At 43.8% G+C, this 115343-nt stretch carries 94 protein-coding genes and 4 pseudogenes; 66 read left to right on the top strand and 32 right to left on the bottom strand.

Features of this window, described 5'->3' with window-relative positions; genetic code table 11:
- The first annotated feature begins 61 nt into the window (after positions 1-61).
- The gene (locus KFT32_RS15055) at positions 62-403 is read left to right on the top strand and encodes a zinc ribbon domain-containing protein YjdM (protein ID WP_211748047.1); all 342 of its coding nucleotides are present in this window, start codon (positions 62-64) and stop codon (positions 401-403) included.
- Positions 404-530: 127 nt separating this feature from the next.
- Here the strand turns inward: KFT32_RS15055 and KFT32_RS15050 are convergent, their stop codons facing one another.
- Positions 531-1472, bottom strand: a complete 942-nt coding sequence (locus KFT32_RS15050) for an NAD(P)H-binding protein (RefSeq protein ID WP_211748046.1) — start codon at positions 1470-1472, stop codon at positions 531-533.
- Between the two features lie 93 nt (positions 1473-1565).
- Entirely contained in the window at positions 1566-2456 is an 891-nt protein-coding gene (locus tag KFT32_RS15045) for a LysR family transcriptional regulator (RefSeq protein WP_211748045.1), read from the bottom strand.
- 105 nt (positions 2457-2561) lie between these two features.
- Here KFT32_RS15045 and KFT32_RS15040 point away from each other — a divergent pair, with 105 nt between their 5' ends.
- From KFT32_RS15040 to KFT32_RS15005, 8 genes and pseudogenes are all read left to right on the top strand, one after another.
- A complete protein-coding gene (locus KFT32_RS15040) occupies positions 2562-3578 on the top strand; it encodes an SDR family oxidoreductase (protein ID WP_211748044.1) in 1017 nt (338 codons plus the stop codon).
- Positions 3579-3759: 181 nt separating this feature from the next.
- Positions 3760-7356: a choice-of-anchor I family protein gene (locus tag KFT32_RS15035; protein WP_211748043.1), complete on the top strand. Its 3597-nt coding sequence runs from the start codon at positions 3760-3762 to the stop codon at positions 7354-7356.
- 389 nt (positions 7357-7745) lie between these two features.
- Positions 7746-9203 carry a glycoside hydrolase family 1 protein gene (locus KFT32_RS15030; RefSeq protein WP_211748042.1) on the top strand — a complete coding sequence of 486 codons (1458 nt, stop codon included), beginning with the start codon at positions 7746-7748 and terminating at the stop codon, positions 9201-9203.
- 47 nt (positions 9204-9250) lie between these two features.
- Positions 9251-10675, top strand: coding sequence for a glycoside hydrolase family 1 protein (locus KFT32_RS15025; RefSeq protein ID WP_211748041.1), 1425 nt, complete (start codon positions 9251-9253; stop codon positions 10673-10675).
- A 204-nt stretch (positions 10676-10879) separates the two neighbouring features.
- A pseudogene (licT, locus tag KFT32_RS15020) lies at positions 10880-11730 on the top strand (BglG family transcription antiterminator LicT).
- Between the two features lie 131 nt (positions 11731-11861).
- A complete protein-coding gene (locus KFT32_RS15015) occupies positions 11862-13778 on the top strand; it encodes a beta-glucoside-specific PTS transporter subunit IIABC (protein ID WP_211748040.1) in 1917 nt (638 codons plus the stop codon).
- A 202-nt stretch (positions 13779-13980) separates the two neighbouring features.
- Positions 13981-15036 carry an LLM class flavin-dependent oxidoreductase gene (locus KFT32_RS15010; protein ID WP_211748039.1) on the top strand — a complete coding sequence of 352 codons (1056 nt, stop codon included), beginning with the start codon at positions 13981-13983 and terminating at the stop codon, positions 15034-15036.
- A 206-nt stretch (positions 15037-15242) separates the two neighbouring features.
- Complete coding sequence (locus KFT32_RS15005; RefSeq protein ID WP_211748038.1) at positions 15243-16811, top strand: histidine kinase N-terminal 7TM domain-containing diguanylate cyclase; 1569 nt, start codon at positions 15243-15245, stop codon at positions 16809-16811.
- 8 nt (positions 16812-16819) lie between these two features.
- Here the strand turns inward: KFT32_RS15005 and KFT32_RS15000 are convergent, their stop codons facing one another.
- On the bottom strand, positions 16820-17713 hold the full coding sequence (locus tag KFT32_RS15000; RefSeq protein WP_211748037.1) for a diacylglycerol/lipid kinase family protein: 894 nt from the start codon (positions 17711-17713) through the stop codon (positions 16820-16822).
- A 164-nt stretch (positions 17714-17877) separates the two neighbouring features.
- Here KFT32_RS15000 and KFT32_RS14995 point away from each other — a divergent pair, with 164 nt between their 5' ends.
- Both KFT32_RS14995 and KFT32_RS14990 read left to right on the top strand, forming a co-directional pair.
- Positions 17878-18204, top strand: a complete 327-nt coding sequence (locus KFT32_RS14995) for an ArsR/SmtB family transcription factor (RefSeq protein ID WP_211748036.1) — start codon at positions 17878-17880, stop codon at positions 18202-18204.
- Between the two features lie 114 nt (positions 18205-18318).
- On the top strand, positions 18319-20112 hold the full coding sequence (locus KFT32_RS14990) for a SulP family inorganic anion transporter (protein ID WP_211748035.1): 1794 nt from the start codon (positions 18319-18321) through the stop codon (positions 20110-20112).
- A gap of 166 nt (positions 20113-20278) precedes the next feature.
- Here the strand turns inward: KFT32_RS14990 and KFT32_RS14985 are convergent, their stop codons facing one another.
- Positions 20279-26509, bottom strand: a complete 6231-nt coding sequence (locus tag KFT32_RS14985) for a 5'-nucleotidase C-terminal domain-containing protein (protein ID WP_211748034.1) — start codon at positions 26507-26509, stop codon at positions 20279-20281.
- Between the two features lie 689 nt (positions 26510-27198).
- Here KFT32_RS14985 and KFT32_RS14980 point away from each other — a divergent pair.
- Positions 27199-27627, top strand: a complete 429-nt coding sequence (locus tag KFT32_RS14980; protein ID WP_211748033.1) for a MarR family winged helix-turn-helix transcriptional regulator — start codon at positions 27199-27201, stop codon at positions 27625-27627.
- Positions 27628-28845 (top strand): MFS transporter, encoded by a 1218-nt coding sequence (locus KFT32_RS14975; RefSeq protein ID WP_211748032.1) that lies wholly within the window; start codon positions 27628-27630, stop codon positions 28843-28845.
- A gap of 74 nt (positions 28846-28919) precedes the next feature.
- On the opposite strand, the gene KFT32_RS14970 is transcribed toward KFT32_RS14975, so the two are convergent.
- The 5 genes from KFT32_RS14970 to KFT32_RS14950 form a co-directional block, all read right to left on the bottom strand.
- Positions 28920-29888, bottom strand: a complete 969-nt coding sequence (locus KFT32_RS14970) for a DUF418 domain-containing protein (RefSeq protein WP_211748031.1) — start codon at positions 29886-29888, stop codon at positions 28920-28922.
- A complete protein-coding gene (locus KFT32_RS14965; protein ID WP_211748030.1) occupies positions 29888-31828 on the bottom strand; it encodes an FtsX-like permease family protein in 1941 nt (646 codons plus the stop codon). Before KFT32_RS14965 ends, KFT32_RS14970 begins: the two co-directional genes overlap by 1 nt.
- Positions 31825-32580: an ABC transporter ATP-binding protein gene (locus KFT32_RS14960; RefSeq protein ID WP_211748029.1), complete on the bottom strand. Its 756-nt coding sequence runs from the start codon at positions 32578-32580 to the stop codon at positions 31825-31827. The genes KFT32_RS14965 and KFT32_RS14960 overlap by 4 nt, the downstream gene beginning before the upstream one ends.
- Positions 32581-32676: 96 nt before the next feature.
- Positions 32677-33684, bottom strand: coding sequence for a sensor histidine kinase (locus KFT32_RS14955; RefSeq protein WP_211748028.1), 1008 nt, complete (start codon positions 33682-33684; stop codon positions 32677-32679).
- Positions 33681-34370, bottom strand: a complete 690-nt coding sequence (locus KFT32_RS14950; RefSeq protein ID WP_211748027.1) for a response regulator transcription factor — start codon at positions 34368-34370, stop codon at positions 33681-33683. Before KFT32_RS14950 ends, KFT32_RS14955 begins: the two co-directional genes overlap by 4 nt.
- Before the next feature lie 445 nt (positions 34371-34815).
- Here KFT32_RS14950 and KFT32_RS14945 point away from each other — a divergent pair, with 445 nt between their 5' ends.
- Positions 34816-35253, top strand: coding sequence for an RrF2 family transcriptional regulator (locus KFT32_RS14945; protein WP_211748026.1), 438 nt, complete (start codon positions 34816-34818; stop codon positions 35251-35253).
- A gap of 58 nt (positions 35254-35311) precedes the next feature.
- Here the strand turns inward: KFT32_RS14945 and KFT32_RS14940 are convergent, their stop codons facing one another.
- Entirely contained in the window at positions 35312-36748 is a 1437-nt protein-coding gene (locus KFT32_RS14940; protein ID WP_211748025.1) for a multicopper oxidase family protein, read from the bottom strand.
- A gap of 183 nt (positions 36749-36931) precedes the next feature.
- Here KFT32_RS14940 and KFT32_RS14935 point away from each other — a divergent pair, with 183 nt between their 5' ends.
- The 3 genes from KFT32_RS14935 (at position 36932) to KFT32_RS14925 (ending at position 41397) form a co-directional block, all read left to right on the top strand.
- Entirely contained in the window at positions 36932-38503 is a 1572-nt protein-coding gene (locus KFT32_RS14935; RefSeq protein WP_211748024.1) for a stalk domain-containing protein, read from the top strand.
- A gap of 357 nt (positions 38504-38860) precedes the next feature.
- On the top strand, positions 38861-40372 hold the full coding sequence (locus KFT32_RS14930; protein WP_211748023.1) for a copper amine oxidase N-terminal domain-containing protein: 1512 nt from the start codon (positions 38861-38863) through the stop codon (positions 40370-40372).
- Between the two features lie 182 nt (positions 40373-40554).
- The gene (locus tag KFT32_RS14925; RefSeq protein ID WP_249435903.1) at positions 40555-41397 is read left to right on the top strand and encodes an alpha/beta hydrolase; all 843 of its coding nucleotides are present in this window, start codon (positions 40555-40557) and stop codon (positions 41395-41397) included.
- Between the two features lie 310 nt (positions 41398-41707).
- Here the strand turns inward: KFT32_RS14925 and KFT32_RS27465 are convergent, their stop codons facing one another.
- Positions 41708-41830 (bottom strand): hypothetical protein, encoded by a 123-nt coding sequence (locus tag KFT32_RS27465; RefSeq protein ID WP_283246440.1) that lies wholly within the window; start codon positions 41828-41830, stop codon positions 41708-41710.
- Between the two features lie 35 nt (positions 41831-41865).
- On the opposite strand from KFT32_RS27465, the gene KFT32_RS14920 reads away from it, so the two are divergent.
- The 4 genes from KFT32_RS14920 (at position 41866) to KFT32_RS14905 (ending at position 45662) form a co-directional block, all read left to right on the top strand.
- Entirely contained in the window at positions 41866-42465 is a 600-nt protein-coding gene (locus tag KFT32_RS14920; RefSeq protein WP_211748022.1) for a helix-turn-helix transcriptional regulator, read from the top strand.
- A 139-nt stretch (positions 42466-42604) separates the two neighbouring features.
- Entirely contained in the window at positions 42605-43615 is a 1011-nt protein-coding gene (locus KFT32_RS14915) for an ABC transporter substrate-binding protein (RefSeq protein WP_211748021.1), read from the top strand.
- Positions 43616-43636: 21 nt separating this feature from the next.
- Positions 43637-44647 carry a FecCD family ABC transporter permease gene (locus KFT32_RS14910; RefSeq protein ID WP_211748020.1) on the top strand — a complete coding sequence of 337 codons (1011 nt, stop codon included), beginning with the start codon at positions 43637-43639 and terminating at the stop codon, positions 44645-44647.
- The gene (locus tag KFT32_RS14905; RefSeq protein ID WP_211748019.1) at positions 44640-45662 is read left to right on the top strand and encodes a FecCD family ABC transporter permease; all 1023 of its coding nucleotides are present in this window, start codon (positions 44640-44642) and stop codon (positions 45660-45662) included. Before KFT32_RS14910 ends, KFT32_RS14905 begins: the two co-directional genes overlap by 8 nt.
- A 118-nt stretch (positions 45663-45780) precedes the next feature.
- Here KFT32_RS14905 and KFT32_RS14900 read toward each other — a convergent pair.
- Positions 45781-46017, bottom strand: a pseudogene (locus tag KFT32_RS14900) (winged helix-turn-helix transcriptional regulator); the annotation flags it as partial.
- An 89-nt stretch (positions 46018-46106) separates the two neighbouring features.
- Between KFT32_RS14900 and KFT32_RS14895 the strand changes: the two are divergent.
- The 3 genes from KFT32_RS14895 (at position 46107) to rlmN (ending at position 49576) form a co-directional block, all read left to right on the top strand.
- Entirely contained in the window at positions 46107-47321 is a 1215-nt protein-coding gene (locus KFT32_RS14895) for an MFS transporter (protein WP_211748018.1), read from the top strand.
- A 115-nt stretch (positions 47322-47436) separates the two neighbouring features.
- On the top strand, positions 47437-48285 hold the full coding sequence (locus tag KFT32_RS14890) for an aldo/keto reductase (RefSeq protein ID WP_211748017.1): 849 nt from the start codon (positions 47437-47439) through the stop codon (positions 48283-48285).
- A gap of 202 nt (positions 48286-48487) precedes the next feature.
- Positions 48488-49576 (top strand): dual-specificity RNA methyltransferase RlmN, encoded by a 1089-nt coding sequence (rlmN, locus tag KFT32_RS14885; protein WP_211748016.1) that lies wholly within the window; start codon positions 48488-48490, stop codon positions 49574-49576.
- Between the two features lie 96 nt (positions 49577-49672).
- Here rlmN and KFT32_RS14880 read toward each other — a convergent pair whose 3' ends face one another.
- From KFT32_RS14880 to KFT32_RS14865, 4 genes are all read right to left on the bottom strand, one after another.
- The gene (locus KFT32_RS14880) at positions 49673-51175 is read right to left on the bottom strand and encodes a peptide MFS transporter (RefSeq protein ID WP_211748015.1); all 1503 of its coding nucleotides are present in this window, start codon (positions 51173-51175) and stop codon (positions 49673-49675) included.
- A 529-nt stretch (positions 51176-51704) separates the two neighbouring features.
- Positions 51705-52904 (bottom strand): M20 family metallopeptidase, encoded by a 1200-nt coding sequence (locus tag KFT32_RS14875; protein WP_211748014.1) that lies wholly within the window; start codon positions 52902-52904, stop codon positions 51705-51707.
- A 225-nt stretch (positions 52905-53129) separates the two neighbouring features.
- The gene (locus KFT32_RS14870; protein WP_211748013.1) at positions 53130-54173 is read right to left on the bottom strand and encodes a FecCD family ABC transporter permease; all 1044 of its coding nucleotides are present in this window, start codon (positions 54171-54173) and stop codon (positions 53130-53132) included.
- The gene (locus KFT32_RS14865) at positions 54174-55220 is read right to left on the bottom strand and encodes a FecCD family ABC transporter permease (RefSeq protein WP_481856342.1); all 1047 of its coding nucleotides are present in this window, start codon (positions 55218-55220) and stop codon (positions 54174-54176) included. It lies immediately after the preceding gene.
- A gap of 196 nt (positions 55221-55416) precedes the next feature.
- Here KFT32_RS14865 and KFT32_RS14860 point away from each other — a divergent pair, with 196 nt between their 5' ends.
- Positions 55417-56217, top strand: a complete 801-nt coding sequence (locus tag KFT32_RS14860; RefSeq protein ID WP_211748012.1) for a hypothetical protein — start codon at positions 55417-55419, stop codon at positions 56215-56217.
- A 15-nt stretch (positions 56218-56232) separates the two neighbouring features.
- Here KFT32_RS14860 and KFT32_RS14855 read toward each other — a convergent pair whose 3' ends face one another.
- On the bottom strand, positions 56233-57078 hold the full coding sequence (locus KFT32_RS14855) for a helix-turn-helix domain-containing protein (protein WP_211748011.1): 846 nt from the start codon (positions 57076-57078) through the stop codon (positions 56233-56235).
- A 202-nt stretch (positions 57079-57280) separates the two neighbouring features.
- Between KFT32_RS14855 and KFT32_RS14850 the strand changes: the two genes are divergently transcribed.
- Both KFT32_RS14850 and KFT32_RS14845 read left to right on the top strand, forming a co-directional pair.
- Positions 57281-58162, top strand: a complete 882-nt coding sequence (locus KFT32_RS14850) for a sugar phosphate isomerase/epimerase family protein (protein ID WP_211748010.1) — start codon at positions 57281-57283, stop codon at positions 58160-58162.
- 15 nt (positions 58163-58177) lie between these two features.
- Entirely contained in the window at positions 58178-59194 is a 1017-nt protein-coding gene (locus tag KFT32_RS14845) for a Gfo/Idh/MocA family protein (protein WP_211748009.1), read from the top strand.
- An 83-nt stretch (positions 59195-59277) separates the two neighbouring features.
- Here KFT32_RS14845 and KFT32_RS14840 read toward each other — a convergent pair whose 3' ends face one another.
- Positions 59278-59736, bottom strand: a complete 459-nt coding sequence (locus KFT32_RS14840; RefSeq protein ID WP_211748008.1) for a hypothetical protein — start codon at positions 59734-59736, stop codon at positions 59278-59280.
- 253 nt (positions 59737-59989) lie between these two features.
- Here KFT32_RS14840 and KFT32_RS27460 point away from each other — a divergent pair, with 253 nt between their 5' ends.
- From KFT32_RS27460 to KFT32_RS14825, 3 genes are all read left to right on the top strand, one after another.
- On the top strand, positions 59990-65005 hold the full coding sequence (locus KFT32_RS27460; RefSeq protein ID WP_283246439.1) for a rhamnogalacturonan lyase family protein: 5016 nt from the start codon (positions 59990-59992) through the stop codon (positions 65003-65005).
- Positions 65006-65234: 229 nt separating this feature from the next.
- Positions 65235-67313, top strand: a complete 2079-nt coding sequence (locus KFT32_RS14830; RefSeq protein ID WP_211748007.1) for a catalase — start codon at positions 65235-65237, stop codon at positions 67311-67313.
- Between the two features lie 154 nt (positions 67314-67467).
- A complete protein-coding gene (locus KFT32_RS14825) occupies positions 67468-68604 on the top strand; it encodes a mechanosensitive ion channel family protein (protein ID WP_211748006.1) in 1137 nt (378 codons plus the stop codon).
- A 103-nt stretch (positions 68605-68707) separates the two neighbouring features.
- Here the strand turns inward: KFT32_RS14825 and pepT are convergent, their stop codons facing one another.
- Positions 68708-69943, bottom strand: coding sequence for a peptidase T (gene pepT / locus KFT32_RS14820; RefSeq protein WP_211748005.1), 1236 nt, complete (start codon positions 69941-69943; stop codon positions 68708-68710).
- Positions 69944-70141: 198 nt separating this feature from the next.
- Here pepT and KFT32_RS14815 point away from each other — a divergent pair, with 198 nt between their 5' ends.
- Positions 70142-70555: an SRPBCC family protein gene (locus KFT32_RS14815; protein ID WP_211748004.1), complete on the top strand. Its 414-nt coding sequence runs from the start codon at positions 70142-70144 to the stop codon at positions 70553-70555.
- 2 nt (positions 70556-70557) lie between these two features.
- Complete coding sequence (locus KFT32_RS14810; protein ID WP_211748003.1) at positions 70558-70887, top strand: ArsR/SmtB family transcription factor; 330 nt, start codon at positions 70558-70560, stop codon at positions 70885-70887.
- Positions 70888-71017: 130 nt separating this feature from the next.
- Here KFT32_RS14810 and KFT32_RS14805 read toward each other — a convergent pair whose 3' ends face one another.
- Genes KFT32_RS14805 through KFT32_RS14795 form a run of 3 tightly spaced genes read right to left on the bottom strand, consistent with a single transcriptional unit; the run spans position 71018 to position 73048 of the window.
- A complete protein-coding gene (locus KFT32_RS14805) occupies positions 71018-71965 on the bottom strand; it encodes a DNA-3-methyladenine glycosylase 2 (protein ID WP_211748002.1) in 948 nt (315 codons plus the stop codon).
- Positions 71925-72473 (bottom strand): methylated-DNA--[protein]-cysteine S-methyltransferase, encoded by a 549-nt coding sequence (locus KFT32_RS14800; RefSeq protein WP_211748001.1) that lies wholly within the window; start codon positions 72471-72473, stop codon positions 71925-71927. Before KFT32_RS14800 ends, KFT32_RS14805 begins: the two co-directional genes overlap by 41 nt.
- Positions 72470-73048: a bifunctional transcriptional activator/DNA repair enzyme AdaA gene (locus tag KFT32_RS14795; protein ID WP_211748000.1), complete on the bottom strand. Its 579-nt coding sequence runs from the start codon at positions 73046-73048 to the stop codon at positions 72470-72472. The genes KFT32_RS14800 and KFT32_RS14795 overlap by 4 nt, the downstream gene beginning before the upstream one ends.
- 263 nt (positions 73049-73311) lie before the next feature.
- On the opposite strand from KFT32_RS14795, the gene KFT32_RS14790 reads away from it, so the two are divergent.
- Complete coding sequence (locus KFT32_RS14790; protein WP_249435902.1) at positions 73312-74367, top strand: LCP family protein; 1056 nt, start codon at positions 73312-73314, stop codon at positions 74365-74367.
- Positions 74368-74440: 73 nt separating this feature from the next.
- Here the strand turns inward: KFT32_RS14790 and KFT32_RS14785 are convergent, their stop codons facing one another.
- Entirely contained in the window at positions 74441-75931 is a 1491-nt protein-coding gene (locus KFT32_RS14785) for an alpha-amylase (RefSeq protein ID WP_211747999.1), read from the bottom strand.
- A gap of 359 nt (positions 75932-76290) precedes the next feature.
- Between KFT32_RS14785 and KFT32_RS14780 the strand changes: the two genes are divergently transcribed.
- Both KFT32_RS14780 and KFT32_RS14775 read left to right on the top strand, forming a co-directional pair.
- A complete protein-coding gene (locus KFT32_RS14780) occupies positions 76291-77694 on the top strand; it encodes an MATE family efflux transporter (RefSeq protein ID WP_211747998.1) in 1404 nt (467 codons plus the stop codon).
- 292 nt (positions 77695-77986) lie between these two features.
- Positions 77987-79171 (top strand): acyltransferase, encoded by a 1185-nt coding sequence (locus KFT32_RS14775; protein ID WP_211747997.1) that lies wholly within the window; start codon positions 77987-77989, stop codon positions 79169-79171.
- 88 nt (positions 79172-79259) lie between these two features.
- On the opposite strand, the gene KFT32_RS14770 is transcribed toward KFT32_RS14775, so the two are convergent.
- From KFT32_RS14770 to KFT32_RS14760, 3 genes are read right to left on the bottom strand one after another with little or no spacing between them, the layout of a single operon-like run.
- On the bottom strand, positions 79260-79934 hold the full coding sequence (locus tag KFT32_RS14770) for a hypothetical protein (RefSeq protein ID WP_211747996.1): 675 nt from the start codon (positions 79932-79934) through the stop codon (positions 79260-79262).
- Complete coding sequence (locus tag KFT32_RS14765; protein WP_211747995.1) at positions 79934-80827, bottom strand: ABC transporter ATP-binding protein; 894 nt, start codon at positions 80825-80827, stop codon at positions 79934-79936. The genes KFT32_RS14770 and KFT32_RS14765 overlap by 1 nt, the downstream gene beginning before the upstream one ends.
- A gap of 1 nt (position 80828) precedes the next feature.
- Entirely contained in the window at positions 80829-81194 is a 366-nt protein-coding gene (locus KFT32_RS14760) for a GntR family transcriptional regulator (RefSeq protein ID WP_211747994.1), read from the bottom strand.
- Between the two features lie 382 nt (positions 81195-81576).
- Between KFT32_RS14760 and KFT32_RS14755 the strand changes: the two genes are divergently transcribed.
- Both KFT32_RS14755 and KFT32_RS14750 read left to right on the top strand, forming a co-directional pair.
- Positions 81577-81735 (top strand): hypothetical protein, encoded by a 159-nt coding sequence (locus KFT32_RS14755; protein WP_211747993.1) that lies wholly within the window; start codon positions 81577-81579, stop codon positions 81733-81735.
- A gap of 135 nt (positions 81736-81870) precedes the next feature.
- Positions 81871-82482, top strand: coding sequence for a TVP38/TMEM64 family protein (locus KFT32_RS14750; RefSeq protein WP_211747992.1), 612 nt, complete (start codon positions 81871-81873; stop codon positions 82480-82482).
- A 22-nt stretch (positions 82483-82504) separates the two neighbouring features.
- Here KFT32_RS14750 and KFT32_RS14745 read toward each other — a convergent pair whose 3' ends face one another.
- Positions 82505-83017: a cupin domain-containing protein gene (locus KFT32_RS14745; RefSeq protein ID WP_211747991.1), complete on the bottom strand. Its 513-nt coding sequence runs from the start codon at positions 83015-83017 to the stop codon at positions 82505-82507.
- Between the two features lie 220 nt (positions 83018-83237).
- Here KFT32_RS14745 and KFT32_RS14740 point away from each other — a divergent pair, with 220 nt between their 5' ends.
- From KFT32_RS14740 to KFT32_RS14705, 8 genes are all read left to right on the top strand, one after another.
- A complete protein-coding gene (locus tag KFT32_RS14740; RefSeq protein ID WP_211747990.1) occupies positions 83238-83702 on the top strand; it encodes a DIP1984 family protein in 465 nt (154 codons plus the stop codon).
- Positions 83703-84482: 780 nt separating this feature from the next.
- Entirely contained in the window at positions 84483-84920 is a 438-nt protein-coding gene (locus KFT32_RS14735) for a DUF1641 domain-containing protein (protein ID WP_211747989.1), read from the top strand.
- 36 nt (positions 84921-84956) lie between these two features.
- Positions 84957-86138, top strand: a complete 1182-nt coding sequence (locus KFT32_RS14730; RefSeq protein ID WP_211747988.1) for an NAD(P)/FAD-dependent oxidoreductase — start codon at positions 84957-84959, stop codon at positions 86136-86138.
- A 199-nt stretch (positions 86139-86337) separates the two neighbouring features.
- A complete protein-coding gene (locus tag KFT32_RS14725) occupies positions 86338-86982 on the top strand; it encodes an SDR family oxidoreductase (protein WP_211747987.1) in 645 nt (214 codons plus the stop codon).
- 31 nt (positions 86983-87013) lie between these two features.
- A complete protein-coding gene (locus KFT32_RS14720; RefSeq protein ID WP_211747986.1) occupies positions 87014-87724 on the top strand; it encodes a response regulator transcription factor in 711 nt (236 codons plus the stop codon).
- The gene (locus KFT32_RS14715) at positions 87721-89094 is read left to right on the top strand and encodes a sensor histidine kinase (protein WP_211747985.1); all 1374 of its coding nucleotides are present in this window, start codon (positions 87721-87723) and stop codon (positions 89092-89094) included. Before KFT32_RS14720 ends, KFT32_RS14715 begins: the two co-directional genes overlap by 4 nt.
- 122 nt (positions 89095-89216) lie before the next feature.
- The gene (locus tag KFT32_RS14710; protein ID WP_211747984.1) at positions 89217-89939 is read left to right on the top strand and encodes a PepSY domain-containing protein; all 723 of its coding nucleotides are present in this window, start codon (positions 89217-89219) and stop codon (positions 89937-89939) included.
- Between the two features lie 136 nt (positions 89940-90075).
- Positions 90076-90654: a PepSY domain-containing protein gene (locus tag KFT32_RS14705; protein WP_211747983.1), complete on the top strand. Its 579-nt coding sequence runs from the start codon at positions 90076-90078 to the stop codon at positions 90652-90654.
- Between the two features lie 86 nt (positions 90655-90740).
- Here the strand turns inward: KFT32_RS14705 and KFT32_RS14700 are convergent, their stop codons facing one another.
- The gene (locus KFT32_RS14700; protein ID WP_211747982.1) at positions 90741-91778 is read right to left on the bottom strand and encodes a Leu/Phe/Val dehydrogenase; all 1038 of its coding nucleotides are present in this window, start codon (positions 91776-91778) and stop codon (positions 90741-90743) included.
- Positions 91779-92057: 279 nt separating this feature from the next.
- Here KFT32_RS14700 and KFT32_RS14695 point away from each other — a divergent pair, with 279 nt between their 5' ends.
- The 6 genes and pseudogenes from KFT32_RS14695 to KFT32_RS14670 all read left to right on the top strand — a co-directional run.
- Positions 92058-92573 (top strand): DUF2179 domain-containing protein, encoded by a 516-nt coding sequence (locus KFT32_RS14695; RefSeq protein ID WP_211747981.1) that lies wholly within the window; start codon positions 92058-92060, stop codon positions 92571-92573.
- A gap of 386 nt (positions 92574-92959) precedes the next feature.
- On the top strand, positions 92960-93163 hold the full coding sequence (locus KFT32_RS14690; RefSeq protein WP_191802627.1) for a cold-shock protein: 204 nt from the start codon (positions 92960-92962) through the stop codon (positions 93161-93163).
- 119 nt (positions 93164-93282) lie between these two features.
- Entirely contained in the window at positions 93283-93498 is a 216-nt protein-coding gene (locus tag KFT32_RS14685; RefSeq protein ID WP_211747980.1) for a cold-shock protein, read from the top strand.
- Positions 93499-93780: 282 nt separating this feature from the next.
- A complete protein-coding gene (locus KFT32_RS14680) occupies positions 93781-94779 on the top strand; it encodes a glycosyltransferase (protein WP_211747979.1) in 999 nt (332 codons plus the stop codon).
- A 97-nt stretch (positions 94780-94876) separates the two neighbouring features.
- Positions 94877-95038: a hypothetical protein gene (locus KFT32_RS14675; RefSeq protein ID WP_211747978.1), complete on the top strand. Its 162-nt coding sequence runs from the start codon at positions 94877-94879 to the stop codon at positions 95036-95038.
- An 89-nt stretch (positions 95039-95127) separates the two neighbouring features.
- Positions 95128-96756: pseudogene (locus KFT32_RS14670) on the top strand (ABC-F family ATP-binding cassette domain-containing protein); the annotation flags it as partial.
- A 97-nt stretch (positions 96757-96853) separates the two neighbouring features.
- Here the strand turns inward: KFT32_RS14670 and KFT32_RS14665 are convergent.
- Together KFT32_RS14665 and KFT32_RS14660 are read right to left on the bottom strand one after the other, a co-directional pair.
- Complete coding sequence (locus tag KFT32_RS14665; protein WP_211747976.1) at positions 96854-97780, bottom strand: DUF6612 family protein; 927 nt, start codon at positions 97778-97780, stop codon at positions 96854-96856.
- A gap of 165 nt (positions 97781-97945) precedes the next feature.
- Positions 97946-98395 carry a DinB family protein gene (locus KFT32_RS14660; protein ID WP_211747975.1) on the bottom strand — a complete coding sequence of 150 codons (450 nt, stop codon included), beginning with the start codon at positions 98393-98395 and terminating at the stop codon, positions 97946-97948.
- 217 nt (positions 98396-98612) lie between these two features.
- On the opposite strand from KFT32_RS14660, the gene KFT32_RS14655 reads away from it, so the two are divergent.
- From KFT32_RS14655 to KFT32_RS14590, 14 genes are all read left to right on the top strand, one after another.
- A complete protein-coding gene (locus KFT32_RS14655) occupies positions 98613-99560 on the top strand; it encodes a nucleoside hydrolase (protein ID WP_211747974.1) in 948 nt (315 codons plus the stop codon).
- 186 nt (positions 99561-99746) lie between these two features.
- A complete protein-coding gene (gene lspA / locus KFT32_RS14650; RefSeq protein ID WP_211747973.1) occupies positions 99747-100214 on the top strand; it encodes a signal peptidase II in 468 nt (155 codons plus the stop codon).
- Positions 100215-100346: 132 nt separating this feature from the next.
- Positions 100347-101264, top strand: a complete 918-nt coding sequence (locus KFT32_RS14645) for a prenyltransferase (protein ID WP_211747972.1) — start codon at positions 100347-100349, stop codon at positions 101262-101264.
- Between the two features lie 121 nt (positions 101265-101385).
- On the top strand, positions 101386-102357 hold the full coding sequence (locus KFT32_RS14640; RefSeq protein ID WP_211747971.1) for a quinone oxidoreductase family protein: 972 nt from the start codon (positions 101386-101388) through the stop codon (positions 102355-102357).
- A gap of 265 nt (positions 102358-102622) precedes the next feature.
- On the top strand, positions 102623-103858 hold the full coding sequence (locus KFT32_RS14635) for an ABC transporter substrate-binding protein (protein WP_249435901.1): 1236 nt from the start codon (positions 102623-102625) through the stop codon (positions 103856-103858).
- 130 nt (positions 103859-103988) lie between these two features.
- A complete protein-coding gene (locus KFT32_RS14630) occupies positions 103989-104855 on the top strand; it encodes a carbohydrate ABC transporter permease (RefSeq protein ID WP_211747970.1) in 867 nt (288 codons plus the stop codon).
- Positions 104855-105685 (top strand): carbohydrate ABC transporter permease, encoded by an 831-nt coding sequence (locus KFT32_RS14625; protein ID WP_211747969.1) that lies wholly within the window; start codon positions 104855-104857, stop codon positions 105683-105685. The genes KFT32_RS14630 and KFT32_RS14625 overlap by 1 nt, the downstream gene beginning before the upstream one ends.
- A gap of 301 nt (positions 105686-105986) precedes the next feature.
- Positions 105987-106886, top strand: a complete 900-nt coding sequence (trhO, locus tag KFT32_RS14620; RefSeq protein ID WP_211747968.1) for an oxygen-dependent tRNA uridine(34) hydroxylase TrhO — start codon at positions 105987-105989, stop codon at positions 106884-106886.
- Positions 106887-106907: 21 nt separating this feature from the next.
- A complete protein-coding gene (locus KFT32_RS14615; protein ID WP_211747967.1) occupies positions 106908-107534 on the top strand; it encodes a helix-turn-helix transcriptional regulator in 627 nt (208 codons plus the stop codon).
- 328 nt (positions 107535-107862) lie between these two features.
- A complete protein-coding gene (locus KFT32_RS14610; protein WP_211747966.1) occupies positions 107863-108912 on the top strand; it encodes an ABC transporter substrate-binding protein in 1050 nt (349 codons plus the stop codon).
- A gap of 85 nt (positions 108913-108997) precedes the next feature.
- Positions 108998-109939 carry an ABC transporter permease gene (locus KFT32_RS14605; RefSeq protein WP_211747965.1) on the top strand — a complete coding sequence of 314 codons (942 nt, stop codon included), beginning with the start codon at positions 108998-109000 and terminating at the stop codon, positions 109937-109939.
- Positions 109939-110733: an ABC transporter ATP-binding protein gene (locus KFT32_RS14600; RefSeq protein WP_211747964.1), complete on the top strand. Its 795-nt coding sequence runs from the start codon at positions 109939-109941 to the stop codon at positions 110731-110733. The genes KFT32_RS14605 and KFT32_RS14600 overlap by 1 nt, the downstream gene beginning before the upstream one ends.
- 149 nt (positions 110734-110882) lie before the next feature.
- Entirely contained in the window at positions 110883-112046 is a 1164-nt protein-coding gene (locus tag KFT32_RS14595; RefSeq protein ID WP_211747963.1) for a winged helix-turn-helix domain-containing protein, read from the top strand.
- Between the two features lie 59 nt (positions 112047-112105).
- Positions 112106-113455, top strand: coding sequence for an MFS transporter (locus KFT32_RS14590; RefSeq protein ID WP_211747962.1), 1350 nt, complete (start codon positions 112106-112108; stop codon positions 113453-113455).
- On the opposite strand, the gene KFT32_RS14585 is transcribed toward KFT32_RS14590, so the two are convergent.
- A complete protein-coding gene (locus KFT32_RS14585) occupies positions 113452-114033 on the bottom strand; it encodes a hypothetical protein (RefSeq protein WP_211747961.1) in 582 nt (193 codons plus the stop codon). The two genes, KFT32_RS14590 and KFT32_RS14585, sit on opposite strands and share 4 nt — an antisense overlap.
- Positions 114034-114063: 30 nt before the next feature.
- Positions 114064-114597 (bottom strand): hypothetical protein, encoded by a 534-nt coding sequence (locus KFT32_RS14580; protein WP_211747960.1) that lies wholly within the window; start codon positions 114595-114597, stop codon positions 114064-114066.
- 252 nt (positions 114598-114849) lie between these two features.
- On the opposite strand from KFT32_RS14580, the pseudogene KFT32_RS14575 reads away from it, so the two are divergent.
- Positions 114850-115343, top strand: a pseudogene (locus KFT32_RS14575) (DUF6385 domain-containing protein); the annotation flags it as partial.

Below are 115343 nucleotides of genomic sequence, written 5' to 3'. Positions count from 1 at the left end.
CGATAAGGACCAAAGGGTCCGAGCACGACAACAAATATATACGTGAATTGAGGAATGAAACATGTCTGATTTGCCAAATTGCCCTAAATGCAATTCTGAATATACCTACGAAGACGGAACTTCATTGGTATGTCCGGAATGCTTTCATGAGTGGAATCCTGTAGCGGATGCCGAAAGTAATGAAGATACCAAAGTTATTAAAGACTCCAATGGTAACGTGTTAAACGATGGTGACACCGTGACTGTCATTAAAGACTTGAAAGTCAAAGGCAGTTCATCTGTCGTCAAGATGGGTACAAAAGTGAAAAATATCCGTCTCGTAGATGGAGATCATGATATTGATTGCAAGATTGACGGTTTTGGAGCGATGAAATTAAAGTCAGAATTCGTTAAAAAAGTATAGTCATTCGAGATTTATAAGGAATGAACTGAAAACAGAATGCACAACAAAAGCGGCAGCTATGGTGATAAGATAACGTCCATAGCTGCCGCTTATTTTAATGATGGGTTAAACTGAAGAATTTGTAGGGTTAGTTATCTTGGGAGTGCCGTTCCCCAACCTGGAATTCATCTGCATGTTCAAACATATATTTTACAGTTAAGGGTTCCTGCCCCGTCAGTTTCTTAAAGTCATCCGTAAAGCTATCCATTTTACCTAATCTGATTGCCTGCCCAAAAGTAACCATACCTTCCGAAGAGTAAGGCGCTTCGGAACCATCTTTAAATTCACCATCGGTTGTTCTTGGAACACCCATCGCTTCAAACACAGCATAATTTTCTTCATCTGTGGTTTCTTGATACGTAATCTGGTTCCCTGTTACTTGATTGCCGACTTCGATAAAGTCAGTCATGGTCATTAACTCAGGGCCATTGATATTTAAAGTGGCTTCATGAATATCTTGGGAAGCGAGAGCGTAAGCGACAGCTTTGGCACAATCTTTTCGAGAAATATAAGCCATCTTACCATTGCCTTGATTGTTTTTTAGAATTCCATCGCCTTTCACATAGGTGAAGTAGTTGGTTACCATCGCTTCTGCATATTGAGAGTTACGAAGGAAGATGTAATCCATCCCGATTTCTTTGACGTAATCTTCAGTATAAGCATGATCGATTTTCTCAACACTTGGATTCATTTCATCGTCTGCATTGACGAGTGATGTATAAATGATCTGTTTTACGCCAGCTTCTTCCGCAGCATCAACTACATTTTTGTGTGCCTTTTGACGCTTCGTGCCCACGAAAGGCATGGAAATTAAAGCGAGTTTATCAGCGTTAGCGAAAGCTGCTGCAAGACCATCCTTATTATTGAAATTCGTTACATGTGTTTCGATGCCTTGTTCTGCATACTCTTTTAAAGATTCCGGATTATATGCACAAAATATAAGATCGTCTTTATCTACCAGTTGCAATACATATTCGGCAGCTTGTTTTCCCAAGTTTCCATCTACACCAGTTAACAATAATTTACCCATAGTATCGACACTCCTTCATAGGAAGATGATTTATACATTCATACTATGTGAAAAAAATAACAAAGTCTAACATGAAAATCGTATCGCCCATTGCTAAATCGAATCATGACGAATTTGATGAAGAAAGGACTGCAATGCTGGGTTGGTATTGTTTTTTAGATAGGCAACCTGAATCTGGAATGTATGATGCGAATCTTCGATTGGGATTAATCTTATTTCTTCTTTTAGGAAAGCGAGATGATAATTATCCGGGAAAAAACCAATCAAGTTCTCTGTAATGATATAGAACAGCTCCGTTTCCACGTCATCTGCACTTCGAACGATGTTCGGCTGGTATCCATCTTCAATTGCATGTTGGATCATCAAATAATAAGAATTCCCAATCACTGTTGGGTTCAGCATGATAATGGGGTGCTCGTATAGTTCTTCTTTTGAGACCGATTGACGATGAAAGAGGGGATGCTGCCTGCTCACAGCAACGCAATAGCGACCGCTGTACAAAGTATGAGTATGAATATCAGCCTTATTTTCGAATTCTGAACTGAAGGCAATGGCTACATCATAAATTCCCTTTTGTAAGTAATCAGAAATATCTTTTAGCAAAATTTTATTTAATTCCAGCTTCATATTAGGGTGATTTTCCTTGAATGATGGGATGAGATTTAATAGGATTTGAACATCTGTTTCTGCCGCATATTCTATGCTCAGCAAGTGGGTATTGTTATTTTGAAAATGATCCATGTTTTTTTGCATACGGCGATATTGTTTCCATAATGCGACTGCCTCCCCATAGAAAAGCCATCCCGCTTTGGTAGGTTCAATGGGAATCTGTTTTCTGTCTATCAGTTGGGTATTAAACTCCGTTTCAAGAGCGGCAATATGTTGGCTAATCGTCGTCTGGGATACATAATTTTTTTTCGCTGTTTCCGTGAAATTCCTACATTCCACGAGATCAATAAAATACTTTATCCGTCTTATGTTCATCGTAACCTCCGAAGTGAGCAGTAAGAAATTGTAATCGTAGAGAGTGCATGCTATCGTAAAGATAGTACTACCTTATTTCCTATTCTAATCTTCGGAGGTGCATTAATGAAAGCACTATTCATTGGAGGAACAGGTACCATCAGTACAGCGATTTCTAGACAGCTACTAGAACAAGGATGCGAGTTGTACCTGCTGAACAGAGGAAACCGAAATGCTGACTTACCGCAAGGAGCACATGTACTAACTGCGGATATTCGCAACGAAGAAGAAGTAGCGGCTTTGATTGAGGATCTTCATTTTGATGTCGTTGCTGATTTTATTGCTTTTGAACCTGCCCAGCTCGAGCGGGATTACCGACTTTTCAAAGGAAAAACCAAACAATTTATATTTATAAGTTCTGCATCTGCCTATCAGACGCCTCTATCAGACTACCGAATTACGGAAGGGACCCCGCTAGCCAATCCTTACTGGGCGTATTCTCGTAACAAAATTGCTTGTGAAGACTATTTAATGAAATTATACCGGGAAGAGGGGTTCCCGATTACGATTGTTAGACCTAGCCATACGTATGACGAGCGCTCTATTCCGCTTGGAGTTCATGGCAGTAAAGGAACGTGGCAGGTCGCGAAAAGAATGCTGGAGAATAAACCGGTCCTGATTCATGGCGATGGTACTTCCTTGTGGACTTTGACGCATAATCGTGATTTTGCAAAAGGGTTCATCGGTCTTATGGGGAACCTTCATGCTATAGGGGAGTCCGTACATATTACCTCGGATGAGTCTGTTACGTGGAACCAGATTTACGAAACAATTGCGGATGCGCTGGGAGTGAAACTGAACGCTGTTCATGTAGCTTCCGAGTTTCTGGATGCGTGCAGTAGTGAAGATTATCGCGGCGGGCTGCTCGGGGACAAAGCCAACACGGTTGTTTTTGACAATTCCAAGCTGAAAAGGCTGGTACCGGAATACGTAGCGACGACGAGAATAGATCAGGGGATTAAGCAGACGGTGGAGTATATTCTTGATCATCCGGAGTATCAGGTGGAAGATGACGAATTTGATCAGTGGTGTGACAAAATGATTTCAGTACTCCGTGCGGCTCAGTCCGCTATGGAAAAATAAACAGTTACTTAACATATAGAGTTGTTCAACCAATGGCTTGTTCACGCGAGCTAATTCGGAGGAACAGCTCTTTTTACATTCCGCATACAATATGATGATCTCTCCGTTAACATTCCCTTTATACAATAGTGATATAGGTAAAGGATTGTACTTTACAATCGCCAAGAGGAGTGGACAAAAGTTGAGAATAAAAACGAAACAATACATAGCTCTGCTGATGGCAGCGCAGTTAACGATAGGATCACTTGCCATGGAGGCCCCACTAGCTTCAGCAGAAGAACGTGTGTCTTCCGAACAAGCCTTAGATGGAACACAGCAGCCTTCTGCTGATCAAATCATAGATACAGATCAAATTAGCGATCAAGTAGCGCTGGACGAGCTTGGTATTAAAACAGCCGAACTGCCAGAAGCAGTCGAAGGCAAGGCATATTCTGTCACCTTGGAAGTGTACGGGGGAGAAGCGCCTTATACATATGCTGCGGAAGGACTTCCGGCAGGTCTTGTTCTTGATGAGCAGTCAGGTATTCTTTCTGGTACTCCATCAGCAGGAACAGAGGGAACTTATAGAATCAATCTCGAAGTTAGCGATCAGCACGCTGAACAGCCGCAGACCGTATCAAAAGAGCTTTCTCTGCAAGTATCCAGTGCGGCAGCAGCCCATTTTTCTGACCAGATAAAGCTTCGTAAGATTGGAAGTTATCAAGTAGGAGTAACAAATGCAGATGGCGGAGTAGCGGAGATTGTAAGGTTTAACAAGGATAATGGAAGCTTCTACCTTGTCAATGGAGCGACACAGCCGCCAACCGTAGATATTGTAAAGCTTACACCTGAAGGTGCAACCGAAAAAGTGAAAAGTATTGATGTCGCAGCACTAGCGAATTCTGACACTTTTCAGGTAGGCGATCTGACGAGTGTTGATATTAATACCAAAGAAAAGTATGTTGCGGTAGCAGTGCAGGAAGAAGCGTCGGAGAAAGCAGGTAAAGTACTGATTCTTGACTACGAAGGAGAGCTGATCACTTCCTACTCCGTAGGGGTTCAGCCGGATATGGTCAAGATTAGCAGCGACGGAAGCCGGATTCTGACAGCAGATGAAGGAGAACCGAGAGAAGGGAACGCTCACGATCCACAGGGTAGTGTTACCATTATTGATTACAAGACTGGAGAAACGAAAACCGTTCTATTTGATGACCCGAGTGTCATTGATGATAACGTTCATATTCGCGGCGAAGTGAATAAAGACGGGACGATTATAGGCGAAGGCAGCAAAAAGAAGGCCATTACGGATCTAGAGCCGGAATATATGGCTCTGTCTCCTGACAATAAGCTTGCCTATGTAGCCCTTCAGGAGAACAATGCCATTGCAACCATTGATATTGCTGCAGGGAAAGTTGTCTCCGTAAAAGGTCTAGGAGTCAAAGACTGGAGCAAACCAGGCAACGAGATTGATCTCATTGCAGATGGGCAAATAAAGCTGGAGAATGTCCCAGTGAAAAGTCTGTATATGCCAGATGGCATTGCTACCTACACCGTAGATGGACAGACCTACCTTTTCACAGCGAATGAAGGGGACGCAACAGACTGGACAGGAATGAAAAATGAGCTGAAAGTTTCCGATATCAAGAAGAAATTTTCCTTATCACAAGAGCTTGGCACCTGGCTGAACGCAACGAAGGACTATGACAAGGTTCGGGTTATGTCCGATATGGGAATGCAGGATGGGACGTTTAATGAATTGTATCTGTATGGGGCTAGATCTTTTTCTATCTGGAATACAGGTACGATGGAACAGGTGTATGACAGCGGCAGTGATTTCGAGCAAATAACAGCAGAACGTCAGCCGGATTATTTCAATGTAAGTAATGACAATGAAGATATGGATGACCGCAGTCCGAAAAAAGGACCTGAACCGGAATATGTCATAGTAGGCAAGGCGGGGAACAAAGCATTTGCATTTACGGGACTTGAGCGTACGGGCGGTGTAATGACATATGACGTTACAAATCCCGAACAACCGTTTTTTGTGAATTATACAAATACCAGAGTATTTGGTCAGGAAGATATTCTTGCTACCGACACCGGACCTGAGGGTCTTGAATATATCTCTGCACTGGATAGCCCAACGGGCAGACCGCTACTGCTTGTTGCCAATGAGGTAGGTGGAACAGTGGCTATTCTGGAAATGGAAATTACCAAAGTAACACTGGGTCAGAAAGCATTATCCATCGAAGAGGGAAGTGAAGGTGGAAAATTACAAGCAAGTGTAGATCTCGTAGGAAGTACAGAAGCTGGAGTGGTCTGGTCGTCATCTCAGCCCGAGATTGCTTCTGTCGATGAGTCAGGCCAAATCAAGGGACTGAAGCCGGGGAATGCAGTGATTCACGCCGTGAGTAAAGATGGATACGGAGAAGCAGAAGCCATCGTAACCGTAACGGAAAAAGGCACGACTGCACCGGGTCCAGGTCCTGTTGATCCTACTCCATCCCCATCACCGGGGACACCAGATGAAACAAATCCTTCTACTCCAGAGCAACCGAGTACAGATGGTCAATATGTAATCGGCCAGGATCAGCAGATTGTAACAACGGAGCAGCTCGCAGGTGGAGATAAACGAAACCACGTGAGTGTGCAGCCTGGTGTGCTCAAGCAGAAAATAGCCGAGATGTCTGCATCAAAAGAGGAGTCAAGGAATCTAGTTATTAATGCTTCTGGGCTTGTAAGTGACTCTGAGCTAAGCATTCCTATGCCATCTCTACTCTCTTTATTAGACCTAGCGAAGAAAACAACGATCCAATTTGTTACTGCGGAAGGAAGTTATGAGCTTCCCATGTCAGTACTCCGGGAAGTAACCGGACAGTCTAGTATGAGGGAAGGTACGCTTCAGATTCGTATTGCTTCGTTAAAGGGTGAATCTTTGGGTTCCCTAGAGCAGCAAACTGCAGCACTAGGAGGTCAGTATATCAAGGGGACAGCAGCTTCTTTTTCAGCTTCGGTGCTAAGTGCGTCAGGAGAGCATCTTTCTATTCAGCATAAAGCCTATCTTAGCCGAGTACTGAAACCACAAGTTGATATTGTGTCAGGACAACAGCTGACTGCGGTTCGTGTAAATGAAAAAACAGGAGAGCTTATGTTCACACCAAGTGTCCGTAAGTCAGATGGTACGTATGAAATGAAGAGTACGCAAGACGGGAGCTTTGCACTCATATCTCTAAGCAAAACGTTTACCGATATGAATAAACACTGGGCAAAGGATCATATACAAGCTCTTGCTTCAAGTCTTGTGGTTCAAGGTGTGAATGAGAATAGCTACGCTCCGAACGTGGCTGTAACACGTGCAGAATTCACGGCCATGCTCGTCAGAAGTCTAGGCATTGATACCGACGTAGAAGGTGCGGTTATCTTTACAGATGTGAACGAAAAAGCTTGGTATGCAGGTTCGGTAGGGGCGGCCGTGAAAGCAGGTTTAACCGTTGGGAAGACAGCCAATGAATTTCAACCAAGTGCTATAATTAACCGTGCTGAAATGGCAGTTATGATGGAAAGAGCAGCAAAATATACAGGAGTGGATTTGACGGTGGATTCATCACCGAGTACTCCGTTTGTTGACCAAAGCGTTATCCCTGTTTGGGCACAAACTAGCGTAAAATGGCTAAGTCAGGTAGGGATCACGCAAGGAGATCAGAATCATCGGTTCTTGCCTTCTGCTTCTGCTACCCGAGCGGAAGTAGGAGTAATGATCCACCGACTTCTAGTAAAAGCTAAATTTATGGATTCATAGAAAAGGAATAAGAAAACAAAAGTCTCCAATTCAAAAGTTGGAGACTTTTGTTTTTTTCTATAGGGGAGATATTGGAACCTGGCGTGAAGTTGATTTTATTTTTTCTCTGTGTTACGCTTTCATTACAGAAAACCACATATCAAATGGACATTCGTTTATTGGATTGTTACTGTGTAAGACAGGCAAAACCTAAACTGATGGTAAAATGACAGACTCCCGTGGAGTTTGCTTTACCTTGAGTTTAGGTTTTTTTTGTTTTCCGACCTCGAATGATTGCCGGCGTATTCGAGATTGTCCGAGAGAGCAGTGAAACCTGCGAAATATGTTTTTATTTAACTTTTATATAACCAATATATCATTCTCACATCATGAAAGAGAGGTCGTAAATTATGACTATAGCAAAAAAAGGTTTCCCAGAAAATTTCTTGTGGGGAGGAGCAACAGCTGCAAATCAGCTTGAGGGAGGATATAACCTGGGTGGTAAAGGTCTTTCCACAGCAGACATGATTGCTCATGTACCGAAAGAGCTTCGTAAAGGCGGGCATGCTATGGATATAACCTCTGAGCGGATTGAGGAGATTTTGTCAGGGAAAATTGAGGAGCGCTTTCCTAAGCGCCATGGCGTTGATTTCTACCATCGTTTCAAAGAAGATATCGCGTTGTTTGCAGAAATGGGCTTCAAAGTATTTCGGATGTCGATTCACTGGGCCCGCATCTTCCCGAATGGCTATGATGAAACGCCGAATGAAGAAGGTTTGAAATTCTACGATGAGGTATTCGATGAGTTGCTTAAATACGGCATTGAGCCGTTGGTGACGCTATCTCACTATGAAACCCCACTCGGTCTTACTGAAAAATATAATGGTTGGGCAAGCCGTGAAGTGATTCAGCATTATGTAAATTATGCGGAAACGGTGTTTAAGCGTTATAAAGATAAAGTGAAATACTGGCTAACATTTAATGAGATTAATGTCATGCTGATCAGTCCATACACAGGCGGTGGTATCCTGATCGATAAGGTAGATAACAAACTCCAAACGACATATCAGGCGCTGCATCATCAATTCGTAGCCAGTGCGATCGTGACAAAGCTTGCCCATGAGATTATCCCAGGCTCCCAGGTTGGTTGTATGCTGGCTCGTATGGAAACATATCCAAATAGCTGTAACCCAGAGGATATTCGTCTTGCACAATTCGAGAACCAGATTAACCTCTTCTTTACAGACGTACATGCACGTGGTAAATATCCAAATTACATGGCTCGTTACTTTGAAGAGAACAATATCACCCTGCAAAAAGAGTCAGGCGATGATGAGATTTTGCTGAATAACACGGTTGATTTTATTTCTTTCAGCTACTATATGAGCGTAACCAAGTCGGCTTCCGCAGATCTGGAGACAACAGCGGGCAACCTTGCTGGAGGGGTGAAAAATCCTTATCTCGAAGCATCCGAATGGGGATGGGAAATTGACCCAATCGGTCTGCGCGTAACGTTGAACAATTTCTGGGATCGTTACAATAAACCGCTTTTCATCGTTGAAAATGGTTTGGGTGCATACGACAAGGTGGAAGAGGATGGATCCATTCATGACTCATACCGGATCGACTATTTGAGTAAACATATCGAACAGATGAAGGAAGCTATTAAAGACGGTGTGGATCTCATCGGCTTCACCAGCTGGGGACCTATCGATCTTGTCAGTATGTCTACATCGGAGATGTCAAAACGCTACGGCTTTATATATGTGGATCTGGACGATGAAGGGAACGGAACCCTTACTCGCTCCAAGAAGGATTCATTTGATTGGTTCAAACAAGTAATTGCCTCCAATGGAGAAGTATTGTAAGTCCGTAAAACATGCATAATAACCACATCGGGAGAGGATGATCAGAAATGACGAAACAATTTCCTAAGGATTTTTTATGGGGCGGCGCTGTAGCCGCTAACCAGCTGGAAGGTGCATATAATACAGATGGGAAGGGACTGTCTGTACAGGACGTTATGCCGCGAGGAATTGTTGGTCCAAGAACGGACGAGCCTACGCCGGATAACCTGAAGCTTGTAGGGATTGATTTTTACAATCGTTATAAAGAAGACGTAAAGCTGTTTGCAGAAATGGGTTTTAAAGTATTCCGCACGTCTATCGCTTGGTCTCGCATCTTTCCTAAGGGAGATGAACTGGAACCGAACGAAAAAGGCTTGCAGTTCTATGATGATCTTTTTGATGAGTGCCTTAAATATGGGATAGAACCACTGGTAACCATCTCTCACTATGAGACGCCACTGCATCTGTCGAAGACCTATGACGGCTGGGTAAACCGTAAAATGATCGGGTTCTACGAACATTATGTGAGAACACTGTTCAATCGTTATAAAGGAAAAGTAAAGTACTGGCTTACCTTTAATGAGATTAACTCTATTTTGGAAGAGCCTTTTATGAGCGGTGGAATCTTTACGCCAAAAGAAGAGCTATCAAAGCAGGATCTCTACCAAGCGATCCACCATGAACTGGTCGCAAGCGCACTTGCTGTGAAGATCGGTCATGAAATAATGCCAGAAGCGAAAATTGGCTGTATGGTACTAAGTATGCCGACTTACCCGCTGACACCGAATCCGGACGATATAGTAAAAGCAATGCATGCCGAGCAGCGCAACGATTTATTCGCTGATATTCATGCCCGAGGATACTACCCGAAATATATGGATCGCTATTTCAAAGAGAACAATATCCACATTCATTTTGAGGATGGCGATGCCGAAATATTAAAGCATACGGTAGATTTCATCTCGTTTAGTTACTATGTAAGTATCTGTGAGACGGCAGATCCAAACAAGCGTAACGAAGGAAAAGGAAACTTGTTTGCTGGTGTGCAAAATCCTTATCTCAAAGCAAGTGAGTGGGGCTGGCAGATCGATCCTCAAGGACTTCGCGTGACGCTTAACAAGTACTATGATCGTTATCAAAAACCGCTCTTTATCGTTGAAAATGGGCTGGGTGCGATCGATGAACTCATTACAGACGAGAAGGGCAATAAGACGGTTATCGATGATTACCGTATACAATATCTGAATGATCATTTGGTCGAGATAGGAAAAGCAATTGAAGACGGTGTTGAAGTCATGGGTTATACGGCCTGGGGCTGTATCGACCTTGTCAGCGCATCAACAGCGGAGATGAAGAAACGTTACGGATTTATTTACGTAGATCGTAATAATGACGGAACAGGAAGTCTGGAACGTTATAAGAAAAAATCGTTTGATTGGTACAAGGAAGTCATTGCGACAAACGGGGCAAGCCTTTCTGAGCCGAACTCCTAAAAATGCTTTTTGTAAAACGGGTAACCCAGTAGGATGTTAAACGCTTTCAAAAACCGTTGTCATACGGCTATCGATATGGTATCATAGGCCTATAGCTAATTAGTACTGGATTGTTACTGTTAAATCAGGCAAAACCAGAAGCAGGGCATAACCCTGCTTTGGTTTTGCCTTTTATTATTTCTGCCTGCAAGGTGATGTGTTGAGATGAAAATTGAGAAGGTGCTGAACAATAATGTAGTTACCGTGATTGATCCGAGAGGAATTGAGCGGGTCGTCATGGGACGAGGAATAGCTTTCAAGAAACATTCGGGCGATTCGATTGATGATAGCTTGATTGAAAAAGTGTTTTCGCTTGAAAGCAAAGAAGTGTCACAAAAACTGAAAACGCTTCTGTCGGATATCCCAGTTGAATATGTCGAATGTTCGGATGAGATTATACGCTATGCAGAAACCGTGTTGGGTGAGAAGCTTCATGAAAGTATCTACATCTCGCTGACAGATCATATTCATTTCGCTATCGACCGGCACAGGCAAGGCCTGCAGCTGAGAAATGCACTGCTGTGGGAAATTAAACGCATGTACCGAAAGGAATATGCGATCGGAACTAAGGCGCTGTCCATTATTGAAGAAACGCTTGGAGTGCTTTTACCCGAGGACGAATGCGCATTCATTGCGATGCATCTCGTAAATGCACAAATGAATGGCGAGATGAGAGAGACCATCAGTATTACCAATATTGTTAAGGATATCTTAAACATTGTGCGTCGAAGTTTTTTAATCGAGCTTGATGAAGATTCATTAAGCTATTACAGATTTCTGACACATCTCAAGTACTTTGCTCAACGTGTGATTCAAGGCACGGAGGTTAAAGACAAAGAAGAAGATAATCCGCTTCATGATTTGGTAGTTAAGCAATATCCTGATGCTAATGCTTGTGCAATGAAGATCAATGACTATACACGCAAAATTTACGACGAATCTTGTCCAAGGAAGAACTGCTGTATTTAACGATTCACATCGAGCGGATCGTAAGAAACGAAAAAACAGTTGAATAGTTTGGGATTGTTACTGTAATAGGCAAAACCTAAACGTTGAATCAGAGATGATAAGCTCTTTGCTTAGACTTGATTCAGTGTTTAGGTTTTTTTGTTCCCTTTTATTACACAAAGAGAAGGAGTAAACCATCATGGATCAACAACAATTGTCCAAAGATATACTAAAACTGGTCGGGGGAGAAGAGAACATTGACCAGGTAACCCACTGTATGACAAGACTTAGATTCAACCTGAATGATAACGATAAAGCCGATAAAAAGACGCTGCAGAATACTCCGGGTGTCATGGGTGTCATGATTAACGGTGGACAGTTCCAAGTCATCATCGGAAATGAGGTACCGAAAGTATACAATGCGCTAGTAGGTAATATGAGCAAATCTCCGGATGGCGGTTCTGCCGAAACGACGGTGGCTAAGAAAAAGAAAAACCCGCTGAGTGCATTGTTCGACTTCATCTCCGGGGTATTTACACCAATCCTTCCAGCAATCACTGGAGCAGGGATGATCAAAGGGATCATTGCCCTGCTGGTGACGATGGGCTGGATGACAGATACAAGTTCAACTTATCAAATCTTATCTGCGATTGGTGACGGAGCGTTCTACTTCCTACCGATCATTCTAGCGATTAGTACAGCACGCAAGCTGGGAAGCAATATGTATATCGCTGCAGCAATTGGTGCTTCCATGCTTCACCCGACGATTACCGCGCTTCTTGGAACTGGGGAGAAGATTACATTTGCAGGGCTTCCGGTCATTGCCGCAACGTATGCATCATCGGTTATTCCGATCTTGATTGCAGTATGGCTCGCATCATATGTAGAGAAAGCAGTAGACAAGATCACTCACGCTTCTTTGAAACTGATTATCGTACCAACGGTTACTTTGCTCGTTATCGTACCGGTGACGCTTATTGCAGTTGGACCGCTTGGTGTTATTCTTGGTAACGGTTTGACCGACGGCTTCTCATGGTTGTTTGATAATGCCGGTCTATTTGCAGGCCTCATCGTAGGTGGTACATTCTCGCTACTCATAATTACGGGTATGCACTATGCGCTCGTACCGGTCATGATCGGTTCAGTTGCCACATTGGGTTATGACTATCTCATTCCAATGATGATGGTTGCGAACTTTGCCCAAGCAGGGAGTGCACTAGGTGTATCCCTCAAATCAAAAGTTAAACAAACTAAATCTTTGGCGATGTCGACTAGTGTTACCGCTTTGATGGGCATAACCGAGCCCGCGATGTACGGGGTAAACATGCGATTCAAAAAGCCGTTTATCGCTGCTCTGATCGGGGCAGGTGTCGGTGGTGCGTTCATGAGCTTGTTCCACACGAAAGCTTATGTTATCGGCGGACTGGCTGGAATTGCCGGAATTCCTATGGTCTTGGGTGAAACTATCGTGTATGCCATTATCGGATTCATTATTGCAATTGCGGTATCAGCAGGATTAACTTACATTTTGGGCTTTGACGAAGGCCCTGCAGCAGCTGAAACAGCAAAACCTGAGCAGGTCTCAGGGGCACAGGTAGAGGAAACATCTGTTCAAACCGCTGTGTCAGCTCATGAAGCGACTGAAGAAGCAAAACCGCAAGATCAGGCAGTATATAGTCCGATTACTGGTGAAGTGAAGCCGCTCAGTGCAGTCAATGATCCAGCGTTCGCAGAGGAAATTATGGGCAAAGGGTTTGCTATTCAGCCTGCGGAAGGCCGGGTCGTGTCTCCGATCAGTGGAACCGTCTTTTCACTGTCTAAGAGCGGTCATGCGATCGGGCTGGTAAGTGATAACGGAGCAGAAATGTTAATTCATATCGGGATTGATACGGTGAAGCTGAAAGGACAATTCTTTTCTCCAAAAGTACAAGCAGGCACTAAAGTGTCTGTAGGGGATCTGCTGATGGAATTTGATCGTGTCGAGATTGAAAAAGCCGGATACGATACGATTACCCCGGTTATCATCACGAATATGTACCAATATGATTCCATTGAATCGGCTGGAAAAACAAACGTCAATGAATCCGAATTGATTTATACGGCTAAAGCTCAGTAAACTTCATCATAATGGTTGGAAAGAAATGAAGAAAGGACCTCGGGTTAATTTCCGAGGTCTTTTTGGTATAAACTATTGAATACGAAAGATTCGAGCTCTGAACGAAGAAACATCTTGCAAAAACAATGCAGAGGCCTCAAGATATAGTTATTATCATAAAGTTACTTACTTACGAATTTAAATAGATGTCGGAGGGAATAAGATGGAGATTGGAATTAGTACTTTTGCGGAAACATCTCCGGATGTACACACGGGTGAGGTGATGAGTCACGCACAGCGTTTACGTGAGGTTGTCGAGGAAATTGTACTTGCAGATCAAGTGGGCCTTGATGTGTATGGCGTAGGGGAGCATCATCGTAAAGATTATGCAGCTTCAAATCCAGCGATGGTACTGGCTGCGGCTGCAGCACAAACAAGCCGTATTCGCTTGACGAGCGCGGTGACCGTCTTGTCTTCAGCAGATCCAGTGCGCGTATTTCAGGATTTTGCTACACTGGACGGCATTTCAAACGGCCGAGCTGAGATTATGGCAGGGCGGGGATCTTTTATTGAGTCTTTTCCTTTGTTCGGCTATGACCTGAACGATTATGATACTTTGTTTGATGAGAAATTGGATTTGCTATTAAAACTACGTGAATCCGAAAAAGTAACGTGGAGCGGCACTCATCGCCCGGCAATCGATAATCTTGGGGTATATCCACGTCCTGTGCAAGATCCCCTTCCCGTATGGATAGGGAGTGGAGGCAACCAGGAATCGGTTATCCGAGCAGGGTTACTCGGTTTACCTCTTGTACTCGCTATTATCGGGGGAAGACCGACTCAGTTTGCACCGCTGGTTGAGCTGTATAAAAAAGCAGCTACCCATGCAGGCCATGATGCTTCGAAGCTGCAGGTCGCGTCTCATTCCCATGGTTTTGTTGGAGATGAACTGCAGGAAGCGGTAGATACGTTCTTTTTGCCAACGCAGCAGAGTATGAATGTCATCGGTAGGGAGCGGGGATGGCCATCCTATACTCGTTCAAGTTACGATGCTGCACGCAGTCTGGAGGGAGCACTATACGTAGGAGACCCACAGACAGTAGCTGAGAAAATCATTTATCTTCGTAAAAATGTAGGAATCACCCGCTTTATGCTGCATGTGCCACTGGGTACGATGCCGCACGCAGATGTGATGCGGGCGATTGAACTGCTCGGTACGAAAGTCGCGCCGCTCGTCCGTGAAGAGATAGCCAGATGGGAAGCAGAAGGCGGCGTCTAATTTTTATAAAAATTGCACATGTTCAGCCTCGAAGTCTCTGTAGGGAGGATTTCGAGGCTTTTTTTCATGCCAGTAAAAGGTCCAGATAATTACATAATTACAGTAAGAGAAATACGTCGATTTTTGTAATAAACAGCTGGTTTTTGTGGAAGTTTCTACTATATAATAAGACATTAGGTCTAAAATCTCGTTTGGAGTAGATGAGAATGAGAATGGCAGAAGAGCTGCTTGTACCCATAATTATGATTCTTTTTGGAGGGACACTAAGTGTCTGTCTATGCATTTATGGCATTTTAACATTTAAAAATTCCCCTGGAGGGCGCTATTACATCATCATGACACTGCTGGCCGCCCTATTCTCTTTTGCCTATATTTTTGAACTTGTGAGCACCTCAATTGAGAAAATGATGTTTTGGATCAAAATAGAGTATATTCCGCTGACGCTCATACCCGTATTCACTTTACTCATGTGTATCGATTATGTGGGGATCAAATTAAAGTGCCCTGTATACTATAGCCTTTTTGTTATCCCTGCTATTACGATGCTCCTGCAGGTGACCAACGACTTTCACCATCTGTACTACACATCCATGAAGCTCCGTAGTGATGGCCCTTTTCCTATGCCCGAACTTGAATACGGATTTTGGTTTGGTGTTCATTCGGCCTTTTTGTACGGCTGTATGATCGCGGGGATCACCGTTTTACTCAGAGGAATTAGAACAGCGGCAAGAGCTCGGTTCCGCATTCAGATCGTAGTCATGGTCATCGGTCTCATTGTCCCCGTCATGGGCGGCTTTATTTATCTGACGGGCCTCAGTCCGTATGGCATAGATCTCGGACCTATATTTACAAGCATATCGTTCATTTTTCATGGGATTGCTCTTTTACGCTTCCAAATGTTTGATGTCATTCCGATTGCAAGAGATATGGTGTTTACGAATATGGAAGATGGCATTGTTGTTCTGAATGAGAAGCAAATGGTGGTTGATTATAATCATGCTATGTTAGGGATTGTACCTACGCTAAACAGGAAAGTGATTGGCAAGAAAGCAAGTGACGTATTTAGTCAATATCCTGAACTCATTGAGGTAATTGAAGCTGGGAAAGAACAGGATCAAAAGTTTTTGTTGCATGGAGTGTACAGCTATTTTCATATTCAGTTCGCTCCTATTCGAAATAAACAACGCCAGCAGGTGGGTACAATCCTGTCTTTCTCCAACATTACAGAGCGAGTGTTAATGCAGAAAAAGCTGAAAAAACTGGCCGATACCGACAGTTTGACGGGGATGCTGAACAAAAGAGCGCTTATACGTCAGTCTGAGGCATGTTTGAATAAACTCACTTATACGGGAGGAACCTTCTCGATGATTATGTTTGACGTGGATTATTTCAAGCAGGTCAATGATAAGATTGGGCATGAAGCAGGTGATATCGTACTCACACATGTAGCTGAAGCCGTCAGAGAAAATATACAGCCTGCTGATATTGCGGGCAGGTACGGTGGGGATGAGTTTGTGTTATGCCTGCCGAATACTTCTCTGACGGAGGCGTATACGGTGGCCGATTCGATACGTAGTCATATTGCCGAACAATCTATGCTCGTTAATGGGAAAGAAGTTCGTGTAACATCTAGTTTTGGTGTAACTCAGGTCAGTATCAACGAAGGTGATGAGCCCCTTCCCTTGATTACGCTCATGAGGCAGGCAGATCAAGCACTTTATATGGCAAAAGAAAGAGGGCGGAACTGTGTCCACCCTTACAGTAAGGCTTCGTAACTGATGAATTATGAATCTTCTTCCGGTACGATGACCTGAATATGAGCAGGTAGAATACGAAGTTCAAGCGGAAGGGGAGGACCATCCTCTCCATCGACGTTGGTAAGGATCTGTTCAGAGGAAGAGACATGGACATTTTTTGCGGTAAAATAGACAACATCTTTATGGTCCTTGAGACTGCCAAATAATAAAGAAGTGCCTACCGTAATCGTGTTGAAAACGTTAATGTTTTTAACAATAAAGCAGTGAATGAGGCCATCGTCCACGGATGCATCCGGAACAAGCTTCTCAAATCCGCCTACGGAGTTCGTTAGTGCGGCCAGAAACAAAGGTGATTCTCCTACCCATGTCTCTCCATCGTATGTAATCGTAAAGGGATGGGAGGGATTGCTCATCAGTTCCTTGATTCCTTCCTTTAGGTAGGCGAAGGCACCAAGCTTTGACTTGTCTTCAGAGGATACGGAAGACAGCGATTCGGCTAGAGAACCTGCGGCAACAACGTTAGCAAAAAGGCGATCGTTCATTTTGCCCATGTCGACCGTTTTGACTGCTGATGATGTTAGGGTCTGGATCGCTTTTTCAGGATCAAGCGGGATGTCCAGGGCACGCGCAAAATCATTCACGGTTCCAAGCGGGATAACGCCGAGGATCGGACGATGATCTTGGTCAATCAGTCCATTAATCGTCTCATGTAGTGTACCGTCACCACCAATGGATACGACAAGGTCATAACACTCCTTGCAGGCAGTCATACAGAATTCTGTCGCGTCGAGTGCTTTAGCTGTCTCATTCACGGTTACTTCGTATCCCTTCTCATGCAAAATGTCTTCCACTTGACGGACATATTCCAGCGCTTCTTCTTTACCAGATGAAGGATTAATAATAATCATGGCTTGCTTCATGCTCATGTTCCTCTCTATTTTAAGTTCAAGTTAGGTATCTACATATTCATTAACCAGCAGACTAGTTAAATGAATAGTCAACTTTTGTCTAGAGGTTTCGGCATAGCAGTACCTGTGCTATGATAACAATATATTTTTAAGGAAATTCCGAGGAGTTTACTATCATGAATAATGAAGTTCAACAATTTAAAGCTGAATTTTTTAAAGCACTGGCTCATCCAATGCGTATCCGAATTCTTGAGGTACTCAGCGAAGGGAAAAAGACGGTCAACGAAATTCAAGCCATTCTTGGCTCAGAAGGTTCTGCGGTTTCTCAGCAGCTTGCCGTACTCCGCTCCAAAAATGTAGTCTCAAGCGTAAAAGAGGGTACTTCGGTTATTTACTCCCTGCGTGATCCGCTTATTAAGGATTTGCTGGTTGTAGCCAAACAAATTTTTGATAATCATCTGGTCAGTGCCATTTCTATGCTCGAAGATATGCGCAAAAATTAACAAGGCGTTCAAAGAAGCCGTGTGCGTTTTTGCGTTGATTTTTTTGGCATACCGTCGTATTATGTTTCATATATTCAAATAATCAAATATTTAAAGAAAAGAAGGTTATGATATATGACAGGTTGGGGCCGATTTCAAGGCTATAATATGGCTTCTCTGCGTAAAGATATCGTATCAGGTACGATCGTTGGAATTATTGCCATTCCACTAGGGATGGCTTTTGCTATTGCATCGGGTGTGAAACCCGAGTACGGGATTTATACGACCATAATTGCCGGGATTCTTATCTCGTTGTTTGGTGGTTCGAAATTTCAAATCGGTGGACCGACGGGAGCCTTTATTCCGATTCTGTTTGCTATCGGTATGCAATTTGGCTACGAGAACCTACTCATTGCCGGGATGATGGCCGGTGTTCTGCTAATCTTGATGGGACTGCTCAAGCTTGGGGTCCTGATTAAATTTATACCGAGGCCTGTCACAATCGGGTTTACATCCGGCATCGCTGTTATTATTTTTACGGGTCAGATCGGAAATTTCCTCGGGTTAACCGGATTGCAGCGCCATGAAGCATTTATCGATAATATGAAGGAGATCGGCTCTCATCTATGGACATTGAATAAGTACAGTATTGTAGTAGCCATCATTTCCCTTGCAGTTATTCTGTTACTGAAGAGATACGCTCCAAAAGTACCGGGATCTCTAGTAGGTCTTGTACTGGCAACCATCGTCGCCACCCTTTTCTTTAAAGGAGAAGTGGCTACCATCGGATCAGCTTATGGGGCCATTCCGAGTGAGCTTCCGAAGTTCCATTTTCCTCATATTACGTGGGAGCGGATTACTCAGCTTATTCAGCCGGCCTTCGTCATTGCTATGCTCGGGGCGATTGAGTCGCTGCTCTCTGCGGTGGTAGCAGATGGAATGACAGGGGATAAACATAACAGCAACCGGGAGCTCATCGGTCAGGGGATTGCTAATATTGCCGCCCCGTTGTTTGGTGGAATTGCAGCAACAGGAGCGATTGCAAGAACAGCCACCAATATTAAAAGTGGTGCCGTGTCACCCATTTCCGGCGTGATTCATGGGGTTGTCGTTTTTGTGATACTGTTACTGTTTGCACCCTACGCCTCTAATATACCCCTTGCAGCGATGGCACCTGTTCTAATGGTTGTCGCTTGGAATATGAGTGAACGGAAAGAATTTCTTCATCTTCTCAAGACCAAAACGGGTGATTCTCTGGTGCTGTTGATTACATTTTTGCTTACGGTATTTACGGATCTGACACTCGCGGTAGAAGTGGGTCTTGTGCTCGCAGCGGTTCTGTTTGTAAAACAAATGGGGGAGACGCATAAAGTTTTCAAAGTGCTTCCTGATCCAGAGACGGTCAAAGTAAAACCGCATATGGTGAACGAGCAACATGATTGTCCTCAGATCGGTATTTACACGATGGAAGGTCCCTTGTTTTTCGGAGCTGCCTACCGGTTTGATGACACGATGCCGTTATCTATAACAGAAGATACGAAGGTTATTTTGCTTCGGATGGCAAAAGTTCCGTTTATGGATACGACAGCAGAGCTTATGCTTGAAAGACTCGCAGATAAAATCCATTCCGCTGGAGGAGAACTGCTTATTTCGGGTATCCAGCCGCAGCCTTTACGTTTATTGAAGAAAACAGGTTTATACCAGAAGATCGGAAGCTCTCATTTCTATGAACACACAGGAGATGCAATTAATAAGGCACTGACTAACATTCATTCTGATAAGTGTTATGGATGTAAGCATGCCGTGTTCCGAGAATGCAGTGTACTTTGTGGTGAAGAAATGAAAGAAGATAAGGAACGAGAGGACTATTCTGTTCTAGAAAAAATAAAGCTTGGCCGGACTGCTCATTTAAGTACTCCGGCTGAATAGACAAGCGATCAATAACAAAGCCTGCGCTGACTGATGTCAGCCGCAGGCTTTTTTTCGTTGTCCTTCGCCCTTACTTATAAGCTTCTATGATTAAAATAAAAGCAACCGTCTCTGGAATAAACCCAGTAGACGGTTGCTTTATTGTAAGTAACAATGCAGATTGCGATTATTTTGTGAAGTTAAAAGAAGGTAGCATACGATTTAAGATGGCTGCCACTTCACCGCGTGTTGCATTTGCTTTTGGTGCAAAACGTTGATTTTGGTCTCCTTTTAGAATACCGAGGCGAGCCAGTTCTTTTACAGCTTCTTCTGCCCATGTACCAATTTGCGCAGCGTCCTTGAAGCTGATCGTGCTGTTATTGTTTGCATCGTAGCCTGCATAGGTCAGGGCTTTGAATGTCATCAGAGCGATTTCTTCACGAGTAATCCTCTGATCTGGTCTGAATGATCCGTCTGTATATCCACTGATCAGTCCAGCTTTTACAGCGGATGCAACTTGACCTGCAAACCAGTCCGCGGACTGAACATCAGTAAATCCAGTTGTACCAGTCTCAGGTTCAAGACCAAGCGTGCGAACCAGCAGAGCTACATATTCTGCTCTCGTTACGGAACTGTTCGGTACGTAATTTTGCGCTGAACGACCCTGAATAATCATTTTCGCAGCAAGAGATTCTACATCAAGCTTCGCAAAGTGATTGTTGATATCACCAAAAGTCACTTTGTTCTCTAGTACCAGATAAGTACCGCCATGATGGCTGTAGATGTAGACCTGATCTCCATTCATACGGAAAGGGACAGGCGTGTATGTGCCAGAAGCATTCACTCGAACGACGGCTACACTGCCAGATGCTTTTTTATCAATGGTGAGGGTATGTTTGACATACCGATCGAAACCAGTCACACTGAGTTGTTTCCTTTGATCGATTCCTGCTGTGATGGAGAAATTCACCGCTCCGAGAACATTATATCCTTTATCCGATGCCGCGCTAAGTGCAGCTGCATCCTTGGATAAGGACAGGTGAAGCAGAATGTTGCTAGCCTCTGCGCCCAGCTTCTTAGCCCAGTCAGAGAGTTTTAACTCACTCGTTGGAAGTTCATAGCTGCCATATGGAGTTACAACAGATACAACTTGTACATTTGTAGCAGCAATCAAGGCAGACAGTGCTTGATTTTGAAGTTGAATATCTGCTTGGGTCATTGGCTGATTGCTAGTTACTCGAATTGTAATACGGCCAGCATTTGGTTGTTTTAATGCTTCTTTCATTGCAGCTTCAGATACAACGGCATTCGCTGCTCCATTCTCAGCAGTTACGCTGAGCAGAATTTCACCTGGAGTCGGTACTGGATCAGGTGTGACAGTTGGTGGCGTAACCGAACCTTCTCCACCACCAGTTTCCGGTGTTCCTGGTTCAGGAGTAACCTCTTCCTCTGGAAGCGGAGCTCCTTTAAGATCAATAATTCTTCCTTCTACTGCAGAAGTTTCTGCCGTAATGTTCCCAATTTTTTTTACGTAATTTGAGAAGACTTCAAAGTCAGGCAAATAGAGTAGATTCACTCGGCCTTCCTTATAAGCTTTCTCCAGAGAAGCGTAGAAATCTCCTCCTTTAGCGGTAAAGGCATTCGTTGCTACTTCATAAGATTTGTTCAGATCCAGCGGCTCATAGCCGTTAGTACCTTTTACCTTAATCTGAAGTACGCGCTCGTTCACAGGTTTGGTCGAGTCATAATAGAATTTCATACCTGCAATATGAGGGAAACGTCCATCTGCACTAGGAATTTTCGATACACCGTTTTCCATCGCATCTTTAATCTCTTGACCTGTGAGTGTAATGGTTACGAGATCATTGTTGAACGGAAGTACGGTCATCACATCACCCATGGTGACATCGCCTGCTTCGATAGGAGCACGGATTCCGCCACCGTTTTGAAGAGCGATAACTGCCCCCGTACCTGCTGCTTTTGCTGCATCCAGCATGCCATCGGCAATAAAGTTACCTAGGTTGGTTTCTTTGGTACGAACGTTATCACGAACCCCGTCCAATTGGACTTCTGTCGTACCGACTTTTTCTTCTTTAAGGGCAGTTACACCTGGCTTATATTTCGTGTTTAGAATAGAAAGAGCTTCCTCATCAGGTGTGATCACATAGCTGCCATTCGCATTCTTGGCTTCAATGGAGATCAGATTGTCATTCCAGTCTTTCAGAACGCCTTGATCATCGAAGACAACATTAAGGTTGCCAAGGAATTGTCCTTTCTCACCTGTCTGTACAATCAATTTTGGCGCTTCGTTGGTACGATCTACGATTGCGTTATCGAGTTTAGTATGGCTGTGACCGCCCACAATAACATCAATACCTTCTACTTCTTTGGCAAGCTGAACATCCTGATCATATCCAAGATGAGAGAGTAGAAGAATCTTATTGACTCCTTCGTTCTCCAGCATAGCCACTGCGCCTTTTGCTTTTTGAATAGCATTATCAAAAGTTACAGCTCCAGGAGAAGCGATATTGGCTGTATCTTCGGTAGTTACACCAATAATTCCAACTTGCTCCCCGTCTACTTCCATTATGACAGCTGGATAGATTTGTCCATCCTCAGGCTGTGTTGTCACTTCATTATTGAATCGGCTGTTAAGCAGCGGATCAGCAGAGAAGTTCACGTTGGAAGAAATGAATGGGAACTTGGCATTATTAATGAAAGCATCAAGTACTTCGGAACCTTTATCAAATTCATGGTTACCAAACGTCATCGCGTCATATTTCACTAGGTTCATGAATTCGAGGTCGGCTTGTCCTAAATATTTATTGAAATATAATGTTCCCGAGAACACGTCGCCAGCATCTACAAGGATTGGGTTAACCGCCTCTTCTTTGGCTGTTTTGATTGCGGCTACACGTCGTGCAATGGTGTCTGGCGCGTTAGTAGTATCTAGATTTGCATGAGTATCGTTCGTGTGAAGAATGGTCATTTCAAAGTCCTCTTCACTAGGTGGTTCTGATCCAAGGTTAATTTGTGCTACAACTGGATCATGATCAGACACTCGTCCGCTGGTTGGAGAGAAATCAGCATTTAGATGTACCACATCTACCACGGAGGAGGCAGTCAGGTTTTTGCTAACCAGAATGTGGTCGAGCACCTGTGAGTTACCATCATACGTGTAGGTGTACTGTTCTCCTAAAGGCAAAGTATCGATCAGATTGTCAAGCTCGTTCCCTTTCAGAATCGTACCTGTTGGGGTGAACTGGAAATCATTTAAGTCTCCGGTCACAATGATATTCGCATCCGGATTTTCAGTGACGATTCCTTTTACAAAGTTGTTCACGATCTTAGCAATTTCATGACGCTGTACTTCACTCGTCAAAGTAGGAGGCTGTACTGCGCCAAATGGAGCTTGATCTCCTGACTTCGAATTGAAGTGATTCGCAATCATAATTACCTTTTCGCCGCGGAACTCGAATTGTGCTACAAGTGGTTTGCGAGAAGCATTAAAGTTTACGTTCGTTGGATCCACTCGGCCTGGATTCACACTCAGCTGATCTGTTTCTGCATGATAGGAAACCGCCTCGGTGGAAGTCCCTTTTTTAGCATTCACACTAGCAGATAGTGTCACTCGTTCTGGATTATACAGATAACCTACACGAATATTTGCACCTGGTGCACCACCATCTGCGTTATTAACAGGAGCGATGTCAGTGTATTCGTAAGTTGGGCCACCGACATTTTTGATCGCATTGATAAGGGTTTGGTAGCTTTGAATTGCATCGGTTGTTCCATCATTTTGTTCGCCATTGTTATCTTGGACTTCAACCAAACTGATGATGTCTGGTGACTTCATATTCTCCACAAAGGAGGTCGCAAGTTTATTGATTTTCTCCGCTCCTACACCTGGATAGAAATTTTCAATGTTATAGGAGGCTACACGAAGTTTGTTAGGATCTGTCTCAATAGTGGTTACTTCTTGTTCATAGCTACCTTTAATAATTGCAGGTAGCTCGCCTTGAGCAGGAATGACTTTGAAGTTACTGTTGTTATATCCAATGACGCCTGTCACATCGGATGCAAACGTATCACCGGTTTTGACTTCTTGACCTGGATTACTGTAAGCGATGATGAGGCGCTGCGGATTGTAATTGTATGCTTCTTTCAGAACAAGACCACCTGCAGGAGTGATAGCGTCGGCTGTGTTATTTTCAACACGGGTTGCGATGTTATATGTTCCTGCACTTGCCCAGTAAGGGCTAATAATCGTTGGATTTTCAAGCTGAACGCGCATCCCTTCAAGGGACTCGTAAAAGTCGATAGCGTCTTCTTGTGGATCGAACACCGCTAATTCATCATTATCAATGATCGCATTTGGAATGGCACGGCCATTTTTACCGAGAATGATAGGTGCGGGTAGTTCTTGGTCCTCAGCTAGCTTGGTATAAGACTGGAGCTCGATCTGCGTTGTGGTCAAGTTGCTCGTGCTGCCTTCGTTATACTCGGCTACTTTACCAGTTACGGATACGAGATCGCCTATAGCCGGACGGTTTGCACTTGTGGAGTACACATAAATGGCATCCGATGTATTGTCGTTGTTGTCTGGCTCAGGATCTTGAATGTAGAAGCCTCGGATGCTTCCATTCGAGAAGCTGTAGCCATACTGAGTAACTACACCTTCAATATCTTTTACATTTTGACCGTCAAAAGAAGACTTGTGTGACTCTCCTTGAATATCACTAATTCGCGGTTGGTCTACTGCCGTATAAGTGAATTCATAAATACGGCTTGTCTCAGATCCTTGAACAACAATCGCTTTGAGCGTGACATCTTCGTTGATCTGGATTTGTGCGTTGTAACGTGTGCTTGATGTTGTCGGATCAGATCCATCCAGTGTGTAGTAGATGTCCGTATTCTCCGTAGGGCTGGATAGTGTAACGGAGCTACCACGAATGATGGGACCTGAAGCAGGGCTTGCTTGTACCGAGAACAGTTCCTCGATAAGGGAAGCTTCGTTTAATGGAATCAGTTGATAATTATTTGCGAATTGTTTCACTACACCAATAATCCGGCTGTACGTCTTACCTGCTTGAAGTCCGGCAAGGTTGGAGTAGATCGTGAACTGTTCTCCGCCTTGTTTGGCAGTGAACTGCGGCTTTGTGCCAGATACAATTTCTACGTTATCTAGCGAGACCAATCGAGCTTCGTACGTCTCTCCATTAACAGTAGAGAGATCCGCTCCCGTAATCGAAAGGGGGGAGGGAACACCTACACCGCGATTAACTACTTGGGAAGACAAAAGCTCATGTGGTTTAAGTTCTTGGAGGTTGTTATAGATCTCCATAACCCCAGCTACATTAACCTGGTCGCCCGGCTCAGCATCTAGCGGGTAATCATAGAGTACAATCCCTGCTGTTTCATCTTGAATATAAGTTTCTCTACCTTCGATATGTGTAATAATCCCTTCTGTCCATACATTGTCTGATTTGGCTGCGGTGCGTGCATCTGCTACCGTAGTCTGATTCAGAACATCGTACTGGAAAGAAGTCTTAGGGCCGTCAGCGAGTCCTTCTTGCGCTGCATAAGTATCAATTCGAATAGGTTCATTTAAAGTAAGAGGCTCGGTAACAAGTTTATATCCTGTACCTTCTCCGTCAGCACCATATACATCGGCATATACAGAAGCCGACGCTGTTGGCGGGTTCAGTGAAATCTGTGTCCCTGGTTGCCAAGCATTAGGAGCAGGACTTGCTGTTACTTGTCCGAGTACATCACTAGCGGGATGTACGTAAGAGCTGTTGCGTGGATCTGGGCTCGTCACAGTAAAGTCGTCTTTATTGTTATTCGTATCCAGACCACGATTGTCAGTAGGTCCGCCTGGCAGAGCTTTACGAATCGCAGCTGCGGAACTCGATAAAACATCCGTCGGTGTTCCTTCCACATTCGTTGCTTGGCCGTAACCTACAATATCAACCGAAGCTGAAGCTGCGTTTACGAGCTCCACTTTTCCTTCGGCAGCACCCATAGCAAGGGTTCCTGATTGATCTGGTTTAGGTAAAGCTACAGTACCGCCCGTCCCTTTGGCTTGCTCAATAAGAAAATAGGAATGAGGTGCAATATTACCTGTTAGAGTTGTAGAGCTACTGTCGCTGAAATTCCCAGCTTTAGAGGCATAACGTATCTTCCAGCCGGTTAAATTAATTGGCTGACTCGTAGGGTTGTACAACTCAATAAAGTCATTGGTGTATGTAGCACCGTTGTTCCCGCCACCACCGTACACTTGGCTGATGACAACCTGGTCGTTGTTAACAGCTGCGTTGGCTGTAGAAATAAGGCTAACGGGCAGGAGGGTACTAATCAACAGAACGACAGCTAGAAGCAGGCTGATTCGTCTTTTTTGCTTGTGAAGACTACGCATTCCAGATTTCTCTCCCTTTTATGAAGAATATAATAGTGAACTTATTTACTATAGATGGAAAGTATAAGTACAGTGCGAGTAAAACGTTAGAACTTTGTAAAATCGTTGTTTCTTGACGTTCCATGTAAACTTTAAAAAAGGCGAGGAAGATCAATACTTAAGCGTATTCATCATCACCTCACCTTGTTGGGATATATTCCTTATTACTTCTTGACTAGAAAGCATACTTCAGGACCCGAATAACAACTGCTATGCTATCACAAACAAATTTGGTTTTGAATGGGTAATGTACAAGATTTGACAAATATGATTCTAACTATCTAGATGGATACATAAATGCTAGGATGTGTGAGACCAAAGTCTCTATTTGTGAGGGATATAAAACTAAGATTTTTACCCAAATCCTTAATTGACCTATGTTTAAATACGAAAGAAGAGGAGAGTAATTGGCCCAATGCTACATTTCAAAAAGGCACGATGTCCTCATCGGACCTTGTTCAACATCGGTTATTTTCCCCACAAATGATATAGGCATTCATCTTGCAAGCTCTAATGAAAACTCATACTGAAAAGACATGCAAATGGACAACCTATTACAATTCATTTTCAAAAACACCTTTACATATGTAAATAGTTTCACTATACTTTAATAAGTAGTTACCTAGAGTAACTAAATTTCGGAGGTTGAGATGAACGCCCACAGAACTTTTTTTCATAAATACTTTTTGTTGTATCGCCCTTTTGTCAGTGAACTGAATCGTATGCTTGAAGTCTATCAGCTCCATAACGCTCAGTGGTCAATCATGTACTATCTTGATATGTACCAATCGACCTCTTTGGTAGAGCTGTCTAAACATCTATATGTGGAGAAACCCACCATAACAAGAACCGTTATGACTCTCCTTAAACTTGAATACGTGGAGCAAATTCCGGTTAGTGACAAGCGGGAGAAGAGAATCCAGCTTTCGGAGAGAGGCAAGGAAGTCACTGCTGAGATCCGTAAGTTGCTGGATGAGTACGAGAAGAAAATTATGGAGGGCGTTTCTGCCGAGGAACAAAGCTTGGTTATCCAGGTAATGGATCTCGTCCGAAACAACATTATTGAAAAAGGTGATTAAATGGAAACCACAGATACAAAAGAGCGATTATGGACTAAAGACTTCCTGATCGTTTTTGGTGTGAATTTTTTATTGTTTCTTTGCTTTTATTTACTTGTCGTCGTCATCCCCTCTTACGCGATTAAAGAATTCCATGTATCCGAAAGCTTGGCAGCTCTAGGATCGAGCATCTTTGTTATCGGCGCCCTGATTGGTCGTCTGGCGGGCGGAAGTTTGATTGAACGCGTAGGACGTAAACGTATGTTATTTACAGGACTTATTTTCTTTGCCCTCCTAGGCCTGCTCTATTTTGTTATCAATAGTATGGCTGCGCTGCTTGTTGTTCGTTTTCTGCATGGTATGGCTTTTGCTTTAGCTTCGACAGCTACAGGTACCATATCCGCTAGTCTTATTCCGCATAGCAGAAGAGGAGAAGGAACCGGCTATTATGGGGTGAGTATTATTATCGCATCGGCTATCGGCCCCTTCTTGGGACTGATGATTAGCGGTAATGTTTCCGTAACCGGGAATTTTGTATTATGCGCCGTACTCGGTGTGCTTTCTTTGCTCGCTGCCTTTTTCATGAAGGTTCCTCAGCTTACTTTAACTGCAGAGCAGAAGGGCGATCTGAAAGGCTTAAAACTGTCCAATTTTATCGAGCCGAAAGCAGTGCCAATTTCAATTGTTAGCTTCTTTATGGGGTTTGCTTACTCCAGTATTCTGTCTTATCTCACGCTTTATGCGGAGAAGATCAGCCTGACCGAAGTGGCCAGTTTCTTCTTTATTGTGTATGCAATCGTCGTCATCTTGACGAGACCTTTTACAGGAAAATGGTTTGATAAGTATGGCGTTAACTTTGTTATGTATCCGGCAATTATTTCCTTTGCTATTGGGATCTTCCTGCTAAGTCAGGTTCACTCGGGATTCATGTTGCTGATATCAGCCGTCTTCGTTGGGCTTGGATACGGAACAACGCAGTCCAGTGCTCAGGCGCTGGCGGTCAAAAAATCACCAGTTCACCGGATGGGGCTTGCTACCTCCACTTTCTATATTTGTGTAGATGTGGGCATCGGTGTCGGACCGTTCTTACTTGGATTTTTGGCTCCATCTATCGGATATAGAGGAATGTATATCGCGATGGGCATTCTCCTTGTAGTTGCACTTTTCTTGTATTATCTGATTGTCGGGCGAAAAGAAAAAGGTAAAGTACAGGATCATGAACTTACCGTATTGAATTAAGAGATCAGGAATGAACGAATTAAAAAAAGCCGCAAATCCATGAATGAATGGACTTGCGGCTTTTTGAATCCATCTTATTTACGAATGTTAACATACTTTCCATAGGTGGCGACACGCCAGATCCACTCCAGCGGGCCCATGCGGAAAAACGTCAACCACAACATACTTAAAGGAATTTGTACAACGATGATGCCAATGGACATCAGTGTTGTTTGGAACAACCCTATGTTCCCCTGAAGATCAAACAGTTTCATAGCAATAACAATAATAGCCGTTTGGCCCAAATAATTAGTCAGTGCCATTCTTCCGTAATATTCAAGAGGGCGCAGGTATTTACGACCTGTTGCAGACTTGTAGAATCGTAGAAAAACGCACACGTATAAGGTAGCCATGACGACCCCGCCTATTCCTGCACCTGCTCCGTACCATGAAGTTGGCAGTGATATATATTGAATATATAGGGCAATCGGTGTCAGGAATAAGGCGATCCACATCACGATTTTAATTCGATTTTCGAAATGATCCAGCCGGCTGAAGAACTGGATTTTCCCCATAAATAAGCCAAGCAGCATCATGGAGAGCACGTTGAAGTACTCTACAAAGAAAATACCGAGCAGCAGCGCCAAGAGACAAGCAAGGAAAATCGTACCCGGTTTTCTTTGATAGAACGGAATCAAGGCAAATCCGATGACAGCATAAATACTAAGCGCTTCGCCGGGCTGAAACATAAAATGGACAATCCCGAAAACGAGCAGTACAAGTAATCTTCGAATGAAGAGACGGGTTGCGTTATCCCCTCTTTTCTCAGCACGAGAGATAAAGATATAGAATCCTGTACCAAACAGCATGGAGAAAATCAGAAAAAAACGCTGTTCTATCGTGTAATTGAAAAAACGATATAAATACCACTCCCCGGAAGCAGGTTCCGGGAAGATGGCATTTATAATACTTATAATATTTACAAACAGAATCCCAATGAGGGCAAAGCCCCGAAGCGCATCAATCACGGAGATTCGGTTAGCCTGCGTTGTTGAAGAATTCATTATAGAGACTCCTTAATCACTTTCTTGTAATAAAGTACGGACAGAATGCCGAAGATGGAATAAAGTCCTGTATATACGATCATAACCATAATCATTGGAGTGAGAAGTTCTGTTCCAAAGAAGAACCAGCCCGATTTGACGGCAAAGTAGCTGTGACAAAGTCCCACGACAAGAGGGATACCAAAATTGAACAACTGCTTGAACTGAATTCCGCGAAGCAGGTTTCCTTGCGTAAATCCGAGCTTTCGTAAAATGGTGTAATTGGATCTTTCTTCTTCACTCTCATCCATCTGTTTAAAGTACAGAATACATCCCGAAGTAATCAGGAAAGTAAGCCCTAAAAATCCGACGATAAACATGATGAGACCGATATTTTCTTGTTGCGTGAGTCTCATATCCAATTGAGAGTAGTTCGGGATTTCCAAACCTTGTTCACGGAAGATGTCATTTGCTACAGAAACCTCAGAGCGGTCTGTTATATCAATTCCGTAGTAGGTAGATCTATACTCATCTTGATAGTCAGGGTTAAACTCCTCGCGGAAATCTTCATATACCGTATCATCTACAACAGCAACGGGTATCACGCCACTGTAAAATGAACTTAGGAGGGTTTCCTTCTCAATTCCTACAAGATGCAGTGGTAAAGACTTGTTCGTACCAAGGAGCTTAACCTCTCCTGTTTCTTTGAGCGGCATAAAAGAGCTTATTGCCCCGGTATATCCTGTAAACAGAACTTCCCCTGGTTCAAGGTCTTTAATGCCTGCTTGTGTCTCCGAGATCATTGGTGTTGTAAACTTATCATTCATACCGATAGCTATTGAACCTTTATTAAGGATAACTTGAGAAATATCCATGTCTATCATAATCGGTTCTCTGTAAATTTCTTTATAAGCAATTTGGTTGCTATTCAGTTCTGCAATGAAAGCGTCTTTCACTTCCACTTTTGCAAAACTAAAATCATTCGGGACACTCTGCTTCGCTACTGTACCCGCCGAATAATAAGAGATATAACTAAGCGACAACAATCCAATGGCAAGCGCCGATACGGTTGTAATAATGGTTAGAAGCAGTGCATTGGACTTCATCCGGAACATAATGGACGACAGAGAAAGTACTTCATTAATAGACAAATAACCTTTGCGGTTTTTACGTATTGCATTAAAAATAAAGCTGACAGATCCTTTGTAGAACAAATAGGTCCCCACAATAACGGAGCCAAGGATAAAAATCATCATCAACATGAGCATGTTCATTTCAGAAAATGTGCCGCTAAATAGCAATGTAGATACATAGTAGCCAAGCAGAATGAGGATTAGACCAAGCAGGCCCATGATAATTTCCCACCAGGACATCTTCTGAACACGCTGCTGCGTAGAAGAGGTGACACGGAACAGCGAAAGGATGCTTTGGCGTTTAATAAACGTATAGTTCATGATCATGATGAGCGCATAGATCGCGACAAAGACAATAACCGTTTGGATCAGCGCTTCTGTAGAGAAACGCAAACTCGCGATAGCCTGCACCCCGGTAATTTTAAATAGGATCATGAGCACGAGCCGGGAGGCAGCGAATCCAGATGCAATTCCGACAATCATCGAGCCAAAATAAAGAATTAGATTTTCTGCGCTTAAAATTTGAAATATTTTTCCTTTCGTAAGTCCAATCAGCTGAAACAGTCCGATTTCCTTGCTGCGACGTTTAATAAAGATTGTGTTTGCATACAGCAGGAAGGTAGCGACAATGGCCACAAGCAGAACAGATGCAGCACCGATGGCTGCCCCTCCTTTAATGGAGCCAGCTGCCTCATCCAGCGCTGGATCGTACTGAAGTGTCACAAAAGAAAAATACAGCGCCACGCTGAAGATAAGAGCAAATACATAAAGATAATAATTTTTAATGTTTTTTTTCAGATTGCGAAAGATCAGGTAGTTAAGATTCACTCTTGAACACCGCCTAGCACGCCTTGTGTTTTGATGATGTCATTAAAGAAGGCTTGTCTAGATTCTTCCCCTTTATTAAGCTCGGTATAAATTTGACCGTCCTTAATAAAAATGACTCGGCTGCAATAGCTCGCGGCTACCGGATCATGCGTAACCATGACGATAGTCGATTGAAGTTTTTCATTCATATCGCTAAGTTTATTGAGCAGATCAGAAGCTGATTTGGAATCAAGGGCACCCGTTGGCTCATCTGCAAAAATAATGCTCGGATCATGTACAAAGGCACGCGCTGCCGATGTACGCTGCTTTTGACCGCCTGAAATTTCGCCTGGGTATTTGTCCATGAGCTCGTAAATTCCGAGTTCTGTAGCAATTTCTTTGAATTTTTCATTCGCTTCTTTTTTGGATACTTTTTTGATGGATAGCGGAAGCAGTACATTTTCACGTACCGTCAATGTGTCCAGTAAGTTATATTCCTGAAAAATAAAGCCAAGGTGATGTTTACGAAACTCAGCAAGCTGCTTCTCTTTCATCCCCGTAAATTCTTTCCCTTCGATTTCAATGGTTCCTTGACTAACACGGTCAATGGAAGAAAGGACGTTTAAGAGCGTAGTTTTCCCCGATCCGGAAGCACCCATAATGCTCACGAATTCTCCTTTATTCACCCGAAGGTCGATGCCTTTAAGGACTTCTTGTTTGTTGAATTTATTCCCGTATGTTTTATGAATTTTATTAGCTTGTAGAATTATCAATTCAATCACTCCTTTGTTATGTACCTATCATAATAAAAGCGGAGGGTTCTTTCCTTCGATTTGGCGAACAATATAGAAAAGCATGTGACGATGTTGTCACATGCTCGTTATACGTACAAATTCATTTTTTCGTGGAAAGGTCAAAGTAAAGGTTGTACCTTCTCCAAGCACAGAGGTTACATCGATACGAATGAAGAGTGAATCGGCTACTTGTTTAACCAAATATAAGCCCATTCCTGTGGAAGCACCGTCTTGATGATACGTAGTTGAAGTAAATCCTCTCTCATAAATACGGGGCAGATCTTTCGGATCAATTCCTCTCCCTGTATCTTGAATCGTCAGTACCACATGATCATCGTCCGAGCGAGTGCTTTCAATAATAATATCGGAAGATGCGCTGTATTTTACTGCATTTGTAATCAACTGCCTGAGAATAAAGCCAAGCCATTTGGCATCGGTAAGTACTTCGGATGCCTGAAGAGAAACATCAAATCCGATCCCTTTTTGAATACACCATGATTTGAGCGCACGAATTTCCTGATAGATAATCGGCTCCAGTTTGGAAACTTCAATATACAAATCGTTTTGAATAAAAGGAATTCGCTTCTGGTGAAGTTGTTGATCGAGAAGATGGTGAATTCGCAGCCATTCATACATAAGCTGTCTCTGTAATGTCTCATCTGGAAGACGGTCAATCATGAGCTGCATTGCAGTCAGTGGTGTTTTCACCTCATGAATCCAGGACAGAAGCTCGTCTTTTTCTTGTTCAAGCAACATAAAATTATGGGAGTTCTCCCGTTTATAACGTTCTGTCTGCAAGGTAACCGCATGAAGAACAAGCTGTTCAAACGGGCTATCCGCATCTTTTAGCTCGGCCAAATCATACGTATGATCCCAATTCTCTAGATTTGCATAGAACTTAGTTTCTTTAGTGTACCTCAGTATGACAAAGACGATACATAGAATAGAGAGTAAGAGAACAATGTACAGCATCGACATAAATGGAATCGTATTATCGATATAGGAAATGAACAGAATAAGCAGCTGCACTGCCAGCAAGAGCAACAGCCAAGTTCTTCGTTCTTTGATATAAGTCCAGATCATGGGGAAGCCTCTTCCGTTGCCATATAGCCTTGTCCCACTTTGGTTTCAATATAAGTATCGAGTCCAATCGTTTCAAGCTTCTTGCGTAACCGATTTACATTCACGGTTAGCGTATTATCGCTGACAAAATGCTCGTGATCCCACAAATTTTTGATCAGTTCTTCTCTGCTAACAATTTGGTTTTTATGCTCGGTTAGTATTTTTAGAATAAACATTTCGTTTTTAGTCAGGTCGATGGTTCCTTGCTTACTTGAAACCGTGTTTTTGACGTACTCTACGGTTGCTCCTCGCCAGGTCCGCAGTTCAATTCGCTCTGTATTATAGTTGTAAACCCGGCGCAAGGTAGCCTGTATTTTGGCAATGAGAACATCGAAGTGAAAAGGTTTCTGCACAAAATCGTCGGCTCCCAGCTGCATGGACATGACCATATCGGTTGGATGATCCCTAGAGGATAGAAAAATAATCGGCACATTGGAATGAGCCCGGATCATCCGGCACCAGTGAAAGCCATCAAATTTCGGCAGCTGAATATCGATTATGACAAGGTCCGGTTTTACGGTTGTAAACTCCTGAAATACCTGGTCAAAGGCTTGAACTCCATATACGTTATACGACCACTGGGCAAGACGTTCCTTGATTTCTCCAAACAAGGTTACATCGTCTTCAATAAGCATAATTGTAAACAATGGATAACCACCACACTTTCTGACAAGTTGAACTGTTATGGCAAGTGTAACTCAAAAATCTAGTTACATAAATCGATAGCAGCATTACTTTAACGAAAGAGCATTAAATGAGCATGAAGCTCCTTTGTTTAAGTAATGCGGATTCACGGTTATATAAATAGAAGGAAAATATCTAGAATATATTGTGAAAAGAGGGGCTGCGATATGCTTAAGCTTATGATGAATATGGATCCGAATGAGAATGAAGAAGATAAGGCCATTCGTGATGATGAGCCGGATCTATTCGAAACAGGAACGGAAAAGTAAGAAACGGACGACCGAGATAATCGGTCGTTTTTTTATCTATAAATAGATTTTATCGTTTGATATCAGGCGTTGTAACTTGTCTCATCCATAGAGAAGGTTTATAATCTAGACAAATCAGATCTGTAATTAAGGTGGTCCTATGAAATTTACGAAAGCAACTAATTATGCCTTGCATACGATGATGTATATAGCGCTAGTTCCTGCTGGAAAAGTAATCGGCGTAAAGCCGCTAGCTGACATGCTTCAGGTGTCACCGACCTACCTATCGAAGATTCTTACTCGGCTTGTTAAAGCAGGAATTATTGTTTCCACTCCCGGAGTTCATGGAGGATACAAGCTTTCCAAGAGTGGAAAGGAAGTCTCTTTTCTGGACGTCATTCATGCTGTGGAAGGAACAGCTTCCTTGTTTCAATGCGAATTTGAGCATGGGGAAGCAAGTCCGCTTTGTTTGATCCAACAAGAGATGAACGAAGCAGAGAAGAAGATGGAAGATCATCTGCAGTCGAAGAAAATCTCCGATTTCTCAGAAAAGCTGGGTGATTCCATGAAGGATCTTGTCCTGCGCGAAGCAAAATAAGTAAGATCATATAACAAATCGCCTGCTCTTGACTCCCCGTGAGCAGACGATTTTTTTGTTATTCCACAATTACACTTGCTTCCATACTAGGATGCGTGGCACAGTAATAGGGGAAAGTTCCTTTTTCGTTAAATGTGTAAGTAAACATTTTGCCGGGCTCGATATGACGAGAATCAAATTTATCGTCGATAGACGTGACCGTGTGAAAGATAGGGTCTTTGTTAATCCAGGTTACTGTCGATCCTTGTTTGACTTTTAACTCTTTTACAGAGTAACTCATGTGGCTTATAACAACGGTAGTTCCCTCCCTAATCTCATCCGGGACAGGTATCTGGGAAGACTCTTCAGGGCTGATCTGGTTAGTAGCTAGATCGGCGCTACCTACTGAACTTACATTATGATGGTGCCTTGTTCCATCGGAGTTTTCTTTTCCTTCCTCAGTGACTTGAACCATGGTATGCATTCCGCCTGGATAGGCTCCATTATTCGTATTATCTACGATGTAGTGACTGTGGAATGGATAAGTACCATCTTGATCAAAAGTAATCAGCAGATCGTACCGTTCCCCGGGTCCAATGTTGACCGTGTCTTTGACTAGCGCTGAAGCTAGTGGTCTTCCATCTGAAGCAATGACTTCAAAATGGTATCCATGCAGGTGCATGGAGTGAGGTTGATATCCGGTATTGATTAGGCGAACAAGGACCTTCTCTCCAAGTTTCCCTTCAATCATAGTCGTTGGATCTGTTTCTGTATCAGGATAGGCTTTGCCATTCATGGTAAAGTACGTGGGATGAAAGCTTGTGCGATCGTATTTTTTGCCTTCTTCCACGGCTTTGTGCCAGACTGGATCAATTTCATTTAGCATAAAGGTATATTCTTTGTTATAAGCGGGACCGCCGGTCCAAGCTGTATTTACCCCATCTTTAGCTTTTACGATGAACGCACCTGTCATCCCCATCTGCAAATGTTCTACCGTATCAACGTGACAGTGATAGAAGTAGGTTCCAGCATGTTTGGCTACAAATTGATAGGTATACTGATCACCCACCAGCAGATCTTTGGAGGTGTGAGGTACTCCATCATTTGCTTGATTTGTATCCAGACCATGAAAGTGAATGGTATGAGCAACACGCTTAATTCCTTTTTTGGCAGTGCCAAGATTGGTGAAGGTAACTTCTACCTGATCTCCTTCATTTACGGTTAAGACAGGAGCAGGATAGGTAGCCGAGCCTTTCTCATTTTTTTCACTATAACCCCACACATAAACCGAAGTTCCATCCGGCAGGGTCAGGGTGCCATCAGTTGCATATAGATTAAAGTGCTTAACGGCTTTTGAATCCTTTTTTTCTACTGGATCTGTGACCGTAGAGGCGAAAACTTCTTTAGGGATCTTCTGCGTCTTATGTAATAAAGGGCTCATCACAGGAAGGAGCAATAGGGCTAGCAGCAGAAAAGCGGTACTCATGTAAATTAGGTTTTTGGTTACGTTTTTCATAAGCATATTCCTTTCAGCTGTATCTGGGTAAAGGGAATAGAGATCTTTTTGAAACAAAGAGTTAACTGATGGCGTCATTATTATTAAATTATGGCTTAAAAATGACGATATTAGTCTCCTAGATCGGAAATTGGATGCACATAGAAAGTGGAAGTTTTGGATTAAAAGGGGAGGATAAAGGCAATGAAGAGGTCTTTGGCTATCATACTTACGTTTATACTTGCAGTGGGCTGGGGCGGACAAGGGTCCTATGTTTATGCTGCACATGAAGGATTAATAGAGGATCCATATTTAGAAACGGGTCTGAAGATGCTTCTGAATAAAGCGCAGGACCAAGAGCTGACGGAGAGTGATTTAGAGAAGCTGACGGTCATCGATCTTCCTTCTTCAGGAATTAGAAGCCTCGAGGGACTTGAGTATGCAGATCATCTCACGCATTTACGAATTCCATATAACCAGGTGGAGGACTTATCTCCTCTTCAGGATATTACAACGCTTCGTGAAGTAGATATAACGAACAACTACGTAAGTTCCATTGACCCGCTTCAGAAAAATACGGAAATGGGCCGACTTATTTTAAGCAATAACGCAATTACATCACTGGCCATCGCTGCAAATTTCCCTCGACTACACACACTGTATGCCGGTGGTAACCAGGTCACGAGTCTTGAAGGTTTATCCGGTGCAGAATCACTTCGTACTCTGGATATCAATTTCAATGAAATTGAAAGTTTAGATCCTTTATCGGATGCATTTGCCTTACAGGAGCTGCACGCCGCTTCTAATCAGATCAAAGACATATCCGTACTAACAGGGCTCCCGAAGCTGAGACTACTGGATCTCAATCGTAATCAAATTACAGATGCTTCGTACATAAATGAACTTCCTAAAGAGATTGTAAGTCTTAAAATGGGATACAATCCATTTACGAATGCAAATATCATACATAACATGAGTCATCTTACAAAGCTCCAGATATTAGACGTGTCCGGTAGTAAACTGAACGGACTTACTGCAATTCGTGATTTACAGCAGCTGACTTATCTGAATGTTTCAGATAATCAGATTTCCGACTTGTATCCACTGACAAATTTGAAATCACTGAATCATCTGGATGTTTCGAAGAATCAAATTGCGGATCTTACTCCCTTGCAACAGATGAAAGGAATTAAGGATTTGAATCTATCAAGTAATCTGGTGTGGGATTTGGGGCCGATTCAGAATCATCAGTTTACTTATTTTCCGCAAGGGTCATCAGGAGAACCTCCTTATTACGGTCTTAACGTGAAAGATAATTATCTAGATTTAACCTATGGGACGAATACATGGCGATTGTTTACTGAACTTAGCGCTAATCCTGAAGATGTAACACCGCAAGGCAAATATCAGCGCCTCGTGAATGGTTCCAAAACAGCGTATGTCGGAAACAAATCGTATTCGCTCGGAGTCGCTCCTTTTATTGAGAAAGGACGCACTTATGTACCCCTTCGTTTTGTATCAGAACAGCTGGGAGCTCAGGTAAAGTGGAATCAAACGAACAAAGAAGTAACGATTGAGAAGAGTGGTACAACATTGAATTGGACAGTAGGTAATAGACAAGTGAAGGTTAACGGGAAGACCCTACTTTTCGATGCACCACTCAAGCTGAAAAATGGGGTCACTTCCGTCCCCGTAAGATTTGTGTCTGAACAGCTAGGAACCAAGGTTGGCTATGTGAATAGTTCCAAAACAACGCTGATCTTCGGAAATAAATAAAAAATACATAACCCCTGTCTATTGATGGGGGTTATGTTGTATGCATGGAAGTCGTATATAACCACAAGCTTAACGATATTAATTATTAATTTTATTCGGTAATGAAATGCTGTTCGTTTCGATGTGTATTGCTAGTTTCTAAGTGAGGGAAAAGAGAATTCTTTATTCGTATTTATTAGTGGTATGTGTATATTTACACAGGTTTTTCGCTCATGTTCAACAACTGGGGGCTCATCCTGCCTTAGATGTACAAACGTGGGTTGAAAAGGAATTCCATAAAGTGGTTTACAGATATTACCTTTCTATGTAAGATAAGATTTGGATGTAAAATGAAAGAACATGATCAAGGAGGAGAATATGATTCGAATTCGTAAACAGTTGAAATGGTTTGCTGCACCATTAGCTCTTTTGTTAGTTATTCTTACCGGGTGTCAGGCAGTGGGAGGACTGGATATTAACGCGGCCTTGCTTGGTAGCAAAGATCGTCTAAATCAATCCAGTGAGTCTAAACAATCTTTACAGGTAAAGGTTACACCGTCCGCAAATGCGACGGAAGAAGATCAGGCTATGATCGATCTCATTAATTCATTTTCACTATATATTGATAGCGCTAAAGCAGAAGATATGAACAATGCTTCCATCAAAGGTTCCGTTCATTATCAGAGTGCAACGATTCCTTTCCTTTTAAGCCTTGATGAAGAAGGGGTTGCTCTTCACGTAGAAGGAGCAAAACAGCCGATTTATATCTCAACAGCTCAGGATCCGGCAATGCCAGATATGACGGAATATAATAAGCTAGTAGAAGACACGGTATGGAATCTGGCTAGCTTTGTCGTTAAGCATCTTCCAAACCCAGATAAAATCTCGGTGGGTCAATCAGAAGAAACCGTAAATGGAGAGAAGCTGAACCTTACAAAGCTTCACGCAGAGATCAGTGGTGCTGAAGTGTTGAAAATGGTTCGTCCTTTCCTAAGCAGCATTGCACAGGACGAGAATGACCTGAAGCAACTCATTGGTGAATTTTATGAGGTAGCAGAGGTTCTTATCTCCTCGATGGAAGAGATGGAAGGAATGGAAGGAGTAGCTGATGGAATGCTGCCAGCTACTAAGGAAGAAGCTGTTTCTACTTATTATGGCATCATCAAGGGATTCCTTGATGAGTACGTAAAAACCATCGATGCCGAGATCGAGAAGATGCTCAAAGAAACACCAGAGCTAAAAACGGTCTTTAGCGATAAAAGTAATCTTGTTGTAGATTATTACTTTGATAAGGATCTGAACGCACGTAAGACAAGAGCAGATCTGACCGTAGCACTACCGACTTCCGAGGATATCCCTGTTTCTCAGGTGAACGTTGTTAGTGAAAGTGAAGCATGGAATTATAACGGAAAAGTAGCGGCCGATAAAGTTGATCTTTCTAAAGGTTACCTTGATCCACTATACGGCGATGTGACAACAGGTGATTGGCTTCGTAACTTTGAGGGCGCGAAACCAGTATATGATCTGCTACTGCAATCTGGAATGACCAGTTCTTATCTATACCTAGAATCCAAAGATCCGGTGTATGGAGCGGTTAATGTAAAAGGTACAGCTTTTGTTCCTTTACGTTACTTTGCTGAACAATTTGATGCTGAAGTGAAGTGGGCGAAAGGCTCCAAACAAATTACAGTTATCAATGATCTTACACTCGAGAAATCAACCTATACACTAGGTTCGAAAAAAGCCACGGTAAATGGTAAGGAAGTTACATTGCCACAAGCACCGTATACAGATCAGGGTACCGTTTACGTTCCGCTGCGTTCTATTGCTGATGCGCTTGGAGCCAGTATTACGGTAGAAGATGGCTGGTATGTGGCTCAGCGTGACTAGTCTCTACTTACTACGGTAGTATGTATATCGTAACAATCTGAACCCTTCCGAATCATCGGTGGGGTTCTTTTTTTATCCTCTCCGCTCTAATTTTTCCGGAAAACGTCCATGTCCCTCCGGCTCGTTTGTGCACTATAATGCGGAAAACAAAGCAAGTCTGGTGCCAAAAAGGGGAGAGAAATTTGGAAAATACATCTTCACTCAGACCAATGACTTTAGCAAGAACAGATGAATGGTCGATTACATCAAACATCAACGGGCAAGAATATCGAATTCATACGTATCATCCGCCGGGAAAAGCACCTGCTTCCGGATTCCCTATCATATATATGCTAGATGGAAATAGCACCTTTGCATTAACAGCCGAGATGGTCCGTATTCAGTCCCTCCGTCCGGATAAAACGGGAGTCGTGCCTGCGATTGTAGTGGGTATTGGTTATGATATGGAAGCTCCTTTTCCACCCAAACGTCACTATGATTTTACGATGCCTGCACCGGAAAAAGATTTGCCTGAGTTCCCGTTTGGAAGACCTCTTCCTGAGCAAGGAGGGGCGCTTGATTTTATGTCATTCGTTGAAGATCAGCTTAAGCCTAAGATAGAGAGCCTATATCAGGTTGACGTAAGCAAGCAGATGATTGTCGGGCACTCACTTGGTGGACTTTTTGTGCTGCAAATGCTTTTTGCAAGATCCCATTCTTTTCACACCTACATCGCTGGTAGTCCATCTATACATTGGAATGAGTGGTACTTACGCCAGCAGGAACAGAAATGGCTTGAGGAGCTTCATGCAGGGAAGCATGACCTGAATATTCGAGTGCTGATTGCTGTAGGGGAACTGGAAGGTAACGTGAAGATACCAATGGTCAGAAATGCAGAAGAGCAAGCTGACAGGCTAAGTGCACTTGACCGGTTTGGTGTTCATGTGGATTATAAAGCTTTTGAGGCAGAGAATCATATGTCCATTGTCCCTGTATTAATCAACAGAGCCCTGCGTTATAACGAGTGGGCAGGTTTATCCGTTTGATCCGTGATCTAATCCATTTCTAATATCAGAAAAAAGTCAGGCATACATCAGCGAAATAACTGTTGTGCAGCCAGGCTTTTTTTTCGTTTTTCAGTATTCCGGTGATCAGGGTTCATTCGAAAAATGGAAATAAATTGACTACTGGGCAGGAAAGTATGATACACTTTGCTTATATGATATTGATAATCATTATCATTATTAAGGCGGTGATTAATTTCTATGTATGAGATAACAACCTCAAGAATCAGTAGGGATCGAGATAGACAGCTCTTGGACTCCTCTGTTGTAAAACTGAAGGAGGTACTTAAGATCAAGACAAATAAAAAGTGGCAGCCTTCCGATATGAATTATACATCTTCTCATTTGCTGCTAGTCGTCCAAGGGCAGGGATGCCTAACATGGAGAGAATGTTCTCTTCAGGTGAAGGAGGCATGTATCTACTCCTGTATGAATGAGGAGAAGCTAGAAATGGACTGTACTGACGGTAACGATATGACCCTTACTGTGATTGCTTATGATGTATATCAACAAGATGACAGGGAGCATGAGCTTTTCGTATCCGATGTACCGCCCGTTAAACATTTGATAGATTTGTCACATCATAAAATCAACTGGTTTACCGATATATGTGACTCCATTCATAGGCATTGGCACAGTGGCGAAGGACTGGGAAAATACCGCAGTCAAATCCTTTTTCAAGAAGCACTGTACTGGATGGCCAAAAGCAATACTCAGGCACCTGCGGATACCGACTCTGCTTTGCAGCAGACTAAAGATTACATTGACCAGCATTACAATGAAAGTTTAACACTGGACAGACTTTGCCGAATGGCAGGACTAAGTTTGAAATACTACAGTGAACTGTTCAAGAAGCAATATGCAGTCAGTGTAACAGAATACATAGCAAAAGTAAGGATGGAACATGCCAAACGATTGATGATGGATCCGGAGCTGAAAATGAGGGAGATTGCACATCTCGTGGGTTATCCTGATGAATTTTATTTTAGTCGGAAATTTAAGAAGATGATGGGAATTTCTCCTTCGGCATATAAAATGGGCTCTGATTAAATTCGTCTATTGTAAGTCGATCCGTAAATTGTACAGGGTGGACAGGAATGTATCCATGGCTTACATGTCTTTTCTCCAGTATTATTCAATAATGATAATCATTATCAATTATTAGAAAGATCTGAGAGGGGTTCATGAAATGAAGAAAACGGCTTTAATCGGGATGTTAGTCCTCCTACTTGTGATGCTTGCTGCATGCGGAAATGGCAGCGGAGAGAAAGAGGCTACAGGTACAAACACTACAGAGCAAACGCCAGCTACGTCAGAACCAGCTGCTGAGGATACAAATACAGAGGGTACTGATAGCGGAACGCGTACGATTACATATCTAGATCAAGAATACACCGTCCCTGCGAATGTTGAGAAAATCGTCATCACAGGTGCAATGGAAGCGATGGAAGATGCGCTCGTCCTTGATGTACATCCGGCAGGAGCTATTAGTGTGGGCGGCGAATTTCCAGAACGTTTCACAGCAATTACAGATCAAGCACAGTCTATTGGAGAAAAAATAGAACCTAACTTCGAGACGATCCTTTCCCTTAAACCGGATGTGATCCTTGGTACAACGAAATTCAAACCAGAAGTGGTTGAACAGCTGAAGAAGATTGCACCTTTGATTCAAGTGTCTCATATTGCTTCGGACTGGGAGGCCAATCTTAATTTGATGGCGGAACTAACAGGTAAGCAAGACATGGCTAAACAAATTATTGAAGATTATCAGGCAGAAGCAGAGGCTGCCAAAGCGAAATTAGGGGATACGCTTAAGGATAAAGAAGTAACCGCTATTCGTATTCGCGGTGGCGAGATGTACATTTACCCTGCCAATGTATTTGTAAACCCGGTTTTGTATGAAGATTTGGGCCTCACGCCTCCTGCTGAAGTGAACGCAGCAAAAGCACAGGAGCTGGTATCTGTGGAGCAATTCGCAGAAATTAACCCCGATTATGTCTTTATCCAGTTTGAAGAGCTGGAAAACGCAGACAAGCCAGCTGCACTGGATGATATAAAGAATAATCCAATTATCCAGAAGACGACTGCATTTAAAGATGGCCATGTATTTATTAATGTCGTGGATCCACTATCTGAGGGTGGACCGGCATGGAGCCGTACAAACTTCCTTAAAGCTGCTGTAGAACAACTGTCGAAGTAGATCACGGCGACCGTAGCAGCGATGATACCTAAAGGAAAAATTCACCCGGCACTTATTTTTGTAACTGCTCCGTTTCTTGTCGTCCTGACTATTCTATTCTCCATTCATTATGGAGCGAAAAATATTGAAGCTGCAGAAGTGTGGAATGCCATATTTCACTTTGACGCAGACAGTATAGATCATCAGATTATTATGACCTCACGGCTTCCAAGAGTCGTGGGGGCTCTGCTTATTGGGGCATTTCTTGCTATCTCAGGTGCGTTGATGCAGGGAATGACACGAAATTACTTGGCTTCTCCCTCGATTATGGGGGTATCCGACGGTTCTGTTTTCGTCATTACCTTCTGTATGATATTGTTGCCGGGTACATCGTCCCTAGGTTACATTGCGTATTCTTTACTTGGGTCAGCGCTTGGGGCTGGGATTGTCTTTTCACTTGCTTGGTTGTTGCCAAGAGGAATGACCCCGGTACGCCTCGCTATTCTGGGGACAATTATTGGTACCTTTTTGAGCGGTTTATCTGAAGCGGCAGCGACTTATTTTCAGGTATCCCAAAATATAAGCTTCTGGTATAACGCACGATTACATCAGATGGACCCGGAGCTAATAAAACTCATCATCCCATTTGCTATTGTTGGACTTCTACTAGCCATTGGTTTATCCAAATCAATTACAATTTTATCCTTAGGCGATGAGATGGCTACTGGTCTAGGGCAGCGTACCAAATGGGTAAAAGGATTATCTATTCTCAGCGTCGTCATTCTAACCGGGATTTCAGTGGCACTTGCCGGAAAAATTGCGTTTGTCGGACTTTTAATTCCACACATTACGCGTTTTTTCGTAGGTATGGATTACAAATGTGTCATTCCTTGCTCGGGTATTCTTGGCGGACTTTTTCTCGCTTGGTGTGATGTACTGAGCCGGTTCGTAAACGCACCTTTCGAGACGCCTATCGGTGTCATCACCGCTCTGTTCGGAGTTCCTTTCTTCCTGTATCTGATCAAAACCAGAGGGGGAAAGGCAAATGTATAATACGAGTCGAAGAAAAAGAGGAGTCGTATTTCTTGTTACATCGGCGATTATCCTGCTGGCTTCTTATATCAGTATAACGAACGGTACATTTGATATGACGGTGGCTGATGTAGTCAAGACACTTTTGGGAATGGATTCAACGCGGGAACACAATCTTGTTATTTTTGATTTTCGCTTGCCGCGGATCGTCATTGCACTACTGCTGGGTCTTGGTCTTGGCGTCGCGGGTGCAGTCATTCAGGGCATCGTACGCAATCCTCTAGCAGATCCCGGCATGCTTGGCATCAATGCTGGTGCAGGTACAGCGGTTGTACTTTTTATGTCCCTTTTTCAGGGTACGATTGCAGGAGCGAGCTTCTTCTCTATTATGGCGATGCCTTTGTTTGGTCTAGTAGGGGGCCTTGCTGCCGCTGCACTAATTTTCGTGTTTGCCCTGGAGCGTGGAAAGCTGGATTCCCAACGATTGATATTGGTGGGGATCGCTGTATCCTCGGGGTTCGGGGCCATTACCCTATTTATATCCCTGAAAATGAATGCAAAGGATTTCGAGATGGCTACGGTCTGGCTGGCGGGGAGTATCTACAATGCCAACTGGCAATTTATTTGCGCCATGCTGCCTTGGCTTTTCATCTTAATCCCGCTTATCTGGCGAAAGTCACTCATTTTGGATGTGATGCAGCTTGAGGAAGGAAGTGCAATGGGAGCAGGGGTCTCAGTAAATCGGGAGCGCATTTTGCTACTGTTATATAGCGTTGGGATTGTCAGCGCCTGTGTAGCCGTATCTGGAAGCGTAGGTTTCGTGGGACTGATCGCCCCTCATATTGCGCGTAGACTTGTCGGACTTCATCATCGTCATGTAATTCCCGTATCCGGACTCGTAGGAATGGCTATGGTGGTTGTCGGTGATTTAATCGGTAAAACGGTATTCGCCCCAGCAGAGCTACCAGTAGGGATTGTTATTTCAATTATTGGGGTTCCGTACTTTGTGTATTTGCTCTTCAAAACGAGGGTATAGAAGAAATAGAAAAACGCCGCCATGTAGAGATACAATGGGGGCGTTTTTTTATCTGGGCGATTCATTCATATTTTCGATAATTTTGTGAACCTACGTTTCGCTAAAAGAGTCCTGGGGGTCAGGATAGAGCTGTCTCACCTGAGGTCGTTTCTTCCTCATCAGGGATATTGTTTAATATACTTCGTTCCAGCATGGAGGACAGGCTCCCGTATTCTTTAAGGATATGTAGTTCTCCCCAATTGCATAGCGAATCCAAAATTGGCTTTAGACTCCATCCATATTCGGTAAGCTCGTACTCCACTCTTGGCGGCACCTCGTTATAGCTGATTCGATTCACAATTCCGTCTTCCTCCAGTACTTAAAAGTACGTACTGTTCATTATAATCGCAATAACTCATAATAGCCTTACCGGCCGGTAATTACCATACTACAGGAGTGGAACTCATGTCATCCGATAAAAAAAATGCAACGCTTGCGCTTCTTGCTCTGGCAATCAGTGCTTTCGCAATTGGAACAACCGAGTTTATCAGCGTAGGATTGTTACCTCTCATTGCTGATGACCTAAATATATCCGTAACAACAGCAGGACTAACGGTAACATTGTACGCCTTAGGTGTTATGTTCGGCGCTCCAGTGCTTACCTCGTTAACTTCTCGTCTGGGAAGGAAAAAACTGCTCATCGCCATCATGATTGTTTTTATTATCGGCAACAGCATCGCTGCTTTTGCAAATACTATTGAAATCTTGTTGATTGCCCGAATTATTAGCGCCTTGGCTCATGGGGTCTTCATGTCCATCGGATCAACGATCGCAGCGGATCTAGTGGCAGAGCATAAAAGAGCGAGTGCCATTTCCATCATGTTCACCGGACTTACGGTAGCAACGATAACCGGTGTACCGTTTGGAACCTTTATTGGTGGATTTATGGGCTGGAGGGCCGCGTTTGTAGCTATCGTCATCATAGGCGTACTTGCTTTGATCGCAAATCTATTCTTGATTCCTGCTGTTATAGGAAAAGGCACGGTAATGAGATTCCGAGATCAAGGTAAACTGCTCGCCAATGGACGTCTGCTGCTCATTTTGGCGATTACTGCTCTTGGATACGGAGGAACGTTTGTAGTATATACGTATCTTTCCCCGCTACTCCATGATATCACCGGATTTTCGGAAAACAGCGTGGCAGCCATACTGTTGCTCTACGGAATTGCGATCGCGATCGGGAACATTATCGGCGGAAAGGCAGCCGATCGCAATCCGCTTAAAGCGTTGTTAACCATGTTTATTATCCAAGCTGTGATTCTGCTTATTCTTACATTTACTGCTCCTTCACCTATTGCTGGTTTAATAACGATCTTCCTCATGGGGCTGTTTGCCTTTATGAATGTGCCTGGATTGCAAGTGTATGCAGTTATACTGGCAGAACGGTATGTACCGGAAGCAAAAGACGTGGCATCTTCGCTCAATATTGCCGCCTTTAACGCCGGAATAGCGCTCGGGGCTTATCTTGGTGGAATCGTGACCGATTCGATCGGACTCATTCACACGCCGTGGATTGGGGCCGTTATGGTGGCAGGGGCCGCTATACTGACGGCATGGAGCCTGAGATTAGAGCGTAAAGATAAGATGCATAGCAAGACTCAAACACAGATAGCTCAGTAAAAGCTTAGTAAAGATTTGTGCTTAAGCCATCGTACAGAATATAGGAAAACGACAATAGAACGACAAAAATAGACGAGCGCTTTTTAACATTACAATTATTGGAGGATTATATAATATGACAACAGCAAAACATTTACAAGATCGTGTTGTTCTAAACAATGGAGTAGAGATGCCTTGGTTCGGTCTTGGTGTTTTTAAAGTAGAAGAGGGCGAGGACCTTAAACAGGCTGTGAAGAGTGCCATCGCAGAAGGTTATCGAAGTATTGATACAGCAGCTATTTATCAAAATGAGACAGGCGTCGGTGAGGCGGTTAAGGAAGCAATTGCAGAGAACGGACTGAACCGTGAGGATTTATTCATTACATCCAAAGTGTGGAATGCTGATCTTGGGTATGAAGAAACTCTTGCTGCCTATGATGCGAGTCTTGAAAAGCTTGGCCTTGAATATCTTGACCTCTATCTTATTCACTGGCCTGTTCTGGGCAAATATACAGAGGCATGGCATGCACTTGAAACATTGTACAAGAATGGCCGAGTAAAGGCGATTGGGGTAAGTAACTTCCAAATTCATCACTTAAAAGAATTGATGCAAACATCCGAAATCAAACCGGTAATCAATCAAGTGGAGCTTCATCCCTATCTGACTCAGAAGGAACTCCTTGCTTACAGCAAGGAGCATCAAATTCAGATGGAAGCTTGGTCACCGCTTATGCAGGGAGGACTGCTTGATCATCCAATCTTAAGCGAAATTTCAAACAAATATCACAAATCAGTGGCTCAAGTTATTTTACGTTGGGATTTACAGCATGGCATTATTACGATTCCGAAATCAATCAAAGCACACCGGATCGCTGAAAATGCAAATGTATTCGATTTTGAACTTACGGATCAAGAAATGGAGCAAATCGATGCGCTTAACCAGAATCATCGGGTAGGTCCAGACCCAGATCATATTGATTTTTAAATAGAAGTAAGGGAGACTTTCGCGAAAACGGGAGTCTTCTTTTGTTATTTTGCCAGTGTTCCAGTGATTAGACCTTGTTTAAACCTGAAAAGTTTGGGACAATAATAGACGGATTAATGAAGAAGAACCTATTTTTAAGCAGATGAGACGAAGAAGGTTTGTATAGATTTTACTTTAATGTTTTGAAAAGAGGGCAAGAAGAATGAATAAACCATCCATTTATGGATTGACATTAGATCAGATGGGCGCGTGGTTTGAAGAGCAGGGCCAGAAACGCTCTAGAGCTACACATGTATGGGAAGGCTTGTACAGAAAGCGTGTAACTGATTTTGCAGACATGACTGAAGTGAATAAAGATGCTCTTAAGCTTCTAAAGGATCATTATGCAATTGAAACCTTAACTGAACATACGAGACAAGAGTCGGCCGATGGTACGATTAAGTTTCTGTTCCGTTTAGCTGATGGCAACTTGATCGAGACGGTAATGATGCAGCACAAATTCGGTCTATCTGTCTGTGTAACGACACAAGTGGGCTGTAATATTGGCTGTAGTTTCTGTGCAAGTGGTCTATTGAAGAAAAGCCGTGATCTTACGGCAGGAGAAATCGTGGAGCAAATTATGAAAGTCCAGCTTCATTTGGATCAGAGAGGCAAAGGGGAAAGAGTCAGCCATATCGTTGTAATGGGGATTGGTGAACCATTCGATAACTATGAGCATATGTCCAATTTTATCCGCATTGTGAAGGACCATAAGGGACTTGCCATTGGAGGAAGACATATTACGGTATCTACGAGCGGACTTGCAGGCAAAATTAAAGAGTTTGCTGATTCCGATCTGAACGTGAACCTTGCCGTTTCGCTACACGCACCGAACAATGAGCTGCGCACGCGGATTATGAAAATTAACAAAGCCATCCCAATTGAGAAGCTGATGGAAGCAATCGAATACTATTGGGATAAAACAAATAAACGGATTACGATCGAATATATTTTGCTTCAAGGGGTCAACGATCAGCCGGAGCACGCACTTGAACTTGCGGAACTTCTGAAGGATCGCCGGAATTTGGCCATTGTTAACCTGATTCCTTATAACCCGGTAGATGAGCATAGTCAGTATCAGCGGAGTGAGAAAGACTCCATTACTGCTTTCTATGACGTGCTGAAGAAACAGAACATCAGTGTTAGCGTAAGACTTGAACACGGTACCGATATCGATGCAGCCTGCGGTCAGCTTCGCAGTAAGCAAATTCGTAAGGACCAAGATGGAAGTTTAGAAAAAGTATTGTCATAGCTTAAAAGTCATATAATGACACGATAAAACCAAAAACCTCTGATCCGAGATGGACTTCCAGTTCATCCGGATACAGAGGTTTTATATTTTGTACAACTATTTAATTCCCTTCATGAAGGATTGGATCTTCGGTGAGATGATAAAGAGGATAATACCGAGGGCGATGGACGCTCCTCCGATAACTCCAAAATAGATCATCTCTGTTTCTTCCGAATACAGCGGTGCAATCAGAGCGTTAATCGCTTGTGCAGCTGCATTGGTTAGGAACCATAGACTCATGGTTTGTGCAGAAAAAGCTGCTGGAGCAAGTTTTGTAGTCGCAGATAAACCTACTGGTGATAAGCAAAGCTCACCAAGGACTACAATAAAGTAACTGAGTACGAGCCACAGCGGGTTTACAAGACTGTCAGTTCCTCCAAAATAAGAGGGCAGTAAGATGACCAAGAAGGATAGCCCTGCGAATAATAGACCAAATGCAAATTTCTTAGGAATCGATGGCTGACGATTCCCTAGCTTCATCCAGAACCAAGCAAATAACGGTGCCAGCACAATAATAAACATCGGATTCAAGGATTGGAACCAGGCAGGAGAAAGGGTAATTCCTGCGATCTCCAGTTGTGTCCGTTTGTCTGCATAGTTAGCCAGGATGGTAGAACCTTGCTCCTGAATGGCCCAAAACATGACAGATGCAATGAACAGCGGAATGTAGGCAATAATGCGTGAGCGCTCTACATCGTTTGTTTTCGGACTACGATACATGACGGTAAAGTAGACGATTGGAATTAGAATTCCAAGGAAAGCGATAATGTTTACAAATACCGGGAAGGTAAGAAACCCAATCTGAATACCGAGAATCGCGAGTATTGCGATAACAAGAATACCGACAGCAATACTCGTGAACACTTTTTTCTTCTCATGAGGAGCAAGTGGGTTTTTGACAATGGTACCTGCAAGACCTAAGCTTTTCTTCTTGGTTGCAACAAAAACAATTAGACCGATTAACATCCCGATTGCTGCAAGACTAAATCCAAGATGGAAGTTGTTTGAGTTCTTCGTCATAGCGATAGAACCTACAACGAGTGGTGACAGGAATCCACCGAGGTTAATACCCATATAGAAAATACTAAATCCGGCATCACGACGATTGTCTTCTGGAGCATAAATATCGCCAACTACACTGGATACGTTTGGTTTGAGTAGGCCTGTCCCAAGTACAATGAGTACCATTGAGATAAAGAACAAAGCAATATTTCCTGGAATTGCCAGTGCAATGTGACCAAGCATAATCAGGACACCACCATAAAATACAGCCCTTGATGTCCCGAAGATTCGGTCAGCTAACCAGCCGCCGATAATCCCTGACATATACACAAGGGAACCATAGATAGACATTATGGATAATGCCATTGTCTGATCAAGTCCAAGTCCGCCTTGAGATACTTCATAATACATATAATAAACAAGGATTGCCCGCATTCCGTAGTAAGAGAACCGTTCCCAGAACTCTGTAAAGAAGAGGGTAAACAATCCTTTAGGGTGTCCGAAAAAGCCTTTCTGGGGGACACTATCTGCAATTTCTTTTTTCGTGATGTCTGCCATTTCATAACCTCCCTGATTTGTTCTGATATAATACCCTTGGATGTTTTCGTCTGTCAAAAGATGCGGAGCATGTAAATACAGGAATTCCTCCTCATTTTTAACGATTTTTATGTAATTCGTACAATTTACTCCCGTTTATTTATACCCAGCGTGCCTATTTTCTAACAAAAATATATAAAAATGATGAAACACATACGCTGATACGCTAATCGGATAAAGTGTTGAAGTACAGAAAAGCATGTGAAGGGGTAACTACTTCATATTTTTGTACCGCCTAAAATATCATATCTTATACTCCACAGCTGTTAATATTGTCACACTTACTGATGGAAGATCTGTGGCAGATATAAAGGTTGTAGAAATGGCATTGTATCATCTCTAATGTGTGCTGAACAGACAGGATCTGGAATCTTGCCTCTTAATAAAAAAAGCTACCAGGCATATGCATGGCAGCTTTTTGAAGTCCATTCCAAGATCATTCTAATCGCAAGTGATCCTTGATGAGGAGTTGAATATATAATTAATCAAGCTATATTTCCCATTCTAATAACTTTTCAGCCGTTCGAATGAAGACTTGAACGCCGATCGCAAGTGCATCCTCATCAATGGAAAACTTGGCATGATGGTGAGGATAAATAATTCCCTGTTCTTCGTTGCGGGACCCTACCTTGAAAAATACACCAGGTGCTTCCCGCTGATAGGCAGAGAAGTCTTCACCGCCCATACTTGGCCGGATGTATTCAATGTGTTCTTGGCCAAACAGTTCAAGGACCGCTTCTTCAACGACTTTTGTCGTCGCTTCTTCATTGATCACGGGATGATACCCGTGTTTAAATTCGAGACTGTACTCTGCCCCGTGGGCTTCTGTGATGCCTCGCAGGATACGATGGAAAAGTTCGGGGACTGTTTTACGAACCGTTGGATCAAAGCTTCGTACGGTTCCAGCAAGTTCAGCTGAACCGGGAATGACATTAAAAGCAGAGCCGCTAATAAATTTAGTAACGGAGATAACAATTTGATCCAGCGGATCAACGTTACGAGATACGATATGCTGAAGGTTCGTCACTACCTGAGCTCCTACTGCAATCGGGTCGACCGTAAGATGCGGAGCGGCGGCATGTCCCCCTTTTCCTGTAATGGTCAGGCTGAATGAGTCAGGCGAGGCCATAGCAGGACCGTATACGATGCCGATTTGACCTGTAGGGAGACCAGAGTCAAGATGACTGCCCACTACATAATCTACACCTTCCATGACGCCGGCTTTTACCATCTCTTGTGCTCCGCCCGGCAACTCTTCTTCTGCATGTTGAAAAATAAACCGAATTTCACCTTTCAGTGAATCAACACGCTGGGATAAAATTTGTGCTACCCCGAGCAGCATCGCAGTATGGCCATCATGACCACAGGCATGCATGACACCCGGGTTAACCGAAGCAAAAGGGAAATCGTTCTCTTCCACAATAGGAAGTGCATCCATATCTGCACGAAGAGCGAGAACCTTACCCGGCGAATTGCCAATTAGTCTCGCCATTACGCTGGTAGGCGTAGGTTTTGATAGTTCCAGGTTCGGAAACTGTTCAAGAGTTTCGTATACATACTTTGAGGTTTCTGTTTCCTGGAACGAAAGTTCAGGGTTTGAATGAAAATGTCTACGCCAATGAATGATTTGTTGTTCAAGAGAGTCCGAAACGATGTTATTTCCTTTACTAAATGTTGCATTTGTTTTCATAGACATAACCTCCATGATTTCATTTCAATGCAAAAGTGGAACAACCAAACCGCAAATAGGAACATTCTCATTACACTTCTCTATAGAAGATATTCGGCAAATGTTACCCTTTTCCTTGATGAGGTGAGCATGCAGATAACAAAAAAACCAGGCAAGGCTTGTTTAGCCCTGTCTGGTTGGTTTAGTTTGGTTTGGGAAGCCTAAACAGCTTATCCTCATCAATGTCTACATTTTGGATCTAGATAATAAATAGAGGAAGTACGGTGCACCAATGATCGCTACCATAATTCCGGCATGAATTTCCGAAGAAGGAAGGATCGAGCGGCCAAGCGTGTCTGCCATGAGTAGTAGCAGCGCACCGCCGAGCGCAGATGCGGGAAGCAGCATGCGATGGCCCGGACCGACAAGACGGCGTGCGAGATGAGGTGCGATCAGACCGACAAACCCAATACCACCCGTAAAAGCAACGCAGGCTGCTGCCAGCCCTACGGCAATGAGCAACAAGAGCAGTCGCTGACGACTGAGATTCACCCCAAGAGAAGAGGCAACATTCTCATCCAGTGACAGTGCATCTAGCATCCGGGATTTAAGGAATGCGAAAACGATCAGCAGGAGTACCCAAGGTAGAAGAGTAATTACCTGATTCCAGGTAGAGCCCCAAATGCTTCCCGCTAGCCAGCTAGCTACCATGTCATATTTATTGGGATTCAGTCTTAGCATCAGCACAATCATCAAACCATTCACTGCTGCCGTAACCGCGATTCCTGTCAGCACCATCCGATTCGGATTCAGTCCGTCCTTTTTACTATAAGAGAGAATATAGATAATGGCTGCAATAATACTGCCACCAACAAGTGCAAGAAAAGGAAGCAGTAGTGTCGGCGCTTCGGCAGCACTGGTATAGAAGGACAGGTAGAGCACAACGAACAGACCAGCGCCCGTAGTTATACCGAGGATGCCTGGATCGGCAAGGGCATTTCTCGATACCCCTTGCAAAATACAGCCGGATACGGCAAGACCTGCACCTACCAGCATGGAGATAATTATCCTTGGCAAGCGGAATTCAAATAAAATAAGGCTTTGGCGGGATGTTCCTTTCCCGAGAAGCGTATTCAGAACTTCCCCAGGTGTCAGCTTAGAGAATCCTGTGTTCATACTGATCAGTACAAAGACAATCATCAATACGGCAAATATCGTAAGGACGGTCCATTGGCGCACCTGTTTTTTATTTTTACTATGCTGCATCTGCTCAGCAAGTGTTTTTTTCATTTAGAGACCCCTCCCTGATTTGCGTGAGATGTACAGGAAGAAGGGAACACCGACAAGAGCAAACAGTGCACTAATTGGTGTCTCGTAGGGAGGATTAATCATTCTTGCGCCAATATCCGCGAGGAGCATCAGCAGACCTCCAATGACGGCGGAGCAGGGAATAATATAACGATAATCGACTCCGACGATATAGCGGACAAGGTGTGGTACAACAAGTCCCACGAACCCAATCGGTCCGGCAACGGATACGGCTGCTCCAGCCAGAACGAGCACAATAATACCGCCAATCACTTTAATGACCCCTGTTTTCTGTCCAAGACCAGAGGCGATCTCATCACCTAGACTGATAAGTGTAATCGACCTAGAGATAAGAAGCGCTGCAATCAAAGCAATCATGATCCAAGGAAGTATAGATAATACCTGCGACATTTTGATGCCAGCTACCCCACCCGCAACCCAGAAAGCGAGATTCTGACTGAGTCTAAAGTGAATCGCAATCCCCTGACTGAGGGCAGTGAGTAGAGCGGAAACAGCCGCGCCTGCGAGAACTAGCCGAATCGGTGTAACTCTTGCTTTGCCCAAGGAGCTTGTGCCATATACAAGTGCTGTGGCTACGAAGGCTCCAATGAAGGCGAAGATAATCGTGCCGTTGTAGGACATTCCAGGAAAAAAGGCAAGCGCGACAGCAATCATAAAGACGGCGCCAGCATTAATGCCAAGAAGTCCGGAATCAGCGAGTGGATTTCGCGTCATTCCCTGCATAACTGCTCCAGCTACAGCGAAGGCGGCACCGATTAGTACGTCCGCGATCGAGCGTGGAATTCGCAATTCGTGAATAATAGCATGCTGGGATGAATCCGGATTATAGTGCATAAGCGCTTCATAAACAGTAGAAAGATGGATGTCTGCTGCACCAACTGCTATGGAAACACCCATAAACAAGATAATGGCCAAGAGCCCCAGGATTAGGGTCAGCAAAGCTCTGACAGGTCTGGCCTGTATTTTTGATTTGGAAGATTCATGATCTTCTAAGTGTAGATTCTGCAATTTCACGACCCCTATTTTCCAGCGGTAATAATGAAAATCATTATCATTATAAAGTGGGATGAGAGTAAGTTACAAGTTATACGATAGCTTCTAAAAGTATGTACAAATCCTAATCTACTATATCATAACACCCGAACTTTTTATATTGGCTGGAGCATATACTATCCGGTAGGAATGAAGTTAAGGGGGGAACCAGATGCCAATCATTACGACTCGTAATCAGGTGAATATTCCGATTCAAGGTGCTCGGCCATATGTTCAAGCCTACGTCAAGGTTATTAATAATGATACTTCCTCAGGAACTTGTTACTTGAAAGGGCTTGTAAATAACGGGAACCAGCAAACGGCTTTTGCAGAGGACCTATTTTTTGTGAATGCAGGTGAAGTAATCAATCGCACATATGACGTAGCATATGATAATTTTCAAATTAATGCCGTTTTCTCTAAGGTGGGAATTGAGGTTGTATTTTACGGAATTGACATAAATGGTCAGTATATTCCACTTGGAACGGAAAATGTAGACATCAGCAGGATTACATCTGATATTAGAGCAGTTAGTTCCGCGACTCAGGTTGAAAACTATGCAGTGATCAGCTTTCGGAGAAATCTTGCTTTTGCGAATCCGAATGGCGTTGCCGCGGCCGTCTATGTGGAAGGGTTCGATATCTTAACAAGGAACCCAGTGAGATATACATTAATTCTAGGTGGTGAGGTGGACGGTACATTTACACTTTATCCAACAGTCACAACACAGATCCCAGCATCAGATACGGTCCTCGAAGTAAATACGACTTGCACGGTGGTTACGGATGGACGAGTTATTACACAAGGAACGATGTCTGGCCTCGCTGGCGCTTTCGTTAATACCAGCGTCAATCTTATTGAAGAGGGTGTTACGCTTCGTATGGAAGATGTAGATGTCATCACTCTTGTTATTGATTCACTCATGGATGAGCTTGATATTGTTGTTGCGTTTCGGATGTTAGAACAGTGGTAACAAGATAGGACTGTTTTATTGTTTACGGACATCCGAGGGCGGGATGTTCTTTATTTTTTTGAAGACGCGTCCAAAATAGGTCAGGCTGGTAAAGCCGACCGAGGAAGCAATGTCGCTTATTGATCGGTCAGTCTCCAGGAGCAGTTTTTCTGCTTCCATGACCCGAAGAAGATGAATATATTCTTTGAGCGTTTTACCGGTCACTTTTTTAAATATAGAACAGAAGTAATTAGGGCTTACATTAACCAGTCGCGCTGCTTCTCCAACGCTTATTTCTTCTTGATATCGCTCCCGTAGCAGAGAGAGCAGGGAAGACATGTTATGTGAATCAGGATGCCGAACGGTACGTACTTCAGAGATTTGTTCTGCATGGCGGAAGTATTGTCCAAAAATGTGGAGTAGCTCGCTTTTCACGAACAGTTCGTATCCAAATTGTTTTGTTTTAAATTCTTCAAGAAGTCTTGTAAAAGATAATGTCATTGCCTGCATACAAGCTTCTCCGCTACGCACGATTCGTGGCCAGTTCTGCTTGCGGTTCAGATAAGGAAGAAAATACTGATATTCGGTAATATCAAGATCTCCGCCCCGAACCAGCGCTTCGTTAAATACAATGCAGATCAAGGAAGTGGACTCCTCCAATTGTTCTGCCTTATGAAGTTGTCTTGATCCTACGAAAGCAAGGTCACCTGCCTCTAGAATCTCAAAATCACCGTCAATTTGCATTTGAATACGTCCTTTTTCTACATATACCCACTCCATATGATCATGCCAATGGAGATAAATATAGGATACAAAAAAAACGTTGATCGGGAAGGTATGATCCGGAATCCAGGTATGTTCTTTATGAGGAGGAAGGGTCAATGCATATCACCTCTTACATTTTTCTTTAACATCCATTCGTACATTTCCCTTACTATATCGACCTGCATTTCCAAATGTCAACGCTGTCATGAATAAAAAATCGTAAGATTGTACGAAAACTTCGATAGATAGGATGTAGCTGTGATCTTATGATTCCTTTACGATAAATGCATACGATTTTTATTATTCAGGAGGTCTAATTATGAAGCAGATTCGGATAGGTACACTCGTAGGTGGACAGGATGCAGTACGTGTCTTACCGCAAATCATTCCACACGGTTTTGAATCGTTCTCTTTGACGTTCTGGCAAACGACAGGAAATACGGATCTTAAGGAATTATCTAAGCAGGTCCATGAAATCTTGGACGAAAAGCAGATTCCGGTATCCAGCTTGTCTGTATTCGGAAACCCGCTGACGGGGGAAGGAGACAACGCGGATACACTGAACAGTTGGAAGCGGCTTATTGATCATGCGGAGGACTTTGGCACGGATCTCGTTACTGGGTTTACAGGGCGAATGCCAGGTGCAATTGATGAATCCATTCCCCGGTATACGGAAGTGTTTGGGGAGCTGGGACGTTATGCGGAAAGTAAGGGGGTTCGAATTGCCTTTGAGAACTGCAACATGGATGGAACTTGGGAAAAAGGGGACTGGAACATTGCCCATCATCCAGCTGCTTGGGAAATGATGTTTCATGCGGTTCCGCTAGATAATATCGGACTTCAATGGGAACCTTGTCACCAGATGGTAAGCCTGATTGATCCGATTCCGCAGCTTCGCAAATGGGTGCATAAAGTGTTTAATGTCCACGGCAAGGACGCAACGATTGCTTGGGATGTCGTGAAGGAACAGGGGATCCATGGACCGAAGCCGTTCGTGTGGCATCGGACTCCTGGATTTGGAGACACGAACTGGACGGACATTATATCCATCTTGAGACAGGCAGGGTATGAAGGTAGTATTGATATCGAAGGATGGCATGATCCGGTTTATCGGGGAGACCTTGAAATGACAGGTCAAGTGCACGCACTGAACTATCTAAAGCAATGCCGCGGCGGAAGTTATGTACCGAATCCGGTATAGAGAGGGGAAATTATATTGGCACGTCATCAAGTGATTGTAGCTGGCTGCGGCGAGATGTCGAACGCGTGGTTTGATTATGCAGCACAGAGGGACGATGTAAGCATCGTCGGACTTGTAGATATTTTTGAAGAAAATGCAGTAAAGATGGCAGAAAAGAGAGGTCTTAAAGTCCCTGTTTTTAACGATATATCGGTTGCTCTTCAGTCCGTGGATGCAAATCTCGTATTTGATGTGACGATACCATCGAGTCATAAAGCAGTGGTAACAGCTGCGATGGAGGCAGGTTGTCATGTATTCGGTGAAAAACCGATGGCAGAGTCACTAGAGGATGCTCGTGAGATCGTAAAGGTAAGTGAGCGTACAGGGAAACGGTACTCTGTGATGCAAAATCGCCGGTACTTACGTCAAATCCGTGCGTTTCGTGATTATCTGCATACAGGAGCCATTGGTAAAGTAGGATCTGTGCATGCTGACTTTTTTCTCGGTCCACGGTTTGGTGGGTTCCGGGATGTGATGGACAGCCCGCTGATTGTGGATATGGCTATTCATACATTTGATCAGGCCAGATTTATTACAGGAGCAGACCCGGTGTCGGTGTACTGTCATGAATATAATCCGGAAGGGTCTTGGTATCAGGGTAATGCCTCTGCGATTTGCATCTTTGAGATGAGTGACGGCTCTGTATTTAGTTATCGCGGTTCTTGGTCAGCGATTGGACTACCTACCTCATGGGAAGCAGATTGGCGTGTCATTGGAAACAAAGGGTCGGCACGTTGGGACGGCACGCATATGCCAATCAGCGAACAGCTCAAGGAACAGGCTGGCGATGCATTTTTTCATGAAGTCGTCCAAACGGAAGTAGAAGCAAGCTGGAATGGTAGGGAAGGACACGTAGGCTGTCTTGATGAGATGTTCGCTGCTCTTGAAGAAGGAAGACCTGCCGAAACCGACTCTCTTGACAACATTCATAGTGTAGCCATGGTTTTTGGAGCGGTAGAGAGTGCGAAGACAGGGAAAAAAGTGTATTTATAACTCATCTTTGATGGTACAAAATAATAAGGAGGCAAAGGCGGCGAATATCATCGTCCCTTTACCTCCGACATTAATCGAATTAATTAATTCGTGCTGTTCATACGTTTGATTTTTCGGTTTCTATAAAACGCTCCAATCGACATGGGTATAACAAGAATAAGTAGAATTCGTACACCTATTTCATCCCAGTGAATGTCCTGTAAAGGAGTTGCGGTGATGAACAGTTCGTATAGGGCAATCAGAGCAAAGGAACATACGGCTACTATCCCAATGTGATACCACTTTAGCGGTTTACGTGTACGTCCTTGCTGTTCCATGTGGATACTTTGGGTATAAACGTTCACCAACGTTAGAATGAGCACGAAGATAATGGCGGTGACGATGGAATCAAGACCAAGCAAAAAATATTGAGCGCCCGTAAAAGCGACGGCCACTGCAGACACAAAAATCGTAAGTAGTTTGCTATCGTACTCATAACTTTTTATTAGGGTGATGGCTGTACAGAAGACCGCGACAATCAAAGTTAATAGAAAAGAGAACATATTATTATTTCACCTCTTTTAGTTACATATTCAGGTAGTAAAAGAACATTTAGGTAGAGCTATATTAATAACCTTACCCTAAATCACTACGTAAAAAAAGGCTGGTTTCTTCGGAAATCGGTCTTTTTTGTTATCTGCTTCGAATCAGAAACACTGATATGTGCACGAAGAACACTGTTTTTTTGATGTTAAATGAGGAAGTCAAAAGATACGATGAAAGGGGTTACATTATGAGCGTAAAGGAGGCATCTTCATGAGAGCAGGTAGAGGGCACCATCTTGGCAAATCTCGATTTTTCATAATTTTTCTTGTCATTCTTATGGTGCTGTCAACAATGGCAATGCCAGTAGAATGGGGGGGGCAGACGGTAAAGGCAGAAGAAGTACAAGAAGATTTGCCGCTAGGAGATGCGGGTAGCGACACTTCGGTGACGCAGGCAACCTATGGGGAGGATGATATGAAGATTGCTCAGGAAGGTGAATATCGTTTTGATTTTGGCGATGGATTAGTTGCTGACGGTTATACAGGAATTAATGCACAGTCAGCGTATTCCGAAGAAATAGGTTACGGTTTTACGGATTTATCCACAGTTTCGGTAGCGGACCGGGGCGGGGAAGACCTTATTCGCTCGGATTTTGCACGTGTGGATAACGCGGTATTTCAGATTGATCTACCGAGTGGTGATTATAATGTAGCTCTTATTGCAGGAGACCAGCAAGAAAGCTCAGAGATTGCCATCAAGGCAGAGCGTATGCAAAAAGTACAGCTGACTGCCAAAGGAGCTGGCGAGTTTTTGGAAATGAACTTTTCGCTTGCCCTCGTCGATGGACAGCTCAATCTGGAGTTTACAGGTTCAGCAGCTAAATTGAATGCACTAGTCATTACAAGGCTCCCGGAACGGACAGCAGGCGATCAGCCTACGATCTATATTGCTGGGGATTCTACGGTACAAACCTACGATCCCTATTGGAAGCCGGAAGCGGGCTGGGGACAGATGTTGCCTCGTTTCTTCAGCGATCAGGTACTAATTAAGAATCATGCAATTGGGGGACGAAGTACGAAATCCTTTATTAATGAAGGTAGGCTGGATGAGATATTGAAAGTCATACAGCCTGAGGACTACTTCCTCATTCAATTTGGTCATAATGATGCAACGATCTCTATTCCCGATCGGTATGCTTCTCCGGCCGATTATAAAGAGTATCTTCGAACCTACATCCACGGTGCCGAGCAGCGCGGAGCTACGCCAATTCTTGTTACACCCGTAGGTCGAAGGGATTTTAACCCGGATACAGGCAAATTCAATGTGAGCTTTCCCGAGTATGTAGCAGCCATGAAGGAAGTGGCAGTGGAGGAAAACACGAAGTTAGTTGATCTTAGCGCACGGAGTGTAGCATATTACGATTCCATCGGCCCTGAGGAAGCAAAGTCCGTCTTTTTGCATACGGACCCAGGAGTGTACGGAGCTTTTCCGAATGGTTCAGCAGATAATACTCATTTCCAGGAATATGGAGCGATTCAGCTTGCAAGAATGGTAGCACAGTCTATAGCAGAGCTTAATCTTCCTTTATCGGAGTATGTTCAGGAGCAGACTCTGCCGGAGGCAAAGCCGGATTCGGTGACAGGTCTAGTTGCAGGAAATATTAGCAACAGCGGTGCGCTACTGAAATGGAATGCAGTTCAGCAAGCGGATATTTACCGCGTCTATGTTAAGCCCCAAACGGATGCAGCATCCGCTTATAAACTGGCTGGAACGGCTACGGTACCAAGTTTCTCCTTGTCTGGTCTTTCGGAAGGGAAGTCCTATACAGCTAGAGTCATCGCAGTGAATGGAAAGGGATCCTCTGATCCTTCCGAGGAAGTGACGATTGGAACGAAATCAGCCACGTATCGGTATGATTTTGGTCCTCCAGGTGCCCCAGTAGCAGAAGGCTACACCGAGATTAACCGCAATATTCTCTATTCTAAAGAACGCGGGTATGGCCTTACTGTTCATGCAGGTGCTTTGGCAGATCGTGACCGGGGAGGAGCTACGGATGCCCTGCGTCGTGATTTTATTATCAATTTTGGCGGGATTTATGAATTCAAGGTAGATCTTCCAAACGGAACCTATGCTGTCAAATCGTATACTGGAGATTGGATTGGTTCTACCAAAACGAACGTAAACATTGAAGGGAAGGACTATGGGACCGTAAGCTCCGGGAAGGAGAACATTGCGGAGAAACTGTATTCACCAATTGCTGTTCAGGATGGACAGATCAACATGGTTTTTTCAGGGCAAACCGCTCATGTAAATGGAATTGAGATTACTCCACTTCTGCTTGCCCCAGCAGAGCTGAAACTCGTTCAGCTTGCTCTTGAGAATGATCCCCCGTCTGCAGAACTTTCGTGGAGCAGAACGGACAGTGCGGTGTTATACCGTGTTTATCGTCAGGCAGAGGGAGAAGCGAAAGCATCTTTCCTAGCCGAAACAGCTGCATTATCGCTGAAAGACGAGAGCGCTGATATTGGAATGAAATATACGTATTATGTTACAGCTGTGGACGCTGCAGGTCTCGAATCGGTTGCTTCTTCGCTGCTTGAGGTGTCCATGATTGACCTTTCTGTAGGGAAATCAGGAGTTCCAACTGAACTTACGGTCACCTCTATTCATAAAAATGACGTAACATTTACGTGGAAAGCGGACCAGAAATCCCGCTCCTACAATGTCTACCGTTCTGTAAAAGAGAACGGAATATACGATTTGATTGGGAAGTCGAAAGAACCGAAGTACACAGATTCAACCATATTGAGTACGGTGCCATATTACTATAAAGTTGCGTCAGTGAATGCAGGAGGGATCTCTGACATGTCAGAGGTACTCAGAACAGAAGCAGTAACTACGTTGTATCGACAGATGGAGAATATCGACCGGGCGCCCGTTGCAGTAAAGACAGAAGAGGGCGTGTTTATCAGCTGGAGGATGCTCGGTCTTGACCCGGATTCCATTACTTTTCGTATTTACCGGGACAACAAACTGATTACGAGTAAGCCGATTACCGATCGCACCAATTATGTTGATGCAGGAGGGACTGAGAAATCAGTTTACCGAGTTGAACCGATTGTAAATGGAATAAGCCAAGAAAGTACGGAGACATTCTCCGTATGGCAACAGCAATACAAATCCATTCCGCTCGACAAACCTGCGGACGGTTATACAAAAGATGGTCAGCCTTATTCATATTATGCCGGGGATGCAAGTGTAGGGGATCTCGATGGTGATGGGAAATATGAGATCGTTCTAATGTGGTCACCAAACAATAGTAAAGACAACTCGCAAGCTGGTTATACAGGTGAAGTATTTATGGATGCCTACAAGCTTGACGGAACGAAGCTGTGGCGTATCAAGATGGGACCTAACATTAGAGCAGGGGCTCATTATACACAGTTTCTTGTTTATGATTTTGATGGAGATGGAAAAGCTGAAGTTGCAATGAAGACTGCAGACGGTACCAAAGATGGGGCAGGCGTCGTCATTGGAGACGGTACGTTAGATCATCGCAACAGCTCTGGATATGTCCTGCTTGGGAATGAATATCTAACTGTATTTGAAGGACAGACGGGCAAGGCACTTAGTAGGGTTCCTTATGATCCGCCTCGTGGAGACGTAAACTCCTGGGGAGATGGGTACGGTAACCGGGTCGATCGATTCCTAGCAACGGTGGCATATCTGGATGGGGAACATCCAAGTCTTGTGTTCTCTAGAGGTTATTATACGAGAACCGTGCTCGCTGCTTATGATTACAGAGGCGGAGAACTCACGAAGCGCTGGCGTTTTGACTCCAACGACGAGGGGTTAGGAAGCTACGCGGGACAGGGGAATCATAATTTGTCGGTCGGTGATGTGGATAACGACGGAAAGGATGAAATTTTGTTCGGTGCGATAGCAATCGATGATGATGGCACACCACTTCACAATACAGGGCTTGGTCACGGGGATGCGATGCATTTTGGTAATCTTGATCCTGAGCGGGAAGGTCTTGAAATATTCAGTGTTCATGAAAATAAGAATGCAGAATACGGAATGGAAGTACGAGATGCGAACACAGGTGAGATTCTCTGGGGGGTTCCTATGGGCATTGACGTAGGAAGGGGGATGTCAGCAGATATTGATCCGAATCATCCCGGAGAAGAAGTGTGGTCTGCTACGATAACGAATGCAGAACATATTCCGCTCAGTGGTTTGTATTCCATCAAAGGGGAGAAGATTTCATCCAAAATTCCATCATCCACAAACTTTGGAATCTGGTGGGACGGCGATTTGCTCAGAGAGCTTCAAGATGATATCAGGATCGACAAATGGGATTACAATAATCAAACAACTGTCAATTTGCTCACCGCAAACGGAGCAGCGTCTAACAATTCCACCAAAGCAAATCCAAGTTTGCAAGCCGATCTTTATGGAGATTGGCGCGAAGAGGTAGTATGGCGTTCTCAGGATAGTATGGAACTTCGGATCTATACGACGACAGATGAGTCTAGCCATCGAATTCGTACGTTAATGCATGATCCAATCTATAGACTTGGGGTAGCTTGGCAGAATATCGCATATAATCAGCCTCCGCATACTAGCTTCTATCTAGGCACAGGGATGGAGAAACCAGCGGCTCCCCAAATTCGTTATACGGGTGTAGAGGAGAATGGTACTGCTAAAGGCAAGCCAGGACTTCCTGTCCTCTCTGATAATAACGGACACAATAATGGTCTCTTGGACGGCGAATACACTCTGTCCATGAATATGTGGTGGGGTGAGAATGGTACGAGATATAAGCTGTATGAGAACGGTAAATTGATCTATACGGAACTTTTATCTGACACTACACCTCAGGCTCAGAGTACTCACGTTCCACTGACCGGAAGAGATAATGGTACGTATGTTTATACGGCAGAACTGATTAATGCGCATGGAACAACCAAAAGTGCTCCGCATACCGTAACCGTAAAAGACGCTGCACCTGGTAAACCAAGCATATCTAGCGATAACTGGGACCAGGATGGGGTTTATCGCATTACGATGAACATGTGGTGGGGAACAAATGGGACTATCTATAGACTCTACGAAAATGGTGAAATTGTAGATACACAGGAACTGACAGCTTCGACGCCTAATGCGCAAACGGCATACACCGAGATAGTTGGTAAGACAGCAGGAGTATACGAGTATCAGATTGAACTGGCAAATAGCCATGGGCAGGTTAGAAGTGAAGTCATACGGGTTGAGGTAAAATAAATCGCATCAAATAGAGGAAGCAGGGCAGGGATTGCAATTATCCTAGCCTTGCTTCTTTTTGTACCCGGAGAAGAGCGAATGTCACCTACTGAGCCATCGGATCAGATTCTTGGTAGAGACACGTTTAATCCGGTGAATGACAGGGTACTTACTTAAAGAATTGATTAACGATAATTAGATTGCCAATTTGATGATATGGGAATTAACCAATCTTGAGGAGGAATAGAGAATGAGTAGGGAAGATAAGAATATGAAAAAGGATGCAAAAGACGAACAACTCGACTCTTTCCGAGTGGATAATGACGGGCAAAAATTAACGACAAACCAAGGATTAAAGGTGTCAGAAGATGAATTCTCTTTGAAAGCGGGAGAACGTGGCCCGACTTTGATGGAGGATTTTCATTTCCGTGAAAAAATGACGCACTTTGACCATGAGCGGATTCCAGAGCGGATCGTGCATGCTCGTGGTTTTGGTGCCCATGGTTACTTCCAAGTCTATGAGCCGCTTATCTCCATTACGAAAGCTGGTTTCTTGCAGGATCCATCTGTAAAAACGCCTGTATTTGTTCGTTTCTCAACGGTAGCGGGATCTCGTGGATCCGCTGATACGGTGCGAGATGTACGTGGATTCTCGACTAAATTTTATACAGAAGAAGGCAACTACGATCTTGTCGGTAACAACATGCCGGTATTTTTCATTCAGGATGCGATCAAGTTCCCTGATTTTATCCATGCAGTGAAACCGGAACCTCATAACGAAGTGCCGCAAGCCTCTTCTGCTCATGATACGTTCTGGGACTTTATGGCGAATAATCCGGAGACAGCACACATGATGATGTGGTCTATGTCAGACCGAGCGTTGCCGCGTAGTTTCCGCATGATGGAGGGCTTTGGTGTGCATACCTTTAGGCTCGTAAATGAGGAAGGAAAAGCACACTTTGTTAAATTCCACTGGAAACCGGTTCTGGGCGTTCACTCCCTTGTGTGGGATGAGAATCAGAAGATTGCAGGGAAAGACCCTGACTTCCATCGCCGTGATTTGTGGGATGCCATTGAAACGGGGAATTATCCAGAGTTTGAGTTTGGTCTTCAGATCATTAAAGAAGAAGATGAGTTTAACTTTGACTTTGATATTCTAGATCCTACGAAAATTTGGCCCGAAGAAATTGTGCCAGTTCGTAAGGTAGGGAAAATGACGCTGACTCGTAACACGGACAACTTCTTTGCTGAAACGGAGCAAATCGCGTTCCATCCAGGACATGTTGTACCAGGTATTGATTTCTCCAATGACCCGTTGCTTCAAGGACGATTATTCTCGTACACCGATACACAGATTTCCAGACTCGGTGGTCCAAACTTTGCCGAAATCCCGATCAACCGTCCGATTGCTCCTGTACACAATAACCAGCGAGACGGTATGCACCGGATGACAGTGAATCGTGGACCGGTCAGCTATCACCGAAACGGCATTGCGGGCAACAGTCCTTCTACATCCACACCGCAAGAAGGCGGATATCAGCACTACGCGGAGAAGGTAGAGGGCCGGAAAGTGCAGGCAAGAAGTGAGAGCTTTAAGGACTTCTATAGCCAAGCAAAAATGTTCTGGAACAGTATGTCTGACATTGAGAAGAAACATATGACAAGTGCATTCCAATTTGAGCTGGGTAAAGTTCAGCGTATGGAAGTCCGTCAGTCTGTCATCAATCTGCTGACGAACATTGACCCAAAACTTGCAGCGGATGTAGCACCTAAGATTGGAGCTCAGCTTCCCGAACCAGGAGAGCAAACGAAAAATCCAACTCCACCTGATTCTCCGGCACTCAGCATGATGAATACGATTTTTTCCGCGAAGACTCGTAAGGTGGCCATCATTGCAGGGGCTGGTTTCGATCAAACAACGACCGATGTTATGAAGGCTTTAGAGGAAGCAGGGGCTATGGCAGAGGTAGTCAGTGACCGGCTGGGCCCTATTGCTGGACAAGGCGGAGAAGAAATCGAGGCAATGCATACCTTCTTGACCAGTGATTCCTTACTGTTTGATGCCATTTATATTGCTGGCGGAAAAGAGGGTGTGAACCTAATTGCATCCGATCCTGATGCGAAAGATTTTGTGCGGGAAGCGTACAAGCACCTTAAACCGATTGGTGCCGTAAACGAGGGAACTGCTTTCCTTCAGCAATCGTTGGCCGTAGAAGATCTTAATGTACCAGGCATTGTAACTGCGACTTCCAAAGATGAGCTTTCCGAGTTTGAGAATAAATTCGTGGAAGCCGTAGCCTCACATCGATTCTGGGATCGCAAGATGTAAGGGATGAGTCTGTTAATTCCAAAAATTAGGCAAGCGGGGTTGCTGCTTCTGCAGTAATCCCACTTGCCTTTTTGTTTATAAGGCCCCCTTTTGTTACAATGGTCCAATATTCTCTTAGACAACGTAAGAACAAGCAGCGAAGGTGGGAATTGATTTGGATTTTTTTAAGGTAATAAATGAATTTATTGAGGGGATTAACTGGATTCGGCTAGCGATATCTCTCATTTTTTTATTGATATTTACGATTTTTAATAAGTGGACTTCCACTAAATTATTTCATCTATTAAAACGGGTGTTTGGTAAGAAATGGGACAGTATTTATCAAATGCTGCATGGCCCAGCTCGAGCCTTGATGACACTACTCGGTATTTCTGGTGCAGTCCGCTTTTATTTTGCTGATGGTGGAGCGAACTGGCCTTTATTCCAAGGTTTTGTCCGTACCGGATTTATCATCATTATTGGCTGGGCTTTTTATAATTTATCTGGACGATCTTCCCGATTTTTTGCGGGGATGACGAGTAAAGTTGGTGTTGAAGAATCGGATATGATCATTCCGTTTCTGTCCAAAGTGCTGCGTTTCATGGTCATTGCCATTACGATCACGGTGATCATGGGGGAATGGGGATATAGTGTGAATGGTTTAGTGGCCGGACTTGGGCTCGGGAGTCTCGCCGTAGCACTAGCAGCGCAAGAAACGCTTAGCAATCTCATTGCCGGTATTATTATCGTAACGGAAAAGCCTTTCTCCAAGGGGGACTGGATTCATACCGATGCGGTAGAAGGCATGGTAGAGGATATTTCTTTTCGCAGCTCCAAAATACGGACCTTTGCCGATTCGATTGTTATTATTCCTAACAATATTTTGGCTAAGGCAGCCATCACCAACTGGAGTCGCATGGGGAAAAGAAGAGTCACATTTGACCTTGGACTTGCCATCGATTCCGATCGCGTCCAGCTAACCAAAGCAGTAAATCGCCTGCGTGAATTTATCGAGCAACATGAAGAAATAGATCATGATTTATATATCGTTCGGTTTAAAGAGATGACGAACGATCAAATTACAATCCATTTTTACTTTTTTACGTATACGACGATATGGGTAGAACATATGAGGGTTCTTGAATCCATCAACTTTGAAATTTTGCGAATTCTTGAAGAGGAAGGCATTCATCTCGCGGTTCCTGCACAGCGCCTCTTTTTAGAGAATCACGCGATCTTTGAAAAGGGGACGGGAACACCAGAAGCCGCTACTTCTCAGCTTCAATTTAGTAGGAGTGAAGAGTCGAAGTAGGAGTAGTGAAGTATGCTCCCATCCATGCTAATAAAATAAAAAAGAGACGATGGGCTGCCTGTAGGGGCAACTTCATCGTCTCTTTTTATTTTAAGTACACTCTTTATTCTCCGCGTTGCTCAAACAGCTGTACAATACCAATAATGACTTTGGTTGCCTTCTCCATATTGTCTACGGATACATATTCATAGCGACCATGGTAGTTCTCTCCGCCGGTGAAAATATTCGGCGTAGGTAGACCCATGTATGACAGCTGGGAACCGTCCGTTCCACCTCGGATGGGTACGATGTGAGGCTCAATATCAAGTTGTTTCATCGCTTCTCCAGCGATATCTACGATGAATTTCACTGGCTCAATTTTCTCACGCATGTTGAAGTACTGATCGCGTATTTTGAGCTGAATACGCTCTTTACCGTAGGCGGATTGGAGTTTTTTGGCGATCTGTTCCATATATGCTTTGCGGGCTTCGAAGTGATTTCGATCGAAATCACGGATGATATAATTCAGCTCGGTTTCTTCCACATCTCCTTTAAAGGAAGATAGGTGATAGAACCCCTCATATCCATCCGTAAATTCAGGTGCCTCTTGAACGGGAAGCTTGGCGTGAAACTCCATTGCGATTTTGGCGGAATTGACCATCTTCAGTTTGGCGGTACCTGGGTGTACGTTTTTGCCTTTAAATACAACCTTAGCAGCTGCAGCATTGAAGCTTTCATACTCCAGTTCTCCAAGCGGTCCACCATCAACGGTGTAAGCATATTTTGCGCCAAATGCGGATACATCAAAACGTTGCGGTCCACGGCCAATCTCTTCATCAGGTGTAAAAGCAACCCGGATCTTGCCGTGCTTGATTTCAGGGTGGGAAATAAGATAATCCATGGCGGTCATGATCTCTGCAATACCCGCTTTGTTATCTGCACCGAGCAGTGTCGTGCCATCGGTAGTAATCAGTGTATGTCCTTTGTAACCTGCAAGCTCAGGGAAGTCTTTCAAAGAGAGGACAATATTTTGCTCTTGGTGAAGCGTGATATCGCTGCCATCATATTGCTCAATAACTTGAGGGTTTACGTTCTTACCCGTAAAATCAGTAGCCGTGTCGAGATGGGCAAGGAATCCAATGACAGGAACATCCCGTTCTGTATTGGAAGGAAGTGAAGCCATAACATATCCATTGTCATCCATTGTGATCTCTTCCATACCAATGGATTTGAGCTCTTCTACTAGTTTGCGGCCAAGTTCTAGTTGTCCTGGAGTCGAAGGGCAAGTTTCGCTATTCTCATCGGACTGGGTATCCATGCGTACATAGCTTGTTAGTCTATGAATCAAATCTTTTTTCACTCTTCTTCAGCTCCTCTATAACTCATTTTTAGATGTAGTTTATCACGAAAAACATAGATATGCATAAATATGGAACGCAAAAGAGAAGATAATAGGAAACCTTATGGTTTCCATTGACATGAAACCAAATGGTGTCATATAATTGCCTCATTCTTTTTAGAAAGTAATCGATGTAACCTATACTAGGAGGACCGACTCATGACAACATCATTGCCCGAAATTAACAAAACCATTCTGCTGAATGCACCTATTGAAAAGGTATGGAACCATGTAGCTACTGCAGAAGGGATTGCGGAGTGGTTTATGCCGAATAACTTTGAACCTGTCCTAGGACATGAATTTATTCTGGAAGCAGGCCCCTTTGGTAAATCGAAGTGCAAGGTGACGGAATTGGACCCGCCGCATACGCTAAGTTTTAACTGGGATAAGGACTGGACCATTACCTTTAAGTTAGAAGGAAAAGAAGGACAAACCGAGTTTACTCTGATCCATGCGGGCTGGAAAGCGGATGAGAAGACTGCGTTTGGAGAAGAACACAGTATTGTTCGCGATCGTATGAATCAAGGTTGGAGCGGTATAGTGAACAAGCTCGCTGCCGTGGTTCATTCCTAAGAATGTCAGCTGAGCCGCAGTCCCATTACGATGTCTTTCAGGCCCTTGCCGATCCGACTCGCCGTGAGGTTCTCTATTTGCTTCGGAATGGAGAAATGCCGGTCAAGGCCATTAGTGAACAATTCCCAATTAGCCGAACGGCTGTTTCCAAGCATCTTCATGTTTTGTCTGACGCAGGTTTAGTCAAGGAACGAAAAGTAGGAAGGGAAACAAGGTATCGACTTCATGCAGAGCCTTTAACCGAACTTAAGGATTGGTTATCTTATTTCGATCAGTTCTGGGATAACAAGCTAGGCATGTTGAAGTACATTGTGGAGGAAGGAGAGAAGTAAAGGCGTGGATCATTGGTCGAAGATCAGGGTACAATTACCTCGCCTTCTATTTTGTCCGGAACAGGGTAAGTTGTAAGTGAAGAAGACCGCAGTGGGTAACCCAGCTGCGGACTTTTTGTATTTATATGATTTACAGCGTAAGGCTTCGCCATAAGTAAAAAACGGCATAAGCTTCATAACCTTGCCACGGTTCAAAAGTGGCGATGATCTCCGCAGGTGTTGGCTTCACCGTTAGTCCCAGCTGCTTCTTCAGAGCGGCATGCAGCCCAGCATCCCCTGCTGGAAAGGCAGCCGGATTACGTAATGAGCGCATCATGACGTAATGAGCGCTCCACGGTCCGATTCCCCTGATACGAAGCAGCGTTTCTTCAGCTGCCTGATAACCGGATGCAAGCAGTGCTTCCTTTTGCAATTCACCTCGCACGACTCGTCCGGCAATATCAACTATATATTCTGCCTTTTTGCTTGTGAACTGTAGTTCTCTTAACGTGTTTACTGTGTTGTCAGCAAGCAGTGCAGAAGGGGAGGGGAAACGGTGATAGGTTCTTCCGTCAAATTCGTAAGTCTCTCCAAAGTTCTCGACCAGCCGTTTTTTCAGCGTATAAGCGAAGGTAAGGTTGATTTGCTGTCCGATGACTGCCCAGCATAGGGCTTCAAATAAATCCGGAACCCCCACAATTCGTAGCCCCCTGAGTGAATCGACAAGAGGGCTGAGCATAGGATCGTTGTCTGCTATTCGATAAAAGGGGGCAAGATCGGTTTGAAGATCTAGCCACTCTTCTATATATAGGTGAATGAGCTCCCACTCTTCATTAGAAACGGGCTTAGTCCGTAGAGAACGAATTACTAAATTATGAGTTCCCTTTTCATAACAGATCTCTACAGGAAAAGGTTGTTCCTTAATATATAGCAATTTGTAAATCCGTTCTTCTTCCACTTCATGCAAACATTCGAGTGCAGAACGGTTCAGGTAGTAGAGAATTTCCGAATAACTGAAATGCTGAGGCAGTGGTAGGTTTCGTTCTGTATGAGAAAGGTTAGAATTCAAAACGGGCATGTCCTTTTCGGTTGTATTCATGATATCCCTCCAGTGTCAGAAGTGCTTCTTTGAAATGTAGTCCCCCTCGAAACCCTGTCAGGTTCTTATTCTTCCCAATAACACGGTGACAAGGAACCAGCATAGGAACAGGGTTAGCTCCATTGGCTGTGCCTACGGCGCGAACGGCTGCAGCTCTGCCAACATGTGCCGCAATATCTGAATAGCTGCGTGTCTCTCCGTATGGAATTTGCTGTAGCGCCTTCCATATTTCCATTTGAAAAGGAGTCCCGCGTAGATCAATCGGTAGAGAGAATTGTGATCTCTCGCCATCGAGGTATTCGGTAAGCTGTTTTAGATAAGGTGCTAGTTGCTGTTCACTCTCAACCAGGGTAGCATCCGGAATGTGGCGATGAACCCAGGATACGAGTGTCTCCCAGCTTTCTGACGGCCAGGTAATTCGGCATACTCCTTGTTCGGTAGCTGCTACATAAATGGATTGGTTCTGTAACAAAGCGTGTTGAACCTTCGTCCAATAGACAAGAGTCATGGTGTATTCCCTCTTTCGTGGTTTTGTCGATATTGCTGAGGCGTTTGGCCGGTTACCTTTTGGAAGACAGCAATGAAATGAGAAGTGCTTTTATACCCGACAAGGGGGGCAATATCTTGAACTTCAAAAGTGGTGATACGGAGGTGTTCCTTAGCCTTATCCAGGCGCACTTTTTGTAAATATCCTGCAGGGGTCAGCCCTTTGATTCGTTTAAATACTCTTTGCAAGTGATAGGGGCTAACTTTGATCTCTTCTGCCAAGCGGCTTAAGTTCACTGTTTCAGGATAATGTTTATCAATATAGTCTGTGACTCGCTCGGATATTTCCGTATCCGGATTATGCAGCTCCATCTTTTCAGGCTGGCATCTTTTGCAGGCACGGTATCCATTTCGTTCTGCTTCGCTTGTTGACGAATAGATTGTCACGTTTTCTGGTTTCGGCGTTCTGGAGCGACAGGAAGGTCTGCAATAGATGCCCGTTGTCCGAATAGCCGTATAATAAATTCCGTCGTAACGATCACTGCGTTCTAGTACAGCGCGGTACACCTCTTCAAAAAGTCCGTTCTGTTCCTGCATCTGTGCTCCACCTCCGCTTTGTTATTTTTATTATAGGCTTCCTATGCCTTTCTGAGCATCTTTTCCGAATAGGAAAGCAAGATTTCGACATTGTTACCAAAATGAGATTCCTTATACTGGAAACTTGTAGTATAGTAATTGCGTTATACCTTTGGAAATCGTAGGAATTGTATTGAATGATTTTTTATAGGAATGCAAACAAAAGCTGAAATTATAGCCCGAATATGTCGAAAAAAGAGAAAGAATAGAGAGAGGAGAAACACATGAGCGATCAGGAGTACCCGCTAACGCGTAGCAAACGCCATCAAAGTAAAAAGAAGAAAAAACCGAAATCAAAGAAGCCGCTAATGATAGCTGCTATTATTCTCGTATTACTAGGATCTTTTATGTATGTGTTCCGTAAAGAACTCATTCCGATTGCTTTCCAGTTGTTTCTGGAAGATACAGTAAAAGATAAGCTGAATGATGCTTACGATCCGATTAAGGAAGTGACGGGTCCGGCAGGTGAGGAAGATGCCAAAGACAAGCTGAAAAAGCCTTTCAGCATGCTGCTACTCGGCGTAGATGAAAGGGAAGGGGATGTCGGAAGATCAGACACGATGATCTACGCCGTATTTCGTCCGGAAGAACATCGCATGTTGTTAATGTCTATCCCTCGGGATTCTTATGTCGAGATTGCAGGAAGAGACAAAAGAGATAAAGTAAATGCAGCTTATGCCTACGGTGGAACGAAAATGAGTGTAGAAACAGTAGAGCAATTGCTGCAAACGAACGTGGATTATTATGCGAAAGTAAACTTTCAAGCACTCGTTGAAGTGGTAGATGCTCTTGGGGGTGTCAAACTTCCGATCACGGAAGTGATAGAGAACAAATATAAATATCATGTGAAGCTAAGAATTGAGCCGAATAAACCGATCTATGACGGTGAAGACGCTCTGAATTACGTTCGATACCGCGAGGATTCGGACTTTATGCGAACCGAGCGCCAGCGGACTTTTATTAAGGCGGCAACCGAGCGGGCACTTGAAATGGGCAATATTATGAAGATCCCGCAGCTAATTGATATTGCAAGCTCGAATATGAAGACAGACATGACTTCAGACTTTATTATCAATCTGGCAGAAGTGCTATATGCCAAGGAATCCGTACCTCAGATGAGCAGTTACATGCTGAAGGGTGAGGGCGAGAATAAGAGCTATGGTTGGTACTACATGTTAAGTGATCAGGGGTTAACAGAGGCGCAACAACTGGTGGACAACTGGATGGATGCGAACACCGCATCGGACGAGCTGATAGACCCTGAGAAAAAAGAGCAATAATAAAAGAGGCGGACCCGTAATACAGGCCCGCCTCTTTCGTCGTTTTCGAAGAGAAGAAGGAGAAGCTGATCGTTTAAGCCTTCTCTTTTTCTGGTTGCTTCTCTTGATCCGGGACTTGTTCAACCCAGACAGAGACACTACCGCCTTTAACGATAAAGTTCGCGTAGCCATCTTCTGCAATCTTGAGAGTTTGGTCTTGGTTTCCTGTGATGTCATACCAAATCTGTCCGGCACGTTCTTTACCAACACACATCCGCTTTTCTCCGTTTTCTCCGTTACCGATAATAACGGCACATCCGGAGTGTGGAAATTCCTCCACGCCCCGTCTTACCCATCCAATCGTATTGGGGTGATCAAAATAATCTTCTTGGTCACCGTAGGCATGGTGGTATCTTGCGGCTAGCAAAGGGTCGATTGCCTCCTTCTTCGGAGCAACCGGATGCTCTCCCGCAATCCCGTAGTAATCACCGTAAAATACACATGGATATCCGCCCTGACGGAGTAAAATCAGTGCATATGCGCTCTGTTTGAACCAGTCAGCGATCCATGATTCCAGTGCTTCTTCCGGCTGAGAATCATGATTATCCACAAAGGTAACTGCATGCGTAGGGTGCGTCTTCACTAACGTATCATTGAAAATCGTAGTCAGATCAAATGACTTACCAGCAAGCGAAGCTTCATGAAGCTTGTAGTGGAGTGAGACGTCAAATAGGTCAATTTGATAGTCAACCGTGTCGAGAAAATGTTGACAAGCAGCAAGATCTGATTTCCAGAATTCACCCACAATATAGAAGTCCTGTCCACGCTTTTTGATCATTTCTTTGGCAAACTGCTTGATGAAATCATGATTAATATGTTTAATCGCATCAAGTCGAAATCCATTACATTGCAAGGTATCAATTAGCCATTTCCCCCAATTGATCATCTCTTCACGAACTTCTGGCTTTCTGTAATCAATATTGGCGAACATAAGGTAATCGTAATTACCAAATTCGTCATCTACGTTGTCATCCCAGCCTTCTTTATTCGATGCCATTCGGAAAATACCGCTCCGGTCCTTCGCTGCATCATAGTCCGTTCCGTTAAAGTGGGTGTGGTTCCATTTGAATGCGGAGTATTTGTCTCCACGGCCAGGGAAGTTGAATTTGGTCCACCCCTCAATCTCGAAAGGCTTAGAAATATCCTTGGTACGATTATTAGGATCGACTTCAATGACTTGAAAACGTTCCGTTTCGTCTGCTCCAGCCTTATGGTTCATGACAAGATCTACATAGACGGCAATCCCGTTCTGTGTGCAGATACCCATGGCTTCTAGCAGTTCATCTTTGGAGCCGTATTTGGTCCTAACCGTGCCTTTCTGATCAAATTCGCCTAAATCATAAAGATCATACGTTCCGTAGCCAGTATCTTCCTGTGAAGAGCCTTTGGTAACCGGTGGAATCCATACCGAATCGATTCCTTTGTCTTTTAACTCAGGTGCTCTCTCCGCAAGGCGCTTCCAGTGAGCACCGTCAGCCTCTACATGCCATTCAAAAAATTGCATCATCGTATGATTACGTTTCATCGTACGGCCCCCTCTCTCTCCAACTTGTCATTCTCTAAAGCATCAGTAAGTAAGCTGTGTCTAATCAGGGAGCAAATTCGCTTAACCCATAAGTGCTATTAATGAGAAATAACCACCACTGGGGTGAATCTAAACCAGAATTGAAAAATATATATGATAAACAAAGCATGCACCTGAACCCGAAAAATAGAAAATATCCTTACCACAGCAAGGCCTAATTCTTTTTTTTAAAAGGACTTACAGCATTGTAAATTATCGTGCATATATGAAAAGTTTATGCTAAGATACGTTTTGTTTCTGAAAAAATTACGTAATTTTATGAAAATAAATAAATTCTACTAAAGTTTGAAGGAGAGCATATGACAACAGCAGTCGGTGGGAAACTTCCCAAGACCGAAAACCTTTCTCTTTTTTCGTTAACCTGGCCCATCTTTCTAGAAATATTGCTATTTATGCTGATGGGTACAGTGGATACTTTCATGATTAGTGCCGTATCAGATGAGGCCGTATCCGCAGTGGGAACGTCCAATCAAATCGTATCGATTGCGATCCTCGTTCTCGAGGTCATCGGTAATGGGGCTGCCATTGTAGTAGCTCAGTATATCGGTTCAAGAAAACTTGCAGAGGCATCTCGTGTATCGGCGGTGGCCATTACACTTAATTTATGTGTGGGTGTTATCATCAGTATTATTTTTGTCATAAGCGGTCGCCACATTTTGCAAGCAATGAACCTGCATGGTGAAATACTGGAACTAGGGAATACATACCTAACTATTGTTGGTGGCGGTATTTTTCTGCAAGCCCTAATTAATATTATGGCCGCCATTATTCGTACCTATGGTTTTACCAAACAAACCATGCTCGTTTCGCTCATTATGAATATCATCCATCTAATCGGTAACTATGCGCTCATTTTTGGTCATTTTGGATTTAGCCCGATGGGTGTTCAAGGGGCGGCAATCTCCACAGTACTCAGCAGATTGGTCTGTGTCGCAATTTTTGCTTGGTTACTATATAAAGTGGTGGCAGTAAGGATAGAGTGGAGACACTACTTCACGATTTCAAAAGAGTATGTAAGTAAAATTCTGAATATCGGAATTCCTTCTGCTTTTGAACAAATCATTTATCAAATATGTCAGCTCGTGTTTTTATATTATGTGACTTATCTCGGAACAGAGGCGCTCGCTACACGCCAGTATGCAGCTCAAATCTCACATTATATTTATTTATTCAGTATGGCGGTGTCGGTAGGGACATCGATACTAACCGGACGTTTCGTAGGTGCCGGAAAGCAGGATGAAGCTTATGCAAGAGTGAGAAAAAGTGTAAAGATCGGATTGATCACAACGATTGTGATGGATATTATCATTATCCTGCTGCGAGAGCAGCTTATTGGTATCTTTACAGACAATGCGGAAATTATCCGCTTAGGTTCGCAGGTTATCCTGTTTAGTATCGTACTGGAGACAGCGAGAACATGTAACATGATTATGATTAACTCATTACGAGCAGCAGGGGATGCTCGTTTTCCCGTTTATATGGGACTCATCTCTATGGTTGGTGTAAGCCTTCCGCTCGGTTATTGGTTTGTCTTTCATCTCGAAATGGGATTGCTGGGTGTATGGGTAGCAAATGCTGCAGATGAATGGATTCGTGCCTTCATTATGCATTTTCGTTGGAAAAGCGGTGCTTGGCGCAGACATGCGCTCGTTGAACAAGAGGTTCCACGTGAAACGGAGTCTTCTTCTCCGGCGGCACTCTAGTACCGGCACTTAGATGATAGCATCCGCTGTGAAAGATCTCTTTATACAGTAGATGAACAGGAAAATCAAACATCTACACCCGTGAGGATCTAAGGATCCTCTTTTCCTTATTTATGGAGTACTGGTTATAAAAATAGGTGCAACTCTTCTTTTTATTTTGCTATTCTAACAATGTTAAGAAATTTTTAAGATGTAATCTACGCTCAAAAGTTTTACTATAGATAAAGTGAGGTTTACAAAAACAGATCGATAGAGACGTCTCTCTCGGTCAAGAAAGCAAGGAGTTAATGCAATGAGTCAAACAATTACAGCTGAAAAAAGGGAACGTCTACCCGAGCTTAATCTCGTACGATGTATGGCGATTCTGGGTGTATTGACTGTACACTCCACTTCATTTGCCACCGTAGATATGGTGGATTCAGGTGTGTACTGGTTGTACAACTTCTTTAATATTTTCATGAAGTTTGGTACACCGACCTTTATTTTCCTAAGCAGCTTTGTATTGTTCTATAATTACTATACGAGACCACTCGATAAGAAACTGGTGCTAGGATTCTACAAAAAAAGATTGCTATACATTCTTATTCCTTACTTTATGTTCTCTTTATTTTATTTCCTAATATTACATTTTACGCATTATCCGGATCGGTCTTTCGTTGATACGATTACAAGTTTCGTTACGAAGTTGTCTACCGGTAAGGCGTACACCCATTTATACTTTGTATTTATCAACATGCAGTTCTATATTCTGTTCCCGCTGGTACTGGCTTTGTTCAAAAAAGTACCTTCCCTTGTCAAATGGGCTGTGCCTATCGGACTCGTAATTCAGTGGGGCTTTATCGTTATGAATAAATACGGTGTGATTAGCGTAGCGAATAAAGGTAGCTGGTCTCCGTCGTATTTCGCCTATTTCATGCTAGGGGCTCTTTTGGGAGTCTATTTCCCTAAAATAAAAGAGTGGATTGTCATGAAACGAAGCTATGCTACTCCAGCCAAAGTTACCGCATGGTCGCTGCTATGGATCATCTGGATTGGTGCAGGTCTAGCCCACGTATATATTTGGTATTTGAACCGTAAAGGGATTGCTGTATACAACTCCCTTTGGTATGAATTCCTGTGGAATCTGCATACATTTGCTGCAGCACTGGTGTTATTCCAGATCGCCTTCCTGCTCTATGGCAACGGTAAGAGTGCGCTAGTACGTACTATGTCCAGAATTGGTGGGTTGTCCTTCGGGATTTACTTAATTCACCCGTTCTTCCTGCTCATCTATCGTGAGTTTCCGCCGCAAACAGGAATTTCAATGCTGCATCACTTATGGTATGCAGGTGGGTTCCTTGTCGCGCTAATTGGATCTTATATTGTGGTCAGTTTTGCGTCGCGATTCTCAAAATCTTGGATCCTATTCGGTAACTTGCCTATGCCAAAACGAGGTGCAGGTGAACAAAAAAACAAGAAACGGGATTTACCTGCCTAAGTAGGTTTGATAATTTACCGTATCCAATAAGTAATTTAAAAAGAAGCATCCCTTGACCTGATCCGGGGATGCTTCTTTTTTGTTTTTATCAGATGGTTGATTTGCGCAACAAGATATAGGAGATGAACGCATATACCAAGGTGAAAGGGAAAAGGAACCAGAGGATATCCATTTGATAGGTCATTACCCATCTTCCGAATTCATCCCAATATTCCCAGTAGGTGACGAGTACACCGGCTACACCCAGGACGATGACAACGAGGAGGAGCAAAGCAGTCAAGATCAGTCCGCCGTATCTCCTAGCTATACTTGATATCAGGAACCCGAGCAAAAACATGTGAGATATAACAACAAAGTTAAGCAGGGCAAGATGCAGAAATGAGAAGCTGCTCAAAAAGGGGAGATCGAAGAAATGCAGCCCTGTGCCCCAGCCAGAAGTGAGATGTTCTATCTGTCTAAGGAGAGTGAGTCCCACGGAAACCAAAAGACTGGAAAGAAAAAACAAACTGACCGTCCCAAGGAAATAGTCTTTACGCCGTACTCCAAAACCGAGCGAAAACGAAAAATTGAGGGGAATGACAGCCATCCCGATACTCATTACAAAGAAGTAAATGGATGCGAGCCCTCCAGTTGTAAAAGATCCGATAAACATACTAACTACCAGGTTGGTCAAAAAGCTGCTCATGAGTACAATAGTGGGTACAAAAAGCCATAGCCAGTGATCGACCAGATGGGTACGCATTACGTTTCTTATCGCTGGCATTATTTATTCACCTCTTCCCGGTTCGAATGTTTGGTGAGCTGCACCATCAGCTGTTGTAAAGAGACAGGATTGAGACTCAGTCTATTTAATTCCGCTTGTTTACGGAAGTCTTTATTTCCACCGGTCAGGACAACGGCACTTCGCATCGATCCCAGTCCTTCTTGATGAAGTACTTCTTTATCTGCAATAAAGCTCTCCACATCTGCCTGCTTTCCGCTGACGATAAAGGCGGAGCCGCGAAATTGTTCTGCTTCTTCATTCATTAGCAACTTGCCATGATCCAGTACAATGACATGTTCTAACATGGCACTGATCTCATCGATGAGATGGGTAGATAAAATAATGGTTCTCGGAAATTCCATATAATCCTGAATAAGTCGATCATAGAACAGTTCTCTCGCCACAGCATCAAGGCCGAGGTATGGCTCATCAAATATGGTAAGAGGGGCACGGCTTGCAAGACCTATAATGATGCCCACAGAGGAGAGCATGCCTCTGGACAGTTTTTTCACTCTGCGTTTTACAGGTAGACGAAATTCCGATATCAAGGAATTGGCCATTGAAGAGTCCCAGTTAGGATAAAGTGAAGAGGCTACGGCGAGAACATCCCGTACACGGAATGTATCAGGATACTTCTGACTTTCTTTTATAAAACAAATTTGCCGGAGTACCTCTGTATTCTCATAAGGGGCCTTACCGAACACCTTGATATCGCCAGACGATGGGAAGAGCTGGGCTGTGATGAGATGTAGTAAGGTTGTTTTCCCTGCACCATTTCGACCAAGTAATCCGTAGATTTTATTTTCCTGAAGCGTGAGGTTTATATTTTGCAGGGCTTTAAAGTCATTCCCATAGCTTTTGGTCAGCGCCTTTAGTTCAAGCACATTTGCCATCTTATTTCTCCTCCCTGTGTATCATTTCAGACAGTTCTGATTTACTAATCCCCAGCTTCTGCGCTTCTTGCACCATACGAATAATGAACTGCTCGTAGAACTGTTCACGCCGCTTCTCAACAAGAACGGACCGAGCTCCTTCGCTTACAAACATGCCAATCCCTCTCTTCTTATACAGAATTCCTTGATCGACCAGGAGGTTTACACCTTTGGCCGCTGTTGCCGGATTGATCTGATAAAAGGATGCAAATTGATTCGTCGAAGGAACCTGTGATTCTTCAGGTAGCCCTCCTTCGAGGATGTCATCTTCGATGCGTTCTGCAATCTGTATAAAGATAGGGCGGTCATCATCCATCTGCATACCCATACAATTATCACCACCATGTTGGTTAGTTACTCATGTAATTAACCATATAACCTTAAAGAGGAGATGTCAACCTTAATTGGTGAAAATAGGCTGGAAACTAAAACTATTTGCTGTTTGAGGCGTTTACTCTTTTACAGGTCAAAGTTTAGGGAATATATCAGACGGCACCTGAATATAATGGAAATTCGAGCCAAGGAGATCATTCTCCAGTTTCGTGAGACTGGCGGAGGGGTAATAAGGAGAGGGCATGAAAAAGAAGGCCCAATCATGAATGGAGTACTACCTCACATTCCATGTCTAGGTATATTCGTTAGGAGACATGGACCCAAATTTAATTGATCTCATACTTGGTTAAGAATATAAGGTTAAAGGTGATTTTATAATGAAGTGTCAAGCTTGTGGAAAAACAGTAAAAGACGTCCTCGAACATGTGGAGCATATTCTCCATGAATGCGGAAAAGTTTCCGCAGCCTCACCGAATCTGTCTTCTGTACCGCCGGATGCCATGCATCAGGGGATGAAGTTTTCAGGTTCGATATAATGATGATTAAAGAACCTGCCTGAAGGAGAAGGCAGGTTCTTTTACTATCATCCAATATCTATGTAATTTTCATACTCTCTTACAGTAGGTGAGTTATACTGATGAATATTGATAAAGCAGGAAACGAGGTGCTGCATGGAAGGATTTTCAGTATCAGAATTCCTCTCTTTTTTTACAGAAGAAAATATAATTATGCTGCTTGAAAGATTTCGGGATTTAGGACCTTTTCCCGGCATTTTTCTAACATTCATGAAGTCATTTATACCTCCCCTGCCTACGCTGCTGATTGTAGGAGCTAACGGGCTGGTCTATGGATGGCTTGGTTTCTTTTATTCGTGGATTGGGCTTGTGGGAGGGAGTTTCTTCACATTTATTGTTATACGCAAGCTTGCAGGAACTTCATGGGCAAGACGCTGGGCAGAGAGACCCAAGGTACAAAAGAGCCTAATTTGGATCCGCCGCAATGCCTTCAGTTATGTTTTTTTACTCGGCATGTTTCCAATGGGACCCTATGTGCTCGTTAATATGGCGGCTGGTATTGCACAGATGCGTCCTCGATCTTTTTTGCTCGCAGCCGCTTTAGGCAAAGGAATTATGGTGCTTTATGTGACTTACATAGGTACGAATCTAGGGGCAATTCTGGAGCATCCTACGATTCTCGTAGGCATTCTCATTTTTATAGGATGTACCATCTGGATCAGCAAGAAAATCGAAGGGTACTACACGCGTTCCGCGGATATACAGTAACCTCATAAGTACCTGCGGTTTTCTAAAGTTTAGTCCAGTGGGTATGCAGGGGCCCCTCGTCCCCGAAAACAGGGTCTTGACCCGGTAGCGGAACACGAGCGATTTCGTAGAGAACCTGAGGACGTTCACTGGATTCTCCGGTATGCGTGCTGTAGGACATTCCGTCAGGATAGGCACCCACGATTTGAAAATCACGGCTGGACTCTAGTCTTTTATGGCCTGTCCCGGCAGGCAGTACAAGAACATCGCCAGCAGATGCGGTTAGAATCATTCCTTTTTCTCCGCCAATGTGAAGTTTGACCGAACCTTGGATCACACCAAGCACTTCGTGAGCGTTGCTGTGATAGTGATGATAAGGAAATACTCCGCCTGTCCAGCTGTTTTGCCAGTTATGCTTGTTGAAGATTGTCTCGGTTTTATGCTCTTGTCCATGGAATACACCCGGATAGAGAATGACAGGTAGTTCCGGATGATTGGGAATAGCACCGTCATCTTTGAAATGGTAGGTCCTAGCCTCTAAGTGAGTTGTTTTCATATCAATACCTCCTCTACCAAGATAGGGCATGAATTAGGGCGGTTGCTCTACTTTTCATGGCTTCAACCTTTTATTTACATTCCCGTATATTTCTATACTGGATATGTACCACCCTAGCGTGTGCATTAAACAACAGATCCTTGCAGTAAGAAATTGGAATGGGGCATTAAAGTAAGTTACAATAGAACTAACTTTAAATCTGTGGAGGCTTACCTATATTATGAAACTCGCAGAAGCACTCATCTTACGATCGGATACACAAAGAAAAATCCAGGAACTCCGTTTCCGTTTACAGAACGTAATCAAAATTCAGGAAGGTGAAGAAGCAGCGGAGAATCCTTCTGACCTTTTTCGGGAGCTGAATGGATCGCTTGATCAGTTCGAGACACTCGTGCAGAGAATTAACAGAACCAATGCGGTAACTGAACTAACGCAAGGGCTGACCATAACGGATGCGCTCGCCCGCAGAGAAAAGCTCGAAATGAAACGAAGCGTTCTAAGCGATGTGATCAGTACAGCTTCTATACGTTATGATCGCTCCAGCAAGACAGAGATCAAATTTATCACTACAGTAGAAATAAGCAGCCTGCAGAAACAGATGGATGAGCTAGCCAAGGAACATCGAATCCTGGATACTCGTATTCAGGAACTGAATTGGACGACGGAACTCGTAGAACGAGTATAGATTTAACTTCACGGGCAGATGATGGCGGAAATGAACCTAAGTTGGTAGTTAGATTGAAAAAAAGCGAGCATAACCCCCCCCAGCCGGGTCAAGTCTGGATCTCATAAAATGTGAAGGGGCAGGGCACCCTACTTTTACCGTTTAGCCCACGCACGAATTACAACGGTACAATTTAATGTTATCACTTACTACCATATGCTGATTTTTTCACTCTGGCGAGGGTTGGGTTTGGGGACTTATCAGGTGTATTTCCCCATCATCTGTAGTCCAGATAAAAATTAACAGGACTCAGAAGGAAAAAGTTTGGTAATTTTATGTTATATCAATAAGTACATGTAGTTGTAGGTGTTCTTTTTAAGTACTGTATGTAGTAGAAGTAGGCAAAGCTAGCGCTTTTTCTGTCACAATAAGCTATGTTACATTGTATTGACAAAAAAAGAGGTTTTGTTACAATGTTCACAAGGTATTCACATTTCTCAACATATTTAACTCGTGTTTATGTGTAATAAGTGTAATATTAGGGTATAGGGTTCGTATTTGGCCTGTTCGGATAAATTTGTGATTGCGATGGAATAGCAGCATATTCATCTTTGCAAAAGATCCTTAGAATACATCACATCTGTACGGTAGAGCTGCCCGAGCTGCTTGAAAGGGTTCGGCTCTTTCTATTGTGTGAAAATTGTTACATTACAATTTTGTACTCGCGGGTCGTTCATTTGGCTTATCAGGTATGGTCAAGCAAGCGGGCTTCTAACCCAAAGTAAAGGAGGACGTTCTCTTATGTCACAACCGACTCAACAAGAGGTACCAGTAAACGGTGCAGCTCCTGCACAAAATCAGGATGTACTTGATCAATTGATGAAGCCGGAGGTTCAAGAGTCTCTTACTGTTCTGGTGGAGAATCTGCCTAAACTGGCTGAAATGGTTACAGCAATGACGAAAGCTTATGATTTCGCTCAAGGTCTGGCAACAGATAAAGTCTTCGTTAACGACATGAAAGTCGCTTTCGGTGAATTTACAACTCCTGTTGTTGAAAAAGCAAAAGGTGTAGCTTCCGCAGCCATCGAAGCTGGAGATCGTGCTCATGCAGAACAGTCTTCTGTTGGCTTGTTCGGCATGCTCAAAATGCTAAAAGATCCTAACGTACAACAATCTCTTCGTTTTGCTCAGGCATTCCTTAGTGTCCTGAACGAGCGTCAAGGGCAAAAACAAGACTAAAAGTTATTGATACGAAAGTAAGAACGGAGGATGGATATGTCGAAGCAAATTTTGATTCTGGGCGGCGGCTACGGCGGCTTGCTTAGCGCGCTATCAGCACGTCAATACTTGTCCGCTGAAGATGCAACCATTACGGTTGTGAACCGCTTCCCAACTCACCAAATTATTACTGAATTGCACCGTCTGGCAGCAGGCTCCATCGAAGAGAAAGCTGTTGCACTTCCACTGGAGAAACTTCTTCGTGGTAAAGACGTAAATCTTAAAATTGATACAGTTTCCGAAATCAAACCAGACGAGAACAAAGTCGTAATGAAGAGCGGAACGATCTACAGCTATGACTTCCTTGTTGTTGCTCTTGGTAGTGAAACTGCATTCTTCGGAATTCCAGGACTTGAAGAGTACAGCTTTACTCTGAAATCCGTAAACGATGCGAACAAAATTCGTGCGCACGTGGAAGCTTGTCTTGATGCTTACAAAAAATCCGGAAACAAAGCTGACGCAACAATCGTTGTTGGCGGTGGCGGTTTGACGGGTATCGAGCTTGTTGGTGAATATGCTGACATCCTGGATCATGTATGTAAGCAAAAAGGTATCAAACGCGAAGAAGTTCAGCTCTACAACGTAGAAGCAGGTCCTTCTATTCTGGCAGGATTCCCGCCAGAGCTTGTTGAGCGTGCTCAAACAAGTCTTGAAAAACGCGGCGTGAAATTCATCGTTGGTGTAGCGATTACAGAAATGCAACAACATACTGTAATGCTGAAAGATGGAAGCTCCATCGACACTAGCACACTGATCTGGACGGGCGGCGTACAAGGTAACGCAGTTGTAGCTAACAGCGGTATCGAAGTTAACCGTGGCCGTGCAACAGTTAAAGAGACACTACACTCTACTTCCCACGAGAATGTATTCATCGCGGGTGACAGTGCAGTTGTTATCCCTAGTGAAGGTGCTCGTCCTTACCCTCCAACAGCTCAGCTTGCTTGGCAAATGGGTGAAACAATTGGACATAACCTTGCTGCAATCATCAAAGGCGGCGATCTTGAAGTCTTCACTCCAGTCTTCTCCGGTACACTCGGAAGCCTTGGACGTAAAGATGCGATTGCTATGCTGGGCGGTAGCCAGACTCGTCTAAAAGGTCTGCCTGCAACGCTTATGAAAGAAGCAAGTAACATCCGTTATCTTAAACACATTGATGGTTTGTTCGCTCTTGCGTACTAATCCATCTCTATAGAACATGAATAAGGCAGATGCCCGTTTTTCGGGGGTCTGCCTTATTTTTTTATTTTCCCCGTATGAAATGTTGCAGTACTGCAAAGATAAGCATGATAGAACCTCTTTATTGTTATATCTTGAGCCTAGCGGGTAATTGAAGGAGAAAGAATGAATGATAGTATAATGAGAAGGGAGAAATAATATCATGAACATTTTAGTTATTGGAGCAAACGGACAGATTGGGAAACATGTAATTTCTCAGCTGAAGGACCATAAGGAACATGCAGTCAGAGCAATGGTCCGCAAACAGGAGCAGGCAGATGCCTTTGATGGAGCGGGTGTTGAACCGGTTCTTGCAGATTTAGAAGGAACGGTCAGTGAACTAGCGGAAGTAATGAAAGGCAGTGACGCCATTGTATTCACCGCAGGTTCAGGCGGTAGTACGGGTTCAGATAAAACATTGCTAATTGATCTGGATGGAGCCGTAAAAACGATGGAAGCAGCTGAACAAGCAGGAATTTCGAGATATGTGATGGTAAGCGCCATGCATGCAGAGGATAGATCGAGTTGGTCAGATAAAATAAAACCATATTATGTAGCAAAGCATTATGCGGATAGACTGCTTGAGAGTTCATCGTTAAATTATACGATTTTGCGTCCGGGCGGGCTGTTGAATGAGCCGGGACGTGGTAAAATAGCAGCAAATACGGAGGGTAATGAGAAGAGTATTCCTCGTGAAGATGTTGCATCTGTCATTGTAGCTGTACTTGATGCAGAGAATACGTACAGAAAAGCGATTTCTCTCGTATCTGGAGAACAGTCCATTCAAGAAGTAGTACAAAACATATAATATTTACTTTTAGTGAATCGGAGGAGGGCACATGAGTTCATCCATTCTCATTGTGGAAGATGAAGAGAAAATTGCAAGGGTGCTGGAAATTGAACTGGAGTATGAAGAATATAAAGTCTCCAAGGCAACCAGTGGTACGGAAGGGCTTGCGGCTTTTCAAAAAGGAAACTTTGATCTCGTCCTACTTGATGTCATGCTGCCCGGTCTTAGCGGGATTGAGGTCTTGCGCCGGATACGCAGCCAGGATGAACATACACCCGTCATTCTACTCACAGCCAAAGGTTCAGTAGAAGACAAAGTGTCAGGACTTGACCTCGGTGCAACTGACTATGTGACGAAACCTTTTCAGATTGAAGAGCTACTGGCCCGCATCCGTGCTGCCCTCCGGTTACATAACAAGATACAGATATCAAGCGAGAACAGTTCAGCTAAAGAACAGGAAGTGTGGATGACCGCTGGTGATCTCAGAATCAATGAAAAGACGAGAGAGGTACTGCGTGAAGTGGATCGTATAGAGCTCACCCCTCGGGAATTCGATCTGCTCGTCTATTTGTTGCGCAATCAGCGGCAGGTTCTGAACCGAGAACAGATTCTTGAGGCGGTGTGGGGTTACGATTATATGGGCGATACCAATGTGGTTGATGTCTACATCAGATACCTCCGCAAAAAAGTAGACCATGGACGCTCACCGCTAATCCATACGATTCGTGGTGTAGGTTACGTTCTTAGGGCAGAAGCATGAAGCTGCGTACAACCATCTATGTATATACCTCTGTATTTTTTATCGTGCTGTTGCTATTGATCAATGGATTTATATATTTCATGTTTGATCGATTATCCATTGATACCCAAATGAAAAGAGCGGAAGCAGAAGCGAATGCCATTGCAAACGGTGTGAGAAATGCAGCAGATATGGTAGCACCGGATGATTTGTTGCGTTCTTTTGTTCCGGCTGAAGGAATGCTGAGGCTGGTCAGGGAAAAAGGCAATAACCCTTCGCCGGTAACTTCACTGTCAGAACAGCGTCTTGCCGAAATAGCACCCTCTTTTTATCCGAGCAAGCAGACCGAAGTACGAAAGATAGAAAAGGAACGTTATGTCTTTGTGTCGATGCCTGTAATTTGGGTGGACGGTGAAGTTGTGAACCTTCAGGTTACCGAAAGCCTCGCAAGTGTAGATAACAACCTTAAGGTGCTTCGGGGTGTGCTGTTCTCGGTGACGCTTGTAGCTCTTCTTGCTGTCGTGGCGTTGAGCCGGTTATTGGGAAGTATTATTATCAGACCCATTGCCGGAATGACGCAGACGATGAAAATCATCGAAAACGGCGGCGGCTTCAAGACGATTGATCTGCAAAATCAGTCCAAAGACGAGTTGTACGAAATGGGAGAAACATTTAATCGGATGATGGGCAGGCTTGAGCGGAATTACGAGAAACAAGAGCAGTTCGTCTCTAATGCTTCTCATGAACTCAAGACACCGCTAACCGTTATCGAAAGCTATGCTAGTTTGTTAAGAAGGAGAGGCCTGTCACGCCCAGATCTTTTTGAAGAGTCGGTTGAAGCCATACATTCGGAAGCAGTACGGATGCGAGAAATGACAGAGCAGCTGCTGATGATGGCCAGGCAGACCGAGTCGGGAAGCATTACGTTGGAAGAGTGTAACCTTGCTGACATGACCATCGAGATGGCTCGCTCCTATGAGACGGCATATCAGAGAAGAATAGAGGTTGAAAATGCGATTCCTTCAGAACAGAGCGTTGTAACTACGGATATCAATAAGGCCAAGCAACTGCTCGTCATTGTGCTGGATAATGCCAGAAAATATAGCGATAGCGTAATTCATATTAGCGTTCGATCTGACGGGGATCACGTTATCATAAGTGTACGCGATCAGGGTACTGGAATTCCTGCTGAAGAACTTCCTAAAGTATTTGATCGATTTTACAGAGTCGATCAATCGAGGACTCGCAAACAGGGCGGGACAGGGCTTGGTTTGTCACTGGCAAGTGAGATAGCTGCCCAGATCAAGGCTGAAATTCGTTTGGAGAGCACCTACGGTGAAGGAACAACCGCGTACCTTCAATTTCCTATAAATAAACCTGCTTTAGCTTAATGGGGCAGGTTTATTTGCTCTTTTCTCAGTAAATTCTCATAGAGGGGAGATATACTGAATGAAAATCTTATTTTTATATAGATAATGCATAAGAGTAGGTTGAATGAAGGAGTGTATTTGCAATGACGATGAAGAAGCGTGCTTTGTATGTGGGGGCCGCAGCCTTAGTGTTGATTGGACTGATTGTCTATTTCGTACAGCCATGGGATCGATCCGCTGCTCTTTTATCTGCCGAGGCAGTGGAAGAGAGCGTAACAAGTCAATATCCTGGGAAAGTAGAGAACAGTTCTCTTCAGAATGGACAATATCATTTACGCCTTAGTACGGATACGGGAACATATGAGGTAACAGTGGATGGTGCAAGTGGGAGTATTTTATCCATTCAGCAAATTAGTAGTTCGGTAGATACAGAACGTGTCATCCTCAGTAGGGATAAAGTGAAACAGAAGATACTTAGCGAGGTGGAGGGTGAATTACTGTTTCTAGAACTGATCCCCATGGGGGACCATGAGATATACAAAGCAAAAGTAATGACGAAGACAGAGCGCATCTTACTCGAGCTTGATCCTTACACCGCTGAGGAATTGTCGAGAAAAACCATTTCCATTGATGAAGAAGAGGAGGATGATCGGCAAAAGGAGCTGTTTCTGACTGAAGAAGAAGTTGAGAAGATTGCGCTGGCAGAAGTGGCGGGCAAAGTAGAAGATACAGAGCTTCGGGGAGAATCCACAAGTAGTCCCTACTATTTAGTTGAAATTGAGACAGCAAGTGAAAAAGAAGCCATTATCCAGATTCATGCCATCACAGGAAAAATCCAATCCGTTACTTGGGATACGGAAGATTAACATGAGAAACGCTTCTTATTTTCTCATCAAATTCTAATGTGACTCTTTCTTTGTTCTCATCTGGCCGAGGTAAGATGAATTTGTAAGCAAGAGAGATCTTCATTTGATAATAAAAGAACAGAGGAGACGATAAAACATGAATAAACAAAAACGTATTTTGGTAGGCGGGATTCTTAGTGCAGCGCTTGTGATTGGCGGGACGGCTACATTTGCGACGATGGATGCAGGTGCAGAAGCGAGTCCATTATCTTCGGCAACAACAGGGAAAATGATTACGGTTCAGCAGGCAAAAGAGGCAGCACTTAAAGAAGCAAAAGGAACCATCGATGATGTGGATCTAGAAAAACATAACGGTAAAACGTTCTACGAAGTAGACATTGAGCAAGGAAAAACCGACGTTACCGTAAAGATTGATGCTTATACCGGTAAAGTGCTTGATGTATATAAAGATACAAACGATGACGATTACGATGATAACGAGTCTAATGAGAATGTAGCGGCTGCAGATGTGAAGATTTCACTGGAAAAGGCAACGCAAATTGCACTAAAAGAACTCAAAAACAGTAAAGCAGTTAGCACGGAGCTTGATCTGGAGGATGGACGTTATGAGTATGACGTTGAATTGGAGAATGCGACATACGAAGCGGATGTAACCATTGATGCGAACACAGGAAAAGTATTATCTGTTGATATCGACAGTCTTGACAACGACTAATCTAATCTTAATTACTCATCTAAAAACAAAAAAAAAGCGCTTGTCTACGATGACAGGTGCTTTTTTTTGTTTTTGATTGAAATGATCTACATGAATTTTATTTCTGCTAGTTTCGTCGCTGCAGCTACAGCAGTGATGCCGCTTATTTTGGCATAGCTGTATATCGCGGCAAGAGTGTGCGGAATCTGCTCGACCGCTAGCTGGGCTCTTGCTGCATCTGCTCCGCTAAGCTCTGCCCCCGTGCTAATAATACCGCCAGCATTAATAGCGAAATCGGGAGCGTACAGAATATTACGCTGTTCGAGCATGTCGGCAAGGCGCTCGTCAGCTAATTGGTTGTTGGCAGCACCTGCTACAATGCCGCAGGTTAGAAGCGGAATCGAGATGTGATTTAAGACCCCGCCGAGGGCACACGGAGCGAAAACGTCACAGGACTGTGTGTAAATGGTTTCGGGGGATACGGGGGTTGCATCGAATTCTTTTGCAGCTATAGCCGTTTTAACAGTATCAATGTCGGTAACAAAGAGCGATGCACCCGCTTGATGAAGAAGACGACATAGTGCATAGCCTACTTTGCCAAGACCTTGAACCACAATTCGTGTATTGTGCAGATCGAGGCTCCCATATTTGTAGCGCATTGATTCTTTAATTCCTAGAAATACACCATAGGCAGTCATTTCTGCTGTGAAATCTCCCATGGCACCTAGAGTGCCGCTCTGATCTGTAACATACTTTGTATGAAGATGAATCTGATCCATATCGTGGGTTGTTGTGCCAAGATCAACACCGGTAATGTATTCACCATGTAACCGGTCAATAAACCGGCCTAGTGCTTCAAAGGCAGCGTCGCGATCGGTGATGCCCGGAATATTCCACACGACGGCTTTGCCTCCTCCATACGGAAGTCCGGATATGGCTGCCTTATAGGTCATTCCTTTAGCGAGTTTCATTGCATCTCGAACAGCATCTGCTTCTGAAGCGTAGGACCAGAAACGGCAGCCACCAAGAGCAGGACCTTGTTTCGTACTGTGAATGGCGATGACGGCACGGAGACCGCTTTTGTCATCCTGACAAAAAATGAGCTGTTCCATATCATGGATTTTCATGTCGTCCCAGAATTTCATGCTGTACCTGCCCCTTTCTCGGTGCTTTGGGAAGTCTAATCATTTCAATATATTCTTGTGTACGTGACAGGGGTACACGGCGGAGCTAGGTACTTCTATTTTCTTTTGTCGGCACTTAGGTATTTCAGCTGCAAAATAAAAAGAGGTTTCATAAGACCAAACATGTGGTATTTTTGAAGGTATGGTATCCGTATGTCTGAGGATACCAAACGGATTTCGTTTTATTAGTATAAAAAGTTCGTTTTTGCTGAAAGCTTTGCAGTTAGGAGGGTGATGACCATGGCCCAAACGTTACTTTTTATTTTTGCGATCCAGATTGTTTATGTCTCTGCCTACACACTAAGGATGATTCTGACGTTAAAAGGTCAAAAGTACATCGCTGCTTTGATAAGTATGGTAGAGATCGTGATCTACGTGCTGGGTCTGAATCTGGTACTTAGTTATTTGGATCAGATTTCTGCTCTTATCGTTTATGCGGTGGGATATGGGCTTGGCATTCTCATTGGTGCTTGGATTGAAGAGAAAATTGCGCTTGGATATGTTACCGTCAAAGTGATATGCGATCAGGCTCGCGGTACGATTGTGACGACACTTCGGGAAAAAGGATATGGTGTTACTTCCTGGCTTGGAAACGGCCGTGACGGGGATCGACTGGTTATGGAGATACTGGCTAAACGCAAAAATCAGAAAAAATTGTTCCAGACCATTCTGGAGCTCGATTCCAAAGCCTTTATTATTACAGTAGAACCTAAGCAATTCCACGGGGGATTCTGGACGCGTTCTATTAAAAGGTAGCAGTAAAATAGTGGGGGCATGTGTAGCGGCATGCTCCTTGTTTTAATGGATATAAAATAAAAATTCAATTTGCAGAATAGGCTATTCATGGGAATTAAATCGTGTTATTATAGACGGAATGGGTATGGGATACATTCTTTTTTGGCTATAATGAAGAAGCGAGACTATTCGCTAAAGACGAATTTAATATCATCCACTCATGTCAAATTAAACCAATTATTGCTCCATTCTATTGCATTGGATTATCAAATATGTTATCATTAAATTCGTAAGTGCAATTCACATTTTGGAAAGAGCTTCATTCTAAAAATGGCACTTTTTCCAATATGTGAATTTTTTTTAAAGAAAATAACCATATTAATATAAGTGTAAAGGAGAATGACCAAATGCAAACAGGTACAGTTAAATGGTTTAACGCAGAAAAAGGCTTCGGTTTTATCGAAGTTGAAGGCGGCAGCGACGTTTTCGTTCATTTCAGCGCAATCACAGGCGAAGGTTTCAAAACCCTCGACGAAGGACAACGCGTTGAATTCAACGTGGTACAAGGTAACCGCGGACCACAAGCAGAGAACGTAGTAAAAGTATACTAAGCCGACCTACAAGCTGCCTTTGACTGACAAGTTGAAGGCAGTTTTGTTTTCATTCCAAAAAAGCGATATGGGGTAGACGATAGAGATTCGTTTATTCTGTAGATAGGGGGGAAGTATTCATGTACAGACGTCAAGTATCAGAGGAAATCCCCGAGGAGAACACGAAGGTCTGGTCTTGTACCAATGACGACTGCAAAGGTTGGATGCGTGATGACTTCGCGTTTGAAAGCGAGCCGCAATGCAGTTTATGTTCCTCACCGATGGAACGGGAAATGAGAATGTTGCCCGTGTTATCCAACGCAGCAGGTGATTTGAAAGCAATGAGAAAAGGGTAACGAGTTAGTACCATAAGAAGTTTTTGCATAAGTAAGTAATTGTGAAAATAGCAAAGCTCTGTAAGTGTACCGCGATACGGTAAGGTTTTCCTTCCGATATGGCGGTTTTTTTGTGCTTTGCTATTCTAGGCATGGTATCTAGCTTTTCGCCCATGTAACATGCCTAGCTTGCACCTTACCAAAGAGGTCGATTATATTGGTAGAACAGCAAAAGAACAATGATGAACATAAATGAAATAGTGCCATTGTACATACAACTACACGGAAGAAGGAGGAAACGTAATGGATAAAGTAGGACTTGTGATGCGCAAAATTCAGTTTACAGAAGCTCAGGGACCTCGAGTTTTTGCTGACAGGCTAAAAGCAATTGGAGAAGAATTGGGTGTTGAGATTGTATTTATTTCTCCAGAACGTCATGTGAGTGGTTATGATTGGGTTCCAGGATATGAACACGAAAAAGGCGATCTGGTCAATTATGATATTGTACTGGATCAGATCTATTCTCAGAATATTGATCATATCATCTACACCGTTTCCGGCTTTACTTATCTGAAGATGTTTTTGAAGAACAGCGTACTGTTCCCGCATAGTTTTCCTGATCCTGCCCTGACGGGGTATGAAATGATGAAACCCTTCTATCAAATCGTGGACAAAGCGATCGTACAGACTGAATTCCTGAAAAGGGAGATGGCCGCCCAGTATGGAGTTCATGATGTAACCGTCATTCCGATCGGTTTTGACGAGGAACTAGCGCGTAAGCATTATGATCCATCTGCCGTAATTGATAACCGGATTATGTGGATTGGACGGGATGAAGCAAATCGCCGCCCTGATCTTGTCATTGAATACGCTCATCAAAATCCGGATAAAGAAGTATTTATGGTATTTGGCGGCCGTCGTTACGAGGAGAGCATGAAAAAGTACGATATTCCGAATAACGTGAAACTGAAGTTTGCTTTGAGTCAGGATGAGGTGTTCGAGCTGATGAATTCCTCCAAGGTATATTGGAGCTCTTCGCGTTTCGATACGTTTGCGATGCCTCTGACCGAAGCGATGGCGATGGGCAAAATGGTCGTGAAGCCGGAGCACCCGTGCTACGGACATATTAGCTCTACCCATGCATTTGGTGGAAATGAGCGCAACTATTTTGAACTGGTTAATATGGCGGCTGCCGCACCTCGTAAGGTATCAGAGGATAACCGAGAGTATGCTTTTGGGGCTTTTTCCAAAACCGTGATGAAGGAAGGATATCGGTCCTTTTTTGAATCATGGCTTCGGTAATAAACGGTTATATCTGTTTTCTTGGCGTATGCCAGGTGTGATAGAGACGTGAATTGTGATATATTAACAATAACGATTAGAAAAGGAGGTGAGGTAGGTGAATTTTGAAATGGTGAACAGCCGCTTGAGCCAGCTGCCAATGGTACTGTCTGGCATTTTCTTCAGAGGTTTCTTATTACGGGAGAAGTCTGTCCAATTTACCCTATATAAGTTTAACTATTTCGAGAAGATGCCTACCTTAACCTCAAGCGGATTGTAATACCTTTTTCCGAATGAAGGGTCACGGGCTTGTTCCCGTGGCTCTTTTTTGTGGTGTGATAGGGTCTTCCATCTCAGGAGGATTCTACAATGATAATCGTAAACGGACAACAATTAAAAAAATATCACGGGGCTAACCTCGTGCTGGATAATGTAACTTTTGAAATAAAAGAAGGAGAAAAAGTCGGACTCATCGGTGTAAACGGGAGTGGGAAATCTACATTACTGTCCCTAATTTCGAAGATGGAAAAACCAGACTCTGGAATGCTGGCGGTGAAAAAGGAAGCAAGGGTCGGATACTTGCCACAAATCCCGGTCGATTTTGAGCAAAAAACAGGATATGAAGTACTGGCTCATGGTTTTCAGGACCTGCTAGAAAGTAGACAGCAAATGACCCGGTTGGAACAGCAAATGGGGGGACCCGAAGTGGCTGCAGATCAGGATGTGCTTGCGAGGTTACTACACCGTTACGCTGTCCTTCAAGAGCAGTATGAGCGGGAAGGCGGCTATGAGATGGATGCCAGCATCGATATGGTAGCCACGGGACTGCAGATTGATAAATCGATGTATGCTCGAAATTTCAGCACACTGTCAGGAGGGGAGAAGACGCGGATTGTCCTTGCATCCCAGCTCATACGCAAACCGGAGCTGCTACTATTAGATGAACCGACGAATCATTTGGATCTCTCAGGTGTGGAATGGCTGGAGCAATTTTTAAGAAACTATCCAGGCGCGTGTATTCTGGTATCGCATGACCGTTATTTTCTAGATCGGGTCGTCACTGGGATCATCGAGCTGGAGGATGGGGAAGCATTCTCCTATTCAGGGACGTATTCCCGTTATGTAAAAGCGAAAGAAGAGCGACTTCTTCAGCAGTTTGCAGAATATCAGGAGCAGCAGAAGAAAATCAAGAAGATGAAGGAGACCATTCGTCAGCTGGAGGAGTGGGGCCGAGTTGGCGGGAATGAGAAGTTCTTTCGGCGGGCGAACTCGATTCGGAAAGCCCTTGCTCGTATGGAGCAGGTCAAGAAACCAACGCTCGTTCAGAAGACGGCGGCATTTGGACTAAGGCCGGATCAGCGCTCGGGACAGATTGTGCTCATGTTTGAGGCGCTTACTAAACAGTATGGAGATAGAGCAATTTTTAGCGGTTTGGAAGGCATGATAGAATATCAGGATAAGATCGCGCTGCTTGGCACGAATGGCTCCGGTAAGACTACCTTTTTCAAGTTGTTGCTTGATCAAGAGGTAGCGGATGAGGGATTTATTGAGTGGGGTGCAGGAGTCAGTGTAGGTTATTTGGCGCAACAGGAAGAAATTCAGCAGCCAAAACAAACCGTACTCGCCTATTTCCGTGAACATGCAGCAATGGAAGAGGGAGAGGCGCGGTCGGTGCTCGCTAAATATATGTTTTATGGACCGCAGGTATTTCGGGAGATTGGTAAGTTGTCGGGCGGTGAGTGGTCTAGGCTACGTCTAGCTATTCTGGTCAATAAGAAACCGAATGTTCTTCTGCTTGATGAGCCGACGAATCATCTGGATATTACTTCTCGTGAAGCACTAGAGGAAGCGCTCGAAGACTATAAGGGAACCATACTAGCTGTATCTCACGATCGTTATTTTATCAATCGTCTGGCAGAGAAGGTATGGTCTCTGGATTCAGGGAAGCTGAGTACTTATCTTGGGAATTATGATGATTATGCAGCTAAGCGAAATGAGCAGAGATAAATAATAGCTGAATACGAGAGCCCTTGAGGTGGATCATAGTAAAATCAAAAATAGCGGCCTTCCCGTTTAAGGGAGGTCGCTATTTGATTTATGGAGCAGCCGGCTGCTCCGGCATTTGCTGCTCAAGCGCGTTTTCTTTCACTTCCTGAGGAACTTCAATGCTGTCCTTCTTGTTGTAATCTTTAAGTGAGCTGTCCATGTTCATTTGAATGGTGAGAGCCTGACCCTCTATGTCCATATTCATGTCCATAGAGTAGGTGAGATCTTTCGGGAAATAGGTCTTCTTATCAACACCATAGGAAATATCCATAGTCTTGATGTTCATCTGTTTCATCATCTCTATCATTTGCGGATCTGTTGCACCGTTGGCAGCTAACATGGTGGCTGCGAATTCTTGTACCTTATCACCGGAAAGCTTCGCTTTCAGCCAGTAGACATCATCTTCTTCGGCCACTTGAAGATCACTTGCAATGCTGTTTAGCTGTTCAAACTGAGCAGCTGCATTAGTCTGATTCTTCATTTGTTTGAGAAGGGGGGCGGTAGTTTCCTTCGGAAGAAGCATCCAGGTGTCTTCCACTTGAGTATAGACCCCGTCTTCACTGATATACTGTTTCACTTTCTGGGTACCGTCTTGACCAGGCATCGTTGTGGTAACTTCCTGATAAACAGTCATTGGCTCTATAACCAAGTCTGATTTCATATCCATTTTCATCTTCTGGGTTTGTTCGTTACCCTCGGCAGTTATACTCATGTTCTGCTCGATTTTACTATCCATGGAATAACTCTGAATGTCTTTACTTGCTTCAATAATACGGGTGAGTAGTTCTTCTGCGGTAGGGGGTTGTTCCGCAACATCCTCTGTATTTCCCGTATTTTCTGTGTTATCTGAAGCTTGTTCACTAACCGGCGGTGTGCTTTCTGTGTTTGGAGTGCCGGTCTTTACACCTTCGTTACCGCAGGCAGCAAGCACCACCATGAGGGGCAGTCCAATCATTAATAAATTCCACTTTTTCAATCCAAAATACCTCCTAATTCAAATTGTCTCTCGCTTATATACCCCAAAATAAGGATGTTGAACACTTTTTTGGTATCTTTAATTTCATATTCGGAAAGAAACAAAAAAACCAGTCAGATACGAAATCGTAAAGGACTGGTTAACATTATTTAAATTGGGTCTGAATTACATGAAGAATGGTAGCTCAGTAACGCCTGCCATACGTGCATAAGTGAACAATTGACCTTTGTGGTGAATTTCATGGTCAAGAGCCATGTTCAGGATGCCATAGCCGGGTGCCGTATTTCCAAAGAACGTAATTACTTTTTGTTGCTGTTCTTCTGTAACGGAAGCGAGCAGGGAATCTGTCGATTCAGTGTAACGATGTACAAGGTTACGTACATCTTCCATTGTTGCCCACTCGTCTTTGGACTGAGGAGGGGTGAACTCTCCGCGAATGACGGTGTTGGCAAACATCTCGGTAGTTGACGCGATGTGAATTGCCAGTTCTCCGTAGCTCATTCCACCATCCCAAGGCTTGTACTGAACAAGATCGTTTTGATCCAGCTCAACCAGTTTATGTAGCACTTCACGGTGTCTCTTCCACCGACTAATAAAACTTTGCATTTCTAACATAAATAATCCTCCTCTATACATGTAATGATTTCAGTAAGATGGTAACGAAAAGATAGAGAGATTGCAAATAAAGAGGTAACTTCTCTCGTAAGGATGCCTCACAAGTACGAAGAGGAATAGGATAAATACTTGCAAGATCGATTAGGAAAGTGGTTCAATAATGAAAGATGTACATGCTTTATTTGGCAGGAACAAAGACAACAGGGAGTGTATACAGATGAAAAGAGTCATTATTGATACGGATACGGCAGGAGACGATACAATTGCCATTTTGACAGCGCTCCATTACTTCCAAGTGGAAGGGATAACGATTACCGGGGGCAATGTAGAATTCAATCAGGAAGTAGAGAATGCACTATATACGGTTCAAGTGGCTGGAAAAGGTGGACAAGTACCGGTATATAAAGGGGTTGAACGTCCTATTCTTACCCTTGGTACAGGTCAACATCGTTATGTTGACGATGTACACGGCGATGATGGAATGGGTGGAGCCCATTTTCCAAAAGCAGATCAGCGCCCGGAAACAAAACATGCGGTAGATTATATTATCGAAACGGTGCATGCGAATCCAGGAGAAATCTCTATTCTAGCGATTGCGCCTCTCACGAATATAGCGATGGCGATACAAAAAGACCCAACGATTATTCCGCTCATCCCGCATATTTACATCATGGGCGGTGCGAATAACTCGCTTGGTAATATCACGCCTGCTGCCGAATATAATTTCTATACAGACCCGGAGGCAGCTCGAATTGTACTTCACTCGGGCGTTCCAATGACAATGGTTGGCTGGGAGATGTGCACACGTTATTCGGTGATGGAAGACGCAGATCATGAAGAGATCGCAGCACTGGGTACGAAGGGATCACAATTTTTTACAGATATCAATAAAGTGGTTATGCAGTTCAATAAAACGGTACATAAACTTCCGGGTACAACACATCCCGATACCCTTCTTATGGCGGTAGCTGCTGATGAATCCATCATGACGAAGTCGGGCTCGTATTTCGTCGATGTCGAAGCGCAGGGACAGTATACTAGAGGATACAGCGTCGTTGATATTAATGGCCGACTAGGGCAAACCCCGAATGTAAGAGTATGTGAAGATGTGAATCGAGAGGCGTTTAAAAAGATGCTGATTGATGTACTGTCTGCTATTAAGTAGTCAGCGCGAAGCGGTTTGAACCGCTGGATCTTTTCATCTTTGTTTAATATAAAAGGAGGCTTTCCTCAAGATAGGAAGGCCTCCTTTTTATGTGTGATTTGCTAAAAGTGTCTTGGATTTGACTGCTTTGCCTATGGTACAGTGATGGGGTACATATTAATGAGTTTCAGACATAAGGAGGAAAGGATGCTATTTTATTTTTCAGCGTTTCTCATTATTTTACTTGATCAGCTCAGCAAATGGTGGGTGCGTCATCATATGGCTATTTCCGAAGTCATTCCCATTGGAGGTCTGATTCATGAGTTTCGGCACTACGAGAACTCCGGTATGGCCTTTAGTCTATTCCAAGGGTATGCCCGTTTGTTTGGGGTCGTTGCCCTGATCTTTATCAGTTTGGTTCTATACTACAGATATAAGGGCGAGATTCATGGCCGGGTTATGAACGTTGGGGCAGGTCTTCTCGTTGGGGGAGCAGCTGGGAATATGATTGATCGTTTCTGGCACGGAACGGTAACTGATTTTATTGTGTTCTCCGATGGCGGCGGTATACTCAATCTCGCTGATATTGCTCTGAATCTGGGCGTGCTTCTGTTTATTGCTGGGATGATTCTTAATCACTATTCCTCACGAGAGAAGAAAAGGAAGTACCCGTAACTTTTTTTCATGAAAGTATATTTTTCCTATGACAAACTTGGCATATTGGGTGTATAATCAAACATTGTGTGAACATTGTCACAAACTATTAGAACGACTGCCATGATTTTTCATAGGAGGCTTTTATACATCATGAAGAAATGGGAATTATTTAAACGACTTGCCCGCTTGTATTCTATACCCGTAATGATCGTACCCGTGATTCTTGGAACCGTTGCTGCTTATGCAGTGGAAAAAGAATTTCACTGGTTTCTGTTTTTATTAACGCTGATTGGCGCTGTATCTGCTCATATTTTTTCTAATCTCGTCAATGATTTATGGGATTATCGCAACGGGACAGATACGAAAGCAACCGAGGGAGAAGGTTCCATATCGACACATTCAGGGTTCCTTACGTCCGGTTTGATTACGGAAAAACGTCTAGCAAACATTACGTGGGGATTTTTACTGCTCGCAGTATTGTGTGGTCTGGTGCTGACGATTGTAAGCGGCTGGCCTATTCTGGTCCTTGCGCTGATCGGAGCTCTGATTGCTTATTTCTATGTAGCACCTCCAATCAAGTTTGGTTATCGGGGGAAAGGCTATAGCGAGATCGGTATTTTTATTTCCTTCGGGATCTTGCCCGTACTTGGAGCTTACTACGTACAGACAGGGCAGTTCCACCTTACTCCGCTGCTTTTGTCTTTCCCTGTAGGGATGCTCACGACTATGCTGCTGTTTAACCATCACTTCTTACACTGGCGTGCAGATCGCGATACTGGGAAGAAGACACTGGTTGTCATGTGGGGCGAGGAGAAGGGACTTCGACTCTCCAAACTAATGACCACCCTTGCTTATGTATTTCTAGTGATTACGGTTCTGATGGGGGCTCTCCCGATCTATGGACTGGTTGCTATTATTTCAGTTGTTCCACTATACAAAGTATACAAAACACTAGGTAAAACAAACCCCTCTGAGGCCTATTTACCTCTAATGGGAGCTTCCCTGCAGTCTTCGATGTTGTGTGGACTGATTATGACGGTGGCGCTATTAATTCAGGTGTTTGGATAATATAATTTATGCATAAAATATAAGGCTATCTCTGTGAATCATTCTTCGCTTGAGATAGCCTATTTATGTTTTGGGAATTTCCATGAGTTAACTTATGTTAGTCCGGAAAGGAAGAGATGAGATGAAAGCATTAGTATTTCGTGAATTTGGCGGACCTGAGGTATTACACATAGAAGAAATTGAGCAACCTGCTATAGAGGATGGGACGGTACTCGTTCAGATGAAAGCAATTGGGCTGAACTATGCAGATATATACCGGAGACAAGGAAACTATCACCTGGAAGGAGAGCCGCCTTACATCCTTGGATATGAAGGAGCAGGGATTGTGGTGGAAGTAGCAGATGATGTGGAAGGGATTCGTAAGGGGGATCGGATTGGCTTCGCTGATGTACCTCATGCGAACAGTGAGTACGTTCTTGTTCCTGTAGATAAGGCCATTCCTATACCAGCTGCGATTACTTACGAACAAGCTGCTTCTATTTTGCTACAGGGGATGACAGCTCATTATCTCGTAAATGACAGCTATGAGGTAAAGCCAGGGGATGATATCGTTGTTCACGCAGCAGCGGGTGGGGTAGGACAGCTTCTCATTCAACTCGCTAAAGGAAAAGGTGCAAGAGTACTCGGCTTGACCTCCAGTCAGACCAAGAGAGAAGTGGCAATCCATGCTGGAGCTGACGAAGTTCTTTTGTATAACGAAGGGGATTGGGCTGAGCAGGCAAGAGCTTGGTCCTCACAGGGAAGCGGTGTGCATGCAGTCTACGACTCTGTAGGTTCTACGCTTATGGACAGCTTTCGAGCAGCACGGATAAAAGGTCATGTTGTGTTCTTTGGAATGGCAGGTGGAGATCCGGAGCCAGTCGATCCTCGTATGCTAATGGATACATCCAAAACACTAACGGGCGGTGACTTGTGGAACCATGTTACTGATCGTAGAGACCGAGTTCGCAGAGCGAACGATTTATTCAGCATCATTGTAGAGGGCACGTTAAAACTAAAGGAGCCGACTACCTTTTCGCTGGAAAATGCAGCTGCTGCCCATCGTTTTCTGGAAAGCAGAAAGAGCACCGGGAAGATTTTACTTCTTCCATGAATTTAGTTTTTTGCGAGTCGAAGTGATGAATTTTTTATGAAGATGATTCGAATTATAAAAACGGGTGTTAATAATTAACATCCGTTTTTTTGTGCTGTTATGGGAAACGTTTTCGATGAATCTGACAAATATATAGAGTTGGTTCATACATATCTTATGTTTTCTTACATTCATATCCATTGCCTGCCTGAAAATAAGTGTGTTAAGCTCTTGCTATAAAAGGAAATGTAAGCACTTTTATGTACACCATGAGGAGGGGGTCACCATGGGATTTCGATTGTTAAAAGGTTGTAAGATGTTGCTGCTCGCAGGAGGCGCTATGCTCATGCTAACAGCATGCAATAGCAGCGGAACATCTGACAAAGTTCAACTGGAGTTTTTTCAGAACAAGGCGGAAGCGAAAGAATCGTTTGACAAGCTGGTTAAGAAATTTAACAGTGAACAATCCGAAATTGAAGTGACACAAGTGAATCCACCAGATGCGGAGACCGTACTCAAGACAAGGCTTGTTAAAAATGATGTTCCAGACATTATGGCACTTGGAGCAACAGATACCTTTTCGGTCCTGTCACAAAGCCATATTTTTATGGAGCAGACAGATCAGGAGATGATCAATCTCATTAATCCGAGTTATCTTGAAATGGTAACGGATACAAGTGGCATGGACGAGCTGACAGGTATTCCTTATGCAACGAATGCCAATGGCATTATGTACAACAAAACCCTTTTTAAAGAAATGGGACTGGAAGTTCCCAAGACATGGGACGAGCTACTGAAAACAGCAGGTAAAATCAAAGATGCTGGCAAAATTCCTTTTTACTTGACCTATAAGGATGATTGGCAGACCAACCTTGCTTTTAACGCCTTAGCGCCGAATCTCGAAGGCATTGATTTCTATCTTGAGCGCAGGGCGAACGAGACTACTTTTCAGGAAAGATACAGAGAAGTAGCGGAGAAACAGCTTGCCATTCTAGATTATGGACATAGTGATAATTTCGGTAAAACGTATGCAGATGGTAATCGTGCTTTTGCAAACGGTGATGCCTATATGTACATTCAGGGAACTTGGGCGATTCCAGAAATAAGAAAAGCCAATCCGGATATCGAAATCGGTTTCTTTCCTTTCCCAACGAGCAATAATCCAGAAGAAATCAATTTAGTCAACGGAATCGACACTTTGCTGACGGTGTCCGAAGATACAGAATATAAAGAAGAATCCGTGGAGTTTATCAAATTTTTGCTTCGCGAAGACAATATTAAGCAGTACATTACAGAACAAAATCTGTTTGCCGCTGTAGAGGGTGTAATTCAAGAGGATCCGAGCGTAGCGGGCGTCATTCCCTATATTGAAGAAGGGCGAGTTACCGACTTTGCCGATCACTATATTCCTGCTGCGGTCCAGCTGAACTCGATCGTACAGGAGTTTTTGCAGAATCGGGATATAGACGCTTATCTCGCGAAACTTGATAAGGAATGGGACAAGGTAGCCAATCGCAGATAAGTGGTTCATTAATCAAATGTAATAGCTAAAGCGTAATTATTTTCAATTCATCAAGAGACTGACGAGGGATACAAACTTTTGAAAGTAAAGCTGCAAAAGGGTTGGCTCTCTCCACTAAGGAGGATGGAACATGAAGAAGCAGCTCGCTCCGTATTACTGGATGACATTACCCGCTGTGGTATTGTTCTTTGTATTCATGACTTTGCCCGCTCTGCAGGGCCTCTACTATTCGTTTACGAACTGGAATGGTTTCGGTGATACGTATGATTTTGTCGGCTTCAAAAATTATGTGAATCTGTTCCAGGATAGCAACATCGGTAATGCCTATTGGTTTACCATCCGATTTGCCGTTGTTGCGACTATTTTTATTAATATTATCAGTCTGTTGATTGCTCTTGGACTTAATGCCAAGATTAAATTCCGCAACTTTTTTCGTGCAGTCTACTTCTTGCCGAATATTCTTAGTATTCTGATTGTCGGTTATATCTTTAACTACCTCTTCTCTAACGTATTTCCGATCTGGGGAGAGAGTCTTGGACTTACTGCCTTATCTACCAACATCCTTGGAAGTCAGGATCTTGCCTGGGTAGGTGTGGTAACGGTAGCGATCTGGCAAGGGATTGCCTTTAATACAATCCTGTATCTAGCAGGACTTCAGACGATTCCAACGGATCTATACGAAGCCTCCAATTTGGACGGGGCAGGGAAATGGCGCGAGTTCTGGAGTATTACCTTCCCACTGATTGCACCGTTCTTCACGATCAATATGGTACTTGCGATGAAAAATTCCCTCATGGTATTTGACCTAGTCGTGGCGATGACCGATGGGGGACCTGGACGTTCGACACAGTCGATTGCTCATCTCATCTACACGGGTGGATTTGAGGGCGGGGAGTTTGCTTATCAATCAGCCAATGCCATCATTTACTTTATTCTGATTGCATTTATCTCCATCATACAGCTTCGATTCCTGCAGAGAAGGGAGAGTGACATGTAATGAAAAAAGCCCGTAATCGTACAAATTGGATCGTCATGACCCTTGTCACGCTCGGGACTATCGTTGTATTGTTCCCTCTCTATATGACCGTAACGATCGCACTCAAAAATCCGGAACAGATGCGGCAGTCTATTTTTTCATTTCCTGCAGACATCCAGTGGGAAAACTTCTCTAAAGCGATCGAGATGACTGGATTTTTCAACGCTTTGGGTAACAGTGCTATCGTCACCATATCAACTGTCATTCTAACCTTGCTGACCAACTCGCTTGTTGCTTATGCGATTGCAAGGAATATGAACCATAAGTTCTTTAAAGGATTGTACTTTTATTTTGTTAGTGCTATGTTTATTCCCTTTCAAATCATTATGTTGCCAGTCGTAAAACTTACCTCTGCGCTGAACATGACGAATCTAGTTGGACTTATTTTCCTTCATACGGTTTATGGACTTGCATTTAACGTATTTATCTATGTAGCCTATATTCGTTCAATCCCGAACGCACTGGAAGAAGCTGCGAAAGTGGATGGGGCAACGACATGGGGAACGTTCTGGCGAATTATTTTCCCATTGCTTGCTCCCATGAGTGCTACGGTTGGGATTCTGACTTGTCTGTCAACGTATAATGACTTCCTGCTGCCGCTCATCATGATCAGTGACCAGAGCCAGTATACGTTGCCGCTCGTGCAGTACATTTTCCAAGGACAGTTTAATACGGACTTTAACTTGGCCTTCGCTTCCTATCTAATGGCCATGTTGCCGATGATTCTGATCTACATCTTTGCACAGAAATGGATTATCAATGGGGTTACCCAAGGGTCTGTGAAAGCATAACTACAGAATAGAAATGAAGGAGAGTGCCCTGTACTTCCGATGAAAGGGAGTGCAGGGTGTTCTTTTTTATAGGAAAAAGGTGGATTGAACTTCAGTACTTAACTAACTTTTTATACATTTATATTGACTAAGTGAGGTCACTTCGATAGACTAGGAATATATTTTGACCCTAAAATTTACATGTAGCGGCAGAGGGAACCTTTTTTCTCCTTCTTGTGGCTACTTCTTGTTGTTTAGAGGTCTGTAGTTGTCGTCTAATTCATAGCTTGGAACTATAAATAATGACAGGTGGAAAAAGAAAATGAGTCAAACTAATTACCGTGTACTGCTTTACTATAAATTTGTTCACATTGATGATCCTGAGACGTTAACCCAGGAACATTTACAATATTGCAAGGACCTTGGACTGAAAGGCCGCATTCTTATTGCTGAAGAAGGTATTAATGGGACGGTGTCTGGAACCTATGAACAAACAGAGCAATATATGCAGGATATGAAGGCAAATCCGCTGTTTAGTGACATCTGGTTCAAGATTGATGAAGTGGAAGGACATACTTTTAAAAAAATGTTCGTACGTCATAAAAAAGAACTCGTAACTTTCCGGTATGAAGAAGAGCTGGATCCAAATGTTCTGTACGGCAAGCGCCTTTCTCCAAAAGAATTCTATGAAGAGCTGCAAAGTGACGACGTTGTTGTCATTGACGGCCGTAACGATTATGAATATGAAATTGGGCATTTCCGTGGCGCAATTCGTCCTGATGTAGAGTCTTTCCGTGAGTTTCCGCAGTGGATCCGCGAAAATCTGGGAGATGTAAAAGATAAGAAAGTCATTACGTACTGCACAGGCGGTATTCGCTGCGAGAAGCTTACCGGTTTCTTATTGAAAGAAGGATTTCAGGATGTAGCACAGCTTGAGGGCGGTATTGTCACTTATGGCAAGGACCCTGAAGTACAGGGAAAATTGTTTGATGGTAAATGTTACGTATTTGACGAGCGTATCTCTGTACCCATTAACCGTACGGACGAAGATATCGTGATTGCTTCCTGCTACCACTGTGGAACGACAGAAGACCAATATGTGAACTGCCCGACATGTAATCTCCAGTATGTATCTTGTGATTCTTGTGTAGAAGAACATGACCAGTTCTGTTCTGACGCTTGCCGGGAAAAAGCAAACATGGAGACTGCTTCGATCTCATAAACACGAAAGCAGGTGATTCTTATGAGTGCACCAAGAGATATGTCGACACGTCAGCAAGTATTGCATATGTTAAAGCTTCAAGGACCGCTGAGTGCCCGTGAGATCACTGCCGAACTGAATATTACGGAGATGGCGGTACGCAGGCATCTTGCAACGCTGGAGAAGGATGGGTATATTGCTCCTCATTTGGTACGGCAGACAGCTGGCCGTCCTTCCGCAGTTTATGGACTCACCGATGCAGGTGAGACGTTGTTTCCCAAAACCTATCCAAAGGTTACGCTGGATCTGCTTGGGGAGCTTGAAGATGAAGCCGGTGAAGAAATGATTGATTTGCTGTTTGAGAGGCGCAGAAACAAGCTTCGCGAACGATACAAGAAAGAGATGGAAGATAAAGATCTTGAGGGTAGAGTCCATTCCTTGGCACGCATCCAAAACGATGGCGGGTATATGACCGAACTTACGAAGGATGGAGACGGATATACGCTGCATGAATATAACTGCCCGATTTCCGAAGTGGCAGATGTATACAATCAAGCTTGTCGTTGTGAGCTAGAGTTATTTGAGTCATTGCTTCAGGCTTCGGTAACCCGTACCGAATGCCTTGCCAAAGGCGGCCGTTGCTGTACTTATAAGATCAAACCATCCTAAAAAAGAAAGACGCCTAACAGAACTTTGGTTCTGAAGGGCGTTTTTCTTTTATTTTTCATATTTCCAGCAAAAGTAGTAATTGACGAATAGTACAAGCACCCGTAATATTAGGGAAAAGTTGTTTCTGACCATACGTTAATTATTGTCGAAGAGATCCACTGCTTTACATGCCTTCTCACTGCTTATAACGAGAGGGTTGCGCTTTTTTAGCTCCAGTTACTTTAGCGCAGTTAAATGTAAAAGCGCTAATGCTATTATGTGACACCGCATGTTAGAGGTATTAAATGGAAGTAAAGTGAACGAAGAAGAAAAAGAGAGGGGTATACATATGAAAAGAAAAACGTGGATGTCTTTGATTCTCAGTGCTTCTATTGCTTTGGTAGCAGGTTGTGGTAATGATACAGGGAATGCGGGTACAAACGGTACATCTGGTAGTGAAGGCGGAGATACGGCTGGAGAGAAGCAGACATACTCCATTGCGATCTCACAATACGTTGAACATCCGTCACTTGATGCAACGAGAGAAGGGTTTATTGCTGCTTTGAAGGACGGCGGTCTGGTGGAAGGGGGCAATCTTAAGATTGACTTGAATAATGCGCAGAACGATGCGGCCAATAACCTATCCATTGCACAGAAGATTGCCACAGAGAAAAGCGATCTTGTGCTTGGAATTGCCACACCTTCCGCTCAAGCTGTAGTTCAGCAGGTAAAAGACATACCCGTGTTGTTCGCAGCTGTAACCGATCCTTTAGGTGCGAAGCTCGTGACGAGTCTTGAGAAGCCAGGCGGAAATGTTACAGGGGCATCGGATACGAATCCGGAAGCAATAAAAACCTTGGCATCATTCATTGCAGAGCAAATGCCGGAAATTAAAAAAGTGGGGCTCGTACTGAACGAAGGAGAGTCAAATGCTGTTGTTATGGCAAACAATGCAGAAGCAGCATTTAAGGAACATGGGATTACACTTGTAAAAGCGGCAGTAACAAATACATCAGAGGTACAGCAGGCGGCGGATTCCCTAGTAGGGAAAGTCGATGCTCTGTACATTACTCTGGATAATACAGTCGTAAGTGCAGTAGATACAATCATCAAAATTGCCAATGACAAAGATATCCCGTTCTTCTCAAGTGATCGTGATACGGTCGAGAAGGGAGCGTTTGCGACGGTAGGATTCAAATATTTTGACCATGGCTATCAAGTTGGTGAGATGGCGGTAGATATTTTGAAAAATGGCGCAAATCCGGGCGATCTGGCTATTACGGTTCCAGACAAGCTGGACCTTATTCTTAACCTCAAAGCCGCTACGGAACAAGGCATTGAAGTGACAGAAGAAATGAAGGCAAGTGTAACCGATCAGGAGACGAATATTATTCAGTAATACCAAGATACAGCAATAGAAGATGACAGCTTGCTGAACAGGGTGGACGTGCCACCCTGTTCTCTTTAACTAGGAGGAGAATGGTATGGTTAGTACACTGCTCGAACTGCTTGCATCAACACCAAAAGCCATTGAACTGGGCTTATTGTATGGACTTATGGCGCTAGGTGTATATATTACTTTCCGGATTCTCGATTTCCCTGATCTTACCGTGGATCAAAGTTTTACGACAGGCGGTGCTATTGCCTCCGTGATGATTACGGCAGGGCACTCTCCTTGGGTGGCTACGCTGGCCGCCTTTGGAGGAGGTATTGCAGCAGGTGCTTGCACCGGTCTGTTACATACGAAGGGGAAAATCAACGGACTCTTATCAGGGATTCTGATGATGATTGCACTTTATTCGATTAATATGCGAATTTTAAAAGCACCCAACGTATCGCTGATTAATACGGACACCATATTCACAGGGGCATCCACGCTCTTGTTCATGATTGTTGTTTCTATTGTTGTAATCTTACTGTTGGATGTTTTCTTTAAAACAAATCTTGGCCTTGCGCTTCGCGCGACGGGTGATAATGAGCGCATGATTCGCAGCTTTGGTGCCAATACAGACACGACTAAATTGGTGGGAATCAGCTTGTCTAATGGACTGGTAGCCTTATCTGGTTCCTTTATTGCCCAGCACTCAGGATTTGCTGATATTTCAATGGGAATCGGGATGATCGTCATTGGTTTGGCTTCGGTCATTATTGGAGAAGCGATCATTGGTAAACGCAGTATTTTCTGGGCGATCGTTTCCGTTATTATCGGCTCCGTCGTGTACCGTATTGTCGTCATGATCGCGTATCGTATTGAATGGCTGGAGACTTCTGATCTGAAGATTATTACCGCCGTTATCGTTATTCTGGCTTTGCTTATTCCTTCCGCCCAGCGGAGAATGAAGCAGAAGAAGATGGCTAAGAAACGGACAGCTACTTTACTATCAGGATCGGGAAAAGCAGACAAAAGTGTAGGAGGTGGTCTATAATGCTGCACATTGATCATGTCTCCAAATTATTTAATCCAGGTACAGTAGACGAGAAAATCGCCTTGATGGATGCTAATTTGATCTTGAACCAAGGCGATTTTGTAACCGTAATCGGAAGTAATGGTGCGGGAAAATCAACCCTCATGAATGTGATTTCAGGTGTGCTGAGGCCTGATGCCGGAACAGTAAAAATTAAGGATAAGACGATAAGTGGGTTACCTGAATATAAGCGGAGCCAGTGGATTGGGCGGGTATTTCAGGACCCGATGGCAGGAACTGCTCCTCAGATGACAATTGAAGAGAACCTGGCGATGGCATACCGCAGAGGGAAATCAAGAGGATTATCTTTTGGTATCAGCAATGGAACGAAAAAGATATTCCGGGAACAACTCGAGAAACTGGGGATCGGACTCGAAAATCGGACCAGAGCAAAGGTGGGACTTTTATCTGGTGGTGAAAGACAGGCGCTGAGCCTGCTCATGGCTACTTTTACTCGCCCGGAGATTCTCCTGCTGGATGAGCATACGGCTGCGCTTGATCCTTCACGAGCTGAGCTGATTACAAGCATTACAGAATCCCTTGTACGAGAGATGAACCTAACCACTTTGATGGTTACTCATAATATGGAACAAGCAATTCGGCTCGGTAACCGGCTGATTATGATGGATAAGGGACGAATCATCCTTGATGTGGATGCGAAGCGCAAAGCAACACTGACCGTGGCAGAACTTCTGCGGGAGTTCGAACAGATCAGTGGAACGACGCTTGCAGATGACCGGGTTGTCCTGGGATAGAATGTCGCGGTTAAGTGTGAACTAGGAACTGGTGCCTTATTGGCGCCAGTTTTTTGTGATGGAGACGGAGGCAATATAGGAATGCAACGTGTACAATAAGAATAGTAAAAATAGCGGATGAACGAATGAAGATAAGTGGAGGATATCCCATGATTGATTTTGACGAAGGAACCTACTCGGTTATTACACCATCGGGAGCAGCCCATCTCTTAGCAAAGGAGTATGCACTCCTTACGTTTTTGCATCGTCATCAAGGCCAGACCTTTACCCGGGAACATTTGCTGAATAAGGTATGGGGGATGGAATATCCTTCAGAACGTACAGTGGATGATCATATTTACCGGCTTCGTAAAAAGCTTGTGTCTCTTCCTGAGTTTGAACTTCAAACCGTGCGTGGTACCGGGTACCGACTGACTGTGCACGAACCGGAGGGTCTCCGTATGCGTCCTTCCTTAAGGGACCCTGAACTGCAAGCGGCGGTAGATCAGCTTTTTCAAAAATATCATTTACTTGGACAAGGGGAATCGATGCTAACCCTTGCTGCTCAGCAGGAGGTCCTTGGGATCGAGGTAGCCTCCTTTTACTCCAAATACCTGCACTTTCTAGAGGGGGATCTTGCCTATTTTGTACATGATCAGATAACTCCTGTGCAGGATCAGTTGTACTGGATATCGCTTCTTTATGGAATTATTGTTCAGCCTGAAGAAGCACTTCAGATCTGTGAGAAGGTCCTTCAATCGGGTCTGCTATCCCCTCGTCATCATAGGGAGATGTACATCCTGAATATCATTGATATGTTTGCAGAGAATGGCCGATTTGCAGAAGCTGAGGAACGATTGATTGAGACCCATCGGGTTGTGAAGGAAGAGGAATTAAGTGGGTTCCACATTCCAGTGGCTACAGCGGAGTTGTACCTCTATATTCTAGAAAATCGTCCGGATCGGATAACAAGCAAGATGGAGCAAATTCGTCTTATGCTAGAGGATACTCCCTATCTTCGAGAGATGATCCGTTTCCATTTTGTTGCAGGAATCTGGCAGTACGCTCAGGGCCTTATTCAAGAAGCCGTTTCTTCTGTTGATCAGGGAATGCGTGTATATTATGAATCCAAAAGCACCCCGCATTTACTCATCTCCCTTGGACAATTTATGCGCTATATAGATCGGAATCCTCGCCCTGCTCATGAAAAAGAGATCAGAGCTTTAAGGCAGAAATTGAGCCGCATTTTCGCTGACTTAAATGAGAAACATCAATATGATGTTTTATTGGATCAAGCACGTGAAAAAATCATGAATTTCCTCGCTTCTGTCTGATAATCCTCTGACAATTCCCCGTTATTGTAAGATCAAGCTTACGATAATGGAGGATCAATATGAAAATAAACTTTTTAAACCGTAAACTTTCAAGTGAGAGCAGCTTATTAAACAATAGGCGGTTTATGCGGATGTTTACCGCCTATGCTACCGCTTCTTTCGGAGAGTGGTTTGATGCCATTGCTATCCAGATCATTATGGTCTACAGGTGGGGAGCAAGCCCAGTTACGCTGGCCCTAGTCCCTGTGGCAATGGCTTTGCCAGGTCTTATTCTTGGATCATTTGCAGGAGTTGCAGCAGACCGTTTCCCCAAATTGAAGCTAATGATGCTTGCGGATCTGCTGACGGGTATTCTTACCCTGGTCCTCCTCACTGCTTCCCATCCTTATGCGGTTATTCCTATCCTTATGTGCCGTGCAGCAGTTTCATCTTTTATCATGCCCGCACATCAAGCGATGACAAGATCGCTCGTGAGGGAAGAGCAACTAGTGCAGGCGACATCATTAAATGGTCTTGTTAATCAGTTCTCTAAAATTGCAGGCCCACTTCTTGGGGGCATGACGCTCGCTATTTTTTCACCGCAAGTATGTATCGGTATTGGGGCCTGTGCACGGTTTGCTTCGGCTTCACTGTTATGGAGTATAAGAGGTGCTGAAACGAAGAAAAACGAGTTATTGCACACAGAGGACTCATTCCATGAAGAGAAAAAGTTTCACGTGGATCAAGAGGCAGTGGATGCGGCCGTAGGGAGTACCTCCGTATGGTCTGACTGGAAGGATGGATGGACGTATCTTTTTCAGCAGAGAATGCTGATTTGTACTTTGATATATAGTGTGTTTGGGCTATTTGCACTGCTCATGATTGATTATCAGTTTACGATGCTGCTTCGAGAAATTGCTCCGGATCGGGAGTCGATGCTTGGTATTCTTGTTGCTGCCATTGGAGCAGGGTCGGTTGTTGTCATGATACTCGTTAACAGGGTAGGGCGGCTCTCGTATGTGATTGGACTTGGAGGCGGATACCTTGGAATTGGGCTTGGCATAGCTGGTTTAGGGCTGCTACAAACAGTGGATACGGCCTTGTATATTATCATGTTTGCTGTTCTGATTGGAGTAGGGAATGGACTATACATGGTAACAAACCAGACAATTATGCAAAAAGAAAGCCGCCAGGATATGGTCGGGCGTGTGTTTGGTATAAGCAATACGGTTGTTAGTGTTGTTCTTATTTCTGCACCGCTTCTTGGGGGGATTGTTATTGAATCTGTGGGGGTAAGAACGACTTTCTTCTGGATTGGGTGTACCATAGCTGTTATCGGGGTTGTAGGCTTTGTATCAGGTTCTTATTTGTGGGGAGAAAAGTCCAAGCGGGAGAAGGAAGCAACTATCAAAAGGACGGAGTCCGCTTAGACCTCCCACCAGACAATGTTAGCGGTATTGGCGATAACACCTGCGACAGTTAATGCACCGCTTATCGTTAATGTAAAGGATTGACCTGATGGAATGATAAAGTCACCGAACTCATTAAATTCAAGTGGACCTGCTGCCAACGGCATCGTTAATACAGAAGTTCCTCCCGTGGATACAGAGGTAGACGAACGAACGGCCATCAGGCTTGTGGTACTACTTGAAAAATTCAAGTTGGCAGACGTAAGTGTTGTTGGTGTCGTTAGCGTACCATTTCTAACAATCGACATGGAGCCGCTAAATGAGGACAGCAAGTTTAATGAAATGTTAATGCCACCTGAAATACGAGAGATGTAAGCCGTTCTTTCGCTGCCCGCCGGATTGGTTAGTTGTACAGTAATAATGATCGATCCTCCGAGTAGACCGAGACTAGCTGAGTTGGTCGCTCCTGCTGCGAAGAGTCTTCCCGCCTGACTCGCACTCGCTTCTGCAGGGGCAGATGCACTCGGTGATTGATAGGTGTTTAATTGTAATTGACTTAATGGTTTGTCAGCATTACCAAAAATATTATAGTTAGGCATGGATGATTAATCCCTCCTTATTGTCGATTTTCAAAATTCCCACCAGCTTACATTAAGGGACCCAGTTAATGCACCTGTTCCAAGGCTGAGTGTCATGGATTGTCCTGAAGGAACAATAATTGTCCCCGGCAGTCGCGTACTATAGGCACCAGCGGTTAAGGGAATGCTTATCAGCGTGACGGGACTTCCCGTAATGGAACCGGTCACCTGCTGTGCAGTCATGACACTAGTAATCGAACTACCAAAGAGATTATTAATGGGAGTGAGTACTGACCCGCCAGTAAGGGTCCCGCCTCGGTATAGGATGAGCGATGCTGCAGCCGTTGTTCCCCCAATCACTTGAGAAAAATAGAGCCTACGTCCACTGGCTGCCGGATTGACCACCTGTAATAACAAGCTGCTTCCCGCTCCCACTGAGACGTTTCCGCTCGTTAGCGAGAACAATCTGCCTGCCGCAGCTGCTCCTGCATCTGGAGTAGCTTCTACACCAGGTGAAACATATGTGTTCATTTGTTGAGTATATAGAGGTCTGTCAGACGAATTAAACACGTTGTAGTTGGTCATTTATTTACCTCCCCACTTAGCATTGAATGACATAAACTCATTCCAATTTTTCTACTATGAATGACACGTCACGCTCATCGTCAGATCTATCCAAATCTAGTATATGAGAGTGGTTGGCTTTTGGTTTGGGTTGTCCCTTGCACTGCAAAAATAGAGAAAGGCTTGTGCCGTTACTGCTTGTAAGGCCTCCGCATAGAATGCCTTAGCACTGCTATGGTGTTAGATCATGTTCGATAGAGGGGGGGGCACTAGATGCCAAACTTTTCGAGTTTTAACTTAAACCCGGACAATTTACGAACACTTATTTACGGGACAGATGAAGCGAATGTAACTCATCCCGTACGCACGGATACATCTGGTAATCTGGTAGGCATTATTTTGGATGGTACGATCAGTAACATGCCAAGTATGACGAGTGTAACCATAACAGCGGGTACAATTACTAGCGTGCTAGGAGCAACCATCACCGCAGGAACATTAACGAGTGTACTGGGTGCGACGATAACGGCAGGAACGCTAACGAGTGTGCTAGGGGCAACGATAACAGCCGGTACGATTACTAGCGTACAAGGAGCGACGATAACAGCGGGAACGCTGACGAACTTACTGAACGGAACTCTGACCAGCGTATTAGGGGCAACGATCACGGCAGGAACGCTAACGAGTGTACTAGGGGCAACGATAACAGCCGGTACGATTACTAGCGTGCAAGGAGCGACGATAACAGCGGGAACGCTGACGAACTT

The organism is Paenibacillus sp. Marseille-Q4541 (assembly GCF_018310695.1).
In the GTDB taxonomy this organism is placed as follows: Bacteria; Bacillota; Bacilli; order Paenibacillales; family Paenibacillaceae; genus Paenibacillus.
Note: the sequence above shows the minus strand (reverse complement) of the source record. Positions and strands in the feature narration are given on the sequence as shown.

Bases quoted from the DNA above. Each gene is read 5' to 3' on its own strand.
- KFT32_RS15055 (WP_211748047.1), top strand. From the start codon at position 62: ATGTCTGATTTGCCAAATTGCCCTAAATGCAATTCTGAATATACCTAC.
- KFT32_RS15050 (WP_211748046.1), bottom strand. From the start codon at position 1,472: ATGGGTAAATTATTGTTAACTGGTGTAGATGGAAACTTGGGAAAACAA.
- KFT32_RS15045 (WP_211748045.1), bottom strand. From the start codon at position 2,456: ATGAACATAAGACGGATAAAGTATTTTATTGATCTCGTGGAATGTAGG.
- KFT32_RS15040 (WP_211748044.1), top strand. From the start codon at position 2,562: ATGAAAGCACTATTCATTGGAGGAACAGGTACCATCAGTACAGCGATT.
- KFT32_RS15030 (WP_211748042.1), top strand. From the start codon at position 7,746: ATGACTATAGCAAAAAAAGGTTTCCCAGAAAATTTCTTGTGGGGAGGA.
- KFT32_RS15025 (WP_211748041.1), top strand. From the start codon at position 9,251: ATGACGAAACAATTTCCTAAGGATTTTTTATGGGGCGGCGCTGTAGCC.
- KFT32_RS15015 (WP_211748040.1), top strand. From the start codon at position 11,862: ATGGATCAACAACAATTGTCCAAAGATATACTAAAACTGGTCGGGGGA.
- KFT32_RS15010 (WP_211748039.1), top strand. From the start codon at position 13,981: ATGGAGATTGGAATTAGTACTTTTGCGGAAACATCTCCGGATGTACAC.
- KFT32_RS15005 (WP_211748038.1), top strand. From the start codon at position 15,243: ATGAGAATGGCAGAAGAGCTGCTTGTACCCATAATTATGATTCTTTTT.
- KFT32_RS15000 (WP_211748037.1), bottom strand. From the start codon at position 17,713: ATGAAGCAAGCCATGATTATTATTAATCCTTCATCTGGTAAAGAAGAA.
- KFT32_RS14995 (WP_211748036.1), top strand. From the start codon at position 17,878: ATGAATAATGAAGTTCAACAATTTAAAGCTGAATTTTTTAAAGCACTG.
- KFT32_RS14990 (WP_211748035.1), top strand. From the start codon at position 18,319: ATGACAGGTTGGGGCCGATTTCAAGGCTATAATATGGCTTCTCTGCGT.
- KFT32_RS14985 (WP_211748034.1), bottom strand. From the start codon at position 26,509: ATGCGTAGTCTTCACAAGCAAAAAAGACGAATCAGCCTGCTTCTAGCT.
- KFT32_RS14980 (WP_211748033.1), top strand. From the start codon at position 27,199: ATGAACGCCCACAGAACTTTTTTTCATAAATACTTTTTGTTGTATCGC.
- KFT32_RS14975 (WP_211748032.1), top strand. From the start codon at position 27,628: ATGGAAACCACAGATACAAAAGAGCGATTATGGACTAAAGACTTCCTG.
- KFT32_RS14970 (WP_211748031.1), bottom strand. From the start codon at position 29,888: ATGAATTCTTCAACAACGCAGGCTAACCGAATCTCCGTGATTGATGCG.
- KFT32_RS14955 (WP_211748028.1), bottom strand. From the start codon at position 33,684: ATGATCTGGACTTATATCAAAGAACGAAGAACTTGGCTGTTGCTCTTG.
- KFT32_RS14945 (WP_211748026.1), top strand. From the start codon at position 34,816: ATGAAATTTACGAAAGCAACTAATTATGCCTTGCATACGATGATGTAT.
- KFT32_RS14940 (WP_211748025.1), bottom strand. From the start codon at position 36,748: ATGAAAAACGTAACCAAAAACCTAATTTACATGAGTACCGCTTTTCTG.
- KFT32_RS14935 (WP_211748024.1), top strand. From the start codon at position 36,932: ATGAAGAGGTCTTTGGCTATCATACTTACGTTTATACTTGCAGTGGGC.
- KFT32_RS14930 (WP_211748023.1), top strand. From the start codon at position 38,861: ATGATTCGAATTCGTAAACAGTTGAAATGGTTTGCTGCACCATTAGCT.
- KFT32_RS27465 (WP_283246440.1), bottom strand. From the start codon at position 41,830: ATGCCTCCTTCACCTGAAGAGAACATTCTCTCCATGTTAGGCATCCCT.
- KFT32_RS14920 (WP_211748022.1), top strand. From the start codon at position 41,866: ATGGACTGTACTGACGGTAACGATATGACCCTTACTGTGATTGCTTAT.
- KFT32_RS14915 (WP_211748021.1), top strand. From the start codon at position 42,605: ATGAAGAAAACGGCTTTAATCGGGATGTTAGTCCTCCTACTTGTGATG.
- KFT32_RS14910 (WP_211748020.1), top strand. From the start codon at position 43,637: ATGATACCTAAAGGAAAAATTCACCCGGCACTTATTTTTGTAACTGCT.
- KFT32_RS14905 (WP_211748019.1), top strand. From the start codon at position 44,640: ATGTATAATACGAGTCGAAGAAAAAGAGGAGTCGTATTTCTTGTTACA.
- KFT32_RS14895 (WP_211748018.1), top strand. From the start codon at position 46,107: ATGTCATCCGATAAAAAAAATGCAACGCTTGCGCTTCTTGCTCTGGCA.
- KFT32_RS14890 (WP_211748017.1), top strand. From the start codon at position 47,437: ATGACAACAGCAAAACATTTACAAGATCGTGTTGTTCTAAACAATGGA.
- rlmN (WP_211748016.1), top strand. From the start codon at position 48,488: ATGAATAAACCATCCATTTATGGATTGACATTAGATCAGATGGGCGCG.
- KFT32_RS14880 (WP_211748015.1), bottom strand. From the start codon at position 51,175: ATGGCAGACATCACGAAAAAAGAAATTGCAGATAGTGTCCCCCAGAAA.
- KFT32_RS14875 (WP_211748014.1), bottom strand. From the start codon at position 52,904: ATGAAAACAAATGCAACATTTAGTAAAGGAAATAACATCGTTTCGGAC.
- KFT32_RS14870 (WP_211748013.1), bottom strand. From the start codon at position 54,173: ATGAAAAAAACACTTGCTGAGCAGATGCAGCATAGTAAAAATAAAAAA.
- KFT32_RS14860 (WP_211748012.1), top strand. From the start codon at position 55,417: ATGCCAATCATTACGACTCGTAATCAGGTGAATATTCCGATTCAAGGT.
- KFT32_RS14850 (WP_211748010.1), top strand. From the start codon at position 57,281: ATGAAGCAGATTCGGATAGGTACACTCGTAGGTGGACAGGATGCAGTA.
- KFT32_RS14840 (WP_211748008.1), bottom strand. From the start codon at position 59,736: ATGTTCTCTTTTCTATTAACTTTGATTGTCGCGGTCTTCTGTACAGCC.
- KFT32_RS27460 (WP_283246439.1), top strand. From the start codon at position 59,990: ATGAGAGCAGGTAGAGGGCACCATCTTGGCAAATCTCGATTTTTCATA.
- KFT32_RS14830 (WP_211748007.1), top strand. From the start codon at position 65,235: ATGAGTAGGGAAGATAAGAATATGAAAAAGGATGCAAAAGACGAACAA.
- KFT32_RS14815 (WP_211748004.1), top strand. From the start codon at position 70,142: ATGACAACATCATTGCCCGAAATTAACAAAACCATTCTGCTGAATGCA.
- KFT32_RS14810 (WP_211748003.1), top strand. From the start codon at position 70,558: ATGTCAGCTGAGCCGCAGTCCCATTACGATGTCTTTCAGGCCCTTGCC.
- KFT32_RS14805 (WP_211748002.1), bottom strand. From the start codon at position 71,965: ATGAATACAACCGAAAAGGACATGCCCGTTTTGAATTCTAACCTTTCT.
- KFT32_RS14800 (WP_211748001.1), bottom strand. From the start codon at position 72,473: ATGACTCTTGTCTATTGGACGAAGGTTCAACACGCTTTGTTACAGAAC.
- KFT32_RS14795 (WP_211748000.1), bottom strand. From the start codon at position 73,048: ATGCAGGAACAGAACGGACTTTTTGAAGAGGTGTACCGCGCTGTACTA.
- KFT32_RS14790 (WP_249435902.1), top strand. From the start codon at position 73,312: ATGAGCGATCAGGAGTACCCGCTAACGCGTAGCAAACGCCATCAAAGT.
- KFT32_RS14785 (WP_211747999.1), bottom strand. From the start codon at position 75,931: ATGAAACGTAATCATACGATGATGCAATTTTTTGAATGGCATGTAGAG.
- KFT32_RS14780 (WP_211747998.1), top strand. From the start codon at position 76,291: ATGACAACAGCAGTCGGTGGGAAACTTCCCAAGACCGAAAACCTTTCT.
- KFT32_RS14775 (WP_211747997.1), top strand. From the start codon at position 77,987: ATGAGTCAAACAATTACAGCTGAAAAAAGGGAACGTCTACCCGAGCTT.
- KFT32_RS14770 (WP_211747996.1), bottom strand. From the start codon at position 79,934: ATGCCAGCGATAAGAAACGTAATGCGTACCCATCTGGTCGATCACTGG.
- KFT32_RS14765 (WP_211747995.1), bottom strand. From the start codon at position 80,827: ATGGCAAATGTGCTTGAACTAAAGGCGCTGACCAAAAGCTATGGGAAT.
- KFT32_RS14760 (WP_211747994.1), bottom strand. From the start codon at position 81,194: ATGGGTATGCAGATGGATGATGACCGCCCTATCTTTATACAGATTGCA.
- KFT32_RS14755 (WP_211747993.1), top strand. From the start codon at position 81,577: ATGAAGTGTCAAGCTTGTGGAAAAACAGTAAAAGACGTCCTCGAACAT.
- KFT32_RS14750 (WP_211747992.1), top strand. From the start codon at position 81,871: ATGGAAGGATTTTCAGTATCAGAATTCCTCTCTTTTTTTACAGAAGAA.
- KFT32_RS14745 (WP_211747991.1), bottom strand. From the start codon at position 83,017: ATGAAAACAACTCACTTAGAGGCTAGGACCTACCATTTCAAAGATGAC.
- KFT32_RS14740 (WP_211747990.1), top strand. From the start codon at position 83,238: ATGAAACTCGCAGAAGCACTCATCTTACGATCGGATACACAAAGAAAA.
- KFT32_RS14735 (WP_211747989.1), top strand. From the start codon at position 84,483: ATGTCACAACCGACTCAACAAGAGGTACCAGTAAACGGTGCAGCTCCT.
- KFT32_RS14730 (WP_211747988.1), top strand. From the start codon at position 84,957: ATGTCGAAGCAAATTTTGATTCTGGGCGGCGGCTACGGCGGCTTGCTT.
- KFT32_RS14725 (WP_211747987.1), top strand. From the start codon at position 86,338: ATGAACATTTTAGTTATTGGAGCAAACGGACAGATTGGGAAACATGTA.
- KFT32_RS14720 (WP_211747986.1), top strand. From the start codon at position 87,014: ATGAGTTCATCCATTCTCATTGTGGAAGATGAAGAGAAAATTGCAAGG.
- KFT32_RS14715 (WP_211747985.1), top strand. From the start codon at position 87,721: ATGAAGCTGCGTACAACCATCTATGTATATACCTCTGTATTTTTTATC.
- KFT32_RS14710 (WP_211747984.1), top strand. From the start codon at position 89,217: ATGACGATGAAGAAGCGTGCTTTGTATGTGGGGGCCGCAGCCTTAGTG.
- KFT32_RS14705 (WP_211747983.1), top strand. From the start codon at position 90,076: ATGAATAAACAAAAACGTATTTTGGTAGGCGGGATTCTTAGTGCAGCG.
- KFT32_RS14700 (WP_211747982.1), bottom strand. From the start codon at position 91,778: ATGAAATTCTGGGACGACATGAAAATCCATGATATGGAACAGCTCATT.
- KFT32_RS14695 (WP_211747981.1), top strand. From the start codon at position 92,058: ATGGCCCAAACGTTACTTTTTATTTTTGCGATCCAGATTGTTTATGTC.
- KFT32_RS14690 (WP_191802627.1), top strand. From the start codon at position 92,960: ATGCAAACAGGTACAGTTAAATGGTTTAACGCAGAAAAAGGCTTCGGT.
- KFT32_RS14685 (WP_211747980.1), top strand. From the start codon at position 93,283: ATGTACAGACGTCAAGTATCAGAGGAAATCCCCGAGGAGAACACGAAG.
- KFT32_RS14680 (WP_211747979.1), top strand. From the start codon at position 93,781: ATGGATAAAGTAGGACTTGTGATGCGCAAAATTCAGTTTACAGAAGCT.
- KFT32_RS14660 (WP_211747975.1), bottom strand. From the start codon at position 98,395: ATGTTAGAAATGCAAAGTTTTATTAGTCGGTGGAAGAGACACCGTGAA.
- KFT32_RS14655 (WP_211747974.1), top strand. From the start codon at position 98,613: ATGAAAAGAGTCATTATTGATACGGATACGGCAGGAGACGATACAATT.
- lspA (WP_211747973.1), top strand. From the start codon at position 99,747: ATGCTATTTTATTTTTCAGCGTTTCTCATTATTTTACTTGATCAGCTC.
- KFT32_RS14645 (WP_211747972.1), top strand. From the start codon at position 100,347: ATGAAGAAATGGGAATTATTTAAACGACTTGCCCGCTTGTATTCTATA.
- KFT32_RS14640 (WP_211747971.1), top strand. From the start codon at position 101,386: ATGAAAGCATTAGTATTTCGTGAATTTGGCGGACCTGAGGTATTACAC.
- KFT32_RS14635 (WP_249435901.1), top strand. From the start codon at position 102,623: ATGGGATTTCGATTGTTAAAAGGTTGTAAGATGTTGCTGCTCGCAGGA.
- KFT32_RS14630 (WP_211747970.1), top strand. From the start codon at position 103,989: ATGAAGAAGCAGCTCGCTCCGTATTACTGGATGACATTACCCGCTGTG.
- KFT32_RS14625 (WP_211747969.1), top strand. From the start codon at position 104,855: ATGAAAAAAGCCCGTAATCGTACAAATTGGATCGTCATGACCCTTGTC.
- trhO (WP_211747968.1), top strand. From the start codon at position 105,987: ATGAGTCAAACTAATTACCGTGTACTGCTTTACTATAAATTTGTTCAC.
- KFT32_RS14615 (WP_211747967.1), top strand. From the start codon at position 106,908: ATGAGTGCACCAAGAGATATGTCGACACGTCAGCAAGTATTGCATATG.
- KFT32_RS14610 (WP_211747966.1), top strand. From the start codon at position 107,863: ATGAAAAGAAAAACGTGGATGTCTTTGATTCTCAGTGCTTCTATTGCT.
- KFT32_RS14605 (WP_211747965.1), top strand. From the start codon at position 108,998: ATGGTTAGTACACTGCTCGAACTGCTTGCATCAACACCAAAAGCCATT.
- KFT32_RS14600 (WP_211747964.1), top strand. From the start codon at position 109,939: ATGCTGCACATTGATCATGTCTCCAAATTATTTAATCCAGGTACAGTA.
- KFT32_RS14595 (WP_211747963.1), top strand. From the start codon at position 110,883: ATGATTGATTTTGACGAAGGAACCTACTCGGTTATTACACCATCGGGA.
- KFT32_RS14590 (WP_211747962.1), top strand. From the start codon at position 112,106: ATGAAAATAAACTTTTTAAACCGTAAACTTTCAAGTGAGAGCAGCTTA.
- KFT32_RS14585 (WP_211747961.1), bottom strand. From the start codon at position 114,033: ATGCCTAACTATAATATTTTTGGTAATGCTGACAAACCATTAAGTCAA.
- KFT32_RS14580 (WP_211747960.1), bottom strand. From the start codon at position 114,597: ATGACCAACTACAACGTGTTTAATTCGTCTGACAGACCTCTATATACT.